Here is a 112437-nt window from a genome sequence, read left to right as displayed (position 1 = left end):
TCCCACAGGGTCAGCGCGTGCAGCAGGGTGAGGCGGGTGAACCAGAACCGGGTGCGCTTGAGCATGTCCCAGGCCTGCCCGCTCAGGTACTCGCGTGCCTCGGCGCGGGCATGCGGATGGCGGTGGCGGCGGTTCGCCGCGTACTTGAACCCCTGGGCGAGGGCGATCTCCACGGTCAGGTCGAGCGCGGGCGCGCCGGACCCGTCGGGCGCGCCGACCCGGCGTACCCAGCTCTCCAGATACTCGTAGGGCGTGTTCTGGTGACGCTGTGTCGTGACCGAGCCGACCAACAGGGGAATCAGCCAGGCGCACATGGTGTTGTCCCGCCACCGCTGTTCCTCCTCCTCGCGCTCGGACTCCTCCCGCCTGCGTTCCTCGCGCCGCCGCTCCCGTTCGCGTGCCTCCCAGGGGCTGCGCGACCCGTCGCGCTCCGCCGGACGGTTCCCCCAGCGCTCCGCCTGCACGTCCGTCTCCTGCGCCCCCCACAGATCGACCATCCAGTCCCGGGCTCGCTCCAGCGTCTCGTCCCGGTCGGTCTCCGGGCCGCGCAGCCGGGCCTGCAGCACCGCGAAGGCGCTGTCACCACCCGCGCCGATCTCCTGCGCGATGGCGACGCGGATGGGGTACGAGGGCTCCAGGCGGGCGATCTCGAAGAGCTCCAGGTACGCGGGGACCACCGTGCGGCTCCGGGCGACGCCGCGCATGGCGTCGCCGAAGCGGGAGACGAGCAGAGCCTTCGCGACGCGCAGCGTGTGCGGATCACGGGCGCGCAGATCGGGCCATGACGTGGCCAGCCGCATGGCGATGAGGTGCTGCTGCGGCTCGGCGTCCACGCTGTCGATCTCCAGCGCGGCGGCGTACAGCTCGAGGGCCTTGGCGTGCAGCGTGCGACCGCACAGCCGCTGCCCGTCCGGGGTGTGCCGCCCCGAGAGCTGCTGGGCCGGTTCCTGTGCCTCCGCCGGACGCTCCTGGGATGCCCGGGCGCGCTCCTCCGCTCCTGTGGGCCACCCCGGTGTCTCCCGGGTGCTTTCGGGTGCTGCCCGACCGCGTGCCCCGGCCGGCCGGGCAGGCGGGGAGCCGGGCCGACAAGCCTCTTCCCTGCTGTCCATCTGCGCCTTGCAGGCCGCCCGTACCAGCAGGTCCCGCGCGGCCGACACCGGACACCACGGCTGGCCGCCGCCGTGCGCCTCTTCCCCGTGGCGGCACGAACCCTCGGGCGTGCGGGAGTGGAGCACCATGGCGATCAGCAGTTCCCGGCCCGGCTTCTCCAGCGCCGCCGGGAACAGGTATCCCTCCGTGGGCTCGGCGGGCACGCCCGGATGGATCACGGCATTCATGAACCGCGCTCCGAGGTGGGCCTGGATCACGCTGTGCTGGAAGCGGACCCTGTCGCCGCCGACCTCCACCAGCCCCATGCGCGCGCCCCAGTGGGCGGCGAGGCGAATGTCCAGCTTGCTGTCCTCCACCCTGCGCACCAGTTCCGCCAGGATCTCGGGGTAGCGGGGCCGAGAGGGGTTCTGCTCGTCCACCACGTCGGTGAAGTGCACCTCGCAGGAGTCCGACGCCAGCCCCGCGCAAGCGAGCGCGGAGAGGTAGTGCACGGCTGCCCGTCGCTCGTCCTGTCCCAGCGGCAGTTCCGGCCGGAACCGTCCGCTGATCAGGGCGGCGATCCAGGTTTCGACCAGGTGGTGGCGCAGGCCCGCCCGGTCCCCGCCGCGCGTCTCCACCGCCTCTTCCTCGGCGCTGGCGTTCAGGGCGCGCTCCAGCAGGCCCTCCTCGTGGAGTTCACTGGCGATCTGCAAGTAGGTGGGCGCCTCCGCGATGCCGGCCTTCTCCACGATCCAGTCCAGCCGCTGCCGGTCCTCCCAGGCACTGCCCGAGGAGATGTACGCGAGCGCGGCCTCCTCACTCAGCGGTTCCAGGTCCGTCAGGGAGGCCTCCATGCCGCGCAGGGAGTCGTGCGGGCGGGAGGTGATGATGAGCGGCAGCCGCTCGTCGGTGGCCCGCCGGATCGCCAGCCGGATGACGGTGTCGCGTTCCTCCGCCAAGGTGTCACCGGTCAGCGCCTCTTCGAGACCGTCCGCGAGGACGACGATCCGCCCCTGCTGGCACAGCCTGCGCCACACCTTCTCCGCCTCCGCGTCGGAACGGATGTAGCCCTGCACCTCCCGGCAGAACCGTCTGAACGCCATCTCGCGGAAGTCCAGATCCGTGTCGGCGTTCCGCAGCCGCAGCGGCACGGGAAGGGCCTTGCGCCGGGCGAACTGCTCCGTCAGCAGCACGATCAGCGCCGTCTTGCCCGTGCCGACACCGCCGACCACGACATGCGTACGGCGGAACCGGGCGTCCCGCTGGTCCTCCATGAGGACCTCGCACAACTGGTCGCGGCCCACCACCTTGCCGAGGATGCCCCCCGCCGTCTCCACCAACTCGTGCGGTGTCGTCCGGGCCTTCCTCAGGTACGCCCTGCGCACCCTGGTGAAGCGGAAGGAGAGGTACGCGACCGTGGCCAGGGAGAGGGTGAGGAACGGCATGATCAGCGACTGGAGGACGGTGCAGGCATTGCTGCTCTTCTTGCAGTGCTGGTCGAGCCACCGGACCGGCGTCCAGAACGTCCGGTCGTTCGCCAGCGTGACCAGTGCCGTCACGGCCAGGAACAGCAGGAGCAGCGCGCCCAGCAGCGTCGCCACGAGCGAGAGGTAGTACCACCCGCTCTTGCGGACCCGCCACGGCCGGGCCCTGCTGTACCCCTGCCGCGTCAGCCGGCCCGAGGGTCTCCTTCCAACATTCACGTGGTGACTGATTCCGTATCGGGTGGGTGCCGCACCGTCATTCACCCGGCCGGCCCAGCCGGGTCCGTACGCGGAGTGCAGCGCGCGGCCGCGTTCATGACACCCGCATCTCGCGGGGGACGTCATGCGGCCACCCGGCCGAGGACGCGTCCCGCCGCCAGCCGGCGCGCTCCGGCCTTCGAACGGCTCCACGGCTTCCGCCGCCTACGCATCCGCCGGCAACGACGCGACGACTTCCACGAGGCCTTCGTCGGACTTGCCGGCTGCCTGACCACACACCGGCACATACAGAGGCTTTGTCAGGGCCAGCTGGCGACCACCCCGTGGCGCACCTTGACCGGGTCAAGATGCGCCACGGCCCCCGTCAAGCGCCCTGGTCCCCAGGTGGTCCCCGAGAATGATCGAAGGGTCACTTCAGATCTCCTCTGAAGCGGCCCCTGACCTTCGACTTCGTGAAGTCGGGACGACAGAGCGGAGCGAACGCTCAACTCCTGCCCTGGACATGGCAACCAGCAGCGATCCACCTCATTGTGTTAGTCGTTGCAAGCCCGTTCAAAGCGCACTCGTCTTGCTACCTGCTCTCCAGGACAAGGAGAAGGAGGAGGAGGGCGAGGCCTACGAGGACTCGGGCTACGTCGTCGTCGATGAGCTGGGCCGTCCGTTCAAGACGGACAAGCTACGGCGCGAAGCGCAGAGCTGATGGAGCCAACAGGTGTGCGCCGAGTCCGTCTCCTACGACGCGCGGCACGCGTGTCTCTCTTGGATGGCCAACAACGGAGTGCCTGACACAGTGATGTCAGCTTGGCCGGGCACACGACCTGTCATTCACCAAGCGCGTCTACGCGCACCCCGACCCGCAGAGTCTCAAGGCAGGTTCAGAGAAGCTGGGTGAGCTGCTCGGTGAGGGAAGATCATCCCAATTGGTGAGAAATTGCGAGACGAGAGCCCGGAAAAGATCAAGGGCCTCGTCTCACGTCATGTGATCCAAGGCCCTGACCTGCGACAACTAGTCCTATAGCTGTCGGGACGACAGGATTTGAACCTGCGACCCCTTGACCCCCAGTCAAGTGCGCTACCAAGCTGCGCCACGTCCCGGTGCGCTGTCCGCGGGGAAACCGCGTGATCGCGCACTGAGAACTTTACCGTACGTCGGCCGCTGCCCGGCCGCCGGTGAGCGGGAGGGACAATCGAGGCATGAGCGGGACAGCGGAGGACGGGACGGCGGCGGAGCGGGACCGGGACGAGGAGGGACGGGCGCGGAGCGCGCGGCCCCGGGACGGGCTGGGGCGCCCGTTGCCGTACGGGGCGCCGGGGGTGGAGCGGCAGCCCGAGGGGGTGGTGCGCGACCCCGAGGAGACGGTCGTGGAGGCGCAGGCGCTGCTGGACGCGGGGAAGCCGTTCCATGCGCACGAGGTCTTCGAGGACGCCTGGAAGTCCGGGCCCGACGAGGAGCGGGCGCTGTGGCGCGGCCTCGCCCAGCTCGCGGTGGGGCTCACGCACGCTGCGCGCGGCAACGTCAAGGGCGGGGCCCGGTTGCTGCGCCGGGGCGCCGGGGCCGTCGAGGAGTGGGGCGGCGGAAGCGGCCGACCGCGACCCTACGGCGTCGATCTGACCGGAGTGGGAGCGTGGGCCCGGCGCTTGGCCGACGTGGTGGAGCAGGGAGGGCAGGCGGTCGACGCGGGGGCGTGGGCGCCACGGTTGCGCGGCGACTCCCCGCGCCCCTGAAGGATCAGGCCCCGCGGGCCTGGAAGGACCTGCGGGCGGGGGCTCAGCGGAGCAGGAGCTGCAGACCGCCCACGATCGTCGCCGCGATCACCAGCCGCTCGAACAGCTTCTGGTTGATGCGGTTCACCGCCCACTTGCCGAGGAACGCGCCCGGTACGACGAACAGGGCCAGCGCCGCGTCCAGCAGCAGCGAGTGCGCGTCGATGAGGCCGAGGCCCACGCTGAACGGGACCTTGGAGACGTTGACGATGAGGAAGAAGAACGCCGACGTGCCGAGGAAGCCGAGCTTCCGGAAGCCCGCCGAGAGCAAATACATGGACATCACGGGGCCGCCGGCGTTGGCGACCATGGTGGTGAAGCCGCCGAGGACACCGTACGAGCGGGCCTTCGCACGGCCGGCGCGGGTGGTGATGGCGTCGGGTTCGTCGTCCTTGTCGACCGTGCGGCGCCGCCAGATCGTGACGGCCGTCATCAGCAGCAGGATCGCGCCGATGGAGGTGCGGACGATCCTGTCGTCGGCCCAGACCAGGAACAGCGTGCCGAGGACGACTCCCGCGCCGACCGCCGGGAAGAGCTTCCACAGGGTGGGCCAGTGGGCGTGCCTGCGGTAGGTGAGCACCGCGAGGACGTCGCCGACGATGAGGATCGGCAGGAGGACGCCGGTCGAGGCGCGGGCGGGCAGGACGGCGGCGAAGATCGCGAGGCTGACCGTGTTGGCACCGCTCACGGCGGTCTTGGAGAAGCCGACGAGCAGGGCCGCGAAGGCGAGGGCCGCGAACTCGGCCGTGGACAGGTGCCAGAGAGTCATCGTGTTCATGCGGGGTCCGATGCTATGCGCACCTATCGGCCCACGACAGGAGCGTCTCGCCAGTTGATCCTGCCCGCCTCACGCCCCGTGCCCGGGCGTTCCGTGCCGGGCGTGCCGCCGCGCGGTCGGTTCTTCGGCCCCGGACGGCCCATGGACCATCGTCCGACGGGCTGGCAAGATCCCCGGGGTACCTTCACCGACGTAGTTGGAGGAGTCATGGCCGACTCGCGCGAGCACAGCTTCGCCGGTACGCGGGGCGGTGTCACCGCGCGGGAATGGCCGTGCGAGGGAGCGCGGTACGTCGTGCTCCTGGTGCACGGCTACGGGGAGCACATCGGCCGGTACGAGCATGTGGCCGACGCCCTGGTGCGGCACGGCGCGGCGGTGTTCGGTCCCGATCACATGGGGCACGGCAGGTCGGCGGGCGAGCGGGTGCTGATCGAGGACTTCGAGGACGTGGTCACCGACGTGCACTCGGTGGAGGTGCTGGCGCGGGCCGCGTACCCGGGGCTGCCGGTGGTGCTGATCGGTCACTCCCTGGGCGGTCTGATCGGCGCGCGGTACGCCCAGCGGTACGGTGCCGGGCTCGCGGCGGTCGTGCTCTCGGCGCCGCTGATCGGGATCTGGGACCCGCTGCGGGCGCTGCTCGCGCCGCCGGAGGTGCCCGGGGTGCCGCTCGACCCGAAGCTGCTCTCGCGGGACATGGCGGTCGGCGCCCTGTACGCGAACGATCCGCTGGTGTGGCACGGCCCGTTCAAGCGGCCGACGCTGGAGGCCATCGACCGGGCTCTGGAGGCGATCTCCAAGGGCGGGTGCATCGGCCCGCTCCCGCTGCTGTGGCTGCACGGCGACGACGACCGGATCGTGCCGCTGTCCGGCAGCCGTACGGGGATCGAGGACCTCCGGGGCACCGAGTGGACCGAGCGCGTCTACCCGGGCGCCCGGCACGAGGTGTTCAACGAGACGAACCGGAGCGAAGTGCTCACGGACGTCAAGGAGTTCGTGGACGGCGTACTGGGTCGCTGAGCCCGCGTTTTCCGTCGTCCGCGCTGGGCACCCGGCCCCGCATGGAGTGGTTGCGGAGAGCGGCCTGCGTGGGAGAGGACCCCGAACTGTTCTTCCCCGTGGGCACCACAGGACCGGCGCTGAACGACGTCGCCGCCGCCAAACGTGTCTGCGGCCGCTGCCCGGTGCGCCGCGAGTGCCTCATGTGGGCGCTCGGCAACGGGCAGACGGCCGGCGTGTGGGGCGGCATGGGCGAGGATGAACGCACCGACCTGCTCCGCAGAACCGGCAGCGCCGACGCCGCTCGGCACGAGGCGCTCGCCGGTACGAAGCGATGAGGAGTGACGCGTAGATGACGATGGTGAGGAGCACGCTTCCCGAACCCGCCCGCCGGATCGCGGGCGACGCGCTGCAGGAGAGCCTGGTGGATCTGCTGGGGCTCTCGCTGATCGGGAAGCAGGCCCACTGGAACATCGTGGGACCGAGGTTCCGTTCGATCCACCTCCAGCTCGACGAGGTGGTGTCCACGGCACGGTCCTACGCCGACCAGGTCGCCGAGCGCGCGGCCGCGATCGGGGTTCCCCCGGACGGCCGGCCGGAGACCGTGGCGGCCCGGTTCGACCTCCAGGGGCCGAAGGAGGGCTGGCAGCGGGACACCGAGGTGGTGCGGCTGCTCGTGGAGGCGCTGGAGGCCGCGATCGGGCGGCTGCGGGAGCGGATCGAGACGACCGAGGAGGCCGACAAGGTCACCCAGGACCTGCTGATCTCGCTGACCTACGAGTTGGAGAAGCAGCGCTGGATGTTCGAGGCCGAGAACTGGCCGCGCGAGGACTGACGGCGGCACGGCCCTCGACGCCGGCGGACACGGCAGCGCCGGCCACCCCCGTCAGCCTGTCCGATGACCGTGGAGAGCCGGGCCCCCGACCGTGTACGGCGGTCGGGGGCCCGGCTCTCCGGCGTGTCGTGCGGTGGTGGGTCAGGTGTCGCGCTTCCCGGCCGCCACGGCCGCGAGCAGCCGGTCGCGGGACTCCTCGACCAGGCGGCGGGCCCGGTCGACGTCGGCGAGGAGCTTGCCGTCGCGCTTGTGGACCACCCCGTCGACGATGACCGTGTCCACGTTGGAGACGTCCGCGCCGAGCGTCACGGCGGCGGTCGCGTCGTGCACGGGCGCCATGTTGAGGGCGGTGGCGTCGAGGGCGACGACATCGGCGCGCTTGCCGGGGGTGAGGGAGCCGGTGCGGTCCTCCAGGCCGGCCACGTGGGCGCCGTTGAGCGTGGCGATCTCCAGCATCTGACGTGCCGTCAACATGGTGGCGGGGACCGGCAGGTTGGCCTGCCAGCAGTCGGCGTTGACCCGGGCGCGCTCGGCGCCGAAGGCGGCGCGGATCTGGGTGAACATGTCGCCGGGGACGGTGGTGACGACATCGATGCTCAGGGACGGCCGCAGTCCGTGTTCGATCGCCTGCATCACCGGCGGCCAGCCGTGGCCCATCTGGGTCTCCACCTGGGCGGCGATGGAGACCGTACCGCCGCTGTCGGCGACCATCCGCCACTCGTCCTCGCCGAGGTAGCAGCAGTGGACGTAGGTCGTGTCGGCGCCGAGCAGGTCCATCTGGTGCAGGCGCCTGACCATGCCGAAGCGTCCGGCCAGACGGCCCATGGCGACGTGCACGGTGATCGGGACGTCCAGCTCGCGGGCGAGTCCCCACTCCTGCCTGACCACGTCGTCGGTGCAGAAGCCGGGGCCCCGGGTGGCCAGGGCCATGGTGAGGAGGCCGCCGTCGGAGGCGAAGTGCTCGGCTCGGATCCGGCGTACGTCGTCGCCGGGCACCGCGATCTTGCTGTCGAACCAGTAGTCGGCGAGGGAGGTGTTGGCGCTGCCGTAGGCGTACTGGGCCCGGATGCCGGTCTCCCGCAGCGCCTGGAGCGCGGCGTCCGGGTGCTCGGGCGTGTTGTTGATGTGGGACCAGTCGACGAGGGTGGTGATGCCCGCGTTGAGGCACTCCAAAGTGCCGGCCAGGTTGCCCGCGTACACGTCCTCGGGGGTGAAGACGGGAGCGAAGGTGTCGAGGACGTCGACGAAGTAGTCGTCGAGGGTGGCGTCGGGGGCGCAGCCGCGGATCGGCGCCTCCCAGGTGTGGCGGTGGGTGTCGACGAAGCCGGGGATGACGATACGGCCGGTCATGTCGAGCACCTCGGCGTCGACGTCCGCGTCGATCTCCGGCTCGACCGCCGTGATCGTGCCGTCCTCGATGAGGATGTCGCCCCGGGGCAGGTCACCGATGGCCGGATCCATGGTGACGAGATGGCCCGAGCGCAGGAGCATCCGTGTGGTCATCGCCGTTCCTCCCAGAGGTGGGTCCGCATGAAAGCTGACGGAGTGTCAGTATGCGGTGAGGTCACGGACCGCCCCCATGACCCGGCCGACGGCGGGGACGACGCTGTTCCAGGGTGTCGGCGCACGGCAGCGGCACGCACTCCCCGAGCAGTCCGGGCCCCTCCCCCGCCCGGGCCCGGCCCGCGAGCCTGGCCACCGCCGCCGTACCAGCACCATGTCGTTGACGTCGACGTCGGTGGCGCCGTTGCCGAAGAAGGGCGCCGCGATCCGGTCGGTGCCGCGCAGCCGGGGGCGGACCAGGCGGCGCCGACGGCCATGGGGTGCACAACTCGGTGGCCCCGCCCATGAGTTCGGCGAGGGCACGCCTCGGGGGTCGCGCCCCGGGCGAGGGAGTGGTGGTGGCCCCGGTGGGTGGCGAAGACGTAGTCGTCGGGGCGCAGGGCGGGCTCGCGCCGACGGCCACGGCCTCGTGCCCGGCGGCGAGGTGGGTGGCGCCCTTGACCTGTGCGGCGAGGGACAGACCATGGGCGACCCGCTCGGTGCGACGGATGAGGGCCATCCGCTCGTACGGCGCGAGGAGTCGGCCGGCGTCCACCTCGTCGGGGCCGCCGTCGGGGTCCGCCGGGGTGCCCGTCGCGCTCCTCGCGTCGTCGGGATCATCCGGATCGTCGGGGTCCTCCGCGTCGTCCGGATCATCCCGGTCGTCGAGGTTCTCCAGACCGTCGGCCATCATGTGCTCCCGTCCGGACGGGTGTCGAGGTGCGCCTGGGCCTCGCGTCGGGCGAAGAGGTGCGGATCGCCACGGCGATCACTCCCCTCACTGCGGAGTGAACGACCGCGCGGGGCGGGTGTCAAGCGTCCCCGGACGCGAACCGGACACCGACGGCCGGCTCGCGGCCGTCGTCCGCGTGAGGGTGCGCCGCCCGCGCCCACCCGCGCCCACCCGTGCCGCTCCCGCTGTACGACTGCCCCGGCGGTCGACGAGAGAGAGGGGAGGCGGGGGTGGGTGGGCGCCGGGCAGCGGTACGGCCGCCTTTCGGCTAGGGCAGTGGGTGCGGCTGCCGGTCCAGGCCCAGGTGGTCGCGGAGCGTGGTGCCCTCGTAGTCCGTGCGGAAGACGCCCTGCTCCTGGAGGAGGGGGACGACCTTGTCGGCGAAGGGGTCGAGGCCGGTGGGGGTGATGTGGGGGACGAGGATGAAGCCGTCGGCGGCGTCGGACTGGACGTAGTCGTTGATGGTCCGCGCGACGGTCTCCGGCGAGCCGACGAAGCTCTGGCGGTTGCCGGTCTCGATGACGAGGTCACGGATGGACCAGCCGTTGGCGGCGGCCAGCTCCCGCCACTCCCGGGCGGTCGCCAACGGGTCGCGGTACATGCGCACTTGGGCGCGGCCCTTGGAGATGTGCGTGTCGCCGGTGTCGGGATCGATGTCGGGGAGGGGGCCGTCGGGGTCGTAGGAGGACAGGTCCCGGTTCCAGACGAACTCCAGGTGCTTGATGGCGGTGGCGCCGCTGACCTGGAGACGCCGTACCTCCTTGGCGAGTTCGGCGGCCTCGGCGTCGGTGTCGCCCAGCACGAAGGTGGCCGCGGGCAGGATCAGCAGTTGGTCGGGGCGGCGGCCGTGGCGGGCGAGACGGCTCTTGACGTCGGTGTAGAAGGCCCGCCCCGCGTCCAGGCTCGCGTACCGGCTGAAGATGGCGTCGGCGCTCGACGCGGCGAACTCGCGGCCCTCCTCGGAGTCTCCCGCCTGGAAGATCACGGGCCTGCCCTGCGGTGAGCGCGGCACGTTGAACCGGCCCTCGATGTCGAAGTGCCGGCCCGAGTGGACGAACGCGCCGGCCTTCGCGTCCCGCAGGAAGACGCCCGACTCCTGGTCGGCGACGATCCCGTCCCCGTCCCAGGAGTCGAAGAGTTCGGTCGCCGTGGCCAGGAACTCCTTGGCCCGGGAGTACCGCTCCTCCTGCGGCAGGAACCCGCCCCGGCGGAAGTTCTCACCGGTGAAGGCGTCCCAGGAGGTGACGACGTTCCATGCGGCGCGCCCGTCGGAGAGGTGGTCGAGGCTCGCGAACTGGCGGGCCACCTCGTACGGCTCGTTGAAGGTGGAGTTGATGGTGCCGGTCAGCCCGAGGTGTTCGGTGACGGCGGCGAGCGCGGCGAGGACGGTGAAGGTGTCGGGGCGGCCGACGACGTCCAGGTCGTAGATCTTTCCGCCCTGTTCGCGCAGCCGCAGGCCCTCCGCGAGGAACAGGAAGTCGAACTTGGCGCGTTCGGCGGTGCGGGCGAAGTGTGCGAAGGAGCTGAAATCGATGTGGCTGCCGGCCTCGGGGTCGCTCCACACGGTGGTGTTGTTGACGCCGGGGAAGTGCGCGGCCAGGTGGATCTGCTTCAACGGCTTCGTGGAGTCCGTGGACTTCGGGGGCTTGCTCATGGGTGGGTGTCTCCCGTCCGGCTCAGGCCGTCGTGGCGGCGTAGCGGTTGGCGGGGCGGGCCAGGCCCAGCAGGCCCCGCAGGGTGTCGGCCTCGTAGCCGCGTCGGAAGGCGGCTCGACGCTGGAGTTCGGGAACCAGACCTCGGGTGATCGCGGGGAGGTCGTGGCCGAGGACGGCGGGGCGCAGCCGGAATCCGGACAGCCCGGCGCTCGCCAACTCCTGTAGACGGTCGGCCAGTTGGACCGGCGTGCCGGTGAAGATCGGGGCGTCGCTGCGGTACGGCTCGCCGGCGAGGGCGTCGAGGCGCTCCCGGCGGGCCGCCGCCTCGGCCGGGTCGTCGTCGAGGAAGACCACCAGGTCGCCGAAGATGTGCAGCGGCTCCTCGGCGCGCCCGGCGGAGCGCTGCTCCGCGCGGATCTCGGCGACGATCGCGCGGGCCTGACCGGTGTCGTGCGCGGTGACGTAGCCGACGTCGGCCTGGCGGCCCACCAGTCGGTAGGGGACGGTGTCGTGGGCGAGCGCGGTCACGACGGGCTGGCCCTGCGGCGGGCGGGGGGTGATGGAGGGGCCCTTGACGCTGAAGTGGCGGCCCTCGAAGTCGATGTAGTGCAGCTTGTCGCTGTCGATGAACCGGCCGGTGGCCACGTCCCGGATCTCGGCGTCGTCCTCCCAGCTGTCCCAGAGGCGGCGCACGACCTCGACGTGGTCGGCGGCCTCGTCGAACAGCTCGCTCACCGTCTCCCGGGCGTCCGGGCTGTCGTAGGCCTCGATGCGCGGAACGGTCCGGCGGCCGAAGTGGGCCGCCTCGTTCGGCCGGGCGGTGATCTGCACCCGGAGACCTGCGCGGCCGGAGCTGACGTGGTCGAGGGTGGCGATCGCCTTGGAGATGTGGAAGGGCTCGGTGTGGGTGGCCACGACGGTCGGCACGATGCCTATGTGCCGGGTGAGCGGGGCGATCCGGGCCGCGATCAGGACGGCGTCCAGGCGGCCGCGGACCTGGTCGGTGCGCTCGTCGGGGTCGAGGAGGTGCGAGGACTGGGGGCCGAGCCCGTCCTCCAGGGTCACGAAGTCGAGCAGTCCGCGCTCGGCCTCGGCGACGAGGTCGGCCCAGTACCCGGCGGTGAACAGCGCACGGGGCCGGGCCGTCGGCTCGCGCCAGGAGGCGGGGTGCCATCCGGTGCCGTCGAGGGCGACCGCGAGGTGCAGGGCGGAGGAGGGTGCGGCCGGGGAGGGGGACGAGGGGGCGGGGGAAGAGGCTGCTGGGGACACGGGTGGGTGCCTTCCTAGGAGGTTCGTACGGCGTTCGCGGGACGCGTTCCCGGGCTTCGGACCGTGCGGATCGGGGAGCTGCGGCGCAGGGTGAACCCGATGGACTCGTAGAGCCGGACGGCCGGGATGTTGTCCGCGGCGGCGTGCAGGAACGGTGTGTCGCCGCGTTCACGGATGCCCGCGGCGACGGCGCGGACCAGCCGGGTGGCGAGGCCCCGGCCGCGGTACTCCGGGTCGGTGCAGACCGCGCTGATCTCGGTCCAGCCGGGCGGGTGGAGCCGTTCACCGGCCATGGCGATCAGCCGGCCCCCGTCCCGGAGACCGAGATAGGTGCCCATGTCGACGGTCCGTTTCAGGAAGGGGCCGGGACTGGTGCGGGCGACCAGGTCCAGGATCTCGGGGACGTCGTCGAGCCCGAGCCGTACGGCCTCGGGCGCGGGTTCGGCCCGCAGGGCGGTGTCCACCAGCTGGACACCCTGTCCACCGCCGAGCACCTCCCAGCCGTCCGGGACCGCGCCGACCGGTTTGACCCGTACGACGGCCCCCGGGCCGACGAGTGTGTGCAGGTCGGCCCAGGCCGCGGGGTCCTCCGGATCGGCGAGGGCGGCGAAGGCGTAGACGTCGGCCGGGTAGCGGGCGGCGGCGCCGACCCGTTCGGCGAAGGAGGAGTGCGGGCCGTCGAGGGAGGTCCAGACGGCGTTGTCGAGGACCGAGGTGTCCGGTGCGAGCGGGGCTCCGCCCCCGCGGAGGTCGGTCTGATGGACCACGGGGGCGGAGTCCTCTCCTCAGGCAACGGGCATGTCGTGCAGTCGGGGTGACGGGTGCTCAGGAATTGGTGAGGGGCAGGCCCGGCGGGTTGACCTCCGACTTCTCCACGGCTTCGTTGGAGAGGTTCCAGGCCTTCAGCCAGTCGGCGTACTGGCCGTCCGCGATCAGGTGGTTGATGGCCTCGGCGATCGGCTCGGCGAGGCCGCTGTCCTTCTTCGCGGTCGCGGCGATCAGGCCCTGGAGGGTCTCGCCGGCGCCGGAGAACTGGCCCGCGATGCGGGTCTCCTGGGGAGTGCCGGCGGTCTTGGCCGCGTGGTAGGAGAGGTTGGGGCTGGGGCCGAAGTAGGCGTCGATCTTGCCGCTGCTCAGCGCCAGGTAGATGCTGTTGCTCTCCTGGAAGTACTTGACGGTGAGGGGCTTCTTGCCCTCCTTCGCCAGCCTCGCCTTCCACTCCAGGAGGATCTTCTCCTGGTTGGTGCCGTTGCCGACGGAGACCGTCCGGCCGGCGAGGTTCTCGTAGTCGCCGTCGAAGTTCCAGTCGCTGTCCTTCTTTGTCTCGAAGGCCAGGTCGTCCTTGCGGTAGGAGGCGAACTCGTACTTCTGCTTGCGCTCCTCGGTGTCGGTGATGTTGGAGAAGCCGACGTCGACCTTGCCGCTGTCGATCCCGATGAAGAGGTTCTCCCAGGTCGACTGGCGTATCTCGGGTTCGAGACCGAGCACGGCGGCCACCAGCCGGGCGAGGTCGGGCTCGGAGCCGGTCACGGTCTTCTGGTCGCTGCCGATGAAGCCGAGCGGCGGACTGCCCGAGGGCAGCGTGCCCGAGCCGATCACCAGCGTGCCTCTCTTCTTGATCGCGGCGGGCAGCTTGGTGCTGATGGACTTCACCTCGGAGACCTTGATCTCGGTCTCCTTGGCCGCGCCGTTGGCCAGTTGTCCCACGGTGACCGTGCCGGCGGCGTCGGTCCTCGTGGCGGCCTCGGTGTCGCCCCCGCAGGCGGCGAGCCCGGTGGCGAGGGTGACGGCGGCGGTCGCCGCGGTGATGCCGCGCAGCAGGCTGCGCCGGGAGAACCGGGTGTGCGTGGGCATGGCTGTCTGTCCTTGTCGTTTCGAGTGGATGGTGCGGGCGGTGTGGGGGGAAGCGCGGAGGGGGGAGGCACGGTGGGGGGGGAGGCACGGTGGGGGGGAGGCACGGTGGGGTGCGGGTCGCGCGAGGTCGGAGGACCCCGCGTCAGAGGACCCTGCTGAGGAAGTCCTTGGTCCGCTCGTGCCGTGGCCTGTCCAGGACCTCGGCCGGCGGGCCCTGTTCGACGATCCGGCCGCCGTCGATGAAGACGACCCGGTCGGCGATCTCCCGGGCGAAGCCGATCTCGTGGGTGACGATCACCAGCGTGGTGCCGCCCCTCGCCAGGTCCTTGATGACTTCCAGGACCTCGCCGACGAGTTCGGGGTCGAGGGCGGAGGTCGGCTCGTCGAAGAGGATGACGCCGGGGCGCAGGGCGAGGGCGCGGGCGATGGCCACGCGCTGCTGCTGTCCGCCCGACAACTGCCGTGGATAGGCGTCCGCCTTGTCGGCCAGGCCGACCCGGTCCAGGAGTTCACGGGCGAGCGCGTCGGCCCCGGTCCTGGTGAGTTTCCCGGTCGCCACCGGCGCCGCCGCCACGTTCTCCAGCACGGTCAGGTGCGGGAAGAGGTTGAAGTTCTGGAAGACGAAGCCGATCCGGGAGCGCTGGGTGAGGATCGCCCGCTCGTTCAGTTCCTTCAGCCGGTCGCCGTGCCTGCGTACGCCGATCAGTTCGCCGTTGACGCTGACATGGCCGATCTCGGGCTTCTCCAGGTGGTTGATGACCCTGAGCAGCGTGGACTTGCCGGAGCCGGACGGGCCGAGGATCACGGTGACCTCGCCGGGCCGTACGGTCAGGTCGACACCGTTCAGCACGCGGTGCGTGCCGTACCACTTGTGCACGTCGTGCACCTCGACGGTGGCGGCCTCGTGGGTGGGCGTCACGGTGGTCATACGGCGGCCTCCTTGCGGATGCGGGTCCGCAGGTCGGCGATGCCGGCCCGCAGTCGCTGGAGCGGCGTCGGCGGCAGGGTGCGGGTGGCGCCCCGGGCGTAGTACCGCTCGACGTAGAACTGGACGACGGAGACGACGCTGGTGAGGATCAGGTACCAGACGGTGGAGACCAGCAGCAGCGGCACGATGTCGCCGGGGTAGGTGGAGCCCATGGCCTGGGCGGTGCCGAAGAGGTCGAGCAGGGAGACGTAGAAGACCAGCGAGGTGCTCTTGATCAGGCCGATCAGCTGGTTGACGTAGTTCGGGGTGATCGAGCGCAGCGCCTGTGGGAAGACGATCCTGCGGAACTGGTAGCGCTTGGGCAGCCCGAGCGCGGACGCCGCCTCGTGCTGGCCCTGGTCGACGGAGAGGATGCCGCCGCGGACGACCTCGGCGGCGTAGGCGGCCTCGTTGAGGCTGAGGCCGATCACGGCGACGGCCATGTCGGTGGCGAGGCGCGACTCGTCGAAGGTGAAGAACGCCGGGCCGAAGGGGACGCCCAGGCTGAGCGTCTGGTAGAGGGCGCTGAAGTTGTAGAGGAACAGCAGGACCACGATCAGCGGGATCGAGCGCAGGGCCCAGATGTACACCCAGCTCACCGAGCGCAGGACCGGGCTGTCGGAGAGCCGGGCCAGGGCGAGGAGGATGCCGCCGAGAAGGCCCAACACCGCGCTGTAGGCGGCGACTTCGAGGGTGATGAGCAGTCCGTCGAGGATGGCCGGCCGCAGGAACCAGTAGGCGAAACGGTCCCACTGGTAGAAGGGGTTGGAGATCAGTCCGTGGACGAACTGGGCCGCGAGGACCAGCACGATCGCGGTGGCGATCCAGCGGCCGGGGCGGCGCAGCGGCAGCACCCGCTGGGCGGTGAGCCGCTGCGACGGGGTGTCGTCGGCGGGCGGCGGTGCCTCGGTCAGGGACACGGCGGCGCCTGGGGGTTCACTCATCAAGGGCTCCGGAGGAGTGTCGAAACCCCAGGCGACGCAGGCGACTTCGGCCGTACGGCGAGCGGGGCGACGCGCGCCGCGGGGAGCACGGCGGGCGGCACTCGTCGGACGGGGGCCGGCGGGCGACCTTCGTCGTCCGCGGGCGCCGAAGGCACACGGATGCGCACGGCACCGGGGCTGGCGGGAGGAGGCGGACCGCTGGTGCGGTGCCTCAGGGGTTCGGAGAACCGTCAGCCTCGACGGGAGCGCGGCACCGGGCGAGGGCCCGGCCGCGCGCTAACGTGCGCTACACAGTGCGCTGTTGACCCGGAGCAGATCGACGGCGCGGTCGGCGCAGAGCGGCACGCGGCCGTGGCGGCGCCATGCGGCGGGCCTCGGGGTCGCGTCCATGTCCGTCACCATCGTCTTCCGGCCCTGCGGGCCTCGTGCTCATCGGGTCGGCGTAAGTAACTCAGGCCCGGCAGGCCCCTGTCAACGTCAGTCCAGCACATGGGACACCTGTCCGTCAGTCGATACGCCCTGGTCCGGGACGTGGGAGGCCCAGTCCAGGATCTGCACGGCCGCGCCGGCGGCCTCCAGGCCCCGGCAGTGCGCGTGGTGACGGCGGGCGATGCCGTCGAGGTCGAGGTGGGGGCCGAAGGCGGGATGGGCGGTCAGCCGGCGGGCGTACGCCCACAGGTGCGGGTGGTCGGCGACACGGTGCACGGCGGAGGCGTCCAGGTGCCAGCGGTGCACGGTGTCGAGCCGCACCAGGGAGACCCACAACTCGACGTCCGCGACGGTGAGTCGATCGCCGAGGACGTACTCCTGTCCGGCGAGCCGGGCGTCCAGGGAGCGCAGGGTGCGCAGCAGGGAGCCGAGAGCTTCGCGGCGTTCGAGGTCGTCGGCGTCGGCCCGTCCGGCGCGCTGGGCCGCGCCGTCCATGCCCTGTTCGCAGAGGCGCGCGACCCCCTCGATCTCGGCCTCCGCGCCCTCCGGGTACAGCGTGTGCCGGTCGGCGCCGAAGCGGCGGGCGAGGTCGCGCATGATGTCGGGGGCGTGGGTGCTGACGATGCGGCCGGACCAGTCGTCGCTGAGCACGGGCGCCACGGCCGCCCCGGGGTAGCGGTGGGCGCTCGCCTCGTACAGCGGGCGCAGCGCGGAGTGTTCGCCGTTCGGGCCGTCGGGCACGGCGGGCAGGAGCGTCACAGGGCAGACGTCCGTCAGCCCCAGGAGGCTGTGGACGACGGCGATGCGCAGGGCGCCCGGACAGGAGAGCGACAGATGGAGCCGGTAGCGGCGGGGCACGGCGTAGTGGCCGCTGCGCGCGTCGCAGCCGATCCGGCCACGGAAGGAGGGCAGCGGCCGTGGCGACGGAACGGCGTTCAGGGCGTGGACGGGCATGGCGGACATGTGTCTCCCCGGGGTTCTGACGCGCGGTGGCGTGGTGGCGTGGTGGCGCGAGATGCGACGGTGCGCGGGAACGGTGGTGACGCGAGTACACGGACGCGCGGGCGCTGCGGCGCGCCACCCCGACGGCCCGGCCCGGCCGGGGTCGACTCGGGTCGGCTCGACTCGGGCCCCGGCTCGGCTCGAGGCCGGTCAGCCGACGGGGCTTCCCGCGCTGCAGACGCGCAGCAGATCGATGTGACGGCGGGACGTCAACAGAAGGGACTGCCGGCGCGTGCGCGGCACACGAGTGACCACCGGCTCCGTACGCCCCATCATTCCCTACCCGTTCACTAGGAAATACCCCACCTGGAGTGTCGAGCCACCCACGCCCCGCGTCAAGAGGTCGTCCAGGAATCGGACACGTCGTCCGAGGCGTGGACGTCCGGGGGTTTCCTCGGGTCCTCACGGCGGGCGTGCGGGGCGTGCAGGTCGAGTTCGTAGGCGACCCGGATCAGCGGCACATGGGTGAACGCCTGTGGGAAGTTGCCCAGTTGACGACGGGCGCGGGGGTCGTACTCCTCGGCGAGGAGGCCGACGTCGTTGCGCAGTTCCAGCAGCCGTTCGTACAGCGCGCGGGCCTCCTCCTCGCGGCCGATCACCAGCAGGGCGTCCGCGAGCCAGAAGGAGCAGGCGAGGAAGGCCCCCTCGCCGCCGGTGAGGCCGTCCGGAGAGTCGGCGGCGCCCGCCGAGTAGCGGGCCACCAGTCCGTCGGAGAGGAGTTCGCGCTGAATGGCCTCGACGGTGCCGATCACCCGTGGGTCGTCCGGTGGCAGGAAACCGGTCTGCGGGATCTGCAGCAGCGCGGCGTCCAGCTCCCGGGAGCCGTACGACTGGGTGAAGGTGTTGCGTTCCGGGTCGTAGGCCCGCTCGCAGACCTCGCGGTGGATACGGTCACGGATCTCGCGCCAGCGCTGAACCGGGCCGGGACGGGAGTGCGCCTCCGCCAGCCGCACCGCCCGGTCGAAGGCGACCCAGCACATCACCTTGGAGTGCGTGTAGTGGCGGGGGGCGCCGCGCATCTCCCAGAGCCCCTGGTCGGGCTCGGACCAGGCCCGCTCCAGGTGGTCCAGGAACACCGCCTGAAGGGAGACCAGATGCTTGCGGGGGCGCAGTCCGCAACCGATCGCCAGATGGATGGTGTCCATCACCTCGCCGGGCACGTCGAGCTGCCGCTGCGAGGCGGCCGCGTTCCCGATCCGCACCGGACGCGACCCCTCGTAGCCCGGCAGCCAGTCGGCCTCCCACTCGGTGAGCCGCCGCTCCCCCGCGATGCCGTACATGATCTGCACGTCCTCGGGCCGCCCCGCCACCGCCCGCTCCAGCCAGCCCCGCCAGGCGTCCGCCTCGGCCTTGAACCCGCTGCGCAGCAGGGCCTCCAGCGTCATGCCGGCGTCCCGCAGCCAGCAGAACCGGTAGTCCCAGTTCCGGACGCCGCCGATCTCCTCCGGCAAGGAGGTGGTCGGGGCGGCGACGATGCCGCCGGTCGGCTGGTACGTCAGGGCCTTGAGCGTGATCAGGGAGCGGGCGACGGCGTCGCGGTAGGGCCCGTCGTAGGTGAGTCGGCGCAGCCAGCGGCGCCAGTACGACTCGGTGCTGCGCAGCGCCTCGAAGGCGTCCACCCGGCGCGGTGCGGCGAGGTGGGAGGGGTGCCAGGTCAGCACGAAGGGGATCTGTTCGCCCGCCCGGACCGGGAACACGGCGGTGTGGGCCGTACCGTGGGCGACCGGCCGCACGGGGGTGCGCAGCCACACCGACTCCGGCCCGGCGGTACCCGTCAGCGCGCCGCCGCGCCGCCGCATCCAGGGCAGGACACGGCCGTAGTCGAAGCGGAGCCGCAGGTCCATCCGCATGTCGACGGTGCCGGAGAGGCCTTCGACGATACGGACCACGCTGGGGGCGCCTGTCTTGCGGCACGGCATGAAGTCGGTGACCAGGACCTGGCCCGTGGTCGTCTCCCACTCCGTCTCCAGGATCGCCGTGTCGTCCCGGTAGCGGCGGCGGGCGTACGGGCCGTTCTCGTCGGCGGGGGCGATGCGCCAGCGGCCGTTGTCCTCGTCGCCGAGCAGGGCGGCGAAGCAGGCGGGCGAGTCGAAGCGGGGGAGGCAGAGCCAGTCGATGCTGCCGTCCCGGCCCACGAGGGCGGCGGTGAGGAGGTCGCCGATGAGGGCGTAGTCCTCGATGCGGCTGGGCTGTCCTGGCATGCGGTCAGTTTCGGGGGACCGGAGGTGCGGGGCATGCGGGGTGGCGCGTTCGAGTTCCCGCCGGGGCGGGCCCGTGCGCGGGAGGACTGACCGGGGGCCACCCCGGTACTCGGCCGGGAGGGTGCGGGGCCCGGGGGCGGACGGCTGGGGCGCGACCGGGGTTCTTCACCCTCCGGACGGTCGTGGGCCACGTACCGGCGAGGGCCGCTCCCTCGCACGGTCCGAAGCCGCTGACGACCTGTTCCGAGTACCGCGCACCACGTACCGAGTCCCGCGCACCACGTACCGAGTTCCGACGGCTCGACCACGACATGGGTGAACGTCCACGGAAAGGACCGGCTCTTGAACGCCTCCACGAACGCCTCGGAGATCCCCCCGACCGAGCGGATCCGCACCCTCGCGGACATCCTCTCCGGAAGGATCACGGCGACGGAGGGCGCGCGCCGCCACGACGTTCCGGTGCGGGTCGTCCACGAATGGCTGCGGGAGATCCCGGTGGCCGCGCCGCGGGACGCGGCGGACCGGACCGGCGCACCGGACCGAGACGGCTGGGCCGACGGGGAGGACACGGCACCGGTGCGGGGCACGGGGCGGCGGCCGTTGCCCCGCTGCCAGGTGGTCGTCGACGAGATGGTGCAGGGTCTCGGGCTCTGATCGCCCCCGCGGCTCTCACGCTCCCCACCACGAGACTGCGGAGCACCCGCCCCCGAACAACAAGTCCGGCTCGCTGTCGGGCTCTTCCCGCGCGGCAGCGCCATGTGACATAGTACTGGCGTGACCGAGCGACTGACCTGCGACGTCGTGGTTGTCGGAGCGGGAATGGTGGGCGCGGCCTGCGCCCTGTACGCGACCAGGGCGGGTCTGGGCGTCGTCGTGGTGGACCGCGGCCCGGTGGCCGGCGGCACGACCGGCGCCGGCGAGGGCAATGTCCTGGTCTCCGACAAGGAGCCCGGTCCCGAACTGGCACTCGCCCTGCTGTCCCAGCGCCTGTGGGCCGAGCTGGCCGCCGAGCCGGGCCTGGGAACGGCGTTCGAGTACGAGCCCAAGGGCGGGGTCGTCGTGGCGTCGGCGCCGGAAGGTCTCGCCGCGCTGGAGCGCTTCGCCGCCGGACAACGCGCCGCCGGTGTAGCGGCGTTCAGCGTCACCGCGCGGCAACTCCCGGAACTGGAACCGCACTTGGCGCCCGGCCTCGCGGGCGGCATCCACTACCCCCAGGACGCCCAGGTCATGCCCACCCTCGCCGCCGCGCACCTCGTACGGGCCTCCGGGGCCCGGCTGTTCACCGGCCGGACCGTGACCGAGGTGCTGCGCACACGGGCCGGTGCGGTGCGCGGCGTACGGACCGACCGGGGCGACATCCACGCTCCGGCGGTGGTGAACGCCGCCGGGACCTGGGGCGGTGAACTGGCCGCGCTCGCCGGTGCAGGCCTGCCGGTCCTCCCCCGGCGCGGCTTCGTGCTCGTCACCGAACCGCTGCCGCCGATGGTGCGGCACAAGGTGTACGCCGCCGACTACGTGGCCGACGTGGCCAGCGACTCGGCGGCGCTCCAGACCTCCCCGGTGGTCGAGGGCACGGCCGCCGGACCCGTGCTGATCGGCGCGAGCCGCGAACGGGTCGGCTTCGACCGGTCGTTCTCCCTGCCCGTCGTACGGGCGCTGGCGGCGGGCGCGACCCGGCTGTTCCCGTTCCTGGAGGAGGTGCGCGCGATGCGGACGTACGTCGGCTTCCGGCCGTACATGCCGGACCATCTGCCCGCGATCGGGCCCGACCCGAGGGTGCCGGGGCTGTTCCATGCCTGCGGGCACGAGGGCGCCGGGATCGGGCTCGCCACCGGCACCGGACATCTGATCGCCCAGGCACTCGGGGGCGGGACACCCGATCTGGATCTCACGCCGTTCCGTCCGGACCGGTTCGCGGAGGACGAGGGGGACGCGGCATGAACCCGCTGGAGCCGGCGCGGGCCGAGCCCGGGCCCGCCTTCACCGTCACCCTCGACGGACGTGAACTGCAGGCGCTGCCGGGCCAGACGGTCGCGGCCGCGCTCTGGGCGGCCGGGGTGACGTCCTGGCGCAGCACCCGGGGCGCGGGCCGGCCGCGAGGGATCTTCTGCGGCATCGGGGTCTGCTTCGACTGCCTGGTCACCGTCAACGAACGCCCTGGTCAACGGGCTTGTCTGGTGCCGGTCCGACCGGGCGACGCGATCCGCACCCAGGAGGGCACGGGCCATGAGCAGTGAACCCGGGGCGCCCCGTCTGACGATCGTCGGCGCCGGCCCGGCGGGGCTCGCGGCGGCCCTGGCGGCGGCCGGACGCGGCGTACGGGTCACTCTGGTCGACGCCGCCCGGGCCGTCGGGGGCCAGTTCTACCGGCAGCCCCCGGCCGAACTCGGCGCCCGGCGCCCGCAGGCCCTGCACCACCAGTGGCGCACCTGGCAGCGGCTGCGCGACGGCCTCGCACGCGAGGTCGCCGCCGGGCGCGTCGTACATCTCCCGGACCACCATGTCTGGTGCGTGGAGCGGCATGGGGGCGGCCCCGCGCGTTTCACCGTGCACGCGCTGCTCGGGCCCGAGCAGGAGCGGCCCGTCGAGGTGCGCACGGACGCCGTCCTGCTCGCGACCGGTGGCTACGAGAAGGTGCTGCCCTTCCCCGGCTGGACCCTGCCGGGCGTCGTCTCCGCCGGGGGCGCGCAGGCCATGCTGAAGGGGGCGCTCGCGGTGTCGGGCCGTACGGCGGTCGTCGCGGGGACCGGCCCGCTGCTGCTGCCGGTGGCGACCGGGCTCGCGGCGGCGGGCGTCACGGTCGCCGCGCTGGTCGAGTCCGCCGGCCCCGGCGCCCTGGTGCGGCGGACCGGGGCGTTGGCGCGCCGCGCGGACAAGCTCGCCGAAGGGGCCTGGTACGCGGCGGAGTTGCTGCGCCGCCGGGTACGGACCCTCGTTCGGCACACCGTCGTCGAGGCCCACGGCGACGACCGGTTGGAGGCCGTGACCGTCGCCGCGCTCGACGACGAGGGCCGGGTCCGGCACGGGACCGGGCGACGCGTCTCCTGTGACACGCTCGCCGTCGGGCACGGCCTGCTGCCGCACACCGATCTCGCCGAGGCGCTCGGCTGCCGTGTGGAGTCCGCCGGACCGCGCGTGTGGGTCGACGAGGAGCAGCGCACCGATGTGCCGGGCGTCTGGGCCGCGGGCGAGACCACCGGGATCGGCGGGGCGGCCCTGTCCCTCGCCGAGGGCCATATCGCCGGCCGGTCGGCCGCCGCCCGCCTGCGGGGCGGGGTGCCGGACCCGGACGAATGGGCGCGGGCGGCCAAGTCCCGTCGCGCACTACGGGAGTTCTTCGAAGTCCTCGACGCCGTGTACGTCCCGCCGGCCCACTGGACCGAGCAGGTCACCGACGAGACGGTGGTCTGCCGGTGCGAGGAGGTCACCGCCGGAGCCGTCCGTGAGGCCGTCGGGGAACTGGGCGCCGGGGACGTCCGGACCGTGAAGCTCCTCACCCGCGCCGGGATGGGCTGGTGCCAGGGCCGGATGTGCGGGCCGGCGGTCGCGGGTGTCGCCGGGTGCGAGCAGGGAGTGGCTCGGCGACCGTTCGCCCGGCCGGTCCCCCTCGGCGTGCTGGCACGGGCGGGCGAGACCGGAGAGGACGCCGGCTCCGGCTCCGCATCCGGCTCCGGCTCCGCATCCGGTGTCGATGCCGACGCCCCGCCCTGAGCCCCGCACCCGCACCCACACCCACACCCACAGTGATATGTCACACCTCATGGAGGGCGTCCCACACATGGCCACCACCGAGAACCGTCCCTGGCGCGGCGTCCTCGTCGCCACCGCGCTCCCCCTGCGCGACGACCTCTCCGTCGACCACGACGCGTACGCCGAGCACTGCGTCTGGCTCGTCGAGAACGGCTGCGACGGCGTCGTACCGAACGGCTCGCTCGGCGAGTACCAGGTGCTGACGCCCGAGGAGCGCGCCGCGGTCGTGGAGACGGCCGTCGCCGCGATCGGTGGCGCCCGGGTGATGCCGGGGGTCGCCGCGTACGGGTCCGCCGAGTCCCGGCGCTGGGCCGAGCAGGCGCGGGACGCGGGCTGTGCGGCGGTGATGCTGCTGCCGCCGAACGCGTACGGCGCCGACGAGCGGTCCGTGCTCGCGCACTACGCCGAGGTCGCGAAGGCGGGCGTCCCGGTCGTGGCGTACAACAACCCGATCGACACCAAGGTCGACCTCGTCCCCGACCTGCTCGCCAAGCTGCACGGCGAGGGGTACATCCGGGCCGTGAAGGAGTTCTCCGGCGATGTCCGCCGGGCCTACCAGCTCGCCGAACTCGCCCCGGAACTTGACCTGTTGATCGGCGCGGACGACGTACTGCTGGAGCTGGCGCTGGCCGGTGCCAAGGGCTGGGTGGCGGGCTACCCGAACGCGCTGCCCGCCGCGACGGTGGAGCTGTACCACGCGGCGGTGGACGGCGACCTCGCCACGGCGAAGAGGCTCTACGAGCAGCTGCACCCGCTGCTGCGCTGGGACTCCAAGGTCGAGTTCGTGCAGGCCATCAAGTTGTCGATGGACATCGTGGGCCGGCCCGGGGGACGCTGCCGGCCGCCGCGCGTGGAACTGCTGCCGGAGCAGGAGGCCGTGATCCGGGCGGCCACCGAGAAGGCCGTCGCGGCGGGGCTCGCGTAACCCACAGCAGAAAGGTAGGGCCGGCCATGCGCAGCAAACTCGTCCTGCACGCCGTCGACTCACACACCGAGGGCATGCCCACCCGGGTGATCACCGGCGGGATCGGCACGATCCCCGGCGCGACCATGAACGAACGCCGGCTGTGGTTCCGTGAACACCGCGACGACATCAAGCAGTTGCTGATGAACGAGCCGCGCGGGCACGCTGCGATGAGCGGCGCGATCCTCCAGCCGCCGACCCGCCCCGACTGCGACTACGGCGTGGTCTACATCGAGGTGTCCGGCTATCTGCCCATGTGCGGCCACGGCACGATCGGTGTGGCGACCGTGCTGGTGGAGACCGGCATGGTCGAGGTGGTCGAACCGGTCACCACCATCCGTCTCGACACCCCGGCGGGCCTGGTCGTGGCCGAGGTGGCGGTGGAGGACGGCGCGGCGAAGGCCGTCACCCTGCGCAACGTGCCGTCGTTCTCCGTCGGCCTCGACCGCAAGGCCACGCTCGCCGACGGCCGCACGGCGACCTACGACCTCGCGTACGGCGGCAACTTCTACGCCATTCTGCCGCTGGAGCAGTTCGGCCTGCCCTTCGACCGCGACCGCAAGGACGAGATCCTGCGGGCGGGCCTCGACCTGATGGAGGCGATCAACGCCGAGGGGGAGCCCGTGCATCCGGAGGACCCGTCGATCCACGGCGTCCACCACGTCCACCTCTACGCCCCCGGCGCCACCGCCCGGCACTCGCGGCACGCGATGGCCATCCATCCCGGCTGGTTCGACCGCTCCCCCTGCGGCACGGGCACCAGCGCGCGCATGGCCCAGCTCCACGCGCGCGGTGAACTCCCCCTGCACACCGAGTTCGTGAACGAGTCCTTCATCGGCACCCACTTCACCGGCAGGCTGCTCGGCGAGACCGAGGTCGCCGGGCTGCCGGCGGTGCTGCCGAGTTTCACCGGCCGCGCCTGGGTCACCGGCACCGCCCAGTATCTGCTCGACCCGTCCGACCCGTTCCCGTCCGGCTTCGTCCTCTAGGATTCCGGAGCTCCGGACTTCGGAGCCCGCATCCCGGAGCCCGAAGCCCGAAGCCCAGGTCCCGGATTCCGGATCCCGGATCCCGGATCCCGGGATCCAGCGCTTCATGAGTACAGGAGAGACCGCATGCCCCCCACGGAGTCGCGGCGCGGCGGCGTACCGTCCGTCTCCACCGCTGCCGCCGCCGCTCCCCCGGCCCCCGCCCTGCCGGTGCTCGGCGGCAAGAAGAGCAGCTACCGCGAGCGGGTCGCCGACGCGTTGCGGGCCGCGCTGATCGCCGGGGAGCTGCGGCCGGGCGAGGTGTACTCCGCGCCCGCGCTCGCCGGCCGCTTCGGTGTCTCGGCGACGCCGGTGCGCGAGGCCATGCTGGATCTGGCCAAGGAGGGGCTCGTCGACACCGTGCCCAACAAGGGGTTCCGGGTCACCGCCGTCACCGAGCGGCAGCTCGACGAGTACACCCAGGTCCGTGCGCTCATCGAGATCCCGACCACGGCCGGGCTGGCCCGGACCGCCGACCCGGTCTCCCTGGAGGCGCTGCGGCCCGCCGCCCGGGAGATCGTCGCCGCCGCGGCTGCCGGTGACCTCATCGCGTACGTCGAGGCCGACACCCGTTTCCACCTCGGTCTGCTCGCCCTCGCGGGCAACGCGCACCTCGTCGAGGTGGTCGGTGACCTGCGCAAACGCGCCCGACTCTACGGTCTGACCGCGCTCGCCGAGTCGGGGCGGCTGCTGTCGTCGGCGCAGGAGCACCTGGAACTCCTGGACGCGCTGCTCGCCCGCGACGAGGAGGCCGTACGCGCGGTGATGACCCGCCACCTCGGTCATGTGCGCGGAATGTGGGCCGCGCACGACTGATCCTCTTCACCGCGCATGCGGGCGGAGCGGCGGGGGCATCTCTGACAGGTGTGATCGGAGCGACGCGCGTTCCGACTGACGTTGAAAGTATGATCGGCCAATGTCTGACATGACCGAAACCACTCCCGGCTGGCTGCCGTCCGACGAGCTCGAGTCGGCGCGCGCCCGGATGCCGATCCTGTACGTCGAGGCCGTGCCCGTGCGCGTCGACGACAGCGGCGAAGTGACCAGCGTCGGCCTGCTGCTGCGCATCGGCCCGGACGGGACGGTCAGCCGCAATCTGGTCTCCGGCCGCGTGATGCACCACGAGCGGGTGCGTGACGCGCTGCTGCGCCATCTGGAGAAGGACCTCGGGCCGGTGGCGCTGCCCCGTGTCCCGTCCGCACTCCAGCCCTTCACCGTCGCCGAGTACTTCCCGACGCAGGGCATCACCCCGTTCCACGACCCGCGCCAGCACGCGGTCTCGCTCGCCTACATCGTCCCGGTGGCCGGCGACTGCCGGCCCCGGCAGGACGCGCTGGACCTGGTGTGGTTCAGCCCCCAGGAGGCGGCGTCGGCCTCCGTCCAGAACGAGATGCCGGGCGGCCAGGGAGTCCTGCTGAAGCAGGCTCTGGCGCATGTGGGCTGCCTGTCCTAGCCGGGCGGGCAGTGACGTAGCCGCGGGTCGGCCGGGCCGGAGCCGCGGGCCGGCCGGGACGTAGCCGCGGGCCGGCCGGGACCGGGCGGAGCGGCCGGGGTCAGGCTTTTCGGCCGAGGTACGTGTCGTGCGCGTTCCCGCTGAGCCTCGCCGCGGCGGGAGCCGCCAGTTCGGTCGCCGTGGCGCGGGCGACGGCGGCGCGGCCCGCTTCCCCGAGGGCGTCGGCGAGGCGGGCCCGGCCGAGCCAGTTGTAGGGACTGTGGGGGCTCAGGCCGGCGCGTTCCCCCAGCAGGAGCCGGGCCTGCTCGTCCCGGCGTGCGCGGAGAGCCGCCTCCAGCAGGGTCCGCTGGACCGCGTCCCGCTGGGCGTGGCTGCCGCCGAAGGTGTGCAGCCGGCGGCGGATCGGCCACAGCAGGTCCACCACCGTCGCGTAGTCCTCGCGGACGAACGCCACCAGCGCCTCGCAGACGGGCAGCCCGATCTCGGCGGTCATCACGCGGTTGGTCTGCGGTCGCTCGTCCTCCCGGGCCGCCCGCAGCCAGCGCCGCCGGTCGGCGACGAACTCGTCCGCCGTGTCCAGCCGCCCCGCTCCCGCGAAGGCCATGACGGCGTGCGCGTCGTTGAAGGCGTAGAACGGCGGGTCCTCGCGCGCCGCCCACGCGTCGGCCAGGGCCCGCCACCGTGCGTCCTGCTCCGAGCCGTCCAGGAGGAACCGCCACAACAGCGAGGCGGCGTCGAGGAGTTCCATGACGAACCCGGACGACTCCTCGTGGTGCAGTACGGCGTCGTGGATCCGCAGGGCCGTGGCGGTGTCGCCGGCCTCCAGGGCGTACAGGGCGTAGTGCCACCAGCTGTGCACCGTCAGCAGGCTGCCGCTCGCCCAGTCGTCGAGGCGCGCGTCGAGGAAGCCGAGCCCCTCGGCGAACCGGCCCTGCATCTCGTGCACATGGACGACGGCGTGGATGGCCCAGATGTCACGGGGGTTGCGCTCGACGGCGGCGCGGGCCACCTCCTGGGCCCGGTCGTAGTGGCCCGACTCCTCCAGGCCGAACGCGTACATGCCCAGCAGCGGTCCGCGGTGGGGGTCGTCCGGGTCCCATGCCGGGAGGGCCCCGCCGATCCGGTCCCGCAGCCGTGTGGCGTCCCCGGTGAAGAAGTCGAGCTGATGTCCCACCGCCAGGGCGAGCGGATCGCGGGGACACTCCACGACCAGGTCCTCCAGGATCCGACCGGCCCGCCCGAGATCACCGCCGAGCCAGGCCTCCGCCGCGGCCATGTGCATGCGCTCCCGCCGGGGCAGCGCCGTACGGTCCAGCCCCGCGCTGAAGGTCATGAACCCACGTCCCGCCTCCTCGGCGTCACGCGACTCGGTCCCCAGCACCCCCAGATACGCCGCGAACACCTGGGCCATCGGCGACTCCGGACAGGCGGCCACGGCGTCCGCGACGGCGGTCGGGAACTCGGGCCGGAAGAACAACAGCCCCTCCACGGCCCGGTCCAGGTGCGCCGCTCCCTCGGCGGTGCACTCGTACAGACGGTTGCCGTACCGGTCGGTCACCATCGCAGCTCATCTCCGGCGCGTGTCGAGTGTCGGCGGGCGGCCCGCGGTCGTCGACCGTGACACCGCGGACGAGCCCGATCCTCCATCCAACCGACCGCCCCACCACCAAGTCCACCGAGCACCCCCGACACGCCCCGCCTCACCACCGACACGCCCCGGATCACCACCGCGCGCCGCGACGAGACCGGCCTCGCGCCGCGACGAGATCAGTCACGTGCCGCGACGAGATCGGTCACGTGCCGCCCACCGCCCCCTCCCCCGCAGAGCGCGCCGGCGCGCGGGACGCCCAGGGCGCATGGGGCACGGCGCTCGGCGCACGACGCGCGCTACCCGCGCGCCTCGTGTTCGGCGCACAAGCACCCCACACCCCGCTCGATCCACTCCTCGCCCACCCACTCCGGATGGCGCTCGATCATCAGGTGCCTCACCTCCTCGGCGATCGTCGCCTCGCTCGTCGCGGAGTCCCGGCGACGCCATGTCTCGTCGCGCAGCAGTTCCAGATACGTGCGGACGTCGGCCAGCAGCCCCGTACCCCCGATCCCGCCGTGGCCGGGCACGACCACGCGCGGATGCTGCGCCGACAGCCGTTTCAGCACCTCGATCCAGCGGATGCCGGACACATCGGTGTCGTACGGCGGGAACCACGGAAAGATGGCGAACTGCCCCGCCTCGACGAGGTCGCCGGTGAACATCACCCCGGCGTCGGGCACGCTCACCACCTGGTCGCCCCGGCTGTGCGCCCGGCCGGTGGCGCGCAGACGCACCACCCGGCCGCCCAGGTCCAGATCGAAGGCGTCGTCGTAGACCGTGTCCGGCACGACCGGCTCCACCCCCGCCAGCCGCCGGGCGATCGGTTCGCCCAGCCCCCGGAACATCGAGAGGTAGCCAGGGCCCTTGCCGGCCAGGTCCTCGGCCTGGGCCCGGTTGAGGAGGTAGGTCGCCTCGCCTGCGAAGACCTGGGCGCCGAAGGCGTGTTCGGGATGGAAGTGCGTGGTGGTCAGGAAGAGCCTGCGCCCCCTGGCGTGCTCGGCCGCGAACGCGAGTACGGCCTCGGCGTTGTCGGGGCCCAGCCCCGTCTCGACCACGAGAACGGAGTGGGTGCCGCCGACGACCCCTATGTTGGGCACCAGTCGCACCCCGCCGTCGGGGATCACCAGCACATCACGGGCCACCTCCCGCACCTGGTCGGTCCGGACGACGGGGTCGGACAGCGTGCTCTCGGTCATATCGGACAGCGTGCTCTCGGTCATACCGGTGGCTCCTCGAACTCGTGGGTGTGGCAAGGGGGTCAGGCATCGATCAGGTGCTGTGGCGGACAACGGGGCGCGGAGTGGATCCGCGCGGGGATCGTCGGTCGGGCACGGTCCGTGACGGAGGCCACGGCCCGCTCGCGCTCCAGTCCAGTGCGGGCACCCGCGCGCCGTCCAACACCCGTTCCGTACGCCCGATACCGCGCGGGTATCGTCGCCGGTCATGGACTTACGATCGCTGCGCTACTTCGTCGCCGTCGCGGAGGAACGGCACTTCGGCCGTGCCGCCGCCCGACTGCACATGACCCAGCCGCCGTTGAGCCGGGCCGTCAAACAGCTGGAGAACGATCTCGGCGCCCTGCTGCTGCACCGCTCCTCCACCGGCGTCACGCTCACCTCGGCGGGCCGGGCGCTGTACGACGAAGCCCGCGCGCTGCTGGGGCAGGCCGAGCAGGCCCGCGCGCGGGTCGCCGCGGCCGCCCGCACGGCGACGCTCACCCTCGGCACCCTCGCCGAACAGACCGGTACACGACTGGTCGCCGCCTTCCGCGAGCGCCATCCCGATGTCCACGTCCGTGTGCGGGAGGCCGACCTGACCGATCCCACCACCGGCCTGCGCGCGGGCCTGGTCGACGTGGCGCTGACCCGGGCGCCCTTCGACGACACCGGGATCGCCAGCCACGTCCTGCGCTCCGATCCGGTCGGTGTGGTGCTGCGCGCCGACGACCCCCTCGCCGGCCGTACGTCCCTGCACCCCCGTGACCTCGCCGACCGGCGCTGGTTCCGTCTGCCCGACGGCACCGACCCCGCGTGGCAGGCCTTCTGGACGGCGCCCGCGCCCGCCGCCGCCCTGCGCGACGGCCCGGTCGTACGCACCGTCCACGAATGCGTCCAGGCCGTCCTGTGGAACGGCACCGTCGGTGTGGCCCCGTTGGCCGAAACCCTCCCGGAGGGCCTCACCTGCGTCCCCCTGCGCGGCATGCCGCCCAGCCGCCTGGTGGTCGCCTGGAACAACGCCGGCACCGACCCCCTGGTCCGCTCCTTCGTCCGGATCGCCGCGGCGGGCTATGCGACGCATACCGACACCGGCACCGGCACCGGAGCAGGGACCACTCCCTTGGGACGCAGGATCGAGCATGCGTGAAAACCGTCCCCCCACCGGCGTCATCGAACCGGCTCTGATCCGTCTCCCGGCCGCCGCCGCTCCGGAAGGACAGCCATGCACGCGAGAGCCACGAATCCGGCCCACGCCCCCGACTCCTTCGGCGCGTTACCGAGGCGCGCGTTGCTGGGTGCCCTCGGCGCCGTCGCCGTGACCGGTGCCGTCTCCCGCCCGGCCGCGGCCGCGGGCTCCCCGACGGCCGGTTCCCGGTCCGCCTCCGCGTCCGCCGCCTACGTCCCGCTGTCCCGGCAGGCCTGGGGCGCGGACGAGAGCCTGCGCTTCGGCCCGGACGGCACCGAGACCCGGCCCCCCGACCACCACGCGGTGCAGACCCTGTCCGTGCACCACACCGCCGGCGCGAACGGCGAGGCCGACCCCGCGGCCCGGGTCCGCACGATCTACCGCGACCGGACGGTCGGTCAGGGCTGGGGCGACATCGGCTACCACTGTCTGATCGACGCGGCCGGACTGGTCTACGAGGGCCGCTGGTCCGGCACCGACGGGGACCCCGCGCACGACGCGGCGGGGCGCCTGGTCACCGCCGCTCACATCGCCACGTACAACACCGGGAACGTCGGGATCGCGCTGCTGGGGACGTTCACCTCCAGCGCTCCCACGTCCGCCGCGCGCGGCGCGCTCGTCCAGCTGCTTGCGGAACTCGCCACTGCGAAGGGGCTTAGCGCATCTCCGGCACGGGGATCGCGGATCGCGCCCTGTGCGGTGCGTCGTCAGTCCGCTCTCACCGGATGCGTGAGGTTCGCTCCGGTCCCCGGGTCGAACACGTGGGCCTTGGCCATGTCGACCCGCAGTTCCACCGGTTCGCCCTCGCGGGCCCGTGTGGCGGCGTCCAGGCGGGCCACGATGTGCTGGGTGTCGGTGCCGGTGTCGCGCAGGCCCGAGTCCTTGGCGAGCTCCTCCAGTTCGGTGGTCGTCGCGGGCCCTCCCTCCGCGGCGAAGTAGACGTACGCATCGGAGCCCAGCGACTCCAGTACCTCAACGGTGACGGTGAGGAGCGGGCCCGTCCGGGCCCCCTCATGTGACAGGGCCGCGTCCTCGAACGCCTCCGGTCGCAGCCCGACGATGACCTCGCGGGGCGCGTTCTGGCGTTCCAGCGCCTGCCTCGTTCGGTCGTCGAGGGTCAGGTCGCCGAGGGACGAGCGCAGGGCGCCGGCCTCCAGGGTGGCGTTCAGGAAGTTCATCGCCGGGGAGCCGATGAAGCCCGCCACGAAGAGGTTGCGCGGCAGGTCGTACAGCTCGGCCGGGGTGCCGATCTGCTGGACCAGGCCCTGTCTCATGACCACGACGCGGTCGCCCAGCGTCATCGCCTCGGTCTGGTCGTGGGTGACGTACACGGTGGTCGTGCCGAGGCGCCGCTGCAGGCGGGAGATCTGCGTGCGCATCTGTACCCGGAGTTTGGCGTCCAGGTTGGACAGCGGCTCGTCCATCAGGAACGCCTTCGGATCACGGACGATCGCCCGCCCCATGGCCACCCGCTGGCGCTGACCGCCCGAGAGGTTGGCGGGCTTGCGGTCCAGGTGCTCGGTGAGGTCGAGGATCCGGGCGGCGTCCGTCACCTTGGCGTCGATGGTGGCCTTGTCCACCTTGGCCAGGCGCAGCGGGAAGCCCATGTTCTCCCGGACGTTCATGTGCGGGTACAGGGCGTAGCTCTGGAAGACCATGGCGACGTCGCGCTCCTTGGGAGCCAGGTCGTTGACGACTCGGCCACCGATGCGCAGGGTGCCCTCGGTGATGTCCTCAAGTCCGGCGATCATGTTCAGCGTGGTGGACTTGCCGCATCCCGACGGGCCGACCAGGATCACGAACTCGCCGTCGGCGATGGCGAGGTCCACGTCCTTCACGGCGAGCGCCCCGTCGGGAAAGCGCTTGGTGACTCCCTCAAGGATGATCTCGGCCATGGATGGTGCCTCCTTGCCTTCCCCGTTCAGCCCTTGACTGCCCCGGAGGTCAGTCCGGCGACGATCCGCCGCTGGAAGAGCAGGACGAAAACGATGATCGGGATGGTGATCACCACGGCGGCGGCGGCGATCGACCCTGTGGGCTGCTGGAACTGGGAGCTGCCGGTGAAGAACGCGATCGCTGCGGGCACGGTGCGCGCGGACTCTGTGGACGTCAGCGAGATCGCGAACAGGAAGTCGTTCCAGCAGAAGATGAACACGAGAATGGCCGTGGTGAACACGCCCGGTGCGGCCAGCGGCACGATGACCAGCCGGAAGGCCTGCGCGGGCGTCGCCCCGTCGACCTTGGCGGCCTTCTCCAGGTCCCAGGGAATCTCCCGGAAGAACGCCGACAGGGTGTAGATCGCGAGCGGCAGGGAGAAGGTCATGTACGGGATGATCAGCCCGATCCAGGTGTCGAAGATCCCGATGATCCGCTCGATGTTGAACAGCGGTGACACCAGGGAGATCGGCGGGAACATGGCGATCAGCAGTGACATGCCGATGAGGACCCGCTTGCCGGGGAACCGCAGCCGGGCCACCGCGTAGGCGGCCATGGTGCCCAGCGCCACCGCGATCACCGTGGCGATCAGGGCGATTCCGATCGAGTTGATCAGCGCACGGGTGAACTCGGTGGTCTCGAAGATGCCCTGGTAGTTCTCCCAGGTCCAGTCCGTGGGGATGTAGTTGCCGTCCGTCAGGGTGCTGGGGTCCTTGAACGACAGCGCGGCGATCCACCACACCGGGAACAGGGCGTACAGCACGACCACCACGTTCAGGACGCCCCATCGGGTGGCGTGCGCCTTTCCCACCGCGGCCATCAGCGCTTCACCTCCGCGCCGGGTGCTGCGGTGCCGAACAGTTTGACGAAGGTGAAGGCGATGATCCCGACGCAGATGAAGATCAGGACCGAGATCGCCGACCCGATGCCCAGGTTCAGCGCGGTGAACAGGTTGTCGTACCCGAGGATCGACACGGAGCCGGTTCCCTGGGCGCCCGCGGTCAGGATGTAGATGTTGTCGAAGATCCGGAACGCGTCCAGGGTGCGGAAGAGCAGGGCCACCAGGATGGCCGGTTTCATCAGCGGCACCATGATCTTGGTGAAGCGCTGCCAGGCGGTGGCACCGTCCACCATGGCCGCCTTCAGGGTCTCCTCGGGGACCAGCGCGAGGCCCGCGAGCAGCAGCAGGGCCATGAACGGCGTCGTCTTCCACACCTCGGCGAGGATGATCAGCCAGAGGGCCGGCCACTGCTCGGTCAGGGGGGCGTCGCCCTCGGGCAGCAACTCGGCGAGGTACCCGAGATCCGGGGTCCACGCGTACTGCCAGGAGAAGGCGGCGACCACGGTGACGATCCCGTACGGAACGAGGACCGACGTGCGGACGACGCCGCGCCAGAAGATCGTGCGGTGCATCACCAGGGCGAGCCCCATTCCGAGGACCAGTTCGATCGCCACGGACACCGCGGTGATGAACAGCGTGACCCAGAAGGCGTCCCACCAGAACGGGGAGGACAGCACCGCACCGTAGTTGCTCAGGCCCACGAACTCGGCCCGTCCGGGAAAGCGCAGGTCGTACCGCTGGAGGGAGAGATAGACGGCGTATCCGATGGGGTAGGCGGTCACGGCGATCATGACGACGACGGCGGGTGCGCAGAGCAGCCAGCCGAGCCGCCGCTCCTGCCGGGCGCCCGCCGAGAGTTCCGTCCGGTCCGGCCCCGCCTGCTCCGTCCGCGCCTCGGGGGGCGGTGGGGTACCGGCGGGTCGCGCCCGCGTGCTCATCGCGGGCCGCCCGGGGACGAGGCCCGCGCGCCGCGGCGCGGGGCGACGGAGTGGCGGGAGAGGTCGTGCTTCACGGGATCACACCCTCGGATCGCAGGGCATCGTCGATCTGCTCGCCGATGGTGTCGACGGAGCTTTCCGGTTCGATCCCGGACGGCGGGGACAGCGTGTGGGAGACCGCGATCGACACGTTCTGATAGACCGGAGTGATCGGGCGCACGCTCGCCGACTCCAGAGCGGCCAGGACGTCCTTGGAGAACGGGTACTCCTTCATGAACGCGGGCTCGTCGTAGAGGGCGCGCAGGGTGGGCGGCAGACCGCCCTCCAGCGCGGCGCTGAGCTGGTTCTCCCGGTTGCGCAGGCACAGTGCCGCCTCGAAGGCCAGGTCGGGGTGGCGCGAGTAGGCGCTCACCGCCAGATCGATACCGCCGATGGTGGGCCGCGCCGGGCGGTTCGGGTCGACCCGGGGGTACGGCGCCCAGCGGAAGTTCTTGAACAGCTCGGGGTTGTTCGCCTTCATCGACGGATAGACGAACGGGTAGTTGAGCTCGAACGCCGCCGTCCCCGACTCCATGGCGAGCCGGTTCTGGTCCTCCATCTGATTGGGCAGGGAGGGGTCGGCGGCCGGGGACCTGGCCAGATCACGCATGATGCCGGCGGCCCGCACCGCGGGCCGACCGAGAGAGGGCTCGGTCGCGTTCGCGTTGAGGATGGAACCGCCGGCACTGTTGATCAGCGTGTTGAACCAGACGGTCAGGCCCTCGTACTGGGCGCCCTGGATCTCCACGAAGTGCGGCTTGCCCTGCCGGGCGAGGACGCCGGCCATGTCCAGCATCTCGGCCCAGGTCCTGGGCGGGGTGGGCACCAGGTCCTTGCGGTACCACAGGAGCTGGGTGTTGGTGTTGTACGGGACGGCGTACAGCTTGCCCTTCCAGGTGGAGGTCCGCAGCGGTACGCGCAGGGTGCCCTCGACGGCCTGCCGCTTCGCCGTCCCCGTCCATTCCCGGATCCAGCGCGCCTCGGCGAACTCCGCGGCCCAGGTGACGTCCAGGCCCAGGATGTCGAGCGAGTCGTCCTCGGCGGCGAGCCTTCGGACGAGTTGCTGGCGTTGTCCGTCCGCGGCGCGCGGGAGCTTGTTGTAGCTGATCGAGTAGCGACCGCCCGACGCCTGGCTGCACCGGTCGGCCGCCTTCTGCAGAGCCCCGGAGTCGTCCGGGAAGTTGTACCAGTTGAGGGTGGGCCTGCCGGAGCCCTCGTCACTGCCGCAAGCGGCGAGGACCGACGCCAGCAACGGCATCACGGCGAACGCCCGCAGCCATCTCATTCCTCCGCGACGTCCCATCTGACCTGAAACCGGCCGGCAGCCGCACCTCGCGTGCACACGCTCCACACCTCGTCTCCGGACGGTGGCAGGACTCGGATCCCGCAGCTCTTGCTCCCGGCGAACACTAAAGTCCACATAAGGGATGTCCAAGAACATAAGTCCAGGGTCGGCGGACAACTCACCAAATCGCCCAATGGCCCACCCAGTGACGCTCGGCCTCGATCAAGCCCTGACCAGACCCAAAAACGATCAAGGGCCGGTTTCGGATTTCTCCGAAACCGGCCCTTGATCTGCGACTCTTTCGAGTCGGGACGACAGGATTTGAACCTGCGACCCCTTGACCCCCAGTCAAGTGCGCTACCAAGCTGCGCCACGTCCCGATGCCCGTCTGACCTGGGGTTTCCCCTGGCTGAACGCGCACGGAAACAATACCGCACTCGGGCCGGTGGTCGCGCACGCGTTTATCGGCGCGAGGGGGCGGGAGACCCTCCGCCGTCACCGCTTGACCTTAAGTTTGGTTGAGGTTGCAGGCTCTTCCGCATGACGACGACACCGTACGGATTCACGGAGCTGCCCGAGCTGATGGGGCTGATGACGGGCGCGGAGAAGCACGGCCCGGCGGCCACCTCCACGCTGGACGTGCTGTGGGTGCTCTACGACCGGGTGCTGCGGGTGGGCCCGGATCGGCTGGAGGACCCGGAGCGGGACCGGTTCCTGCTGTCGAAGGGCCACGGGCCGATGGCGTACTACGCGGTCCTCGCGGCGAAGGGCTTCCTGCCGGCCGAGTGGCTGCCCGGCTTCGGCTCGTACGACTCGCCGCTCGGCCACCACCCGGACCGGGTGCTGGTGCCGGGCGCGGAGATCGGCAGCGGCTCGCTCGGGCACGGCCTGCCGATCGCGGTCGGGACGGCGCTCGGGCTGCGGGCCCAGGGGCGGATCGACCCGGCGGTGTGGGTGCTGGTCGGCGACGCGGAGCTGGACGAGGGCAGCAACCACGAGGCGATCGCCTACGCCGGCCCCGCCGGGCTCGACCGGCTGCACACCGTCGTGATCGACAACTCCTCCGCCAGTCATGCGCGGCCGGGCGGGATCGCCGCGCGGTTCGAGGTGGCGGGCTGGTCCGCCGAGACCGTGGACGGACGCGACCACGACGCCCTGCACGCGGCCTTCACCGCGCCGCACCCGGGCCGGCCACGGGTCGTCGTGGCCCACGTCGAGCCGAAGAACGCCTGAACCCCGAGATCTCCGTAACCACCCCGAAAGGACGAAAGACCTCATGGACACCATGCGTGACCGCTTCGCTCCCGTCGTCTCCGGCATGCTCGACGAGGATCCCCGGGTCGCGGTGGTCCTCGCCGAGATCGGCCGGGACGGCTTCGCGGAGGCGACGCGCCGCCATCCGGAGCGGGTGATCAACGTCGGGATCCGGGAGCAACTGCTGATCGGCGCGGGCGCGGGCCTGGCGCTGGCCGGGATGCGGCCCGTGATGCACACCTTCGCGAGCTTCCTCGTGGAACGGCCCTTCGAGCAGGTGAAGCTGGATCTGGGGCACCAGGGTGTCGGCGCGGTGCTGGTCAGCGCCGCCGCGTCCTACGACTGGCCGGCCGGCGGCTTCACCCACATGTCACCCGGCGACGTCGCCGTCCTGGACACGCTCGACGGGTGGACCGTGCATGTGCCCGGGCATCCCGACGAGGCCGAGACGCTGCTCCGGCACGCGGTCGGCGCGGGCGAGGGCAAGGACGACAAGGTGTACGTACGGCTGTCCGCGCAGTCCAACGAGCAGGCGCTCGCGGTGGACGGGCAGCGGTTCCTCACCGTGCGGGAGGGGCGCCGCGGGGTCGTCGTCGCCGTCGGGCCCCTGCTCGACGGCGTCCTCGCGGCCACGGAGGGGCTCGATGTGACCGTGCTGTACGCCTCGACCGTGCGCCCGTTCGACTCGGCCGCGTTGCGCCGGGCCACCGACTCGGCCGGCACGGACGTCGTCCTCGTCGAGCCCTACCTGGCGGGCACGTCGACGGCCGCCGCCAACGACGCGCTCGCCGATGTGCCGCACCGGGTGCTCGGGCTGGGCGTGGGGCGGCGGGAGCTGCGGCGCTACGGGCAGCTGGAGGAGCACGTGGCCGCGCACGGGTTGGACGCGGCCACGTTGCGAGAGCGGATCACGGGGTTCCTGCGGTAGCGGCACGCACGGACGGGGGCGGCTCAGTCGACGGCGGGGAGTCCCAACTCCGGGTGGGCGTCGAGGAGTTTGGTCGGTGCGGCCTGGCGCCATGAGTCGGCGAGGACGTCGCGCAGCTCTGCCTCGTCCTCCAGGGCGGAGAGGCGCACCCGCACCCAGGCGAACCCCGCCTCGTGCTCGGCGATCCAGAACTTGCCGGGTTCGGCGAGGACCAGCTCGTCCCGCTCCACCTTGGGGCACCGCACGGCCATGGACGTCTCGTCCTCCGGCAGCGTCGCGAACATCTTCCCCGCCACCCGGAAGGTGGGCATGCTCCAGGCGACCTTCTCCGTACTGTCGGGCAGGGAGAGGGCGACACGTCGTACGTCTTCTGCATCGGGCATGGAACGCACGGTAGCGGTGACCACTGACAATCACCGCCGCGAGATGACGCCGGTACCGGCGAAACGACGGCGGAGCATGCCCCGCCCTCAGCGGGTCACTTCAGCCGGTCACTTCAGTCAGCCACCTCGCTCGGCCTCCCCGGCGGCCGGCCTCCTCACTCCGCCGCCTCCCCCAGCGCCTCCAGCACCGGCCGGATCAGCGGGTGCCCCTCCGCGCCGCGGCGTACGGCGGCGAAGACGCGGCGCGTGGGGGCCACTCCGTCCACGGGGCGTACGACCACGCCCGTGAGGTCCGTGCCGCGCAGCGCCGAGCGGGGGACGAGGGCCACGCCCGCGTCGGCGGAGGCGAGGGCGACCACGGCGCGGAAGTCGTCGGAGGAGTGTTCGAGGCGGGGCTGGAAGCCGGCGTTCTCGCAGGCCAGGACGACGACGTCATGGCAGGGGTTGCCGGGATAGGGGCCGATCCAGGCGTCCTTGGCCAGTTCGGCGAGCGGCACCTCGGCCGCGTCGGCGAGCCGGTGGCTGACGGGCACGACCGCGTCGAACGGCTCGGCGTACAGCGCGACATGGGTCAGCCGGGGGTCGTCGGCGGCCGGCGCGCCCCGGTATTCGACGGCCACGGCGATGTCGACCTGCCGGTCCAGGACCATCGGCAGGCTCGCGTCGCCCTCGGCGTCCTGGACGCGGAGACGGATGCCGGGCGCGGAGCGGGCGAGGCGGGCCAGCGCGGGTGCCACGACCTGGGCGATACCGGTGGCGAAGGAGGCGACGGTGACGGTGCCGGCCTCGCCCGAGCTGTACGCGGCCAGTTCCGCCGCCGCCTGTTCCAGCTGGGCGAGGACCGCGTTGGTGTGGCCGAGCAGGATCTCGCCGGCCGGGGTCAGCCGTACGCCCTTCGCGCCCCGCTCGACCAGGCGGTGTCCCGTCTCCTGTTCCAGGGCGGTGAGCTGCTGGGAGACGGCGGACGGGGTGAGGTACAGCGCGGCGGCAGCCGCCGTCACCGTGCGGTGGTCGGCCACCGCACGAAGGATGTGGAGCCGCCGCGCTTCGATCATGAGACCGATTCTCTCAAATGTGCGCTTTCCCCCTGAACCGGTCCGCCCGGACCACCGCCCCGGGCTCCGACTCAGCCCTCCAGCTCGGCCCGCGCCGCCACGAAGGCGTCCACCACGCGGTGCACGTCCGCCGTGGAGTGCGCGGCGGAGAGCTGGACGCGGATGCGGGCCTGGCCCTGCGGGACGACCGGGTAGGAGAACCCGATCACATAGACGCCGCGATCCAGGAGCAGCTCGGCCAGGCGGCCCGCCTTCGCCGCGTCGCCGATCATGACGGGGGCGATGGGGTGGTCGCCGGGGAGGATGTCGAAGCCCTCCTCGGTCATGCGGCCCCGGAACAGCGCCGTGTTCTCGGCGAGGCGGACCCGCAGGTCGTCGGCCGACTCCAGGAGGTCGAGCACCTTCAGGGAGGCCGCCGCGATCACCGGCGCGAGGGTGTTGGAGAAGAGGTAGGGCCGGGAGCGCTGGCGCAGCAGGGCGACGATCTCGGCGCGGGCGGCGACGTAGCCGCCGGAGGCACCGCCGAGGGCCTTGCCGAGGGTGCCGGTGATGATGTCGACCCGGTCCATGACGCCGTGCAGCTCGGGGGTGCCGCGGCCGCCGGGGCCGGTGAAGCCGACGGCGTGGGAGTCGTCGACCATGACCATGGCGTCGTGGCGGTCGGCGAGGTCGCAGATCTCGCGGAGGGGGGCCACATAGCCGTCCATGGAGAAGACGCCGTCGGTGACGATCAGCTTCCGGCGGGCGCCGCCTTCGGCCGCCTCCTTCAACTGCCGTTCCAGGTCGGCGAGATCACGGTTGGCGTAGCGGTAGCGGCGGGCTTTGGAGAGCCGGATGCCGTCGATGATCGAGGCGTGGTTGAGGGCGTCGGAGATCACCGCGTCCTCGGGGCCGAGCAGGGTCTCGAAGACGCCGCCGTTGGCGTCGAAGCAGGAGGAGTAGAGGATCGTGTCCTCCTGGCCGAGGAACGCCGAGAGCCGTGCCTCCAGTTCCTTGTGGACCTCCTGGGTGCCGCAGATGAAGCGGACGGAGGCCATGCCGTAGCCCCAGCGGTCGAGGGCCTGGTGCGCGGCGGCGATCACCTCGGGGTGGTCGGCGAGGCCGAGGTAGTTGTTGGCGCAGAAGTTGAGGACCTCGCCGGGACGGCCGCCGGCGGTGACCGCGACGGTCGCCGACTGCGGGCTGCCGATGACCCGCTCGGGCTTGTGCAGCCCTGCGGCGCGGATCTCGTCGAGGGTGGTGCGCAGGTCGTCGCGCACGGAGTCGAACATCGAGAACTCCTAGAGGGTGCGGGTGGGTTACGCGGCCCAGTCGAGGATGACCTTGCCGCCGTTGCCGGCTGCCGCGTCCGCGAACGCCGCCTCGTGGTCGCGGTAGCCGTAGCGGCCGGTGATGACGGGGGCGAGGTCGAGGCCGCCCTCCAGGAGCACCGTCATCGCGTACCAGGTCTCGAACATCTCGCGGCCGTAGATCCCCTTGATGGTGATCATGGACGTGACGACGCGGGCCCAGTCGACGGCGAACTCCTCGGACGGCAGTCCGAGCATGGCGATCCGGCCGCCGTGGGTCATGTTGGAGATCATGTCGCGCATCGCGGCGGGGTTGCCGGACATCTCCAGGCCTATGTCGAAGCCCTCCCGCAGCCCGAGGGTCCGCTGCCCGTCGGCGATGGTCGACTCGCGCACGTCGAGCGCGAGGCTGACGCCGATCTTGCGGGCGAGTTCCAGCCGGTCCTCGCTGACGTCGGTGACCACGACGTGCCGGGCGCCGGCGTGCCGGGCGACGGCGGCGGCCATCAGGCCGATGGGGCCCGCCCCGGTGATCAGGACGTCCTCGCCGACCAGGGGAAAGGAGAGCGCGGTGTGCACGGCGTTGCCGAACGGGTCGAAGATCGCGGCCACGTCGAGGTCGACGGGGACGCGGTGCACCCACACGTTGGTCGCCGGCAGGGCCACGTACTCGGCGAAGGCGCCGTCGCGGCCGACGCCCAGGCCGACGGTGGCCCGGCACAGGTGGCGGCGGCCGGCGAGGCAGTTGCGGCACTTGCCGCACACGAGGTGGCCCTCGCCGCTGACCCGGTCCCCGACGCGGATGTCGGTGACCGCACGGCCGGTCTCCACGACCTCGCCGACGAACTCGTGGCCGGCCACGAGCGGGGTGCGGATGGCCTGCCGGGCCCAGCCGTCCCAGGCCCGGATGTGCAGGTCGGTTCCGCAGATCCCGGTCCGCAGGACCTTGATCAGTACGTCACCGGGGCCGATCTCGGGCTCCGGGACGTCGACGAGCCACAGTCCGGGCTCCGCCTTCTCCTTGACCAGCGCCTTCAACGCTACGGCTCCTGTGGGTGCGCCCCGGCGCGGTCCATGACGGACAGGCCCGTGACCGGGGAGAGGGGTGGGATCGCCGATCAATCTGCCGCACACCGACGGCCCGGGTCCATCGAGGTTTTCTTAACCTCCGCCGCAGCTTTCCTTCACACCCCCGCCGCGCCGCTACCGCGAGTGAAAGGATGTGCTCATGACCAATGAGCCACATCTCGACATGGGGCAGGACCCGGACACCGGGCCTCGCTGCGGCGAACCCGGACCGGACAGCTGGACCCTTCTGCTGCAGGGTGGCAGTTTCTGCAGCCTGCCACTCGGCCACTCGGGGAGGCACTACGAGTCAGGAGCGCCCAGGACCTGGATCGCCGACGAATAGTCTCCTCGGCGATCCGCCATGAAGTGCCGCCCGTTTCCCGGGTCAGGGGAACGCCTCACGTCCCTCGATCCGGGCGGCGAGTTCCGCGGCCATCGACTTGATGGTCTCCAGGCCCGCCCGACCCCAGGGCCGCGGCTGGACGTCCATGACGCACACCGTGCCGAGGGCGATGCCCGTACGGTCGAGGAGGGGCGCGCCGAGGTAGGAGCGGATGCCGTGGTCGTCGACGACGGGATTGCCGGCGAACTTCGGGTATTCGCGCACGTCTTCGAGGACGAGCCCTTTGCGGCGGACCACCACGTAGGGGCAGAACCCGTGGTCACGGGCGAGGCGGCGATCGACCCCGAGCAGCGTGGTGTCGGCCGTCGGCTGGGCCGACACATGCAGGCCGGCGAAGAACTGCCGTTGCTCGTCGATGAAGTTGACCGTCGCGTACGGCACGGAGGCGACCTGCGCGAGGCGGTCCGCGAAGGCGTCGAAGGCCGGTTCGGCGTACACGCCGAGCCCGAGCAGCCGCAGCCGCGCCACGCGCTCGGGCGCGTCCGGGTCCTCGGGGGTGAGCAGCAGACGGCCGACCGGACGCGGCGGGTCGTACGTCACGTGTGGGCTCCGTGGCTCGGCAGCTGCGCCGGGGTGTGGGCGAGGAGGTGCCGGACGAGGGTGAGCAGGGTCTGGACGCCCGAGCTGGAGATACGGGCGTCGCAGCAGACGACGGGGATCTCCGGGTCGAGGTCGAGGGCCGCGCGCACCTCGTCGGCGTCGTAGCGGTAGGAGCCGTCGAACTCGTTGATGGCGACGATGAAGCCGAGGCCGCGCTGCTCGAAGAAGTCGACGGCGGCGAAGCAGTCCTCCAGGCGGCGTGTGTCGGCGAGGATGACCGCGCCGAGGGCGCCCTCGGAGAGTTCGTCCCACATGAACCAGAACCGCTGTTGTCCGGGGGTGCCGAACAGATAGAGCACATGGCGCGGGTCCAGGGTGATGCGGCCGAAGTCCATCGCGACGGTCGTCTCGACCTTGTTCTCGATGCCGTCGAGATTGTCGGTGGCGGCGCTCACGGTGGTGAGCAGTTCCTCCGTGCTCAGCGGCGCGATCTCGCTCACCGCGCCGACGAAGGTCGTCTTGCCGACCCCGAACCCTCCCGCCACCAGGATCTTGAGTGCGGTGGGGAAGGGGTCAGAGCTGTCGTCGTAGTCCATCGAGCACTGCCTCCAGAAGAGACCGGTCTGTCGGGTTGTGGTGGAAAACCGGGGGCTTGGTGGTGAGGGCCCCGCAGTCGACGAGGTCGGACAGCAGCACCTTGGTCACCGTCGCCGGCAACGTGAGGTGTGCGGCGATCTCGGCGACCGAGACGGGTGCCCGGCACAGGTCGAGTGCGGTCGCGTGCTCGGGGCCCAGATAGCCGAGGGGGGTCGCCCCGGTGGCCATCACCTGTGAGAGGAGATCGAGCGCGGTGGTCGGCCGGGTCCGGCCGTTGATGACGGTGTAGGGGCGCACCAGACGCCCGGCGGCGTCGTCGTAGAGGGGTCCGTCGCCGGCCGCGGGCACGGTCAAGGCCTCATCGCGGAGGGTTCGACGGCTTGGCGGGGCTGGGTGACCAGGTACGGGCGGACGCTCTTGACCAGCATCGCCATCTCGTAGCCGAGTACGGCGGCGTCGGCCTCCCGTCCGGCGAGCACGGCGAGGCAGGTGCCGGAGCCTGCGGTGGAGACGAACAGCAGGGTCGAGTCGAGTTCGACGACGACCTGGCGGACCTCGCCGCCGTCGCCGAAGCGGACGCCCGCGCTGCGTCCGAGGGAGTACAGGCCGGATGCCAGGGCCGCCATGTGGTCGGCACTGTCCGGGTCGAGGCCGTGGACCGACTTCACCAACCCGTCGCAGGAGAGCAGCACCGCGCTGGTGGTGTGCGGTACGCGCTGGACGAGGCCGCTCATCAGCCAGTCGAGGTCGGATACATGGCCGGTCGGCGCTTCGCTCGCCATGGTGGATCGACTCCTTGGGGTGCGTTGGTCTGCGGGAGCGCAGGGGGTGGGGACCGTGGTGGGGGTGGTGAAGGGGGTGGTCATCCGGCCGGTGTGCTCCCGTCCTGCCGGGGCGTGAGGTCGTGGGCCGCGTCGAGGGCCGACGGGGGTGCGGCTATGGGGGTGCCGCCCCTGGGGTGTCCGCCCAGGGGCTGCGCGGCGTCCTTGTGGGGTGCGTCCATGTGGGCCAGCTCCATGCGGAGTGCGTCGGTGCCGCCCGCGCCGCCGTGGGGTGCCGGGGTCGGCCGGCCCGTGGTCGGGCCGGTGCTCGGTCGTCCCGTGTCGATGCGGGAGGCGGCGTCGGGGGCGGGGGGCGCGTAGTCGTCCCGGGGCGCGAAGTCGGCCGAGACGGTGTCCAGGGCGGAGGTGTCCCAGTCGGAGCTCTCCATCTGGCGTGCCTCGGCGAGTCCGATCCCGCGCTGGAAGGCGGCCATGAGTCCGGGGTCGTGGCCGATGTAGTGGTCGGGGTCCTGGCGGGCCGTGGGCGCGGGCCCGCCGCGGAGCTGGGGCACGATGTGCTGCTGGGCGCGGCGGCGGGGCAGCTGGGGCTTGCCCATGGTGCCGCGGACGGTGCCGCCGACCCGGGGGGTCGGGGGTGTCCCGGCGTTCTCCGCGACGGTCCGCCGGTCGTCAGGGCGGACACCGGGCACGGCCTCGGCCGGGTTGGGCCGCTCGTCCCGGGCGCCGCGCACCGGAAGCGGCGTCGGACCGGTGCCGCCCCTGCCGGGGCTCTGCTGGCCGCTGCCCCGGCCGGGGCCCTGCTGCCGGGGGACGGTGGGGCGCGCGGGGCTCGGGACGCCGCGGGGACCGGGCTCGGGGCGCGTGGGCTGCCCGGGGGCCGGACGGCCGGACCGGTCGTTCGCGGGGCGGGCGGGTCCGGCGGGCGTCGGCTGGTCGGCGGCGCCGGGTGCGGGCGTGCGCCGGGGCGTGACGGGCGGCGCCTGGTGTGGCCCGGCGGGTCGGCGTGCGCCGCTGTTCTGCTCGGGGACGGCGTGCATCTGCGGCAGGGTCTGCGGCAGGTCGCCGGGCTCGCCACCGAGGAGGCCCTGGGGGACGACGAACGCGGCCTGGACCCCGCCGTAGATGTTGCTCTGGAGGCGGACCTGGATGCCGTGGCGGCGGGCGAGCTGGGAGACGACGAAGAGGCCGATGCGGCCGTCCTGGAGGAGGCTGGCGACGTTGACCTGGTCGGGGTCGGCGAGCAGGGCGTTCATCTTGTTCTGCTCGGTGACGGGCATGCCGAGGCCGCGGTCCTCGACCTCGACGGCGAGCCCGGAGGTGACGAGGTTGGCGCGGAGCAGGACCTGGGTGTGCGGGGCGGAGAACACCGTGGCGTTCTCGACGAGTTCGGCGAGGAGGTGGATGACGTCGGCGACGGCGTGTCCGCGCAGGGTGCCGTCGACGGGGGGCACCAGCTTGACCCGGGAGTACTGCTCGACCTCGGCGATCGCGGAGCGCAGCACCTCGGTCATGGAGACGGGGTTGCTCCACTGGCGGCGGGAGACGGCGCCGCCGAGGACGGCGAGGTTCTCGGCGTGGCGGCGGATGCGGGTGGCGAGGTGGTCGACGTGGAAGAGGCCCTTGAGCAGGTCCGGGTCCTCGATCTCGTTCTCCAGGTCGTCCAGGATGGAGATCTCGCGCTGGACGAGGGACTGGAGTCGGCGGGCCAGGTTCACGAAGACTTCGAGCTTCTGTTCGCTGCCGGCCTGGCTGGAGAGCTGGGAGGCCTGGACGACGGCGGTGACGGCGCTGTCGTGGGCGCGGGCGAGGTCGGCGGCGAGCGGCTCGAAGTCGTCGGCGCCGGCGGTGGTCCTGACGCGGGGTCCGCGCGCGGGCGGCTGGTCGCCGCGGCGCAGCGCGTCGACCAGGGAGCGCAGGTCGTCCTCGCTTCTGCTGCTGGCCTGGCGCAGGGTGCTCAGGCGTTCGCGGACGGACCTGGCGGTGCGCCCGGCGGCCACGACGCCGATCGCGATGCCGGCGAGGGCCACGGCGGCGGCTCCGGCGAGGACCGCCCACAGGGTGAGGCTGGGTCGGGCACCGCCGGCGCGGAAGGTGAACAGGACGGCGGCGCAGGCGCTGAGGGCGACCGCGGTGGGGGGCAGGACCGCGAGGCGCACCAGCTGTGGCCGTATGTGGATCTCGGGCAGCGAGGGGACGGCGGCGCGGGCGGCCGATCGCCCGTGCCGCCCGCCCTCACGGCGGTCTGCGCGGGCGGCCGGTGCGCGAAGGTGAGACATCAGCGTCCTCGTACTGGTCCGTCTGGGGTGGGGGGGTGCCGCGTCCGGGCGACTTGGGCATACGCCCTCGCGTGTCGGTCGCGCGAGTCGAAGAATTCGGCACAGCGTCGTCCGACGGCAACTCACAGTAGTCGCCAATGCGTCATGTGCGATGCGCAGTTGACAAAGACCGCCGTAATGCGTCCCGCTCTGGTATGAGGCTTCGTGCGACAGTCCGATAATTCTTCGGACGCTTGTTCCTGCCGTATTCTCTTTGCGCCCGAATTTCGATCAGAGTTGTTCAGAAAAGGCCATCAATAGACGGCGAGGGCCGGGGAGCACGTGACTCCCCGGCCCTCGCCGTCCATCGAAAAATCACCCTGTCGGGAGAATTCCCGACCTGTTTCTCAGCTCTCCGCCACCAGGTCCAGCCGCTCCCCCACCGGGGGCCAGGCGGCCCAGCCACCGACCGGCTGCTGGGAGACCGCGCGCCACCACGGACGCACCGGCGGGGTGTTCTCCGGCTCGAACGGCTCTCCCGGCAGCGGCGCGGCCATCGTGACCCCCGCGCCGTGGGTGGCCCACATCATGCGCTCGCCCGGCTCCGCCCAGGCGTGCATCGCCAGGTTGAACGTCGCCCAGTGGATCGGCATCATCACCCCACCGGGCTCGCCGCCCTGCAGATCGAGGTGGGTCCGCAGCCCCTCGTCGGGCGTCATGTGGATGTCGGGCCAGTACTCCGAATAGGCACCCACCTGGATCATGGTGAGCTCGAACGGGCCGTGCGCCGCGCCGATGTCCTTGAAGCCCTCGAAGTACCCGGTGTCGCCGCTGTGGTAGATCCGGTGCTCGTCACCGGCGACGACCCAGGAGGCCCAGAGCGTGTGCTGGGTGTTGCGCAGGCCCCGGCCGCAGAAGTGCCGGGCGGGGGTCGCGGTCAGGGTGAGGCCACCGACCTTCGTGGCCTCGTGCCAGTCCAGCTCGCGGATCCGGTCCGCGGAGACACCCCAGTGCTCCAGATGGGCACCCACGCCGAGGGGCACGGCGAAGAGCGTGTCCGTGCCCGCCAGCTCCTTGATCGAGGGCATGTCGAGGTGGTCGTAGTGGTCGTGGGAGATGACGACGACGTCGACCGGGCCGAGCGCGGCGAGGGGCACCGGCACGGGGTGCAGCCGCTTCGGCCCGGCGAAGGCGAACGGGGAGCAGCGCTCACCCCAGACCGGGTCGAAGAGCACCCGGTGGCCGTCGATCTCGGCGAGCACACTGGAATGTCCCATCCAGGTGGTGCGCAGCCCGCTCGCCGGGGGCCGGGCCAGGTCGGCGAGGGTCGTGGAGTGCACGGGGATCAGCCCCGCCGGGGCCCGCCGGACCCGCTCGTCCTTGCGGAAGTAGCTCTTCGCCATCTCCACGGCGGCGCCCCCGGAGGGGCGGACCTGCGCGCTCTCGGGGTTCACGAAGACGCCGTTCGCGAAATGCGGGGATCTGCGGATCCGCTCCAATCGGGCACCGCTCGGATCCGCGCCGAAGGCGGCGGGCCGCGCTGCGCGCAGCGCCGAGCTCAGAGAACGGGATCCGGAACCGGACACGGCACCTCCAGGTGGATTCGCTCAGGCATCCCATTATGGTCCGCCCCTCCGACAGCGCCGGGTCCGACTGTCCCCGCACGATGCAATACTGACCAACTATTCAGTAGATCCTTTTGTTCCCGGGGAGCCCCATGTCCTTCACCCCTTTCATGTCGCTCACCTGGACCGACCACGTCACGGGCCGCCGGGGCTTTCTCGTCGTGGACCGGCTGGTGCGCGGGGTCTGCAGCGGCGGCCTGCGGATGCGTCCCGGCTGCACCCCGGACGAGGTCGCCGGACTCGCGCGCGGCATGACCATGAAGGAGGCGCTGCACTACGACCCCGACGGCCGGTACGTCCCGCTCGGCGGCGCCAAGGGCGGCATCGACTGCGACCCCCGGGACCCGGAGGCCTACGGCGTCCTGGTGCGCTACCTGCGCGCGATGCGCCCGTACATCGAGAGCTTCTGGACCACCGGCGAGGACCTCGGGCTCGCCCAGGACCTGGTGGACCGCGCGGCCGCCGAGGCGGGCCTGGTGTCGACGATCCAGGCGGTCTACCCCCTCCTGGACGACGAGGCCGCGGCCCGCCGACGCCTCGCGGACGCCTTCGCCGTCCAGGTGGACGGCATCGGTCTCGACGAACTGGTCGGCGGCTGCGGTGTCGCCGAGTCCGTGCTCACCGCCCTGGACCGGACGGGTACGCCGTATGCCGGGACCCGGGTCGCCGTGCAGGGCCTGGGCACCATGGGCGGTGCCACCGCCCGCTTCCTCGCCCGCGCCGGCCTCACGGTCGTCGCCGTCGCCGACATCAAGGGCACCGTCGCCAACCCCGCGGGCCTGGACGTGGAGGCCCTGCTCGCCGCGCGCGACGCGCACGGCGCGATCGACCGCTCCGCGCTGCGGCCCGCCGACCACGAGCGTCCTGCCGACGCCTGGCTGGCCACCGAGGCCGAGGTGCTGGTCCCCGCGGCCGTCTCCTACGCGATCGACACCACCAACCACCACCTCGTCACCGCCCGGCTGATCGTCGAGGCGGCCAACATGCCGGTCCTCCCGGAGGCCGAGGAGATGCTCGCCTCGCGGGGCGTGACCGTCCTGCCGGACGTCGTGGTCAACTCCGGTACGAACGCCTGGTGGTGGTGGACCCTGTTCGGTGACATCGGCCCCACCGCCGACGAGGCGTTCACCCACACGCGCCGCTCCATGCGCGCCCTCGTCGACCTGATGCTCACCCGCGCCGGGGCCGACGGCGGCACGCCCCGCGCCGCCGCGCACGCCATCGCCGCCGACCGCCTCCCGGCGATCACGGACCGCTTCGGCTGGCACCGCTGACGGCCCGGCCCTCGCCGCGGTGGCTCGAAGCGGGCGGCGGCGCGCGGGGGCCTGGGTAGGGTTGCCGTGTGGGCAGGGTGCGGTTGAGCGTGGCCGAGCGGCGTGCGGAGCTGCTGCGGGCCGCCATCGAGCAGATCGAGGAGCGGGGCGTCGCGGCGGTACGGATCGCCGACGTGGCCGCCGTCCTCGGGGTGAGCAACGCCCTGGTGCTCTACCACTTCTCCACCAAGGAGCGACTGGTGGCCGAGACGTTCCGCCATGCCGCCGAGGACGACCTGGCCCATCTGCGCAAGCTCCTGGGCCGCCACACCACGGCCCTGCGCCGGCTCCGGGCGGCCGTGCGCTGGTACGCCCCCACCGGGCAGGCCAAGGGCTGGCGCCTGTGGATCGAGGGCTGGGCCGCGTCCCTGCGCGACCCGGCCCTGCGCGAGGTCACCCGCGATCTGGACCGCCAGTGGAAGGCCGCCCTCACCGAGGTCATCGAAGCGGGCGTGGCCGCCGACGAGTTCCGCTGCCCGGACCCCACGGCGACGGCACTGCGCCTCACCGCCCTCCTGGACGGTCTGGCCGTGCAGCTCACGGCCTACGACGGAGCCGTCTCCCGCATCCGTGCGCAGGAGTGGGCCGACCGGGCCCTGGCCCATGAACTGAGCCTGGACCCGGCTTCGTTGACGGCGCCGCCCCGCTGAACGAGACGAGACCCGCGCCCCGAAAGGGGCGCGGGGAACTGCGCGGGCGACCACGACGGACGGAACGCCGCCTACGGAGCAGCGTTCCCACTGCGAGGTGGCGCCCCTTCTCGAACCTCAGGCCACGGACTCGATATGCAACCTGATGTCGTTCGGCGACAGTTGCCCCTTCGCCGACACATGGTCGCCGGAGGACTCCCCCCGCAGCCGCCGGCCGATCCACGGCACCAGAAACTCCCGGGCCCACTGGATGTTGTCCCGTCGCATCTCCAGCGTCCCGCGCGGCGGCAGCGGCGGCCACGGCTGGTCGGGGTCGGCCGGGACGTCGACCCCCAGCACCTGCCCGGCCCGCAGAGCGACCCGGGTGTGCCCCTCCGGCGACAGATGCAGCCGGTCCAGGTCCCAGGCCCGCCGGTCCTGCACGGTCTTCAGCGACCACAGGTCCAGTACGGGGCACCCGTACCGGTCGGCGATGGCCCGCACATGCAGGTTGTACGTGGCGATCTTGCCCCGCAGATGCTTCAGCACCGGCACGTCACGGGTGTCGAACCCGGTGGTCACCATGACCGTGCCGACGGCCGAGGTGAGCCTGACGACCGCCCGCTCGAACCGCTCGGCGACCTCGTCGGGGTCGGTGCCCGGCCGGATGATGTCGTTGCCGCCCGCGCAGAAGGAGATCAGATCGGGGGCGAGTTCCAGCGCCCTCGGCACCTGGTCCTCCACGATCTGGTCGAGGAGCTTCCCCCGCACGGCCAGGTTGGTGTAGTCGAAGTCGCCCTCGGGCAACCGGTCCGCGAGAAGCACCGCGAACCGGTCGGCCCAGCCGACGAACCGCCCGTCGGGCCCGGGGTCGCCGACACCCTCGGTGAAGCTGTCCCCCAGCGCCACGTACGACCCGATCATTGCTCTGCTGCCATTCGAATCGTCTGTCACATCGGGCCATGATTCCCCTTCGGATGTGGCCTACGCGACCGTAATAAGGGGTTGACGGGCGGTGAGATAGACCACGTGTCAAGTGTTGGTCAACCCGGAATACACCAGGTCGGTCAGTGGAGTCCCCACACCCGGAAGTCCTCGATCCGGAAGTGGCTCCAGGTGGTCCGGAAGGCGAAATGCCCACCCGTGTACGGCTCGGGGTCGCGGTGGTCGAACACGAGCCGTCCGTTGTTCCACCACTGGACCTTCGACCCGTCCGAGACGATCCGCACCCGGTGCGGCGCGTTCGCGACGAGCAGCGGCTCGGTGTAGTCGTAGAGCAGCGGCCGCACCCCCGCCTCACCGACGTAGCGCCGCATCCGTGTCGTCGTGTTGGTGTTGGCCCCGTATCCGACGTAGTACGTCTTCAGGTGGTCGTACTCGGCGAGCGCTCCGCCGCGCGGGGTGGCGAAGAGATCGTCGGGCGAGCGCACGTCGACGGCGTTCCAGAAGTTGTTCAGGTCGGACACCCGGTCGTTGACCCCGCCCGCGGAGACCGGCGTGGCCGTGTACGCGACGACGTACGGCCCCTCCAGCTTCCGCTTGAACCAGAGCGTGGCCCCGGCCGGTACGTCGACCTCCAGCACACCGCGCGAGGCGGTCACCGTGCCGCCGCGCTCCAACTCCACGGCCCACCGCCCCAGTCCGTGGCGGAAGTCGTCGGCGGCGATCAGCCTGCCGCGGCGCCGGGAGCTGTGGGCGGAGGCGGTGGCCGCCGGGGCGACGGCCGCGAGGGCGGCGCCGGCGGCGAGCGCTCCGAAAGCTCTGCGGGTGGTCATAGATGCTCCTTCTGTCCTTCACTCGATGGGTGGCGTTCCGGCATGTTCAACGGGACCGGACCGAGATCGCGGGCCTCGGCACGCGGCGGGTCTCGGTGCCGAGGTAGTAGTCCGTGTACGTCGACTGGAGGTAGCCCCGGACGGTCCATCCCAGCCGGTACGCGGGATTGTGGGCGAGCGTGTAGAGACGGGTTCCGGTCGGCTCGGTGGTGGTGTGGAGGCGGAGGGCGGTGTGGTCGGCGGTCTCGGCGAGGATCTCCTCGCGCCAGTCGCCGAGGATGTCGCCGTAGAAGGGGGTCGCGTTGCGCGCCCCGGAGACGACCCCGACCGGATCGAAGATCCTCGTACTGGTCTCGGTCGCCGGGTCCCAGTCGGAGACATGGGTGAAGTCCAGCAGCTCCGAGCCCTTGTCGCCGTCCCACCAGATACGGAAGTTGACGCTGGGCGTGGTCGCGGCGACCTTGCCGTCCCGGACGTTGCGGACGCCGGCACCGGGCGCCGTGACGTCGGCGGTGGACGTCCAGTACTCGTAGCCGCGATGGCCCGGGTCGATGTCGCCGGTGCTGCCCCGGCCGACGTCGATGTCGGTGTCGTTCTCCCAGTCGGCCGGGTGCTGCCCGGTCACCAGGCGCTCGCCGGTGTCGGCGTCGTAGTAGTACCAGGGGAAGTTCGGGACGACGCCGAGCTCCGCCTGCTGGATGGCGAATCCCTCCAGGCCGGGGCGGCCGGGGTCGAGGTCGGCGATGTGGAAGCGGTCACCGTGTCCGGCACCGTCGACGACGTACCGGAGGGTGCCGTCGCCGTTCACCACGTAGTTGCCGTCGGCGATCTCGTCCTTGCCGTCGAGGTCGACGTCGACGGTGCGGATCTGGTGGAAGCTGGTCGCGCCGCTGTCGGGGGGCACCACGTACTTCCAGCGGCGGGTCAGGACCGTGCCGTCGAAGTCCCAGGTCTGGAAGAGGACACGGAAGGCGCCGCGCCGGGCGCCGACCCGGGTGACGAGCTTGGTGACGAGGCTCGGGTGGACCCCGTCGAGGTAGGCGATGCCGAAGTGGCCGCCGGACGGGCCGTCGGCGGCGAAGTCGTCGGGCACGGGCTGCCGGTCGCGCTCGGTGCCGGTCGCGCCGTCGACGACGGAGACGAACTGCCGGGCGGGCGAGTCGGCGGTGACCCGCGTGCCGTCCGCGAAGGTCGCGCCGGCGGCCGTGTGCGCCAGCACCTCGGCCCGGCCGTCGCCGTCCAGGTCGAACACGGTCACGTTGTCGTCGTTGCGGTACCCGCCGATCGGCGTGGATCCGCTGATCGCGGCGGGCGCCGGGTCGTTGGCGCCGTTCCCGCCGACCTGGGTGTACGAGCCGGGGCCGAGGTCGACGCGCCACAGCCGCTCGCCGGTCAGCCTGTACGCCTCCAGCAGGTCGGGCCGGTCCCTGGTCTGCGAGAGCCTGCTCACCACCAGCTCGTACCGTCCGTCCCCGTCGAGGTCGCCGGGCCAGGCGTGCTGCACGGTGTAGCCCTCCGCCGCGGCGAGCGGGATCTCGGCGTACCCCTGACCGAGGACCAGCGCCGGACTCGGCTTTCCCTCCCGCCCGTCGACGACGGCCCGCACGCTGTACGCGCCCGTGCCGGGGCTGGTGTCGCGGTAGGTCGTCGAGCGGGTGATCGGCGCCCGGTTCAGCCGCTTGCGGCCCTTGTAGACGTTGAAGCCGATCGCGTCGCCGCGGCGGGCGTACTCCGTGCCGAGCAGCCGCCAGCTGAGGAAGGTCCCGCCGTCGGACGGTACGGCGACCAGGCCCCGGTCCAGGTTCTCCACGACCCGGCGAGGTCTCTCCGCGGCATGGCCGCCGGGTGTGGAGAAGAGACCGGCGAACAGGGCGGCCGCGGTCAGGAAGACGGTTCTTCGACGTCGGGCAGTACGCACCGACACTCCTTCACAGAGACAGAAAGCGCTTACGCGGATCACTGTCCCCGCCTCTCGCGGCACTGTCGAGGCTTCGCTCGGCCATGCCACACGACCGCAACACGGTGATCATGAAACGCCGAAGGCCGGTCCCTGATCACAGGGACCGGCCTTCGGCATGCGGGCGCCGGATGGAGGTGACGTCGGACGCCGGGCGAAGGTGTCGTCGGACGCCGGGTGGAGATGACGTCAGCCAGGGGGCGGGGTCGTCAGACGCCGACGCCCTTCGAGCGGAGGTAGGCCAGCGGGTCGATGTCCGAGCCGTAGTTCGGGGAGGTGCGGATCTCGAAGTGCAGGTGCGGTCCGGTGACGTTGCCGGTCGCGCCGGAGAGGCCGATCTGCTGCCCACCGCTGACCACCTGACCCGCGGAGACGGAGATCGAGGACAGGTGGGCGTACTGGGCGTAGTAGCCGTCGGCGAGTCTGATCACGACCTGGTTGCCGTACGCGCCGCCCCAGCCGGCGGAGACGACGGTGCCCGCCCCCACGGCCTTGAGGCTGGTCCCGGTCGGGGCCACGAAGTCGACGCCCGTGTGGTAGCCGCTGGACCACATGCTGCCGGCGGTCTTGTACGCGGTGCCGACGGTCGCGCCCGTGATGGGCCGGCTGAAGCCGGAGGCGTTGGACGACGAGGACTGGCCGCTCGCCGTGGAGGTCGACGCCTGGGTGTCCTTCGACTCCTGCTTCGCGGGAGCGGAGGGCTTCGGCGCCTTGGCGGGCTCGCTGGGCTTCGAGGACTGCGACAGCTGCGGCTTCGACGACGAGCGCGACGTCTCGCTCGACGCGGCCCGCTCACCGATCGACAGCTTCAGCCCCGGGTGGATCAGCGAGGGGTCGGAACCGACCGCCTCCCGGTTGTCCGAGTACAGCCGCTTCCAGCCACCCTCGACGTTCTGCTCGTCCGCGATCTTCGCGAGGTAGTCGCCGACCTTCACCGAATAGGTCTTGGGCGCCGCCTTCTTGGTGGTGCCCTTCTGCGCCTGCGCGGCCTTCTCGGCCTGCTCGATCCGTGCGCCCGCCTCGACCGCGGCCTTCTCGGCGGCGATCGTGGTCGGCTTCTCGGAAACACCCGAGGCAGCGGTGGACGGGGTCGCGGCGTGGGCGCCGGCGGCTCCGATCAGCGGCAGCGCGAGCGCCGCGCCACCGGTGCCGGCGGCGGCGATCGAGCGAGTGAAGCGCTGGGGCTTCGGACGGCGGTGCTTACCCTTCGCGGGCATGACGAATTCCTCTCCGGCGCCTGCGAGGTGAGCTGTCGGGTGCGGACTGGAGATGTCCGGCCGTGCTTGCGCACGGCTGTACCCCTAGCCGTTCCGGAGACCGGAACAGGCGGTGATTCCTGTGGGTCCCCCGCTCCTGCCGTGGATCTGGTCGGTACGCGGCTCCGGTCGGCGGCAGGATTGGGCGTCCGTCCGGATTGACGCCGAACGTAAGCGACTTGTGGCCACAGAGACAACCATGGGGACTTCCTGTGCGTCTTTTCCCCTGATCCTTACTTCAATTCACCATCACGCTCCGTAATAGACCGGTCCAGGGCGCATTCCAACCTCCCTGGAAATCCGCCCGAATTACGTGGACATGACGGCAACGGAACGTCACGAATATGACGCTGCTCACGCACCTACGGCCCAGTAGGCTTTATTCCAGGGTTTGTTGGATTAACGGCAGTATTTCGGACAGAAGGCTCAAGTGCGACGGAGTCGGACAACCGTCGCATCGAAGTCGCCGCGCAGCCCGGTCGGCAATCCGTGATGCGCCAGCACGGCACCCCGGTACTTTTCGCCCGTTTCGCGGCACTCGTACGTCCGTGTCGGGTCCAGCCCGCGCAGCCGCAGCGGGGCGAGCGGCTCGCCGTAGTGCTGCGCCTGGAGCCAGGCGAGGACGACGACATCGTCCCCGTGGACGTACTGCACGGCGCTCAGCCCGCCCGTCGGCGGCCGCAGCCGGTACAGGTCGCCGCGCTGCACGACCGGCCGGATCCTTTTGTACAGCTCGACCCACTCCCGGGCCTCGGCCAGCTCCTCCTCGCTCCACTCGGTGAGGTCGCCGCCCACGCCGAGCACACCCGCCATGGCGCTGACGAACCGGAACCGCAGCGAGCTGACCCGCCCGTTGAGCTGGTTGTTCGGGCTGTCGGTGACCCACGCGGCCATGGCCCGGGCCGGATGGACCTGGCTGAAGCCGTGCTGGATGGCGAGCCGGTCGAGCGGGTCGGTGTTGTCGGAGGTCCACACCTGGTCCGTCCGCGTCATGACCCCGAGGTCGATCCGGCCGCCGCCACCCGAGCACGACTCGAAGGCGACCCCCGGGTGCGCGGCCCGCAGCCGGTCCAGCAGGGCGTAGAAGGCGTGCACGTGCTCGACCCAGAGCTTCTGCGGATAGGGCTCCCCCGGCCAGCCCGCGTCGGTGAAGCAGCGGTTGAAATCCCACTTCACATAGTCGATCGGCGCGCTGGACAGAAGGGTGTCGAGCCGTTCCCACAGGTACTCCCGCACGTCCTCGCGCGCGAGATTGAGGACGAGCTGATTGCGCAGTTCTGTCCGCTTTCGGCCCGGTTGGAACTGTGCCCATTCTGGGTGCGCCCGGTACAGCTCGCTGTCCGGATTGACCATCTCCGGCTCGACCCAGATGCCGAACTGCATCCCGAGGGCGTGCACATGGTCGGCGAGCGGCCGCAGCCCCTTCGGGAAGCGGTCGGGATTGGGTGTCCAGTCGCCGAGGCCGGCCCGGTCGCTGGTCCGCGCCCCGAACCAGCCGTCGTCCACCACGAACAGCTCGACCCCCATGGCCGCAGCCCGCCGCGCGAGGGCTCCCTGCTGCTCCTCGGAGATGTCGAACTCGGTTGCCTCCCAGGAGTTGAAGAGCACCGGCCGGTCCTGGTCGGCGTCCGGGATGACGTACGCCCGCTGGTAGGCGTGCCAGGCGCGGCTCGCCCCGCCGAAGCCGCCGTCGCTCCAGAGGCCCGCGAAGACGGGCGTGGTGAAGGTCCCGCCCGTCTCCAGCCGCAGCAGTCCCGATTCGTCGTATCCGGCGCCGCCGGTGATCTGCACGCGCGCGTCCGGGAGTTGGGCCACCGCGATCCGCCAGGAACCCGACCAGCCGAGGGCGCAGCCGTAGACCTCGCCGCGCTCCTCGGTGGCGTCGGTGTCGAGGGCGACCCAGGGCAGGTGCTGGTGCCCGGTGTGCCCGCGGCGGCTGCCGATGACCTTCTCGCCGTAGGTGAGGTCGGCGCGCACGAGGCGGGACTCGGCCGCCCACCGCCCGTGCAGCTGGGAGAGGCGCCAGGGCTCCTCCTCGCGCCGCGGCAGGGTCCAGGTCGCCGAGTCGGCCCGCAACAGCTCCGCCGCCGGACCCTCGTTGACCAGGGTGACCCAGCGCTCGACCACGTCGTCGCGCATCCGGTAGTGCAGGGTGATCCCGAGTCCGTCGTCGGTGAACCGCAGCCGCAGCTCGTCGCCGTCGGCCTCGTACTCCCGGAAGGTCCACTCGGTGCCGCGCCGCTCGTCCGTGCGCACGGAGAGCGCCGGGCGGGTGAAGCGGGGGCCGCCCTCGACGGGGTACTCCTCGTGTCCGTCGACCGGGGCCTCGAACGGCCAGTACGGCAGCCGCTGCCGGCCGGCCAGCTCCTCGGCGTCCGCGAGGGCGATCCGGGGACCCCAGTGCAGATGCAGCAGCTCGTCGTTCTCGGTGAGCCGCAGGGCATAGCTGCTCCTGGGCCCGGTGAGCATCCAGGTCCGGCCGTCTGCGCCGATTTCCAACATCAAGCCCCCACAGATTCGAACAGGTGCGATCGGGCTTCAACATCATCGCAGGTCGCAGCGGGCGGTCGACGGAGCCTGTGGACAACCTCGGCCGCGTCGGCCGAGCGGCCTGTGGACAACCGCTCCGGCCCCCCGCGCCCGGCTGTGGACAACTCATTGGCGTACACACCCATGTCGTATCGTCGAGGGCGCGCCTCGATGTCGAGTGCGCGCCCGTCGGCGCCCAACGCGGACGGACGGATGGGAGGGAGCCCCAGTGACGCAGCAGATCCCGTCGACCGAACCCGAGCTGACCGGAGTGCGCAATTTCCGGGATGTGGGCGGTCTGCCGACCGTGGACGGCCGTCGGGTGCGTCACGGAGTGCTGTTCCGCAGCGGCCACCTGGCGCACGCGACCGACGAGGACGCCGCGTTCCTGGCCTCACTGGGCCTGCACACGGTCTTCGACTTCCGCAACGCGGCCGACCAGAAGCTGGAGGGCCCGGACGTCGAGCTGCCCGGCGTCCGCAATGTGAACCTGCCGCTGAGCGACCCGGCGGACGGCGCCGAGTTCTGGAAGATGGTCCGCGACGGCGACCTGGACCAGCTGCGCGCCCTGCTGGACGACGGCAAGGGGGCCGGCCGGATGATCGCCTCCTACCGGACGATCATCAAGCAGCGCACGGCGGAGCACTCCCGGGTGCTGCACGCGCTGGCCGAGGACAGCGTGCCCGCGCTGATGCACTGCGCGGCGGGCAAGGACCGCGCGGGCCTCTCCGTCGCCATCACCCTGCTCGCCGTGGGCGTGGAGCGCGAGGCCATCGTCGCCGACTACCTGGAGTCGAACGCCAAGCACCGCCGCTACAAGGTGCACCGCAGCAGCAGCGCGGCGAACGCCTACTCCCCGGAGGTCATGGAACTCCTGAGCCCCCTCTTCGACGCCCGCGCCGAATATCTCCAGGCCGCCTTCGACACCGTCGCGGAGACCTGGGGGGACGTGGACACCTACCTGGAGCAGGGCCTGAAGGTCACCCCGGAAACCCGGGAGCGACTGCGCGACCGCCTGCTGGACTGAGCCTTCGGCCCGTCCCGGTCCGGCCGGGTGGTCACTGCTTGGCGCCCACCTCGAAGAGCAGATAGATGAAGCCCGCGAAGACGTGGCCGACGGCGATGTAGATGATGAGCCGCACCCACAGGGCGCGGGGGAACTTGTCTTCCAGGTCGGTCATGGCGTCTCTCCGGACGGGGTCGGCCCGAGGCACAGCGCGGCCGTCGGGCTCTGCAGAAGGGTGTGGACGAACAGGAGGTCGGCGCCGTCGTGGTCGGCGGCGGCGATGCGGTGCGGGGTCAGGGAGTCGAAGTGCGCGCTGTCCCCGGGGGCCAGCAGATGCGCGGTGTCCCCGAGGCGCAGCCGCAGCCGCCCCTTGAGGACGTACAGCCACTCCTCGCCGGGGTGCACGCGCACGATGTCGCCCTGCGAGCCGTGCGGCACATGGACGCGCAGCGCCTGCATCCCGCGCCCGGACGCGCCCGCCTGCCAGTACGTCCAGCCGCCGGCCCGGGTGGGCTCCATGTTGGGCGCCCGGAGCACGGCGTCCCGTTCGACGACGGTCTCGCCGAGCAGTTCGGAGACGGTCGTACCGTAGACGCGGGCCAGCGCGAGCAGCATCGGCAGCGACGGCTGGCGCTGTCCGGTCTCCAGCCGGGAGAGATGGGCGGGCGACAGGCCGGCGGCGCGGGCGGCGGCCTCCAGGGTGAGGGCGGCCCGGCGGCGCAGGCCCCGCAGCTGCGGGGCGACGGCGGGCAGTGCCAAGTCGACCGGAGGCTCGGGAGGGTGCGTACCCTCGGAGGGGCTCATGCCCTCCATTCAGCCGCAGCCTTGCCTCTGCGGCAAATTTCTTGCCTCAGAGGCAAAGCCCCCGGACGTCGCCGGCGGCCGGACCTCGCCACCGGCCGGGCCTCGCTAGCGGCCGGCGACCGCCTGCTTCATCAGCGTCCTGCCGAAGTCCCACATCAGCCCGCCCCCGCTGTGCGCGTCGTCCATCACCTCCGTGAACGCGGCGACGAACCGGTCCACCTCGCGCTCCCCGATGATCAGCGGCGGGATCAGCTTGATCACCTCCAGGTGGTCGCCCGAGACCTGGGTGAGGATGCGGTGCCGTCGCAGCAGCGGCACGACGACCATCTGGGCGAAGAGTCCCTTGCGGGCGGCCTGGAGCATGGTCCAACGGCTGCGCAGCCCCAGCGACTTGGGTCTGCCGAACTCGATGCCGATCATCAGGCCCCGGCCGCGTACGTCGCTGAGCAGCTCGTACGTGTCGACCAGCGCCGTGAGCCTGCTCTTCAGCAGCTCCCCCGTGGCCCGGGCACGGGCCACGATCCGTTCGTTCTCCATGACCGAGAGGACGGCGAGCCCGGCGGCCATGGCCTGGGCGTTGGAGCCGAAGCTCGCCGAGTGGACGAGGACCCGGTCCATCGACGAGTAGACCTTCTCGAAGATCCAGTCCTTGCCGAGGGTCGCGCCGACCGGGACATAGCCGCCGGAGAGCGCCTTGGCCACACAGACCAGGTCCGGTTCGACGCCGTCCTCGTGCTGGTAGGCGTAGAAGTCCCCGGTGCGGCCGAGCCCGGTCTGCACCTCGTCGACGATCAGCAGCGCCTTGTGCCGGTGCAGCAGTTCCTGGGCGGCGAGCAGATAGCCGGGCGGGGCCTCGTGCACGCCCTTGCCCTGGATGGGTTCTACGACGAGGGCGGCGACGTCCCCCTTGCCCAACTCCGCGGCCAGCGCGTCGAGATCGCCGAGGGGGACGGCCGTGTCGGGGAGCAGCGGCGCGAAGCCGTCTCGGAAGCCGTCCTCGCCGTTCACGGAGAGCGAGCCGGTGGTGAGCCCGTGGAAGGCGTGGTCGCAGTAGAGGACGCGGGGTCTGCCGGTGGCGTACCGGGCGAACTTCAGCGCGGTCTCGACGGCCTCCGTGCCGCTGTTGCCGAAGAACACCCGGTCCAGGTGCGGGCTGTGGCTGAGCAGTTTCTCGGCGAGCAGCCCGGGCAGCGGCGGGCAGTCGAAGCGGGTGAGGTCGGCGAGCTGCGCGTCGAGCACGTCGTGCAGGGCCTTGCGGACCACGGGATGGTGGCGGCCGAGTCCCATCACGCCGAACCCGGCGAGCATGTCCAGGTGGTCGGCGCCGTCCGCGTCCCAGAAGTAGGCGCCCTCGGCACGTTCGTAGACCTTGTCGAAGCCGATGGTGTGCAGCATGCGCGGCAGTTGGTGGTTGAGGTGGCGGGCGTGGAGTTCGTAGCGTTCGGCGCCGCGCTCGGCGAGGAGCCCGCCGAGGTCGAACTCCTCGGTGCCGGCCGCTGGTTCCAGGGTGGTCATCGCTGTCTCTCCTCGGCGGGCTCGGCCTTCGGCGGGTTCTGCTCGGCGTCGTCCCGGGCGGCCAGCGACGCGGCGATCCGTCCGGCGATCTCGACCGGTGTCAGCCCTATGTCGGCCAGCACCTCCGCGCGTCTGGCGTGCGCGAGGAACTGCTCCGGGATGCCGAACCGCCGTACGGGAACATCGACCTCGGCGTCCGCCAGAGCCAGGGCGACGGCCGAACCGACCCCGCCGGCCCGGCTGTTGTCCTCCACGACGGCCACCAACCGGTGTTCGTCGGCGAGCCACGGCAGCGCCGGATCGACCGGCTTGACCCAGCGCGGGTCGACGACGGTGCAGCCGATGCCCCGGGTGCCGAGCAGTTCGGCGGCCTGGAGGCACACCGATGCCATCACGCCGACGGCGACGAGCAGCACCTGCGGCCGGCCGGAGTCCGGCGCCGTCGCGGCGGACGGGGAGCGGTGGAGCACGTCCATGCCGCCCACCCGCGCGAGCGAGGGGATCTCGGGCCCCACCGACTCCTTCGGGAACCGGATCAGGGTGGGGGCGTCGTCCACGGCGACCGCTTCCCGCAGCTGTGTGCGCAGTTGTTCGGCGTCGCGGGGCGCGGCGATCCGCAGCCCCGGTACGACCTGGAGGACGGACAGGTCCCACATGCCGTTGTGCGAGGGGCCGTCGACGCCCGTCACGCCGGCCCGGTCCAGGACGAAGGTGACGCCGCACCGGTGCAGGGCCACGTCCATCAGCAGTTGGTCGAAGGCCCGGTTGAGGAAGGTCGCGTAGACCGCGACGACCGGATGCAGTCCGCCGGTGGCCAGTCCCGCGGCGGAGACGGCGGCGTGCTGCTCTGCGATCCCGACGTCCCACACCCGGTCGGGGAACTTCTCCGCGAACCTGCCGAGTCCGACCGGGTGCAGCATGGCCGCCGTGATCGCGACGACGTCCTCGCGCTCGTCGCCGATCCGCACGATCTCGTCGCCGAAGACCGACGTCCAGGAGGGGCCGCCGGCGGGGGTGAGCGGCTCGCAGGTCAGCGGGTCCATCACACCGACGGTGTGGAAGTGGTCCTCCTCGTCGGCGAGGGCGGGCTCGTAGCCGCGGCCCTTCTGGGTCAGGCAGTGCACGAGGACGGGCCCGTGGAAGCGCTTGGCGCGGCGCAGCGCCGACTCGACCGCCTCGGTGTCGTGGCCGTCGATCGGTCCGACGTACTTCAGGCCCAGGTCCTCGAACATGCCCTGCGGGGCGAAGGCGTCCTTGAAGCCCTTCTTCGCGCCGTGCAGGGCCTCGTAGATCTCCTTGCCGACGATCGGGGTGCGCAGCAGGACCTCCTTGCCCCAGGCGAGGAACTGCTCGTAGCCGTCGGTGGTGCGCAGCGTCGCGAGGTGGTTGGCGAGGCCGCCGATGGTCGGCGAGTAGGAGCGTTCGTTGTCGTTGACGACGATGATCAGCGGCCGGTCCTCGGCGGCGGCGATGTTGTTGAGCGCCTCCCAGGCCATGCCGCCGGTCAGCGCGCCGTCGCCGATGACGGCGACGACGTGGCCCCGCTCCCCCAGCACCTGGCGTGCCTTGGCGAGGCCGTCGGCCCAGCCGAGGGCCGTCGAGGCGTGACTGTTCTCGACGATGTCGTGCGCGGACTCCTCGCGCGAGGGATAGCCGGACAGTCCGCCCTTGCCGCGCAGCTTCGAGAAGTCCTGACGGCCCGTCAGCAGCTTGTGCACATAGCTCTGGTGTCCGGTGTCCCAGACGATGCGGTCGACGGGTGACTCGAAGACCCGGTGGAGGGCGATGGAGAGTTCCACCACCCCCAGATTGGGCCCCAGGTGACCACCTGTCCTGGCGACCGCGTGCACCAGGAACTCCCGGATCTCGTCGGCCAGTTCACCGAGTTCCGCCTCGGTCAGCGCCTTCAGGTCGCGCGGTTGCCGGATGTTCTCCAGAATCGTCACGTCGGGCCCCCTCTCGCTCCGTGCTCCTCAGCCCGTGTCGTCAGCTCACGGTGACCGCCGGTTCCCCCGACGCGACGCCGTCCTTCTCCATCTGCTCGGCGATCTTCATCGCCTCGTCGATGAGGGTCTCCACGATCTTCGACTCGGGCACGGTCTTGATGACCTCGCCCTTCACGAAGATCTGCCCCTTCCCGTTGCCGGAGGCGACCCCCAGGTCCGCCTCCCGCGCCTCCCCGGGTCCGTTGACGACGCAGCCCATGACCGCGACCCGCAACGGGACCTCCATGCCCTCCAGGCCGGCCGTGACCTCGTCCGCCAGCCGGTACACGTCGACCTGCGCCCGCCCGCACGAGGGACACGAGACGATCTCCAGCCGCCGCTGCCGCAGGTTCAGCGACTCGAGGATCTGGATGCCGACCTTGATCTCCTCGACCGGCGGGGCGCTCAGCGAGACCCGGATCGTGTCGCCGATCCCCTCGCTGAGCAGCGCCCCGAAGGCGACGGCGGACTTGACGGTCCCCTGGAAGGCGGGACCGGCCTCGGTCACACCCAGATGCAGGGGGTAGTCGCAGCGGGCGGCCAGCTGCCGGTACGCCTCGATCATCACGACGGGGTCGTTGTGCTTGACCGAGATCTTGAGGTCGCGGAAGTCGTGCTCCTCGAACAGCGACGCCTCCCACAGCGCGGACTCCACCAGCGCCTCGGGCGTCGCCCTCCCGTACTTCTGGAGCAGTCGCCTGTCGAGCGAGCCGGCGTTGACCCCGATCCGGATGGGGGTGTCGTGGTCCTTCGCCGCCCGTGCGATCTCCTTGACCTTGTCGTCGAACTCCTTGATGTTGCCGGGGTTCACCCGTACCGCCGCGCAGCCGGCCTCGATCGCCGCGAAGACGTACTTCGGCTGGAAGTGGATGTCCGCGATCACGGGGATCTGCGACTTGCGGGCGATGGTGGCGAGGGCGTCCGCGTCGTCCTGTGTGGGACAGGCGACCCGGACGATCTGGCAGCCGGACGCGGTGAGTTCCGCGATCTGCTGAAGGGTGGCGCCGACGTCCGACGTACGGGTCGTCGTCATCGACTGCACCGAGAGCGGGGCCCCGCCCCCCACGGCCACCGGCCCGACCTGGATCCGCCGCGAAGGGCGGCGTTCCGCGATCGGTCGGGCGGGCAGTTCGGGGACGCCCAGCGACACGGCGGTCATCACATCACCCCTGGTTCCCGTGGTTCGCCTGGTTCCCGGAGACGGTCTCGCGCAGGGCGCGCAGAGACTCCTTGAGCGACCCCATGGTGGCGAGCACGGCGGTCGGCTCGTAGCCGCAGTGCGCCATGCAGTTGGCGCAGCGCGGGTCCTTGCCCCGGCCGTACGCGTCCCAGTCGGTGTCCTCGATCAGCTCCCGGTACGTGGTGACGTACCCGTCGCTCATCAGGTAGCAGGGCTTCTGCCAGCCGAAGAGCGAGTAGTTGGGGATCGCCCACGCCGTGCACGGGAAGTCGACCCGGCCCTCCAGGAAGTCGAGGAAGAGGGGCGAGTGGTTGAGCCGCCAGCGCCGCCGGTTGCCGCCGGAGAAGGCCTTCTTGAACAGTTCGCGGGTCTGCTCGACGCCGAGGAAGTGCTCCTGGTCGGGCGCCTTCTCGTAGGCGTAGGCGGGCGAGATCATCATCTCGTCGACCTTCAGGTCGTCGTTGAGGAAGTTGAGGACCTCGATGACGGTCTGCGGGGTGTCGGTGTTGAAGAACGTCGAGTTGGTGGTCACCCGGAAGCCGCGCCGCTTGGCCTCCTTGATGGCCGCCACGGCCTCGTCGAACACGCCTTCCTTCGCCACGGACTCGTCGTGCCGCTCCCGCAGCCCGTCGATGTGCACCGCGAACGCGAAGTACGGCGAGGGCTTGAACTTCTCCATCTTCTTGCGCAGCAGCAGGGCGTTGGTGCACAGGAAGACGTACTTCCTCCTGGCCACCAGCTGCCGCACGATCTCGTCGATCTGCGGGTGCATCAGGGGCTCGCCGCCGGCGATCGACACCATCGGCGCTCCGGACTCCAGGACGGCGCCCACGGCCTGCGCCACCGGCATGCGCTGTTTCAGCACGCCCGCAGGGTGCTGGATCTTGCCGCAGCCCTCGCACTTCAGATTGCAGGCGTAGAGCGGTTCCAGCTCGACGATCAGCGGGAACTTGTCCCGCTTGCGGAGCTTCTGTTCGGCGAGATACGTCGCCACCTTGATGGACTGGCGGAGCGGCATGGCCATCTGGCTCACCTCCTGGGGAGCAGCAAGGAACGGTGCCATTCGTAGTAAGCGGGAAGGACGGCACGAAGGACGCGGAAGGCTGATATTCCACCGCGTACCGTGCTGATCCGGACCAGTTCATGTTCTGGAGCGTCCACGACCACCCGGACGGCCGCAACGGGGCGTGCGCCCGATCGCACGGCGCGGTGGAGCGTGACCGCGGACTCCATGTCGACCGCGATCGCGCCGGTCGCGAACAGGTCCGACCGTTCCTGACCGCGTACGACGTGGTCCGAGCCGGTGAGCGGGCCGGTGTGGATCGTGCGCCCAGGTACGGCCTTCGCCAGCTCCTTGACCAGCAGTTCGGTGCCCACACAGGGCGTGACGGCGCTGTCGGGGCCCCGGGTCTCCTCGGCGACGACGAGGTCGCCGGGGTGCATGCCCGGGGCGAGTCCGGCGCAGAACCCGGTGGCCAGGACCGCCGCGTCGCGCAGCTCCGGGGCGGCGAGCAGCCGGGCGACGGACCGCTCGGCGGCCCGCGGGCCCATGCCGGTGCGCAGGACGGTGACCGGGCCCCCGGCGCCGCCCCGGTCACCGCTGCGCAGCGCGAGCTGCTCGATGCCGAGCGCGCAGGCGATCAGCAGCGGGGCCGGGGCGGCGGGCGTGTCCATCAGCGCCCCTGGGCTGTCAGGACGGCCGGTTCGCCGTTGACGTACCGGCCGAGCGCGGTGAGCGGGAAGACCTGCCGGTAGAGGTGGTAGTTGATCGAGAAGTCCCAGGGGAACCCGGTGCCGGTGAAGTACGGCTCGTCCCAGGAGCCGTCCTCCCGCTGGGTCCGGGCCAGCCACTCGACACCGCGTTCGGTGGACTTGGCGTCCCGCTCCCCCGCCGCCAGCAGCGCGAGCAGCGCCCACGCGGTCTGGGAGGCCGTGGAGGCGCCCTTGCCGCCCCACTCGGCGGGGTCGGGGTAGGAACGCAGGTCCTCGCCCCAGCCGCCGTCGTCGTTCTGCACGGTCTCCAGCCAGGCCACGGCCCGGCGGATCGCCGGGTGCGAGGCGGGCAGCCCGGCGGCCACCAGCGCGGGGACCACCGAGCCGGTGCCGTACACGTAGTTGACGCCCCAGCGCCCGAACCACGCGCCGCTGGGCTCCTGTTCGGCGAGCAGCCACTCGATGCCGCGCCGGGTGCGCGGATCGTGGGACAGGCCCTCGACCGCGAGCATCTCCACCACGTGCGCGGTGACATCTGCGGACGGCGGGTCGATGACCTCGCCGAAGTCGCAGAACGGCAGCCGGTTGGGGAAGGGGCTGGTGTTGTCGACGTCGAAGGCGGCCCACGCCCCGTTCCTCGACTGCATGCCGACGGTCCAGCGCACCCCTCGCCGGACGGCCCGCTCCACGCGCTCCGGGTCGTGGTGGGCCACCCGGCGCAGCGCGAGGACGACCTCGGCGGTGTCGTCGATGTCGGGGTAGTTGTCGTTGTGGAACTCGAAGGCCCAGCCACCGGGCGGGAGTTGGGGGCGCTTCACCGACCAGTCGCCGGGGCGGACGATCTCCTCGCCGAGCATCCAGTCGGCGGCCTTGACGAGTTGGGGGTGGTCGGCGGGCAGGCCCGCGTCGGCGAGCGCGATGGTGGCGAGGCAGGTGTCCCACACCGGCGACTGGCAGGCCTCGATCATCCGGGCCCCGTCCTCGCGCCAGACGGCGAACCGGTCGAGCGACTCCAGCCCGGCCCGCATCACGGGGTGCCGGAGGTCGTAGCCGAGCAGGTGCAACGCGATGAGGGAGTACACGGCCGGCGGCTGGATGCCGCCCCAGCAGCCGTCGTTCTCCTGCCGCTCGACGATCCAGCGGGCGGCGCTGTTCATCGCGGCCTTGCGCAGCCGCTTCAGCGCGACCCTGTGGTAGCCGTGCAGGAGCTTGTCGAGCCGCTGGAAGGCGCCTTCCCAACTGCCCAGCGGATCAAGGGGTCTGGGCGGGTTCGGCCGGCCCGGGTCGGTGTGCAGCTCGTCCAGCGGGAACGGCGCGGGCCGCACCGGACGCTTCGCCGAGACCACCGTCAGCGGCACGATCGTCTGCCGGGCCCAGCATCCGAAGTCGTAGATGTTGAGCGGCATCCACTTCGGGAACCAGATGATCTCCGGCGGCATCTCCGGCAGGTCGTCCCACTTCCACCAGCCGAACAGGGCCAGCCAGATGCGGGTGAAGACCCGGGCGGCGGCGATCCCGCCCCGGTCCCGGATCCACGCGGACGCCCGCGCCATGTGCGGGGCGTCGGGTTCGTCCCCGGCCAGTCGCAGCGCGACGTACGCCTCGACGGTGGCGGAGAGGTCCGGCGGGCCGCCGTAGAAGGTGGCCCAGGTGCCGTCCGGGCGCTGCTCGCCTCTGATGAACAGGGCGGCGGCCCGGGTGGTCCTCTCGTCGCGGATGCCGAGGAACTGACGGAGCAGCAGGTCCTCGGCGTCCATGGTGACGTTGGTCTCCAGGTCGCCCTTCCACCAGCCCTGGTCGTCCTGCCGGGAGAGGAGGAAGTCGGTGGAGCGCCGTACGGCGCGCGCGGCGGCGGCCTGTACCCCGGCCACCTGCGGGGTGTCGTGGTCGGTGTCGCTGGCCGAGGGGGCGCGGGGCGGCAGTGCCCCGGTGCTTCCGTCGGTCGTCGCTGTCATGGCTTCCCCTTCGTGCAGTGGACGGATCTCTCTGCGGTGGGTCAGCCGTCGGCCGGTGCGTGTCCGGCGACGGGCACCGGCCGGCGACTACGCGAGGGCTATTCGACCGATGCCGGTCGGCTCCTGGGGGATGGTGCTCATCTCTTCCGTACGACGACGAAGTCCGCGAGCGCCGCGAACTCCTCCCGGACCCGCTCGGGCATCCGGATCGAGTCCAGTGCCTCGATGGCGATCCGGTGCTGGCGGCGCGCCTCCTCGACGGCCCACTCGCGGCCGCCCGCCTCCTCGATGAGGGCGGCGCGCGCGGCGAACTCCGCCTCGGAGAAGTTCTCGAAGTCGCTCGCCTTGGCGTCGGCGGCGAGCAGTTCGCCCAGCTCCTCGGAGGCCGGGCCGCCTGCCGCGAGCGCGGCCACGACGGGCAGGGACTTCTTGCGCTGGCGCAGGTCGCTCCAGGTCTGCTTGCCGGTGGAGACCGGGTCGCCCCAGATGCCCAGCAGGTCGTCCACGGCCTGGAAGGCGAGGCCGAGGTGGTAGCCGTACTTCTCCAGCGTGTCGGCGGTGCGGTCGTCGGCGCCGCCGAGGACCGCACCGATGGAGCAGGCGCAGGCGAGCAGGGCGCCGGTCTTGTTGCCCTCCATCTCCAGGCACTCCTCGACGGTGACCCGCTCGCGGTGCTCGTAGGAGATGTCCTGGGCCTGTCCGTCGATGAGGGCACGGGTCGCCGTGGTGACGCGGCGGGTGGCGCGGGCCGCCTCGGCGGTGCCGAGTTCGAGGAGGATCTCGTTGGCGAGGACCATCAGGGCGTCGCCGACGAGGATGGCCTGGGCGGGGCCGTGCACCTTCCACACGGTGTCGCGGTGGCGGCGCTGTTCGTCGCCGTCCATCAGGTCGTCGTGCAGCAGCGAGAAGTTGTGCACCAGCTCCACGGCGACCGCGCCGGGGATGCCGGTCTCGGGCGCGGCGCCGGTGACCTCGGCGGACATGACGGCGAGCGCGGGACGTACGGCCTTGCCGCCGTCGCCGTCCGCCGGGTTGCCGTGGGCGTCGATCCAGCCGAAGTGGTAGGCGGCGACGGTGTCCATGGGGGGCGCCAGCCGGTCGACGGCCGCCCGCAGCACGGGGGTGGCCAGGGTCCGCCCGCGCTCCAGGAGCGCGGTCACGTCCACCGCGGTCCTCGCGGCGGCCGTCACGGCCGGGGGCACAGTGGGCACAGTCTCTCCAGATGTCGATGTGTTCGCGGTACCGGGAGTGCGGGAGCCGGTCCGGTGCGCCTGCGGCGTCATGCCGCCTCCTCGTGGTCGACGAGGCGGTTCCGGGGCCGGCCCGCGGCGGCGAGGGCGGCGTCCGCCGCCGCGATGCCGCTGCGGACCGCACTCTCCATGGTCGCGGGCCACCCGGTGGCGGTCCACGCTCCGGCCAGGTACAGGCCGGGTGCCTTGGTGCGGGCGCCGGGCCTGAGCCGTCCGACGCCGGGGGTGGGAGCGAAGGTCGCGGTGCGCTCCCGGGTCACGAAGAAGTCCTTCACCCCGGCGCCGCGCGTGCCGGGCAACAGCCGCTCCAGCTCGGGCAGATACCGCTCGCGCAGGACGGAGACCGGTGCGTCGATCTCGCTCCGCGCGGCCGACTGCGACAGCGCCAGGTACTGGCCGTGGCGCAGGCCCGAGGCCTCGGTGCGGTCGAAGACCCACTGGACGGGTGAGCCGAGCGCCGCGAAGAAGGGCCTGCTGAGCACCTTGCGGTCGTACACGACATGGACGTTGAGGATCGGCGCGGTGCCGATCTCCAGCAGCCGTCCGGGGTCGTCGAGGGCTCCCCCGGGCAGCAGGTCGTGCGTCTCGCGCTGGGGTACGGCGAGCACGACCGCGTCCGCGTCGAGGGTCTCGCCGGGCACCTCGACCCGCCAACCGCCGTTCTCCGCGCGGGAGACGGAGCCGACGCGGGCGCGGAGCACGGTACGCACGCCCGCCGAGTCGAGCGCCTTGCGGGCCCGCCGGTCGTGCAGTTCGCCGAGCGGGACGTGGGCCCAGCCGATGTCGGCGGCGCCCGGCTCGGAGAGCAGCCCCGTCTTGAACACCATCGCGGCGAGCGCGAGGGAGGCGTCGCCGGCCACCGCGTTGAGGGTGGCGACCCCCACGAGGTCCCACAGCGCCTCGACGGCACGCGCCGACTGCCCCTGGGCGGCCAGCCAGCCGCCGAAGTCCCGCTCGTCCAGTGCGGGATCGGCGAGGTCGAGCGCCTTGAGCGCCAGCGCGGCCCGTCCCACCCGCGCACGCTCGGCGAGCGAGAGATGGGTGTACGTGGCGAGGCTGCGCCCCAGGTGCAGCGGTACGGGCAGCGCGTCGCGCCGCAGTCTGCCGAGCCGTCTGCCGGGCCGGCCCTCGGCGTCGAGAACCGGCACGTCGAGACGATCCTGCAAGGGGGCGAGCGCGGCGGCGTCGACCCGGTCGAGGAACCAGCGGTAGGCGGTGCAGCACCGCAGGTACACATGCTGTCCGTTGTCGACGGTGAGGTCGCCGCGCTGGAAGGAGAAGGCGAGTCCGCCGAGGCGGGGCCGTCCTTCCAGCAGAGTGACCCGGACGCCCGCGTCCGCGAGCGAGAGCGCGGCGGTGATGCCCGCCAGCCCGCCGCCGACCACCACGGCCGTGCGCGGGCGCCGGCCCTCGCGATCCGCGTCCGGCAGTGCCTCCGACTGTGCCTCCGACTGTGTTCCGTCGGTCATCGTGCACCCTCCCCTGCCGGTCCGCCGGGGTGCTGGAGCGGTTCGCGGCGGACCGTCGCAGTCTGGGACGCGCCATGGGTGCGGAGGGTTGCGTACCACTTTTCGCCGATGGGTTCGCCTTGGACCGGATTGTCCATCAGACGCGCCTCCTGACGGTGCGGCGTGAGACATGGCGGGCGTCCAGACCGGAGAGGCCGCGCACGGCGACGTAGGCCTTCTCCCGGCCGGGCAGCGAGACGCGTCCGCGCAGCACGGCCTCCGGCTCGCGCTCGATGCGGTCGAGCAGCCGGCGGTAGATGCCGGCCATGGCGGCGACACAGGCGCCGCTGCGGCGGTCGAGCATCGGCAGCAGCCGGTACCCCTCGGCGAAGAGGGCGCGGGCCCGGCGCACCTCGAAGTGCACCAGACCCGCGAAGTCGGAGTCAGCGGGTGGCAATGGCCCGGCGAACCCGGCCGAGCAGCCGAACTTCGCGAGGTCGTCGGCGGGCAGATAGGTGCGCCCGCCCTCCGCGTCCTCGCGAACGTCCCTGAGGATGTTGGTGAGTTGGAGGGCGAGCCCGAGGGTGTCGGCGTACTCCGGGGCGCGTTCCGCACCGCGCGCGCCGGGTTCCGTGCCGAAGACGCCGAGCGAGAGCCGGCCGATGGCGCCGGCGACGCAGCGGCAGTAGACCTTCAGGTCGTCCCAGGTCTCGTAGTGCTCGCCGCGCACGTCCATGAGGACGCCGTCGATGAGTTCGTCGAGGGCGTCGAGCGGGATCGGGAAGTCGGCCGCCGCGTGGGCGAGGGCGACCACGACGGGATCGGTGTCGTCGTCGTCGACCGAGCCGGCCCTGACCCGGGTCAGCAGCGCCCTGGTCTCCTCCAGCCGGGTCGCCTTGGCCTCGATCGCGAGGGCGCCGTCCCCGATGTCGTCGACCCGCCGGGAGAACGCGTACAGCGCGGACATCGCGCGGCGCTTGGGGGTCGGCAGCAGCCTGATGCCATAGGCGAAGTTGCGGGCCTGCTGTCCGGTGACGGCCTCGCAGTAGCTGTAGGCGGCGAGTACCGGCGCGGACACGTGCGGTTCCGACTCCACGGTCCGGATCACCCCTCTCCTCGCAGGGTCGCGCCCACCTCGCGCAGCAGCCGGAGCTTGCCGGGCTTGGGCGGGCCGGGAAGTACGTCGAACTCGGCGGCGGCGATGGCGCGGACGGCCGCCCGGCCCCCCGCCACGAACCCCGCGAGGAGCAGCCTCAGCCTGCCGTGGACGCTGTCCACGAGGGGGGCACCCTCGTCCAGGAGGTCGCGGGCGCGTTCCGCCTGAAAGGCGACCAGGGCGCGCACCGACGCGCCCGCGGAGGACGCGGCGAGGTCCGCCTCGCGGACGTGGAAGCGCTTCAGGTCCGCGGCGGGGAGGTAGATCCGGTCGCGGCGCAGGTCCTCCGCGACGTCCTGGAGGTGTTCAACGATCTGCAGCGCGGTGCAGATCGCGTCCGAGTGCCGGACCCGCTCGGGGGTGGTGGCACCGGTGACGGCGAGGACCAGGTGACCGACGGGGTTGGCGGACAGCGCGCAGTAGGCGAGCAGGTCGTCGTAGGTCTCGTACCGCTTGACCAGCTGGTCCTGGCGGTTGGCGGCGATCAGCGCGAGGAACGGCTCGGGGGTGAGGGAGCGTCGGCGGACGGTGTGCCGGAGCCTGCGCAGCAGGGGGTGGCTCGGGGTGCCGTCGAAGACCTTGCCGAGGTCGGCCTCGAAGGCGTCCAGCAGGAGCAGCCGGTCGTCGGCGTCCTGCGGGGCGAGGCCCAGGAGGCGGGCGTCGGCGCCGCCGGGGGCGAGGTCGCCGTCACCGATGTCGTCGACGAGGCGGGCGAAGCCGTAGACGGCCATGAGGTCGTCGCGCCATGCCCTGGGCAGGAAGAACGGGGCGACGGGAAAGTTCTCGGCCCCGGCCTTGTCGAGGGTGTCGCGCTCCGGGTTCGCGGTGCGCGCCGTCCCGGTTTCGGTCACCGCTCGTCACCCGGCGCGGGAACGGCAGAAGCGTGGTTGCGCTGGGGAGTCTCCATAGCCATGGCCGTCACATCTCCCGTTCTACACTGCCGACCCAATACGCACTATTTCGGACACGCCGCCCAGTGGGCGGCGTCTGCGGCTGATGCCGGGTGTCGCGCATTATGGACCCACTTGCCGCGATTCGGCACCGGTACAGCTTACGTTGTACAACGCACCATGCTCCGTGGGGGTGTCCGGCACATCACAAGAACGCACCGATTGCCCCCAAGATTCCTATGGGCGGCTGGAGTTGACACATCCTTGCCGAAGTTGGCGATTCCTTTGCGGATGCCGTCCCCGGTCGGTCGGACGAGCGCCCCGCCCCTGTCTCCCCCGCAGACGCCGGGCCCCGCCGGAGCAGTTCCGGCGGGGCCCGGGTCGTGCCGGGACTACTTGCCCGTGAACTTCTCGTACTCCTTGAGCACCTCGTCGGTCGGGCCGTCCATGCGCAGCTCGCCGCGCTCCAGCCACAGGACGCGGTCGCAGGTGTCGCGGATGGACTTGTTGTTGTGGCTGACCAGGAAGACCGTGCCTGCCTCCTTGCGCAGTTCGCGGATCCGGGCCTCGGAGCGCTTCTGGAAGGCGCGGTCACCGGTGGCGAGGGCCTCGTCGATCATCAGCACGTCGTGGTCCTTGGCAGCCGCGATGGAGAAGCGCAGGCGGGCCGCCATGCCGGAGGAGTAGGTGCGCATCGGCAGGGTGATGAAGTCGCCCTTCTCGTTGATGCCGGAGAAGTCGACGATCCCCTGGTAGCGCTCCTTGATCTGGTCGCGGGACATGCCCATCGCCAGGCCGCCCAATATGACGTTGCGCTCGCCCGTGAGGTCGTTCATCAGGGCGGCGTTGACGCCGAGCAGCGAGGGCTGGCCGTCGGTGTAGACCTTGCCCCGCTCCGCCGGGAGCAGACCGGCGATGGCCCGCAGCAGGGTCGACTTGCCCGAGCCGTTGGAGCCGATCAGACCGATGGCCTCGCCCCGGTAGGCGACGAAGGAGACGCCCTTGACGGCGTGCACCTTGCGCACGCCCCGCTCCTCGCCGCGCTTGAGGATGCGGCTGAGCGCGGCGGTCGCGCTGCCCTTGCCGGTCTTGGCGCCGTTGACGCGGTAGACGATGTGCAGTTCGTCCGCGATGACGGTGGGGATGAGTGACTCAGCCACGGCCGTACCTCTCCTCCGCCTTCCAGAAGTACACGAAGCCGCCGAGCGCGATCAGCACGGCCCAGCCGCCGGCGACCGCCCACACGTGCGGGGGCAGGTTCTCGGAGCCGTAGCCGTCGATCAGCGCGAAGCGCATCAGGTCCATGTAGATCGCCGCCGGGTTCCACTGGAGGACGTCGGCGATCCACTTCGGGTGGTCCTCCAGCATCACCGGGATGGAGAACATGACGCCGGAGGCGTACATCCAGGTCCGCATCACGAACGGCATCAGCTGCGCGAGGTCCGGGGTCTTCGCGCCCATACGGGCCATGATCAGCGCGAGGCCGGTGTTGAAGAGGAACTGGAGCGCCAGCACGGGGACGATCAGCAGCCAGGACAGCGACGGGTAGCTGCCGAAGCCGACCGCGACGCAGAACAGCACGATCATCGAGAACAGCAACTGCTGGAGCTGCTGGAGCGCGAAGGAGATGGGCAGCGAGGCGCGCGGGAAGTGCAGGGCGCGCACCAGGCCGAGGTTGCCGGAGATCGCGCGGACGCCCGCCATCACCGAGCTCTGCGTGAAGGTGAACACGAACACACCCGTGACCAGGAACGGGATGTACACCTCGCGCGGCATGCCGCGGTCGGCGCCCAGGATCAGGCCGAAGATCAGGAAGTACACCAGCGCGTTGAGCAGCGGGGTGGCCACCTGCCACAGCTGGCCGAGCTTGGCCTGGCTGTACTGCGCGGTGAGCTTCGCCTGCGAGAAGGCCAGGATGAAGTGGCGCCGCCCCCACATCTGGCGGACGTACTCCACGAGTCCGGGCCGGGCGCCGCTCACGGCGAGCCCGTACTTGGCGGCCAGTTCCGTCGCGGAGAGCCCGTCGTCGGGCGACGGACGGTCGCTCACCACAACCCTGCCGTCATGCGTTGTCTCACTCACAAATGGAAACTTTCGTCCTCAAAGTGCGCAGCCTGGTCGGGCCGAGGCGGAAACCTGGACCGGGTACGGCCGCATGCTCTCAGATTTCGAGCGTGTCAGATGACGGGAGGGCGTCCCAGCCGGGTCAGCCGCCACACCGTACGCCACTTCATGGGCCGGCGGGGACCGCAGGGGCTGCTCCAGCCTTCCTTGAAGCCGCCGAACCAGGCCTTCAGGGCGGGTCCGGAGGGCTTGCGGAGCAGTGTCAGCAGCAGCCAGACACCCAGGTAGACCGGGACGAGCGGGGCCGGGAGGTTACGGCGCGCGAGCCAGACGCGGTTGCGCGCGACCATGCGGTGGTAGACCGCGTGCCGGGAGGGCGCGGTCGTGGGGTGGTACAGCACCATGTCGGACCGGTAGTCGATCATCCAGCCCGCGTCGAGGGCCCGCCATGCCAGGTCGGTTTCCTCGTGCGCGTAGAAGAATTCGTCCGGGAGGCCGCCGACTTCGGCGAAGACCTGGGTGCGTACGGCGTTGGCGCCGCCGAGGAAGGTGGTGACCCGGGAGGAGCGCATCGGGTCGGCCGCCCGCAACCGGGGCACATGGCGCCGCTGGGTCTCGCCGGTCTCCGGGTCGGCGATCCGGAAGCTGACGATGCCGAGCCTCGGGTCGGCCTCGAAGGCCCGGCGGCAGAGTTCGGCGGTGTCGTGGTGGGCGAGCAGACCGTCGTCGTCGAGGAAGAGCAGTACGTCGACGTCCCGGCCGCTGGGACCGAACGCCTCTATGCCGACGTTGCGGCCGCCGGGGATGCCGAGGTTCTCGGGCAGCTCGACCGTCCGTACGCCCTCGGGGACGTCCGGGACGGGCGAGCCGTTGCCGACGACGACCGCCTCGACCCGGTCGCCCTCCTGCTTGGCGACCGAGTCGAGGAGGGCGCGGAGCTCGTCGGGGCGGTTGCCCATGGTGATGATCACCGCGCCGACCTTCATGCCGCCGCTCACTTCAGCCTGCTGGAGACGAGGATCGACACCAGGTGCAGCAGGGTCTGGAGCAGCGCGATGCCGGCCAGGACGGCGACGCCCACCCGGGAGAAGAAGAGGTCGCCCCGGATCTGGTCCACGACCGCGAGGGCCAGGATCAGCAGGGAGGCCTCGACGCCGAGGATCAGCCGGTGGAACTTCAGGGCGGCGGCCGCCCTGCGGGCCAGCGCCATGCCGGAGGAGCGCGGCTCGGCGGCCGACTCCTGGACCGGCGGCTTGCCGGTCTGGTGCCGGGCGACCCCGACGAGGTCCGTCTCGGCCTTGATCAGGATGGCGCCGAGCGCGGCGAGCGTGCCCAGGAAGGCCCACAGCCAGTCGATCCGGCCGGTGCCCCACAGGTCGGCCGCGCGCAGTCCGAAGCCGACGAGGACGGCCGCGTCGCACAGGTAGGCGCCGACCCGGTCGACATAGACGCCGGTCATCGAGTACTGCTTGCGCCAGCGGGCGAGCTCGCCGTCGACGCAGTCGAACAGCAGGTACAGCTGGACCATCAGCACACCGAGGACGGCGCCCGGGATGCCCGGCACCAGCAGGGCCGGGGCGGCGAGGACGCCGAAGACGGTCATCAGATAGGTCAGCTGGTTGGGCGTGACCCGGGTGTTCACCAGGTGCCGGTCTATCCGCAGCGAGATCTCGCGCATGTAGAGCCGGCCGGCCCAGTGCTCACCGCTCCGCCGGTCCTTCACACCCGGGGGGTGAACGACCGGGCGGAGCTCAGCTACTGATGGCTTTGGCATAGTCGGCGTAGGCGTCCTTGATCTGTTCGGTGCTCAGTTCGAGGTGTTCCAGGATGGTGTAGCGGCCCGGCCGGGTCTGCGGGGCGAACTCCACGACCTGGACGAACTCGTCCACCGTGAAGCCGATCTCGTCCGGGAGGACGGGCAGGCCGTGGTGGCGGAGGACCTCGGACATCAGACCCGCCATGTCGTGGTTGCCGCGCAGGAACGTGGCGAACGCGCCGCCGAGACCGCACTGTTCGCCGTGCAGGGCGTTGCGCTTGGGGAAGCTGAGGTCGAAGGCGTGGCTGATCTCGTGGCAGGCGCCCGAGGCGGGACGACTGTCGCCGGCCACGGACATGGAAATCCCGCACAGGACGAGGGACTCGGAGAGCGTGGTCAGGAAGTCGTCGTCGCCGACCCCGCCGGGGTGGCGCAGCACGGCCTCGGCGGCCTGGCGGGCCATCGCGGCGGCCAGTCCGTCGACCTTCTCACCGGTCTCCCGGCTGGACAGCTCCCAGTCGGCCACGGCGGAGATCTTGCAGATCACGTCGCCGATGCCGGCCCGCACGAAGCGCACCGGGGCCTCACGGATGACGTCGAGGTCGATGACGATGCCGATCGGGTTCGGCACCCCGTAGGAGCCGCGGCCCGCGTCGTTGTCGAGGGTGGCCACCGGGGAGCACAGACCGTCGTTGGCGAGGTTGGTGGCGACGGCGACCAGCGGCAGGCCCACCCGGGCGGCCGCGTACTTGGCGCAGTCGATGACCTTGCCGCCGCCGAGCCCGACCACGGCGTCGTAGTGACCGCCCTTCTTGATCGAGTCGGCCAGCCGTACCGCGCCGTCGATGGTGCCGTCGGCGTCGCAGAACCAGTCCGCCTCCGGAAACGCGGGGGCGAACCGGTCGCGCAGCGCCGCGCCGGAGCCGGCGCTGATCGCGAAGGCCAGCCGGCCCGACGGCGCGATGCGCTGGTCCGACAGGATCGTCGCCAGATCATCGAGCGCGCCGGGACGGATGTCCACGACGACCGGCGAGGGGATGAGCCTCGTCAGTACTGGCACGCGATCTCACGTCCCTTGGCGAGGTCGTCGTGGTTGTCGATCTCGACCCACTTGACGTCACCGATGGGCGCGACGTCGATACGGAAGCCGCGGTTCACGAGCTCCTGGTAGCCGTGCTCGTAGAACTGCTGCGGGTCCGTCTCGAACACCGTCTTCAGGGCGTCGGCCAGCTCGTCGGCGGCCTCGCCCTCGATGAGGGTGACGCCGATGTACTCGCCCGTCGCCTCGGCCGGGTCCATCAGCTTGGTGATCTTGGTCATGCCGCCCTCGGGGCCGACGACGACCTTCATCTCCTCGTCGGCGAGGGACTTCACCGTGTCGAGGGCGAGGATGATCTTCTTGCCGTCGCCGCGGGCGGCGAGCAGGGTCTTCTCGACGGAGACCGGGTGCACGGTGTCGCCGTTGGCGAGGATCACCGAGTGCTTGATGGCGTCACGGCCGCACCACAGGGAGTAGGCGTTGTTCCACTCCTCGGCCTTGTCGTTGTCGATCAGGGTGATCTTGACGCCGTACTTCTGCTCCAGCGCCTCGCGGCGCTCGTAGACGGCCTCCTTGCGGTACCCGACGATGATCGCGACCTCGGTCAGGCCGATCTCGGCGAAGTTGCCGAGGGTGAGGTCGAGAACCGTGAGGCTCTCCTCGTCGCCCTCGGGGCCGACCGGCACCAGAGCCTTGGGGAGGGTGTCGGTGTAGGGGCGCAGACGCCGTCCGGCGCCGGCCGCCAGCACGAGGCCGATCATGCGGGTTCTCCTTCATCGTGTACGGCGGGTGCGCCGGTCTTGTGGGCGATCACCCAGAAGCGGATGCTCTCGAGGAGCACCAGCAGGGCCACGGCCACGGCGAGAGCCGTGAGCGCGACTGTGAACTCTGTGGGCGCGAGCAGTGCGGCCAGGACGGTGACCAGCAGGGTCCTGCCTTCGTGACCGCCGATCGCCCGCACCAGCCACCGCGGCGGCGCGCCTGCGTCGCCGCGGATGCGGTACACCGTGTCGTAGTGATGGTAGGCGACGGCCGCCACCAGCCCGAAAGCCGCGGGGAGGGCGCCGTTCACCTCGGCCTTGGCCGCCAGCAGCAGGATGGTGCCGTATTCGGCGGCGCGGAAGAGGGGCGGGATCAGCCAGTCGAGGGGGCCCTTGAGGGAGCGCTCGACGGCTTCTGCCGACAGCCCGACGTACAGCGCGGCCAGGGCGACGACCTGCCAGGCAGGGCCCCAGACCCAGGCGGCGGTCACCACGGCCACGGCTCCGAAGGCCGCACTGAGCAGTGCCGTCTTGCGCGGCGGGCCCGGCAGGAACCGCGCCAGCGCTTCGGCGAGCGGGCCGGTGTCCGCGAGATCCGCGAGGGCCTGGGCCGCCCGGTCCGTGCGCTGCGCCTTGCGGGTCAGCGAGCGCAGGACACGGCCCGCCGTGGTGTACGTCGCGGCGAACGCGCACCCGACGAGCAGGGCGTAGAAGGTGATGCGGGGCGTGGTGAGAGCCGTGAGGACGGCGATCATGGCCCAGCGCTCGCCGATCGGCAGCACGATCATGCGCCGTACCCACACCGTCCAGCCGACGCTGTCGAGCTTGCCGGAGAGGGCGGCGGTGGGGCTGGTGTTGGCGGTGGCGTCGTGGTTCGCCTCGTTGAAGGAGAAGTCGACGACGTGGCGGCAGGTCTGCAGGACCATCGCGCCGAGGGCCAGGGCCCATACGTCGTCACCACCCCGCGCGGCGCCGAGGGCGAGGCCCGCGTAGTAGGCGTACTCCTTGGCGCGGTCGAAGGTGGCGTCGAGCCAGGCGCCGAGGGTCGAGTACTGCAACGAGTAGCGGGCCAGCTGGCCGTCGGTGCAGTCCAGGACGAAGGAGAGGATCAGCAGGAGGCCGGCCGCGACGAATCCGCCGCGCGTGCCGGTGGCCGCGCAGCCGGCCGCGATCAGCGCGGTGATCAGCGAGGCCGTCGTGACCTGGTTCGGGGTCAGGCCCCGGCGGGCGCACCAGCGGGCGATGTAGCGGGAGTACGGGCTGATGAAGTACGTGGTGAAGAAGCCGTCGCGGGACTTCACCGCCGTCCGCAGCCGTACGGCCTCGTCGTCGACGGCGGCGACCGCCTGGCGGGCCTCGTTGCGGGCCTGCGGGTCGGCGGGGACGGCGGCGACCAGGGTGCCCAGCTCGGGGCGGTACAGACCGACGCCGTCGGCGTCGAGGGCGGCGACGACCCGGTCTGCGACGCTGTCGACGGCGACGGCCGTGGTGCCGCCCGCGTCCGAGCTCTCGCGGGCCAGCGCCCGGGTGAGCGCCTGACGGGCGGCGGGCTGCGCGGTCACGGCGCCCGGGAGGGCGGCGGCCTCGAAGCGGGGGTCGGTGAGCCCCAGGCGCAGCGCGTGCACATGGCCCACGAAACGGGCGTCGACGATCGCGACCCGCTGGTCCGCGGGCACCGTCGCCAGGAGCGTCTCGGCGTCACCGGCGTCGGAGGCGGTCCGTACGTCGAAGCCGAGCGACCGCAGATCGCCCTCCAGCGACGATCCGGGGACCGGCTGACCGGTGAGGATGGCGGTCGACAGACGAACTCACTCCCTGGGTGCCGACGCGACCGCGCCGGACATGTACGTGGTGGAGGCGCCCCGGCCCGCTGCGACCCGGCGGCGTGTCGGCAGAGGTTATCGGATGAAGAGAAGGAGGCGTTCACCGCCCGTTCACGGCCGGATCAGTTCGGCCTGCTCAAGCCGTCGGCCCTCCGCCGCGATCATCATCGGGGATGTGGGGGTTGCGCCACAAACTCCGGTGCGCATATCGGCGGATAGGGGATGAAGATATGGGCTCGCTCCTCGACGAGGGCCCGGATCCACGGCCCTTCAGGGGCGCGGGGAACTGCGCGAGCAACCACCGACGCCCCTTCACCCGCCAACCCTGCACACCGCCTACGGCGAACAGGCACACCACACCCCCCGCATAAAGTGACCGCATGACATGGCTGATCACAGGCGGGGCGGGCTACATCGGCGCACACGTGGCGAAGGTCATGACCGGGGCCGGTGAACGCGTCGTCGCCCTGGACGACCTCTCCGCGGGGGTCCGCGGCCGCCTCCCCGAGGACATCCCCCTGGTCCACGGCTCCGCCCTCGACGGCGACCTGCTCAAGCGGGTGCTCACCGAGCACGCCGTGACCGGTGTGGTCCACCTCGCGGCGCGCAAGCAGGTGGGCGAGTCGGTCGCCCAGCCCACCCGTTACTACCAGGAGAACGTCGGCGGCCTCGCCACGCTCCTGGAGGCGGCGGCCGCCGCCGGGGTCGAGCGTTTCCTCTTCTCCTCCTCCGCGGCCGTCTACGGCAACCCGGACGTGGACCTCATCACGGAGGACACCCCGTGCGCCCCGATGAGCCCGTACGGCGAGACCAAGCTGGCCGGGGAGTGGCTGGTCAGGGCGGCAGGGCGGGCGCACGGCATCGCGACCGTGTGTCTGCGCTACTTCAACGTGGCCGGCGCCGCGGAGCCCGCCCTGGCCGACACCGGCATCTTCAACGTCATCCCGATGGTCTTCGACCGCCTCACCCGTGACGAGGCCCCGCGGATCTTCGGCGACGACTACCCGACCCCGGACGGCACCTGCGTCCGCGACTACATCCATGTCGCCGATCTCGCCGACGCGCACCTCGCGGCGGCCCGGCGACTGACCGCCGGGGACCTCTCGGGCGACCTGACCGTGAACATCGGCCGGGGCGAAGGCGTTTCGGTCCGCGAACTCGTCGACCTCATCGGCGAGGTGACCGGCGACCGCCGTCCCGCGCTCGTCGAGCCCCGCCGTCCCGGTGACGCGCCGCGCGCGGTCGCCTCGGCCGAGCGGGCGCGACGCGAGCTCGGCTGGACGGCCCGGCGTGAGGTGCGCGAGATGGTCGAGTCGGCCTGGGCAGGGTGGCGGCTGCACCGCGGTCTCTGACCTCTCCCGGCCTTTCCCAGCCTTTCCCGACCGCCGTCCCGATCATGCGGCGCTCTGACCTGCGTACTCGTTTCCGCAGGTCAGAGCACATGACAACGGTGTTCAGTGCCGCGTTGCCGGATACCCCCCACCCGTAGTTGACTGTGATCCGGAGCCGAACACACGGACGCACGAGAGAGGCGGATCCCATGGGGGCCGGTCACGATCACGGGCACGCGCAGCACGCGCCGACCAGCGGTACGGCGGCAGCGGCGTACCGCGGGCGGCTGCGGATCGCGCTGTCGATCACGCTCACCGTGATGGTGGTCGAGATCGTCGGCGGCGTGCTCGCCGATTCGCTGGCGCTCATCGCCGACGCGGCGCACATGGCGACGGACGCGGTGGGCCTCGGCATGGCGCTCCTCGCGATCCACTTCGCGAACCGTCCGCCGAGCGGCAACCGCACCTTCGGCTACGCCCGCGCCGAGATACTCGCGGCGCTCGCCAACTGTCTGCTGCTGCTCGGCGTCGGCGGCTATGTGCTGTACGAGGCGATCCAGCGGTTCATCACCCCGGTCGGGACCCAGGGCGGGCTGACCGTCGTCTTCGGCGCGATCGGTCTGGTGGCGAACATGATCTCGCTGTCGCTGCTGATGCGGGGCCAGAAGGAGAGCCTCAACGTCCGGGGCGCCTTCCTGGAGGTGGCCGCGGACGCGCTCGGTTCGCTGGCGGTGATCATCTCCGCGACGGTCATCCTGCTCACCGGCTGGCAGGCCGCCGACCCGATCGCTTCGCTCGCCATCGGTGTGATGATCATCCCGCGAACGGTGAAGCTGCTGCGCGAGACCCTCGACGTCCTGCTGGAAGCGGCGCCGAAGAACGTCGACATGGCCGAGGTGCGGGCCCATATCCTGGCGCTGCCCGGCGTGGAGGACGTCCACGATCTGCACGCCTGGACCATCACCTCCGGCATGCCGGTGCTCTCCGCCCATGTGGTGGTGAGCTCGGAGACGCTGGACTCCATCGGCCACGAGAAGATGCTGCACGACCTCCAGGGCTGCATCGGCGACCACTTCGACGTCGAGCACTGCACCTTCCAGCTGGAGCCGGGCGGCCACGCGGAACACGAGGCGAAGCTGTGCCACTGACCACCGGCTGGACCACGCGGCCGGAGACGTCCGCCGACCGCCCGGGGGTGTACGCCGTCAATGCCGCCGCCTTCGAGACCGACGCGGAGGCGCGGCTGGTCGACGCGCTGCGCGAGGATCCCGGCGCGTGGCTCCCGGACCTGTCCTACGTCGCCGAGGCGGCGGACGGCACGATCGCGGCGTACGCGCTGATCACCCGCTGCCATGTCGACGAGGCGCCCGCGCTGGCGCTGGCCCCCGTCGCGGTGCTGCCGGAGCACCAGCGGCAGGGGGCGGGCGCGGCCGTCGTACGCGCGGTGCTGGAGGCGGCACGCGCGCGCGGGGAGCGGCTCGTCCTCGTCCTGGGGCATCCCGCGTACTACCCGCGCTTCGGCTTCGTACGGGCGTCCGAGTACGGCATCCGGCCGGGGTTCGAGGTGCCGGACGAGGCGATGATGGCGCTGGTCCTGGACGGTTCCGCCGCGGTGGCACCCGGCACCATCAGGTACGCGGCAGCGTTCGGGGTCTGATCCACGGCCCATGTGTCTCCGGCCGGGGTGTGCGGGTAGGACATGCGGGTCGACCGCGAAGTGCCGGAAGCGCCGGTTGCGTGCGGCAGACTTGAGGCTCGAAGAACGAGGCGAAGGATGGGCATGCCGATCACACCTGCCACCGCGATGCACAGTCCCGAGAGCGGCACCACGGAAGCGATCCTGCTGGAGCTGGTCGACGAGGACGGCACCACGATCGGCACCGCGGAGAAGCTGGCCGCTCATCAGCCGCCCGGTCGACTGCACCGGGCGTTCTCCGTCTTCCTCTTCGACGAGCGCGGGCGGCTGCTGCTGCAGCAGCGGGCCCTCGGCAAGTACCACTCCCCCGGTGTCTGGTCGAACACCTGCTGCGGCCACCCCTACCCGGGCGAGTCCCCCTTCGCGGCGGCCGCGCGCCGCACCCACGAGGAGCTGGGGGTCTCCCCCGCGCTGCTCGGCGAGGCGGGCACCGTCCGCTACAACCACCCGGACCCGGACTCGGGTCTGGTGGAGCAGGAGTTCAACCATCTCTTCGTCGGGCTGCTCCAGTCCCCGCTCCGGCCGGACCCGGAGGAGGTCGGGGACACCGCGTTCGTCACCCCGGCCGAGCTGGCGGAGCGGCATGCCGAGGACCCGTTCTCGGCGTGGTTCATGACGGTCCTGGACGCGGCGCGCCCGGCGGTCAGGGAGCTGACGGGGCCGGCCGCGGGCTGGTGACCGGCGGTCGCCGGCCCGCGGCCGGCGACCTCACCCCTGGATCAGATGTGCGGGTTCGAGCGGCAGGGCGACCCAGATCACCTTGCCGCCGCTCGCGGTGTGCTCCACGTCGCAGGCCCCGCCCGCCTCCAGCGTGATCTCCCGCACCAGGAGCAGTCCACGGCCGCCCACCCGGCCGTGGTCGGTCTCCAGGGCGGTCGGGCGGTAGGGGTGGTTGTCCTCCACCGAGACCCGCACCCACTCGGCTCCGACGGCGACCTCGACGGCGAGCGTGGGCGACAGGAGCGCCGCGTGTTTCACGGCGTTCGTCACCAGCTCGGAGACGATCAGCAGGAGCCCCTGGACGAGGTCGTCCGAGATCGGTACGCCCTGGCGGGCGAGCAGCTCCCGGACGGCACGCCGCGCCTGCGGCACCGAGGCGTCGACGGCGGCGGCGGTGAACCGCCAGACCCCTTCGTAGGGCAGTGGCTCCGGTGGCCTCCGGTCGTCGGGGCCGTGCCCGCCACCGTCAGGGCGTGGGTCGCTCCCGCGCCCTTGGTCGTCCATGGTCCGGTCGCCACCCTTGCGCTCGATTGTCACCACATGTCGAGTGTTGGCAACTCGGCACCGCGCACGGAGAACTGAACAGAAGTCAGCATGTATCGATGACTTTCGGATCAGTCGTGAGCGAGTCGGTCGGGCACATGACAGCACCGTTTCGATATGCGTCGCTTTCGGAACTATTCGGGTTGTACGCGTTTGACGCCGGTCTCGCCCGCTTCCTCCCCCGGCCCCACCCACCGCCTCGATCGCCCGGAAAGCGACTGGCTAGCATCCGGGACATGGAGCCTCAGCTGCGCGACACCGTCGCCGACGGGATCGCGACCGTCGTGATCCACCACCCCGCCAAGCGCAACGCCATGACGGCCGGGATGTGGCGGGCGCTGCCGCCACTGCTCGACCGCCTGGCCGCCGACACGGAGGTACGGGCCCTGGTGCTCACCGGGGAGGGCGGGACGTTCTGCGCGGGGGCCGACATCTCCACACTGCGGGGGTCGCCGGACGAGGCCCAGGGGCTGGCCGGTCTCGCCGAGGAGGCCCTCGCCGCCTTCCCGAAGCCGACCCTCGCGGCGATCCGGGGGCACTGCGTGGGCGGCGGGGCGCAGCTGGCGGCGGCCTGCGATCTGCGGTTCGCGCAGGAGGGAGCGCTGTTCGGGATCACCCCGGCGAAACTGGGGCTCGTCTATCCCGCCTCCTCCACCCGCAGGCTGGTGTCGCTGGTCGGGCCGAGCACCGCCAAGTACCTGCTGTTCTCGGGCGAGCTGATCGACACGGAGCGTGCGCTGCGCACGGGGCTGGTGGACGAGGTGCTGCGCGAGGACGAACTCATGGGCCGGGTGGCGGAGTTCACCCGGACCCTGGCCTCGCGCTCACGGCTGACGCAGGCGGCGGCCAAGGAGTTCGCCGACGGCCGCACCGACCGTGACGCCCACTGGGCCGAACAGGCGCGCGGCAGCGGCGACACCGCGGAGGGCGTCACCGCGTTCCTGGAGCGCCGGCAGCCCCGGTTCACCTGGAGCGCCTGAACTCCGCGCCCCGTCTCACCGCAGGACGTGACGGCTGTTCCCGCGGAACCATTCGACGAGGTGGGCGGGCGCCTTCTCCGGTGCGCCCGCGTCGTACGGCGGCTGCGGGTCGTACTCCGTCGCCAGTTGGATCGCCTGGGCATGGTCGTCGCCCGCGATCCGGCCGAGCAGGGTCAGACCCATGTCGATGCCGGAGGAGACTCCGGCCGCGGTGACGTACTTGCCGTCGAACACCACCCGCTCTCCCGTCGGCTTCACGCCGAACCGCTCCAGCGCGTCGAGGGCGAGCCAGTGCGAGGTGGCGCTGCGGCCCTTCAGCAGGCCCGCGGCGGCGAGCAGCAGGGAGCCGGTGCACACGGAGGTCGTCCAGGCGCTGGTGGCGTCCGCTGCGCGCAGCCAGCCCAGCAGGGCCTCGTTCTCCATCTGGGCGCTCTGCCCGGGTCCACCGGGAACGATCACGATGTCGGGGTTCGGCACCTCGGCCAGGGTCCTGTCGGCGGTGATCGCCAGGGTTCCCTGGTCGGTACGGACCGGGCCGGTCTCCTCGGCGACGAAGAGCACTTCCGCGTCCGGGGCACGGCCGAGCGTCTCGTAGGGGCCCACGGCGTCGAGGGCGGTGAAGCGGTCGAAGAGGACGATGGCGATCTGCATGGAGTTCCCTTTCAGTGGGCGGGCGAGGCGGCCGGGCGGAAGCGGCGGCGGTACTCGGCCGGGGAGACGGCGAGCGCTTTGACGAAGGCGCGGCGCATCGCCTCGGCGGTGCCGTAGCCGCAGGCGCGGGAGATCTCCTCCACTCCGTCGGAGGTGTCCTCCAGGAGGCGGCGGGCGTGTTCGAGGCGGACACGGTCGACGTACCGGCCGGGGGTCATGCCCGTCTCGGCGCGGAAGGCACGGGCGAAGTGGCGGGGCGAGAGCCGGGCGCGGGCGGCCAGGTGTTCGACGCTCAGGTCGTCGCCGGGGTGCTCGGTGATCCATCGCTGGACCTCGCGCAGCGGTTCCCGGTGCGCGGTCTGGGCGGCGAGCTGGGCGCTGAACTGCGCCTGGTTGCCCGGGCGGCGCAGAAAGACGACGAGATGACGGGCGATGGCGAGGGCGGCCTCGCGGCCGATGTCCTCCTCGACGAGCGCGAGGGCGAGGTCGATGCCGGCGGTGACGCCGGCGGAGGTGGCGATGTGCCCGTCGCGGACGTAGATGGGGTCGGGGTCGACCTCGACCGCCGGGTGGTGGCGGGCCAGGGTGTCGCAGTACGCCCAGTGGGTGGTCGCCCGGCGGCCGTCCAGGAAGCCCGCCTCGGCGAGCAGGATGGCGCCGGTGCAGACCGACACCAGGCGTTCCGCGCGCGAGCCGTGCTCGCGCAGCCATTCGACGACCCCGGCGGCCGGGTTCCGTGTGCCCTGGCCGCCCGGGACGAGCAGGGTGTGCGGGGCCGGGGCGACGGCGAGGGTGTGGTCCGGGACGAGGGTGAGGCCGCTGGAGGTGCGTACGGGTGCGCCGTCCAGGGAGGCCGTGGCGATGCGGTAGGTCCCCGGTGTGTGCTGTTCCGCGCCGGCGAAGACCTCCAGCGGGCCGGTGATGTCGAGGCTCTGCACGCCGTCGAAGAGGACGACCAGGACAGTTCGCATGCCCTCGATTCTTGGGCGGCCAGACCATGACCGCAATGACGAGCACCCCACCTTTCCTGCCATGGCCGGAGGCGGGGCGGGGCCGCCCCCGACGACGTACCAACCAGTCGGTAACCTCCCCGGCATGACCTCTTCTCTGCCGGAGCGCGCCGGGCGGCGCTGCCACAGCCTCCTCAATCCGTTCCACTCCGCGCACTACTTCTCGCCGGACCTCGGGCGGGAACTTGCCGCCGTGGGGGTCGAGGACCCGAAGGCGGCGTACTTCGCCGTACGGTCCGCCGCCCTGGGCGCCGTCGGCGCGGGCGTCGTGACGGCGACGTTCTTCAACTTCCGTCACGAGCTGGTGGCGGAGCACGTGCCCGCCGTGTGGGGGACGGCGTCGCCGCCGGTGGTGCTGGCGGCCCGCGAGCGTGCCGTCGACGCCACGCTGCGACGGCTCCTCGGCGAGGAACTGATCGCCTCCGGGGAGATCGCCGAGGCGGCGGAGCTGGCGCTGCGCGCCACGGAGGCGTGCGCGCGGACCGCGCGCCCCCTGTACGCCGCGCACGCCGATCTCCCCGTACCCGAGCGCCCTCATCTCGCGCTCTGGCACGCGGCCACCCTGCTGCGCGAGCACCGGGGCGACGGACATCTCGCGGTGCTCCTGGACGCCGGTCTCGACCCGGTCGAGGCCCTGGCCAGCCATGCCGCGACCGGGAAGGGCATGTCGCCGAAGTGGGCCACCGCCACGCGCGGCTGGACGCGGGAGGAGTGGGACGCCGCGTGCGCCCGGCTCCGCGAGCGCGGGCTCCTCGACGCCGAGGGCGGGCTGACGCAGGCGGGTACGGCTCTCCGCAGGGACGTCGAGGACGCGACGGACCGCCTGGACCTGGCCCCGTACGAGCGTCTGGGCGCGGCCGGGGTGGAGCGGCTCACCGAGCTGATGACCGGCCTGGTGACCACGATGCTCGGCGCGGGGGCGTTCCCGGCGGGCATGATCGGCAAGAGCTGAGCACGGACGGCACAGGCATGAACGGTGCCGGGTGCGGTACCCGGTGGTTCCTGGCCCAGCCAGCCGGGAGACGAAAGGGGAAGTACGTGTTCCGTGCGATCGCAGACGTGTTGCGGCAGATCGGTGGGGCCATCGCGACGGTGGTCACGCTGCCGTTCCGGGCCGTGGCCCGGCTCTTCGGAGGCGCGTCGAGCTCGACGCGCCGCACCGGGCGGGCCCGCCGGGCCTGAGGACGGCCGGGCCGTGAAGCACGGGAGCCGGACGCGTGGTCGCGTCCGGCTCCCCCGCTGTCCGGAACCCGCGCGTTTCCCTCCCTGCGCCCCCGCTGTCCGTGCCACCTGCCACAATTGCCGCGCAACCTCAGTGGAGAAGGCGGTACGGGAACGTGACGACACCCGGGTCCATCGAAGTACGGTCCATCGAAAGCAGGATCGCCGAGGAGCTCGGCGTACGGGAGCGGCAGGTCAGGGCCGCGGTGGAACTGCTCGACGGCGGTTCGACCGTGCCCTTCATCGCCCGGTACCGCAAGGAAGCGACCGAGATGCTCGACGACGCGCAGCTGCGCACGCTCGAGGAGCGGCTGCGCTACCTGCGGGAGCTGGAGGAGCGGCGCGCCGCGATCCTCGAATCGGTGCGCGAGCAGGGCAAGTTGACGCCCGAGGTCGAGGAGCGGATCCGCGGCGCCGAGACCAAGGCCCGCCTGGAGGACATCTACCTCCCCTTCAAGCCGAAGCGGCGCACCAAGGCGCAGATCGCCCGCGAGGCCGGCCTCGAACCGCTGGCCGAGGGCCTGCTCGGCGACCCGACCGTCGAGCCGCTGGCCGCCGCCGCGGCGTTCGTGGACGCCGACAAGGGCGTCGCCGACCCGCAGGCCGCCCTGGACGGTGCGCGGGCGATCCTCACCGAGCGGTTCTCCGAGGACGCCGACCTGATCGGCGAGCTGCGCGAGCGCATGTGGGTACGGGGCCGCCTCGCCGCCAAGGTGAAGGAGGGCAAGGAGGAGGCGGGCGCCAAGTTCGCCGACTACTTCGACTTCGCCGAGCCGTTCACCGAGCTGCCCTCGCACCGCATCCTGGCGATGCTGCGCGGCGAGAAGGAGGACGTCCTCGATCTCGTCCTGGAGCCGGAGGAGCCCTCCGAGCAGCCCGGCCCGTCGTCGTACGAGGGGATCGTCGCCCATCGTTTCCAGATCGCCGACCGGGGGCGCCCCGGCGACAAGTGGCTGACGGACACCGTCCGTTGGGCCTGGCGGACCCGGATCCTCGTCCACCTCGGCATCGATCTGCGGCTGCGGCTGCGGACGGCCGCCGAGGACGAGGCGGTGAACGTGTTCGCGGCGAACCTGCGCGACCTGCTCCTCGCCGCCCCGGCGGGGACCCGCGCGACGCTGGGCCTGGACCCCGGTTTCCGTACGGGGGTGAAGGTCGCCGTGGTGGACGCCACCGGCAAGGTCGTCGCCACCGACGTCATCTACCCGCACGTCCCGGCCAACAAGTGGGACGAGGCCATCGCCAAGCTGGCGCGCCTGGCCAAGGAGCACGCGGTCGAGCTGATCGCCATCGGCAACGGCACGGCGTCCCGCGAGACCGACAAGCTCGCCGGTGAACTGATCACCAAGCACCCGGAGTTGAAGCTCACCAAGGTGATGGTGTCCGAGGCGGGCGCGTCCGTGTACTCGGCGTCGGCGTTCGCCTCGCAGGAGCTGCCCGGGATGGACGTCTCGCTGCGGGGCGCCGTCTCCATCGCGCGCCGCCTCCAGGACCCGCTCGCCGAGCTGGTCAAGATCGACCCCAAGTCGATCGGTGTCGGTCAGTACCAGCACGACCTGTCCGAGGTGAAGCTGTCGCGTTCGCTGGACGCGGTGGTCGAGGACTGTGTGAACGGTGTGGGCGTCGACGTGAACACGGCCTCCGCGCCGCTGCTCGCCCGTGTCTCCGGCATCTCCTCCGGGCTCGCCGAGAACATCGTGGCCCACCGCGACGCCAACGGCCCCTTCACCTCGCGTGCCGAGCTGAAGGGCGTGGCGCGGCTCGGCCCCAAGGCGTACGAGCAGTGCGCGGGCTTCCTGCGGATCCGGGGCGGCGCCGACCCGCTGGACGCGTCCAGCGTGCACCCGGAGGCGTACCCGGTGGTGCGGCGGATGGTGAAGACGGCGGGCAGCGAGGTCGCGGCGCTGATCGGCAACACGAGTGTGCTGCGGTCGCTGAGGCCCGGGGACTTCGTGGACGAGACGTTCGGTCTGCCGACGGTGACGGACATCCTGAAGGAGCTGGAGAAGCCGGGGCGGGACCCCCGGCCGGCCTTCAAGACGGCCACCTTCAAGGAAGGCGTCGAGAAGATCTCCGACCTTGAGGCCGGGATGGTCCTGGAGGGCGTCGTGACGAACGTCGCGGCCTTCGGGGCGTTCATCGACGTCGGTGTCCACCAGGACGGGCTGGCGCACGTCTCCGCGCTGTCCCGGACCTTCGTCAAGGATCCGCGTGACGTGGTCAAGCCCGGGGACATCGTGAAGGTGAAGGTGCTCGACGTCGACATTCCGCGGAAGCGGATCTCGCTGACGCTGCGGTTGGACGACGAGGCGGCGCCGAAGGGGGCAGCCGCCGGGCAGGCCGGTGGAGGGGCTCGGTCTCAGCGCGGGGCGCGTGGGGGGCAGCCGCCGCGGCAGCAGGGGCGTGGGGGTTCGCGGCAGGGGGGTGCGTCGGCGCCGCCGCCGGCGAACAGTGCGATGGCGGATGCGTTGAGGCGGGCGGGGTTGGTGAACAAGAAGCGGGGGTGAGTGGTTCGGGGTGGGTGGGTGAGTGCGGGTCCGGCGGGGGTTCTCGCGCAGTTCCCCGCGCCCCTGAAAAAGCGGGGCTGCGCCCCGGCTTTTTTCAGGCCCGCAGGGCCTGTGCTTTCAGGGGCGCGGGGAAGAACTGCGCGAGAAGCCCCACTCAGCCGCGGCCGGGGCCGCGCCGTCAGTTCTCCGTCACCTTGCCCGCCTCCACCGCGAAGCGTCTCGTCACCCTCACCGCGTCCAGCATGCGGCGGTCGTGGGTCACCAGGAGCAGCGTGCCCTCGTACGTGTCGAGGGCGGCTTCGAGTTGCTCGATGGCCGCGAGGTCCAGGTGGTTGGTGGGCTCGTCGAGGATCAGGAGGTTGACTCCTCGGCCCTGGAGCAGCGCGAGCGCCGCGCGGGTGCGTTCGCCCGGGGAGAGGGTCACCGCCGGGCGTAGGACGTGGGCCGCCTTGAGGCCGAACTTGGCGAGCAGGGTGCGGACCTCGGCGGGCTCGGTGTCGGGGACGGCCTTGGCGAAGGCGTCGAGGAGGGCCTCGGGGCCGTGGAAGAGGGCGCGGGCCTGGTCGACCTCGCCGACCAGGACACCGGAGCCCAGGGCGGCGTGGCCCGAGTCCAGCGGGACTCGGCCGAGCAGCGCGCCCAGGAGCGTCGACTTGCCGGCCCCGTTCGCGCCGGTGATGGCGACGCGGTCCGCCCAGTCGATCTGCAGCGAGACCGGGCCGAAGGCGAAGTCGCCGCGCCGCACCTCCGCGTCACGCATCGTGGCGACCACGGCGCCGGAGCGCGGGCCCGCCGCGATCTCCATGCGCAGCTCCCACTCCTTGCGCGGCTCGTCCACCACCTCCAGCCGTTCGATCATGCGCTGGGTCTGCCGGGCTTTCGCGGCCTGCTTCTCGCTCGCCTCGCTGCGGAACTTGCGGCCGATCTTGTCGTTGTCGTTGTTCGCCTTGCGCCGCGCGTTCTTGACGCCCTTGTCCATCCAGGAGCGCTGCATCTGGGCGCGGTCCTGGAGGGCGGACTTCTTGTCGGCGTACTCCTCGTAGTCGTCGCGGGCGTGCCGGCGGGCGGTCTCGCGCTCCTCCAGATAGGCCTCGTACCCGCCGCCGTAGAGGTTGATCTGGTTCTGGGCGAGGTCGAGTTCGAGGACCTTGGTGACCGTGCGGGTGAGGAACTCGCGGTCGTGGCTGACGACGACCGTGCCCGCGCGCAGGCCGGAGACGAAGCGTTCGAGCCGTTCCAGGCCGTCCAGGTCGAGGTCGTTGGTGGGTTCGTCGAGGAGGAAGACGTCGTAGCGGGACAGCAGCAGGGAGGCGAGCCCGGCGCGGGCGGCCTGACCGCCGGAGAGGCCGGTCATCGGCTGGTCCAGGTCGACGCCGAGGCCGAGGGAGTCGGCGACCTCCTCCGCCCGCTCGTCGAGGTCGGCGCCGCCGAGGTCGAGCCAGCGCTCCAGGCTCACCGAGTACGCGTCGTCGGAGCCCGGCGCGCCCTCCACCAGCGCCTGGGTCGCCTCGTCCATCACGCGCTGGGCCTCGGCGACCCCCGTGCGCCGGGCCAGGAACTCCCGTACGGTCTCGCCCTCCCGCCGCTCCGGTTCCTGCGGCAGGTGCCCCACGGTCGCGGTGGGCGGGGACAGGCGCAGTTCGCCCTCCTCCGGTGGGAGCAGGCCGGCGAGCAGGCGCAGCAGCGTGGATTTGCCGGCGCCGTTGGCGCCGACCAGCCCGATCACATCACCGGGGGCGACGACGAGGTCCAGCCCGGTGAAGAGCGAGCGGTCGCCGTGTCCGGCGGCGAGGTTCTTGACGACGAGGGTGGCGGTCACAGAGGGCGATCCTAACGACAGGGCGGCGCCCGGGGCGCGGCGCACCGGGCGGAGCGCGCTCAGCGGCCCATCGGTTCCACCAGCACCGTCCCCGAGGTGCGCGCCACGATGAACGATTCTCCCTTCACCGCCTTGGGGTCCAGGCCGATGCGGTGCCGGCCCGCCGGGAGGATGCCGTCGAAGAAGCGGTAGGTGTGGGGACGGTGGAGACGGTCGAGGCGGTAGGCGGTCAGCTCCACCCGGCAGGTGGAGGTGATCTCGATGCCGGCCTGCCCGTCGGCGGCGACGAGACGGGTGAGGCGGCGCTGTCCGGCCGGGCTGCGGTCGAGGGCGTGCTCGATCTGGGCGACGAGGAGCGGGATGATCGGGGCGAGCCCGTCGACGTAGGCGACCTGGACCCCCGCTCGGTCGAAGGTCCGCCGCACGGCGTCGCGGTCGGCCGCGCCGACGGCCCGTCCGAAGGCCACGGCGCCGTAGCCGCGCAGTTCCTCCGGTGGCACGCCGGTGGCGTCCTGCGCTATGTCGGCGCCGATCCCGATGGCGCGCAGGGCGGCGGCGAGTCTGGCGAGCACGGCGACACGGGCGCCGATGAGGAGGACCCGACGCCGGGCCGACGGCTCGGCGTCCGACTCGCGCAACAGGGACTGGAGGGCGCCGCGGTACTCGGAGCCGTGGAAGCGGAAGGGGCCGATGCCGGTGTAGCCGTTGAGCTTGAGGTCGGCCTCCTCCTCCGTCTGCCAGGCGAAGTCCCGCCACACGAAGTCGTCGCCGTCCCGCTCTATCACCGCGGTCACCGCCCCGCAGGCGAGGTCGGCGCATTCGGGGCAGCCGTAGATGACGTAACGGCCGCTGGTCAGGGGTGCTTCGGCCTCCAGGAGCAGACTGCGCACCTGGGCGGTGAAGATCGAGGGCGGGACGTCGGAGGCGAGGGGGGAGACGGCGTCGAGGTCGGAGAGCTGGAACAGCAGCGGGCGTCCGTCGACGATGAAGTCCACGAAGTCCCGGTGCACCTGGTAACCACCGTTGGCGAGGACGCCACCGGCTCGCATCGCCGGTGCCAGGCCGAAGGTCGCGTACTCGGCAGACATGGTGTGAGTATCCCCACAAAGGCAGACTTGTGAGCACGGCATGACATATTCCGTTAACGTCCCCTGGTGACCAGTGAATCGAACAGTGATGTGATCGTGGTCGGTGGCGGAGTCGTCGGTCTCACGACCGCCGTCGTGCTGGCGGAGAGCGGCAGCCGGGTTCGGGTGTGGGCGCGGGAGCCCGGGGAGCGTGCGACGTCCGGCGTCGCGGGTGGACTGTGGTGGCCCTACCGGATCGAACCGGAGGAGCGGGTCGGCGCGTGGGCGCTCGACAGCCTCGCCGTGTACGAGGAGTTGGCGGCCCGGCCGGACGAGACAGGCGTACGCATGGTCGAGGGCGTACATGGCGGGACGTCGCTGGACGGGCTCGGCGCGTGGGCCTCGCGCGTGGCCGGGCTGCGGGTGGCGACGGCCGGGGAGTACCCGGGTGCCGGGCTGTGGGCGCGGCTGCCGCTGATCGACATGCCGGTCCAGCTGCGGTGGCTGCGCGAGCGGTTCGTCGCGGCGGGCGGTGCGGTGGAGGAGCGCACGGTGACCGACCTCGCGGCCGTCGAAGCGCCCGTGGTCGTCAACTGCACGGGGCTGGGCGCCCGGGAGCTGGCGCCGGATCCCTCCGTACGGCCGGTGCGGGGGCAGTTGGTCGTGGTGGAGAACCCGGGGATCGACACCTGGCTCACGTCGGTGGACCAGGAAGGGGCGAAGAGCACGTACTTCATGCCGCAGCCGGGCGGGCTGATCCTGGGCGGTACGGCGGAGGAGGACGCCTGGTCCCTGACGCCGGACCCGGTGGTCGCGGACGAGATCGTGGCGCGGTGCGCGGCGCTCCGGCCGGAGATCGCGGGGGCCCGGATCATCGAGCACCGGGTCGGGCTGCGACCCGCCCGCCCTGCGGTCCGCCTGGAGCGGGAACTCCTGCCGGGCGGGAGGGCGTTGGTGCACAACTACGGGCACGGCGGGGCGGGGGTCACGGTGGCGTGGGGATGCGCGCGGGAGGCCGCTCGACTCGCCACCGTCTGAGCGCGGCTCCGGGCCGACCGCCGTCCGGGCGCGGCTCCGGGCAGGACGGGCGGTCGGTCGCGGGCCGTGGGGGCTGGTCGCGCGGTTCCCCGGCGCCCCTGAAGGGCGCCGGGAACGCCGGCCCCGGCGGGTGCCTACTCCGGGCGGTGGCCGATCGGGTCCCCTTCGATCTCCGTGCCCTGGCCCGGGCCGACCCGGATCTCGAACTCGCCGTCGTAGCGCTTGTGACCCTCGATGACGGCGAGTTCGACCGCTTCGGAGGCCATCTCCTCGCGGACCATCACGGCGTCCCGGCGCAGGTCGCGCATCATCGCGACACACATCCCGATCATCACCAGGACGAACGGCGCGGCGGCCAGGATCGTGAGGTTCTGCAGGCCGGTCAGGGCGTCGCCCTGACCGCTGCCGACGAGGAGCATGATCGCGGCGACGGCCCCGGTGACGACGCCCCAGAACACGACGACGAAGCGACCGGGTTCGAGGGCACCCCGCTGGGAGAGGGTGCCCATGACGATGGAGGCGGCGTCGGCGCCGGAGACGAAGAAGATGCCGACGAGGATCATCACGAGCAGGCTGGAGACCGTGGCGAGGGGGAACTCGTGCAGGACGGCGAAGAGCTGGCCCTCGGGCGTGGCCTCGTCGGCGAGCCGGCCCTGCTGCTGGAGCTTCATCGCCGTGCCGCCGAAGACCGCGAACCAGATGAGGCTGACCGTGCTGGGCACGAGGATGACACCGCCGACGAACTGGCGGATGGTGCGGCCGCGGCTGATCCGGGCGATGAACATACCGACGAAGGGCGTCCAGGAGATCCACCACGCCCAGTAGAAGACGGTCCAGCTGCCGAGCCAGTCGGCGACGCCCTCGCCGCCGGAGGCCTCGGTGCGACCCGCGAGCTGGGACAGGTCGCCGAGGTAGGCGAAGACCGAGGTCGGCAGGAGGTCGAGGACCAGGATGGTGGGTCCGGCGACGAAGACGAAGATCGCGAGCAGCAGGGCCAGCACCATGTTGGTGTTGGACAGCCACTGGATGCCCTTCTCCACCCCGGAGACGGCGGAGGCGACGAAGGCCAGGGTCAGGACGGCGATGATGGCGACGAGCAGCCCCGTGCTCACCTTGTTCATCCAGTCGAGTTCGCGGAAGCCGGAGCCGATCTGGAGGGCGCCGAGGCCCAGGGAGGCCGCCGAGCCGAAGATCGTGGCGATGATCGCCAGGATGTCGATGGCCCGGCCGACACCGCCGCTCGCGTGCTTCTCGCCGATCAGCGGGGTGAAGACGGCACTGATGGTCTGGCGGCGCTGCTTGCGGAAGGTGCTGTAGGCGATGCCTAGACCGACCACCGCGTAGATCGCCCAGGGGTGCAGCGTCCAGTGGAAGAGGGTGGTCGCCATCGCCGTCTCCATGCGCTCGCCGGAGCCCTGGGGGTCGGTGCCCGGCGGGGGCGCGCCGTAGTGGGCGAGGGGCTCGCTCACGCCGTAGAACATCAGGCCGATGCCCATGCCGGCGCTGAACATCATGGCGACCCAGGAGACCGTGCGGAACTCGGGTTTCTCGCCCTCGACACCGAGGTGGATGCGGCCGTAGCGACTGACCGCGAGCCACAGGGCGAAGACGACGAAACAGGAGGCGGCCAGCATGAACGCCCAGCCACCGTTGTGGATCAGGCCGTTCAGCATCTTGCCGGAGACGGTTTCGAGCGCGTCGGTCCAGATGGCGCCCCAGAGCACGAAGGCCAGGGTGAGCGCCGCCGTCACACCGAACACGACGCGGTCCGTCCGGGGCCGCCCGCCGCCGGGGAGACCCGCCTCCGAGCCTGGAAGCGCGCCTCCCCCGTGGTGGGTGGTGCGATGATCGTGCGTCACAGGTGGAACCTTTCAGCGAGTGGCTGGAACTGACCTACTCCTGCCCAGGAACCCCTACCACATGTGACCTCGATCCTTTCTCGTTCAACAGGCGGTGTCGGGCACCCCCTCTGCCAGGTGATAGGGCGCTTGCTCGTCCAGCAGCAGCGGGACCAGCGCGCGCAGCGGCTGGCGCAGCGGTACGAGGACGCCGTCACCGTCGCTTTCCGGCCGGACCCGCACACCGTGCAGCGCCAGCTCGTCCGCCGACTCCGCGTACTGCTGTGCGGTGAGCCGGTAGCCGCAGGGCGGGTCCTGGATCACCTCGGCGGGCTCGGCAGGGTCGTTGTCGGCGCCGCCGACGTACACCGGGCCGGTGTCGCGCAGGCCCGCGAGGCGGGCCGCGCCGGTCGCCCGGTCGACCTGCCGGCCGCGTTCGACGGCGAAGCCGAACAGGCCTTTCAGCGCGGCGAGTTGGGAGTTCACCCGGCGCAGGTTGTTGACCGTCTCCGGGGTGTCGGCCGTCAGGGGTTCCACCCGGCTCTCGATCAGCAGCCCGACCGCGTGCTTGATGCCGGACATGTTGCGCAGGATGCGTTCCTGGCCGTCGCCGGCGACCTGGCGGATCGGGTCGCCGGTGACCGGGTCGGTCCAGATGCCGTAGGTGCCGGTGGAGTGGCCGGCGGCCCCGGCGGCGGGGCGGACGTGGTCGAGGGAGAGCTTGCGCGCCTCGGCGTGGACGGCGGGGTCGGTGTTGAGGTTGCGCGGCCAGAGGTCGAAGAGGTCCTTGTCGTAGTACTGCGGGGTGGCACCGTATTCGTGCAGGTCGTAGACGATGTCGGGCCTGCGGTCGCGCAGGACGGCGGCGAGTGCGCGGGCCTCGGCGGTCCGCAGGGCGAGGTGGTCGCGGTTGATGTCGACGCCGTCGCCGTTGCCCCGGGTGTCGGCGGCCCGGCCGTCGGGGTTGGCGGTGGGGACGACGAGCACGGTGGTGGATCGCAGCAGTCGTTCGGTCCGCTCGTCCCTGGCGAAGGCGAGGTCGCGCAGGGTGGTGAGGCAGGCCTCGCGCCCGGAGGGCTCGTCGCCGTGCTGACTGCAGATGAGCAGGACCGTGCGCGTGGTGGGGCGGGTGCCGATCCGGACGAGTTGGAGCGGGCGGCCCTGCGCGGTGGTGCCGATCCGGGTCGTCGACACCCGGTCGCTCCCCCGGTCGACGGCGGCCAGGAACGCCTGCTCCTCGGGCTGGCCGGTCCAGCGGGCGCCGCCCGACCGCTCGAATCCCGTGCGCGGCGGGGCGGTGTCCGTGGCGTGTGCGGGCGTCGACAGCAGGGGCACGGTGAGCGCTGTGGCGATCAGCGCCGCGATGCGGGCCCTCATGCGCCGCCGCCCGGGACGCGGGCGGCCCGGCTCGGGTCGCTTACGCCGTCGAGGACCGAGCCCTCAGGCAGGGCGGTGGCGCCCGAGGTGGCCTTCTCGAAGGCCGTGCGGCCGCCGACCAGCGGGACCTGGGCGGAGGTGCGCCCGAGGTCGATGGTCAGGGTGGGCGTGCTCGACGGCGGGTCGATGAGGTCCTCGTCGGTGCCCGCGATGATCAGCGCGAGGCGGTGCCCCGCCGGGACGACGTGATCGCTCGCGTGCAGGTCGAGGGAGATCGTGTACGGAGTGCCGGGGGTGAGCGGGGTTCCCGTGGCGGAGGAGTGGTTGCCGAGGTCGGCCCAGCCGCGGCTGAAGATCGTGTAGTCGACGTCGGCGGACTTGGCCCTCGTCTCACGGAAGCAGGAACTGTCACCGGTTGTGCTCGGGCCCCAGCAGGTGCGCTCGGTGAGGGTGGTGATGCCCTCGCCGCCGGCGGCGTAGTCGCGGATGGTGTCCGGGCCGAGGTCCACGAGGACCGCCGAGAGATGGGCGGTGGAGGTGGTGGGCGTGGCGGTGACGGTCACCCGGGAGGAGCCGGACAGACGCAGGGCCTTGGTGAGGGGCGCGGTGACGAAGCCCGCCTTCTCCGGGGTGGACCGGTCGACGTGGGCGGCCCAGTCGGTCTCGTTCAGCGCGGGGTCGTCGGTGAAGGTCTCGGTGCCGGACCGCTTGCGCAGACCGAGGGTGCCGACGCCGGGCGCGTCGCCCTCGGCGGGTCGGAGGGTCGTGGCCCCGGTGGCGCGCGGCGGCCAGACCGTCGACGTCTCCCACTGGTCCGGGTGGCGTTCGATGTCGGCCATCGGCTCGTCGTCGATGCCGTTGTCGTAGCCGAGGAGTTCGTGGTCGAACCAGCGGTGCAGGGTGTCGACCCAGGCGGCGCGACGGAAGTCGAAGGGGTCGACGTGGCCGACCTCGGAGAGCCAGATCTTGCGCTCGACGCCGTGCTTCGCGAGCGCGTCCCACCACTGGCCGAAGTGCTTGGCGCGGACGTTGAGGTCCTGCTGACCGTGGACGACGAAGACGCTGGCGTCGATCTTCCGGACGTCCTTGACGTAGTCGCGCTGCGTCCACAGCGGTGTCCAGTCCCCGGTGCGCGGGGCGCCGTCGACGAGTTCCCGCTGGACGTGGCCGCACTTGGCGCGGGCGTCGGGGCTCTCGACGTAGTCGGACAGCCATTCGGGGCCCGAGTTGTAGAGGGGGGCGCCCTCGGCGAAGTAGTAGTCGTACCAGGAGGAGATCGCGCCGATCGGGACGATGGTCTTCAGGCCCTCGACTCCGGTGGCGGCCACGCCGTTCGCGATCGTGCCGTCGTAGCTCTTGCCGATCATGCCGGTCCTGCCGTTGGTCCAGCCGGCCCGGGCCTTCGTGGTGCCCGTGCGGGTGGTGTAGGCCCGGCCCCGGCCGTTGAGCCAGTCGACGACGGCCTTGGCGGACTGGACGTCGGAGCGGCCGCCGACGTCCACACAGCCGTCGGAGCGGTTGGTTCCCGCGAGGTCGACGGCGACGAACGCGTAGCCGCGGGGCACGAAGTAGTTGTCGTAGAACAGCGGCATCTGGACGACGTTCCCGTTCGCGTCGTACGTCTTGCGCTGACTCTCGTTGCCGCGTCCACAGCAGGAGTAGTAGGGGCTGGCGTCCATGATCACCGGCACTTTGCGGCCCCGCTCGGCGGGTTCACTCGGGCGGACGATGTCGACGGCCACCCGGTCCGGCTTCCCGTCACGGTCGCCGTCGAGCCCGGTGTCCACCCAGACGGATTCACGGACGGCGTCGCCGTACGAGTAGACGGGCTGGCTCTTGCGGGGGGTGGGGGTGCCGGCGGCGGCCGGGGTGAGGAACGTGGCCGTGAGGGCGGCGGCCGCGGCCGCCGTCGCGAGCGTTCTCCAGGTCGTGAAGCGTGTGCGTCGCACAGGTATCGGCATGCGCGGACGGTACTGCGGTCAACTCCCGTGCGACAGAGGGGCTTTGGGGGACGCGCGGGACTTCGGCCATGGTGTGGCCGGAAAGGAGCGTGGGGCCGGATCGCCCGTGACGGCCGAATGGTGATCGTGTGACAGGAGCGGCCGTGGACACGGCCGGGCACACAGGGACCGAAGAGGCTCCGGACGGACTCGCGCGGCAGACACTCTGCGCAACGAGATCGGGGACACGGCGTTCTTCGAGATCCTGAAGGGCCGGCCGGCGAAGTACGCGCACGGGAACGCGACGGTGGGCGACTTCGTCGCGTACGCCGAGGAGGTCGCCGGTCGGTCGCTGGAGGGGTGGCTGCGGGCAGGGGAACGGGCACCAGGAGATGAGGGTGCGGTCGGGGCGTGGCTGCGGGTTCGTCGTGGCTTGTCGCGCAGTTCCCCGCGCCCCTGGAGGGTGGGCTTCGCCCCCCCCTCAGGGGTGTGGGTGGACCGTTGCCTCGATCTGCTCCCCGAGGACTCTGGCGGCCAGGTCCGAGGCCAGATCCGCTACGTGCGCGCGGAGTTCGGCCTCGGCCGTGGCGCGGTCCTCGGTCAGGCGGGTGTGGCCGGCGGTGAGGAGGGCGGTGTACTCGCGTAGGCCGTCGGCGCGGGCCTCGGCGATCAGGGCCGCGCCCTCCTCGTAGGCACGCTGACGAATGCGCGCGGCCTCGTGCCGGGCTTCGGCGAGGACCGCCGCCACCTCATCCCGCTTGACGCGGGCCTGCTCCCGCAGGGCTTCGGCCTCCGCCTCGGTGCCCTTCGTCGCGGCCTCCCGTGCGTCCAGGACGCGCTGGATCCGGGGCACGAACCGGACGAAGAAGAGGAACACGAGCGCGAACAGGACCGCAGACACGACGAGTTCCGCGACGACGGGGTTCAGCGGGCCGATGTCCATCGGGAGGAGATCCATACCGGTGCCCTACCCGTTCGCCCGCGTGCGGTACCGCACCGCGCCCCGGGATCAGTCCCCGTGGTCGTACACCGTCACCGCTGTCCCGCGCCGCACCAGCCGGTCGACGATCAGGGGCTCGACCCGGGACCACTTGCCGCCCGCGAGTCCGCAGCCGATGCGGGGCATGTGGACCGACGCGTCCAGCTCCAGGGCCTTGTCGGCGAGCAGCCCGAGGGCCGTGTCGATGGCCTCGTACCGCACGGGCACCCCCTTGCTGCCGGTGCGGGTGCCGCGCTGGCCTATCAGGTTGGCGACCCAGGTGTAGGGGCCGACCTGGACGAACTGGGCGGCACCGAGTCCGAAGTCGTTGGTCGCACGGTCGCGGTGCCAGGCCCGGTAGGCGGCCTCCGGCTCCGGCCAGCGGCGGGAGAGGGCGAGCACGAAGCCCTTGCCCCAGCCGCCCAGGTCGTTGCAGACATGGGCGATGACCTTGACGCCCTTGCCCAGCGGCACGGTCGCGTCGCCTCGGACGTATGTGATCAACGACATGAGGCCACCGTACGGGGCGGTACTGACAGTCGGTGCCGGCCGAGGTGTCACAGCACTGGTGGGACAGCGATACTGCTGTGCATGACGACCGACATCGGGGAGAGCTCCGGCTCCGGCTCCGGCTCCGGCTCCGGCTCCGGCTCCGGCTCCGGCTCCGGCTCCGAGGAGATCGTTCTCACCGTGGACGAGCTGGCCGCGCGGGCGGGGGTCACGGTGCGTACGGTCCGCTTCTACGGGACCCGGGGTCTGTTGCCGCCGCCGGAGATCGGGCCCCGCCGGGTCGGGCACTACGGGCGGGACCATCTCGCACGGCTCGCGCTGATCGAGGAGTTGCAGCGGCAGGGCATGACGCTGGCGGCCATCGAGGGGTACCTGCGCCGGCTGCCGCCGGACCTCACCCCGCGCGACCTCGCGCTCCAGCGCGCGGTGGTGGCCTCCTGGGCGCCGGACGCGGTGGCGACGGTCACGCGGGAGGAGCTGGACCGGCGGGCCGGGCGGGCCTTGGGCGAGGAGGACGTGGAACGGCTCGTGGCGATGGGCGTCGTCGAACGGGTCGGTGAGGGTGACGGTCTCCGTGTGGACCCCGGGCTGCTGCGGCTGGGCGTGGAGCTGCTCGGCGTACCCCTGTCGGAGGAGTCGATCCGCGCCGCGCGGACCGTGCTGATCGAGCACTCGCGCGCGGCGGCCCAGGAGTTGTCGCGGCTGTTCCACGACGCGGTGGCGGCACGCGATCCGCAGGCCGTGAAGTCCCTGTCGGCGCATATGCAACCGCTGGTCGTGCAGGCGTTGCTGACGACCTTTCAGCGGTCGTTGAAGGACGAGCTGAGCCGGTGGACGGCCGAGTCCTGAACCACGCCCCCCGTCGGCCCGGTGGACGGATCTGCGTCACCGCACGGCGCGGTCCAGGTGGGCGATGACGGTGGGCACGTCGTCGCTCTCGGTGCTCCGGATCAGCTGGAGGGCCGGGCGGACGAGGCCGCCGGGGCGGGCGATCAGCCGGGCGAGGACGGCGGCCCGGATGTCCAGGCGCTCGACGGTGGCCGCGCGTTCTCCCTCGCTCTGGCCGGCGAGCAGCACCGCGTTGAACCAGGCCTCCTCCCTCGACCGCCGGACGCTGAAGTCGAGGATCCGCTCGTCGGTGCGGGCCCCCACCTGGTCCAGCAGCGACATCAGGGGCGACAGGGCGCCGAGCGACTCCTGCACGGCGAGCACGACCCGCCCGAGGATGTCGTTGATCAGCAGGAAGTCCCGCCGCAGGGCGTGGATGTCCTCGCCGGGGCTGGTCCGCGCGGCGGCGACGGCCAGGTCCAGGTTGATGTGCGCGTTCACGCCGAGGAGAAGGTGCTGGACTACGACGGTGCCGGTGTCGTCGAGCAGCCCGAACGTCTCGCGCCAGCAGCGCGGCCCGCTCCGGTCCCGGCGCCAGGCCTCGTACGCCTCGAAGTAACGGTTGCCGAAGAGGGTGTCGAAGCGGTCCATCCGGGCGCCGTCGTCGAACAGCCCCTCGTGGATGGCCCTGCGGACCTCGACGGTCACCTGCCGGTACAGCGCCGCGAAATACCCCACCCGGTCACCGCCACGCCGCGCCTCCCGCACGACCCCGGCGAGCCCCTCCACGACCTCGTCGATGTTCCCCGCCACCACCATGCCCGACTCCCTCCCGTGGCCGTACGACCCGCGCCCCGGCAGGGGCGCGGGGAACTGCGCGAGAAGCCCCACCCGGCCGCGGACGAAGAACGCACCGGGTCATGGAGGTCGAAGGGGCGCAGCCCCTGGGGAGGGGACGGGTGAGGACGGGTAGGGGCGGCGGGGCGCTAAGCCCCCGGCCGCCCCACGCCACCTCACGCGTCCCCGAACCGCTCCCCCTTCTCCGCCTTCTCCACCAGCAACGCCGGCGGCTCGAACCGCCCCCCGTACCGCTCGGCCAGCTCGCGCGCCCGCGCGACGAACCCCGGGAGCCCACCCTCGTAACCGTTGATGTACTGCAATACCCCACCGGTCCACCCCGGGAACCCGATCCCGAAGATCGACCCGATGTTGGCGTCGGCGACGGACGTGAGCACGCCCTCCTCCAGGAGGCGCACGGTGTCCAGCGCCTCCGAGAAGAGCATCCGCTCCTGCATGTCCCGGAACGGGATCCGGTACCCCGGCCGTGTGAAGTGCTCGCGCAGCCCGGGCCAGAGCTTGGCGCGGCGGCCGTCGGGGCCGTAGTCGTAGAACCCGGCCCCACCGCTGCGGCCGGGGCGGTCGAACTCGTCGACCATGCGGTCGATCACGGCCTCGGCGGGATGGACGGTCCAGGTGCCGCCGGCCTCCTCCACGGCCCGCCGTGACTCCGCGCGGATCTTACGGGGCAGGGTGAGGGTCAGCTCGTCCATCAGGGAGAGGACCTTGGCGGGATAGCCCGCCTGGGCGGCCGCCTGTTCGACGGAAGCGGGCTCGATGCCCTCGCCGACCATCGCGACGCCCTCGTTGATGAAGTGGCCGATGACCCGGGAGGTGAAGAAGCCGCGGGAGTCGTTGACGACGATCGGGGTCTTGTTGATCTGGCGGACCAGGTCGAAGGCGCGGGCGAGGGCCTCGTCGCCGGTCTGCTCGCCCTTGATGATCTCGACGAGCGGCATCTTGTCGACGGGCGAGAAGAAGTGCAGGCCGATGAAGTCGGACCGGCGGACGACACCCTCGGCCAGTTCGGTGATGGGGAGGGTGGAGGTGTTGGAGCAGAGCAGGGCGTCCGGTGCCACGACCCCCTCGATCTCCTGGAACACCTTGTGCTTGAGCTCGGTGTTCTCGAACACGGCCTCGATGACGGCGTCGCAGCCCGCGAGGTCGGCCGGGTCGGCGGTGGGGGTGATCCGGGCGAGGAGGGCGTCGGCCTTCTCCTGGGTGGTGCGGCCCTTGGCGACCGCCTTGGCGCAGAGCTTCTCCGAGTACCCCTTGCCCTTCGCGGCCGCTTCGAGCGTCACGTCCTTCAGGACGACCTCGATGCCCGCGCGGGCGCAGGAGTACGCGATGCCGGCGCCCATCATCCCGGCGCCGAGGACGGCGACCCTGCGGACCTGGCGGGGCGCGATGCCCCGGGGGCGGTTGGCGCCGGAGTTGACGGCCTGGAGGTCGAAGAAGAAGGCCTGGATCATGTTCTTCGAGGTCTGCCCCGCGGCCAGCTCCACGAAGTAGCGGGCCTCGATGACCTGGGCGGTCTCGAAGTCGACCTGGGCGCCCTCGACGGCGGCGGCGAGGATGCGGCGCGGCGCCGGGTAGGGCGCGCCGTTCGTCTGCTTGCGCAGGGTGGCGGGGAAGGCGGGCAGGTTCGCGGCGAACTTCGGGTGCGAGGGGGTGCCGCCGGGGATGCGGTGGCCGGGCTTGTCCCAGGGCTGCTGCGACTCGGGGTTGGCGTCGATGAACGCGCGGGCCTTGTCCATCAACTCGTCGTGGGTGGCGGCCACTTCATGGATCAGGCCGTTCTCCAGGGCGCGCTGCGGGGAGTACTGGGTGCCCTGGAGGAGCACCTTCAGCAGGGCGTCGGTGATGCCGAGCAGCCGGACGGTGCGGACGACGCCGCCGCCTCCGGGGAGCAGGCCGAGGGTGACCTCGGGGCAGCCGATCTTGGAGCCGGGGGCGTCGAGGGCGACGCGGTGGTGGCAGGCGAGGGCCAGCTCGTAACCTCCGCCGAGGGCGGCGCCGTTGATCGCCGCGACGACCGGCTTGCCGAGGGTCTCGATGCGGCGCAGGTGGCGCTTGATCTCCATGCCGCCGTCGAAGAGCTGCTGTGCGGTGTCGGGGGTGACCTTGATGAGGTCGCGGAGGTCGCCGCCGGCGAAGAAGGTCTTCTTGGCGGAGGTGATGATGACGCCGCGGACGGTGTCCTTCTCGGCCTCCAGGCGGTCGGTGATCACCGCGAGGGAGTCGCGGAACGCCTGGTTCATGGTGTTGGCGGACTGGTCGGGGTCGTCGATGACGAGGGTGACGAGGCCCGTGCGGTCCTGTTCCCAGCGGATGGTGGTGCTCTCGGTCATAGCGGGGGTCTCCGTTGAAGTCTCTTGGTTCCGCCGGGGTGTCAGACGCGTTCGACGATCGTCGCGATGCCCATGCCGCCGCCCACGCAGAGCGTGGCCAGCCCGTACCGCTTGTCCTGGCGCTCCAGTTCGTCGACGAGCGTGCCGAGGATCATCGCCCCCGTCGCGCCGAGCGGGTGGCCGAGCGCGATCGCGCCGCCGTTGACGTTGACCTTGTCGAGCGAGAGGCCCATGTCCTTGACGAAGCGGAGGACGACGGCGGCGAACGCCTCGTTGATCTCGACGAGGTCGATGTCGTCGATGGTCAGCCCGGCGCGGGCGAGGGCCTTGCGGGTCGCGGGCGCGGGGCCGGTGAGCATGATGGTGGGCTCGGAGCCGGAGACGGCGGCGGAGACGATGCGGGCGCGCGGGCGCAGCCCGTACCGCTCGCCGATCTCCCGGGTGCCGATGGCGACGAGGGCCGCGCCGTCCACGATGCCGGAGGAGTTGCCCGCGTGGTGGACGTGGTCGATCTCCTCGACCCAGTGGTACTCCTGGAGCGCCACCGCGTCGAAACCGCCCAGCTCGCCGATGTCCGCGAAGGACGGCTTCAGCTTGGCGAGCGAGTCGGCGGTGGTGCCGGGGCGCAGGTACTCGTCGTGGTCGAGGACGACGAGTCCGGAGCGGTCCTTGACGGGGACGACGGACCGGTCGAACCGGCCGTCCTTCCAGGCGGCGGCCGCCCGCTCCTGGGACAGTGCCGCGTACTCGTCGACGTCGCGCCGGGAGAATCCCTCGATCGTGGCGATGAGGTCGGCGCCGATGCCCTGCGGTACGAAGTTGACCTCCAGGTTGGTCATCGGGTCGTTGAACCAGGCGCCGCCGTCCGACGCCATCGGCACCCGGGACATCGACTCGACACCGCCCGCGAGCACCAGGTCCTCCCAGCCCGAGCGGATCTTCGCGGCGGCCAGGTTGACGGCCTCCAGGCCCGACGCACAGAAGCGGTTCTCCTGGACGCCGGCCACGGTGTCGGGCAGTCCGGCGGCGATGGCGGCGGTCCGGGCGATGTCGGAGCCCTGGTCGCCGACCGGGCCCACGACACCGAGCACGATGTCGTCGACGGCGGCCGGGTCGAGGCCGGGGAAGCGGCCCTGGACCTCGTGGATCAGTCCGACGACGAGGTCGATGGGCTTGGTGCCGTGCAGGGAGCCGTTCGCCTTGCCGCGGCCGCGCGGGGTGCGGATCGCGTCGTACACATACGCTTCGGTGCTCACGAGTCTGGCCTTTCCAGTGGCGGGAGGGTGCGGCCCGGGGGCCGGTGTCAGTCGGTGTCCTTCAGGGCGGCGCCCTCGGCGGGGACATCCTCGGCCCGTGTGCCGGGCAGGAGGCCGGCTATGCCCCAGTCGTGGGCCACGTCCGCCGTGTCGGCGCCCGGCTGGGCGGGTCCGGTGCGGACCGAGGTGTGGGTGGCGGAGAAGCGGGGCGCGGGGGCGGGCTGGGTGATGCCGCCGAAGTCGGTGAAGGTGCCCCGGGCCGCGAGATGCGGGTGGTGCGGGGCCTCGCGCAGCGACAGGACGGGGGCCACACAGGCGTCGGAGCCCTCGAAGACGGCCGTCCACTCGTCCCGCGTACGGGTCTTGAAGCGGGCCGCGACCGTCTCGCGCAGCTCGCCCCAGGCGGCCGTGTCCTTGCGGGCCGGGGCCCGGTCCGCGATGCCCAGGAGGTCGACGAACTCCTCGTAGAACTGCTGTTCGAGGGCGCCCACGGCGACATACCGGCCGTCGGCGGTCTCGTAGGTGCCGTAGAAGGGGCAGCCGCCGTCGAGGAGGTTGGCGGCGCGGCGGTCCTGCCAGCCGCCGGCGGCGAGCATGCCGTGGATCATCGCGGAGAGGTGCGAGGTGCCGTCGACGATGGCCGCGTCCACGACCTGTCCGGTGCCAGTGGCGCGGGCGTGGTGGAGGGCGGCGAGGACGCCGACGACGAGGTAGAGGGAGCCGCCCGCGTAGTCGCCGAGGAGGTTGGCGGGGGCGACGGGCGGGGTGTCCGGGGCTCCGGTCATGCCGAGGGTGCCGGTGAGGGCGATGTACACGAGGTCGTGGCCGGCGCGCTGGGCGAGCGGGCCCTGCTGGCCCCAGCCGGTCATCCGGCCGTAGACCAGCCGGGCGTTGCGGGCGTGGCAGGTGTCGGGGCCGACGCCGAGGCGTTCGGCGACGCCGGGGCGGTAGCCCTCGATCAGGATGTCGGCGCGTTCGGCCAGGTCGAGGACGGTGTCCGGGCCGGCGGGGGACTTCAGGTCGACGATCACCGACCGCTTGTTGCGGTTGGTGACGTCGTACAGCGGGTTCACCGCGAGGCCCGCGCCACCCGGTCGGTCGACGCGGACGACATCGGCGCCGAGGTCGCCGAGGAGCATGGCGGCGAACGGTCCCGGGCCGATGCCCGCGAGTTCGACCACGCGCACACCGGCGAGCGGACCGTGCCCGGGCGTCTTCGCCACTGACATCAAGGCCCCCAGCTCTGTGACACAAACGATGTAACACCAGTGATGCTAGGAACGCGTACCCCTCCGCACAAGCCCCGAATGAGCAAACGCTTAGTCATTGTGCCCGCAGTCGCGGCAGGTGTCAGCCCGGCCCCGCCGGGCCCGCGCTCAGCGGGCCTCCAGCTCCGCCGTCAGCCGCTTCGGGGCGATCACGCGGTAGCTCTCCTCCACCCAGTCGCAGAGCAGCTCCGCGCCCGGGGCGCCCGCCTCCTCCAGCGGGACTCGCACCCAGCCGGACCTGCCCAGGCCGTACCCCGCGGGCTCGGCGCCGGGGCAGGCGAGGGCGTGGGCGTGCGTCTCCTCGTCGACGAGCTTGACGGTGACGCCCAGCGGATGGCTGCCGTCGTCCGTCCCGAGGAACACGAACACCTTCCTGTTGACCTTCGCGACGCTCTCGCCCCAGGGGAACTCCTCGACCGCGCCGGGCATCCCGAGGGCGAACTCGCGCACCTTCTCCCATTTTTTCAGGGCGTTCTTCGGTACGGTCACGGCCACCTCCGGATCCCGCGCACTCGGCTGCTCGTCCCTCACGCTAGCCTCAGCCACCGACAACGGCGCGTGGACGGGCCGTGGGCGAGCGCTGAGGGGTTCCATGAGCAACGGGCAGGGCAGGGCGGAGCGGGCGTACGACATCGTGCTCTACGGGGCGACGGGGTTCGTCGGGGAGCTGACCGCGGAGTATCTCGCCGAGAACGCGCCCGACGGACTGCGCTGGGCGATCGCCGGGCGCAACGCGGAGAAGCTCGCCGCGCTGCGTGAGCGGCTGCCCGGCGGTGCGGACATCGGGGTGCTCCGCGCGGACGGGTCCGATCCGGAGGCCGTGCGCGAACTCGTGCGCCAGGCGCGGGTGGTGGCCACGACCGTCGGCCCGTACATCACCCACGGCGCGGAGTTGGTGGCCGCCTGCGCGGAGGAGGGCACCGACTATCTGGATCTCACCGGTGAACCCGAGTTCGTCGACCTGACGTTCGTCCGGCACGACGCCCGCGCGCGGGAGACCGGCGCCCGCCTCGTGCACGCGGCCGGCTTCGACTCGATCCCGCACGACCTCGGCGCGTACTTCACGGTGCGGCAGCTCCCCGAGGACGTGCCGATCACCGTGGACGGTTTCGTGCGCGCCGAGGGCATGCTCTCGGGCGGCACGTTCAACTCCGCGCTCACCGGGTTCTCCCGCGGCCGGCAGACGATGGCCGCCGCGCAGGACCGCAAGCGGCACGAACCGCGCCTCGTGGGGCGCCGGGCGTACGCGCCGGTGAGCGCGCCCCGGTTCGCCAAGGAGGTCGGGGCGTGGGCGCTGCCGCTGCCGACCATCGACGCGCAGGTGGTGCAGCGCTCGGCACGCGCCCTCGGGCGCTACGGCCCGGACTTCCGCTACCGCCACTACGCGGCCGTCCGCACGCTGCCCTTCGCTGTGGGCGGGGTCGCGTTCGTCGGCGCGCTCGTCGCCGCCGCCCAGGTGCCGCCGCTACGGCGCTGGCTGGGCGACCGGCTCAAGCCGGGCGAGGGTCCGAGTGCGGAGAAGCGGGCGAAGAGCTGGTTCTCGGTGCGGTTCGTCGGCGAGGGCGGTGGACGCCGCGTCTTCACGGAGGTCGCGGGCGGCGACCCCGGTTACGGCGAGACGGCGAAGATGTTCGCCGAGTCCGCCCTGTGCCTGGCCCTCGACGACCTCCCGGCCACGGCGGGGCAGGTCACGACGGCGGTCGCGATGGGTGACGCGCTGATCGAACGGCTGCGCGCGGCGGGGATCACGTTCCGGGTGGCGGCGACCCGCTGACCCGGTGCGGCGCCGCCCGCCCTACTGTGCCCACCCGGTCAGCGTGTAGACCATCCCGGCGATCCAGGCCAGCCCGGCGAGCAGAGCGAGCAACAGGCCGGTCGTCACGGCGCGCTCGACGGACTGGGTGGGGCCGGCGGAGGGCTTCGGAGCTCGGTGCGTCGTCATACGGCACAGCCTGCCGATCATGACGCCGCGCCGGCATCCGTACGGATACTCAGTCCGTACTCAGGTGACTCAGGCACCCGCCCGCGCGCACCCCGGCCGGGGCGGCGTCAGGCGGTCGTGGTGCGCAGGGCCCGGCGGCACAGGGTGTCGGCTCTGCGGGTGGTCTCCGGGAGGCGGTAGGCCGGGGTGAGGGCGAGGGTGTGGGCGCAGGCCGTGTCCAGGTCGACGCGGTGGCCGACGGAGACGAACACCGGCTTGACGCCGTCGCGGGTGCGCAGGGCGCGGCCCACCTCCTCGGTGTCGGCGAGGAGCGGGGACGCGCTGCCGCGCAGGGTGCCGGGGTCGTCGTAGGTGAACGTGAAGGGGTTCTTGGCGACGCCCATCGTGGGCAGGCCGGTGAGGACACCGAGGTGCGCGGCGAGCCCGAAGCGGCGCGGATGTGCGAGGCCGTAGCCGTCGCAGACGACGAGACCGGGGTCGCACGGCAGCGCGTCGAGCGCGGCCAGCACCGTCGGGATCTCCCGGAACGCGAGCAGACCGGGCACGTAGGGGAAGGAGACCTGCCCGACCGCCGTGGCCTCGGCCACCGTGTCGAGGGTCGCCGCGTCCAGCACCACGGCCGCCGCCACGACCACGTCCCGTTCGTCGTCGTACGCCACGTCCACGCCGGTGACGTGTCCGGTGCCCGGCGGCGGTCCGCTCTCGTCGAGGATCACCCGCCCCCGCAACTCGTCCTGCACGGCGAGGGCCTGCTCTTCGGTGGCGGGCCAGCCCGCCGGGATGCGTACGGTCGTCATGGTGCCGACGAGCGTACGCAATCCGGCGACGGGCGCGCGGCCCCGGGCTACTTGTCGCCGAGGGCGCGCTTGAGCTGGCTCTTGTTCATGTCCGAACGGCCCTGGATGTTGCGTCGCTTGGCCTCGGCGTAGAGCTGGTCGTACGTGGGCCCCTCGGAGCCCGAGTGCGAACGCTGCCCACCGCGCTTGCTCGACGACATGTCCTGGGTGGAGCTGCGGCTCGCGGTCTTGGACTCGCCGGAGCGGGCGCGTTCCTTGTTGACGGTACGGGCGGCGATCTCCTTGGCCCGCGACTCGCTCTCACCGCGGTCCTCGGCGCTCTCCTTGATGTGCTCGTACTGGCGTTCCCTCTTCGGGCTCGAACCGCGTGGCATGGCCGATCACTCCTCTCGTGATTCGCACACGCCACGAGTACCCCTCTCGACCGGAACAACCCCGTACCCGCCCGCCTGCCGGGACGCCGCCGTCCTGGTCAGCTCTCCAGCCGGGCCACCCGCCCGCGCTCCCCCGCCGCCCAGCAGCCCCGGTCCGGTGCGCAGTCGACCGTGTCGTACGACCCGGTGTCGACCGTGCGCCAGGTGCGGCCGCCGTCGGTGGTCAGATCGGTGCCGGTGGGGCCGACGGCGAGGGCGGCGTCGCGGCCGTACGGGAGCCAGGCGACGCCCGACCGGTAGGCGGGCGGCGGCTGCGCGGCGGTCGTCCAGACGCGTCCCCCGTCGCCGGTGGTGGCCGCGGCATGCGGGGACGGCTGGTCGGCGCGGTAGTCGCCGCCGACGGCGATGCCGTGCGCCCGGTCGCGGAAGGCCAGCGCGAAGACGCCGCGGGCCGGGTCGCCGGCCGGCACGGGCGTGTCGGCGGCCTTCCAGGTGCGGCCCCGGTCGGCGGAGTGCAGCACCCGCGCGCGGGCCGCCCCGCCGGTCGCGAGCCACACGTCGCGCGGCCCCGAGGCGACCAGGCACTGCCCGCTCGCCGCAAAGCCCGCCTCGCCCTCCAGCGCCGGGGGCATGCCGTCGTTCGGCAGGACGTTCCAGGAGCGGCCGCCGTTCTCGGTGGACAGGATGCGGAATCTCCCGTCCACCGGGTCGCTCATGGCGAGGCCGCGGCGGGTGTCGAAGAAGGTGAGGCAGTCGTAGAAGGCGCGCGGATCGGTGTTGCGGAAGGACTCGGACCACGTCGCTCCGCCGTCGTCCGTGCGGTACACGCGGGAGGCCTCGCCCTCGCCGATGGCCAGGACGACCGCCCTGCGTGCGTCGAATGCCTCGATGTCCCGGAACTGCAGATCCTGTGCGCCGGGTGGTGAGACATTGCGCCAGGTCCTGCCTCCGTCGCCGGTGCGGAGCACGGTGCCGGCGGAACCCGCCAGCCACGCGCTGTTCCGACTGACCGCCGCCAGGCCGCGAAAGCGCACGTCAGTACCGGTTTCCTTCAGTTCCCAGCGCGGAGGACGGCCGTCCCCGTGTGCCTGTGCGGGCACCGCCAGGGCGGCGGCGAGTGCCGCCGCGGCCAGGCCCGTCGTCATCGTCCGACTCGTCCGATTCAACCGTCTCGACTGCCCCAAGCCCCTCATGGCGGGCGAAGCTAGTGCACCGCCGAGGTGTCGTCCAGATGGCCTCGGCCGGGAACCACCGGGCGTCGTCCGGTGTCCTCTCCCATATCCCGGAACGCGGGATGAGAAATGGATCACCACAGTGATTGGGCTCGGTGACAGAGGTCACTCGACCCTCATGTGCACGGATCGGCCCGATCCGGCGTCTTTGCAAATGCCCGGCCGCAGTCAACCGGAATCCGTCCACCCGTCACAAGGGAGCAAGGCGTTGTCCACCGTCATCGAGCAGCCCGTAGAGGCCCGTCTCGTCGCCGCCGCGCCGCGGATGCCGAGCATTCCCGCAACGCTCCACTACGACCGCCGCGATCCCTTCGCCGTCCGTATGACCTTCCCCGCCCCGGCCACGCTGGAGGG

The 112437-nt window shown here is 71.8% G+C and carries 104 protein-coding genes, 2 tRNA genes, 1 pseudogene and 1 riboswitch (2 of these 108 only partly in view); of the genes and pseudogenes, 33 read left to right on the top strand and 74 right to left on the bottom strand.

Annotated features, from left to right (window positions below):
- Positions 1-2690 carry the 5' portion of an NACHT domain-containing protein gene (locus tag ACZ52C_RS16245; RefSeq protein WP_469075319.1) on the bottom strand. Its footprint begins 712 nt before the window's first position, so only the first 2690 of its 3402 coding nucleotides appear in the window; its start codon is at positions 2688-2690; its stop codon lies off the left edge, out of view.
- 670 nt (positions 2691-3360) lie between these two features.
- On the opposite strand from ACZ52C_RS16245, the gene ACZ52C_RS16240 reads away from it, so the two are divergent.
- A complete protein-coding gene (locus tag ACZ52C_RS16240) occupies positions 3361-3492 on the top strand; it encodes a hypothetical protein (protein WP_469075318.1) in 132 nt (43 codons plus the stop codon).
- Positions 3493-3813: 321 nt separating this feature from the next.
- Here ACZ52C_RS16240 and ACZ52C_RS16235 read toward each other — a convergent pair.
- Positions 3814-3887, bottom strand: a tRNA-Pro gene (locus ACZ52C_RS16235).
- Positions 3888-3986: 99 nt separating this feature from the next.
- Here ACZ52C_RS16235 and ACZ52C_RS16230 point away from each other — a divergent pair.
- Positions 3987-4517, top strand: a complete 531-nt coding sequence (locus tag ACZ52C_RS16230; RefSeq protein WP_469075317.1) for a DUF309 domain-containing protein — start codon at positions 3987-3989, stop codon at positions 4515-4517.
- A 43-nt stretch (positions 4518-4560) separates the two neighbouring features.
- Here the strand turns inward: ACZ52C_RS16230 and ACZ52C_RS16225 are convergent, their stop codons facing one another.
- Positions 4561-5334, bottom strand: a complete 774-nt coding sequence (locus ACZ52C_RS16225; protein WP_045561649.1) for a sulfite exporter TauE/SafE family protein — start codon at positions 5332-5334, stop codon at positions 4561-4563.
- 207 nt (positions 5335-5541) lie between these two features.
- On the opposite strand from ACZ52C_RS16225, the gene ACZ52C_RS16220 reads away from it, so the two are divergent.
- Genes ACZ52C_RS16220 through ACZ52C_RS16210 form a run of 3 tightly spaced genes read left to right on the top strand, consistent with a single transcriptional unit; the run spans position 5542 to position 7165 of the window.
- Entirely contained in the window at positions 5542-6351 is an 810-nt protein-coding gene (locus ACZ52C_RS16220; protein ID WP_469075316.1) for an alpha/beta hydrolase, read from the top strand.
- Positions 6352-6392: 41 nt separating this feature from the next.
- Positions 6393-6668 carry a WhiB family transcriptional regulator gene (locus ACZ52C_RS16215; protein ID WP_469075315.1) on the top strand — a complete coding sequence of 92 codons (276 nt, stop codon included), beginning with the start codon at positions 6393-6395 and terminating at the stop codon, positions 6666-6668.
- A 14-nt stretch (positions 6669-6682) separates the two neighbouring features.
- Positions 6683-7165 (top strand): Dps family protein, encoded by a 483-nt coding sequence (locus ACZ52C_RS16210; RefSeq protein ID WP_469075314.1) that lies wholly within the window; start codon positions 6683-6685, stop codon positions 7163-7165.
- Positions 7166-7306: 141 nt separating this feature from the next.
- Here the strand turns inward: ACZ52C_RS16210 and ACZ52C_RS16205 are convergent, their stop codons facing one another.
- The 10 genes from ACZ52C_RS16205 to ACZ52C_RS16160 all read right to left on the bottom strand — a co-directional run bounded on the left by ACZ52C_RS16205 (position 7307) and on the right by ACZ52C_RS16160 (position 19761).
- Positions 7307-8668, bottom strand: coding sequence for an amidohydrolase family protein (locus tag ACZ52C_RS16205; RefSeq protein ID WP_469075313.1), 1362 nt, complete (start codon positions 8666-8668; stop codon positions 7307-7309).
- Between the two features lie 61 nt (positions 8669-8729).
- Positions 8730-9401 (bottom strand): hypothetical protein, encoded by a 672-nt coding sequence (locus tag ACZ52C_RS16200; protein ID WP_469075312.1) that lies wholly within the window; start codon positions 9399-9401, stop codon positions 8730-8732.
- A 307-nt stretch (positions 9402-9708) separates the two neighbouring features.
- Positions 9709-11094 carry an NtaA/DmoA family FMN-dependent monooxygenase gene (locus ACZ52C_RS16195; RefSeq protein WP_469075311.1) on the bottom strand — a complete coding sequence of 462 codons (1386 nt, stop codon included), beginning with the start codon at positions 11092-11094 and terminating at the stop codon, positions 9709-9711.
- A 22-nt stretch (positions 11095-11116) separates the two neighbouring features.
- Complete coding sequence (locus ACZ52C_RS16190) at positions 11117-12364, bottom strand: LLM class flavin-dependent oxidoreductase (RefSeq protein ID WP_469075310.1); 1248 nt, start codon at positions 12362-12364, stop codon at positions 11117-11119.
- A 14-nt stretch (positions 12365-12378) separates the two neighbouring features.
- Complete coding sequence (locus ACZ52C_RS16185; protein WP_469075309.1) at positions 12379-13131, bottom strand: GNAT family N-acetyltransferase; 753 nt, start codon at positions 13129-13131, stop codon at positions 12379-12381.
- Positions 13132-13189: 58 nt separating this feature from the next.
- A complete protein-coding gene (locus ACZ52C_RS16180; protein ID WP_469075308.1) occupies positions 13190-14218 on the bottom strand; it encodes an ABC transporter substrate-binding protein in 1029 nt (342 codons plus the stop codon).
- A gap of 142 nt (positions 14219-14360) precedes the next feature.
- On the bottom strand, positions 14361-15146 hold the full coding sequence (locus ACZ52C_RS16175; protein ID WP_469075307.1) for an amino acid ABC transporter ATP-binding protein: 786 nt from the start codon (positions 15144-15146) through the stop codon (positions 14361-14363).
- Positions 15143-16129 carry an amino acid ABC transporter permease gene (locus ACZ52C_RS16170; RefSeq protein WP_469075306.1) on the bottom strand — a complete coding sequence of 329 codons (987 nt, stop codon included), beginning with the start codon at positions 16127-16129 and terminating at the stop codon, positions 15143-15145. Before ACZ52C_RS16170 ends, ACZ52C_RS16175 begins: the two co-directional genes overlap by 4 nt.
- Before the next feature lie 477 nt (positions 16130-16606).
- Complete coding sequence (locus ACZ52C_RS16165) at positions 16607-17521, bottom strand: glutathione S-transferase C-terminal domain-containing protein (RefSeq protein ID WP_469075305.1); 915 nt, start codon at positions 17519-17521, stop codon at positions 16607-16609.
- Positions 17522-17895: 374 nt separating this feature from the next.
- Entirely contained in the window at positions 17896-19761 is a 1866-nt protein-coding gene (locus ACZ52C_RS16160; RefSeq protein ID WP_469075304.1) for a glycoside hydrolase family 15 protein, read from the bottom strand.
- Positions 19762-20103: 342 nt separating this feature from the next.
- On the opposite strand from ACZ52C_RS16160, the gene ACZ52C_RS16155 reads away from it, so the two are divergent.
- From ACZ52C_RS16155 to ACZ52C_RS16120, 8 genes are all read left to right on the top strand, one after another.
- On the top strand, positions 20104-20415 hold the full coding sequence (locus ACZ52C_RS16155) for a hypothetical protein (protein WP_469075303.1): 312 nt from the start codon (positions 20104-20106) through the stop codon (positions 20413-20415).
- A gap of 120 nt (positions 20416-20535) precedes the next feature.
- On the top strand, positions 20536-21702 hold the full coding sequence (locus tag ACZ52C_RS16150) for an NAD(P)/FAD-dependent oxidoreductase (RefSeq protein ID WP_469075302.1): 1167 nt from the start codon (positions 20536-20538) through the stop codon (positions 21700-21702).
- Positions 21699-21998 carry a (2Fe-2S)-binding protein gene (locus ACZ52C_RS16145; RefSeq protein WP_469075301.1) on the top strand — a complete coding sequence of 100 codons (300 nt, stop codon included), beginning with the start codon at positions 21699-21701 and terminating at the stop codon, positions 21996-21998. Before ACZ52C_RS16150 ends, ACZ52C_RS16145 begins: the two co-directional genes overlap by 4 nt.
- Positions 21988-23472, top strand: coding sequence for an FAD/NAD(P)-dependent oxidoreductase (locus tag ACZ52C_RS16140; RefSeq protein WP_469075300.1), 1485 nt, complete (start codon positions 21988-21990; stop codon positions 23470-23472). Before ACZ52C_RS16145 ends, ACZ52C_RS16140 begins: the two co-directional genes overlap by 11 nt.
- 67 nt (positions 23473-23539) lie before the next feature.
- A complete protein-coding gene (locus ACZ52C_RS16135; protein ID WP_469075299.1) occupies positions 23540-24436 on the top strand; it encodes a dihydrodipicolinate synthase family protein in 897 nt (298 codons plus the stop codon).
- A gap of 26 nt (positions 24437-24462) precedes the next feature.
- Positions 24463-25464, top strand: a complete 1002-nt coding sequence (locus ACZ52C_RS16130; protein WP_469075298.1) for a proline racemase family protein — start codon at positions 24463-24465, stop codon at positions 25462-25464.
- 126 nt (positions 25465-25590) lie between these two features.
- Entirely contained in the window at positions 25591-26319 is a 729-nt protein-coding gene (locus ACZ52C_RS16125; protein ID WP_060882610.1) for a GntR family transcriptional regulator, read from the top strand.
- 109 nt (positions 26320-26428) lie between these two features.
- Positions 26429-26956, top strand: coding sequence for an NUDIX hydrolase family protein (locus ACZ52C_RS16120; RefSeq protein ID WP_179202246.1), 528 nt, complete (start codon positions 26429-26431; stop codon positions 26954-26956).
- Between the two features lie 100 nt (positions 26957-27056).
- Here the strand turns inward: ACZ52C_RS16120 and ACZ52C_RS16115 are convergent, their stop codons facing one another.
- Together ACZ52C_RS16115 and ACZ52C_RS16110 are read right to left on the bottom strand one after the other, a co-directional pair.
- Positions 27057-28517, bottom strand: a complete 1461-nt coding sequence (locus ACZ52C_RS16115) for a tetratricopeptide repeat protein (protein WP_469075297.1) — start codon at positions 28515-28517, stop codon at positions 27057-27059.
- Positions 28518-28843: 326 nt separating this feature from the next.
- Positions 28844-29767 (bottom strand): MBL fold metallo-hydrolase, encoded by a 924-nt coding sequence (locus tag ACZ52C_RS16110; protein WP_469075296.1) that lies wholly within the window; start codon positions 29765-29767, stop codon positions 28844-28846.
- A gap of 223 nt (positions 29768-29990) precedes the next feature.
- On the opposite strand from ACZ52C_RS16110, the gene ACZ52C_RS16105 reads away from it, so the two are divergent.
- Both ACZ52C_RS16105 and ACZ52C_RS16100 read left to right on the top strand, forming a co-directional pair.
- The gene (locus tag ACZ52C_RS16105; protein WP_469075295.1) at positions 29991-30911 is read left to right on the top strand and encodes a LysR family transcriptional regulator; all 921 of its coding nucleotides are present in this window, start codon (positions 29991-29993) and stop codon (positions 30909-30911) included.
- A 75-nt stretch (positions 30912-30986) separates the two neighbouring features.
- Positions 30987-31559, top strand: a pseudogene (locus ACZ52C_RS16100) (N-acetylmuramoyl-L-alanine amidase); the annotation flags it as partial.
- Positions 31560-31657: 98 nt separating this feature from the next.
- Here the strand turns inward: ACZ52C_RS16100 and ACZ52C_RS16095 are convergent.
- The 5 genes from ACZ52C_RS16095 to ACZ52C_RS16075 form a co-directional block, all read right to left on the bottom strand.
- Positions 31658-32845, bottom strand: coding sequence for an ABC transporter ATP-binding protein (locus ACZ52C_RS16095; RefSeq protein ID WP_469075294.1), 1188 nt, complete (start codon positions 32843-32845; stop codon positions 31658-31660).
- Positions 32846-32871: 26 nt separating this feature from the next.
- Positions 32872-33705: a carbohydrate ABC transporter permease gene (locus tag ACZ52C_RS16090; protein WP_469075293.1), complete on the bottom strand. Its 834-nt coding sequence runs from the start codon at positions 33703-33705 to the stop codon at positions 32872-32874.
- The gene (locus ACZ52C_RS16085) at positions 33705-34664 is read right to left on the bottom strand and encodes a carbohydrate ABC transporter permease (protein ID WP_469075292.1); all 960 of its coding nucleotides are present in this window, start codon (positions 34662-34664) and stop codon (positions 33705-33707) included. The genes ACZ52C_RS16090 and ACZ52C_RS16085 overlap by 1 nt, the downstream gene beginning before the upstream one ends.
- A gap of 70 nt (positions 34665-34734) precedes the next feature.
- Positions 34735-35988, bottom strand: a complete 1254-nt coding sequence (locus ACZ52C_RS16080) for an ABC transporter substrate-binding protein (protein ID WP_469075291.1) — start codon at positions 35986-35988, stop codon at positions 34735-34737.
- Between the two features lie 306 nt (positions 35989-36294).
- Positions 36295-36368 (bottom strand) — tRNA-Pro (locus tag ACZ52C_RS16075).
- A 160-nt stretch (positions 36369-36528) separates the two neighbouring features.
- On the opposite strand from ACZ52C_RS16075, the gene ACZ52C_RS16070 reads away from it, so the two are divergent.
- Positions 36529-37221, top strand: a complete 693-nt coding sequence (locus ACZ52C_RS16070; protein ID WP_469075290.1) for a transketolase — start codon at positions 36529-36531, stop codon at positions 37219-37221.
- Positions 37222-37264: 43 nt separating this feature from the next.
- The gene (locus ACZ52C_RS16065) at positions 37265-38170 is read left to right on the top strand and encodes a transketolase family protein (protein WP_469075289.1); all 906 of its coding nucleotides are present in this window, start codon (positions 37265-37267) and stop codon (positions 38168-38170) included.
- Between the two features lie 23 nt (positions 38171-38193).
- Here the strand turns inward: ACZ52C_RS16065 and ACZ52C_RS16060 are convergent, their stop codons facing one another.
- The 4 genes from ACZ52C_RS16060 to tdh form a co-directional block, all read right to left on the bottom strand.
- Positions 38194-38553, bottom strand: coding sequence for an MmcQ/YjbR family DNA-binding protein (locus ACZ52C_RS16060; RefSeq protein WP_086804543.1), 360 nt, complete (start codon positions 38551-38553; stop codon positions 38194-38196).
- A gap of 155 nt (positions 38554-38708) precedes the next feature.
- Positions 38709-39608, bottom strand: a complete 900-nt coding sequence (locus ACZ52C_RS16055; protein ID WP_319116856.1) for a LysR family transcriptional regulator — start codon at positions 39606-39608, stop codon at positions 38709-38711.
- A 71-nt stretch (positions 39609-39679) separates the two neighbouring features.
- On the bottom strand, positions 39680-40879 hold the full coding sequence (locus ACZ52C_RS16050) for a glycine C-acetyltransferase (RefSeq protein ID WP_469075288.1): 1200 nt from the start codon (positions 40877-40879) through the stop codon (positions 39680-39682).
- A gap of 27 nt (positions 40880-40906) precedes the next feature.
- Positions 40907-41935 carry an L-threonine 3-dehydrogenase gene (tdh, locus tag ACZ52C_RS16045; protein ID WP_469075287.1) on the bottom strand — a complete coding sequence of 343 codons (1029 nt, stop codon included), beginning with the start codon at positions 41933-41935 and terminating at the stop codon, positions 40907-40909.
- 190 nt (positions 41936-42125) lie between these two features.
- Between tdh and ACZ52C_RS16040 the strand changes: the two genes are divergently transcribed.
- Positions 42126-42308, top strand: a complete 183-nt coding sequence (locus tag ACZ52C_RS16040; RefSeq protein ID WP_184902056.1) for a hypothetical protein — start codon at positions 42126-42128, stop codon at positions 42306-42308.
- A gap of 42 nt (positions 42309-42350) precedes the next feature.
- On the opposite strand, the gene ACZ52C_RS16035 is transcribed toward ACZ52C_RS16040, so the two are convergent.
- The 6 genes from ACZ52C_RS16035 to ACZ52C_RS16010 form a co-directional block, all read right to left on the bottom strand.
- Entirely contained in the window at positions 42351-42908 is a 558-nt protein-coding gene (locus ACZ52C_RS16035; RefSeq protein WP_469075286.1) for a GAF domain-containing protein, read from the bottom strand.
- Complete coding sequence (locus tag ACZ52C_RS16030) at positions 42905-43504, bottom strand: GTP-binding protein (protein WP_045556838.1); 600 nt, start codon at positions 43502-43504, stop codon at positions 42905-42907. Before ACZ52C_RS16030 ends, ACZ52C_RS16035 begins: the two co-directional genes overlap by 4 nt.
- Positions 43482-43853, bottom strand: a complete 372-nt coding sequence (locus ACZ52C_RS16025; RefSeq protein WP_045556837.1) for a DUF742 domain-containing protein — start codon at positions 43851-43853, stop codon at positions 43482-43484. The genes ACZ52C_RS16030 and ACZ52C_RS16025 overlap by 23 nt, the downstream gene beginning before the upstream one ends.
- A gap of 2 nt (positions 43854-43855) precedes the next feature.
- Positions 43856-44287, bottom strand: coding sequence for a roadblock/LC7 domain-containing protein (locus ACZ52C_RS16020; protein ID WP_045556836.1), 432 nt, complete (start codon positions 44285-44287; stop codon positions 43856-43858).
- Between the two features lie 80 nt (positions 44288-44367).
- Positions 44368-46563, bottom strand: coding sequence for an ATP-binding protein (locus tag ACZ52C_RS16015; RefSeq protein WP_469075285.1), 2196 nt, complete (start codon positions 46561-46563; stop codon positions 44368-44370).
- Positions 46564-46949: 386 nt separating this feature from the next.
- Complete coding sequence (locus ACZ52C_RS16010) at positions 46950-48128, bottom strand: MBL fold metallo-hydrolase (RefSeq protein WP_469075284.1); 1179 nt, start codon at positions 48126-48128, stop codon at positions 46950-46952.
- 131 nt (positions 48129-48259) lie between these two features.
- Here ACZ52C_RS16010 and ACZ52C_RS16005 point away from each other — a divergent pair, with 131 nt between their 5' ends.
- Positions 48260-49441: a Glu/Leu/Phe/Val dehydrogenase dimerization domain-containing protein gene (locus ACZ52C_RS16005; RefSeq protein ID WP_469075283.1), complete on the top strand. Its 1182-nt coding sequence runs from the start codon at positions 48260-48262 to the stop codon at positions 49439-49441.
- Between the two features lie 68 nt (positions 49442-49509).
- Positions 49510-50130, top strand: a complete 621-nt coding sequence (locus tag ACZ52C_RS16000) for a TetR/AcrR family transcriptional regulator (protein WP_469075282.1) — start codon at positions 49510-49512, stop codon at positions 50128-50130.
- Positions 50131-50247: 117 nt separating this feature from the next.
- Here the strand turns inward: ACZ52C_RS16000 and ACZ52C_RS15995 are convergent, their stop codons facing one another.
- The 5 genes from ACZ52C_RS15995 to ACZ52C_RS15975 all read right to left on the bottom strand — a co-directional run bounded on the left by ACZ52C_RS15995 (position 50248) and on the right by ACZ52C_RS15975 (position 57599).
- Positions 50248-51033: an SGNH/GDSL hydrolase family protein gene (locus ACZ52C_RS15995; protein WP_469075281.1), complete on the bottom strand. Its 786-nt coding sequence runs from the start codon at positions 51031-51033 to the stop codon at positions 50248-50250.
- A 143-nt stretch (positions 51034-51176) separates the two neighbouring features.
- Positions 51177-51884, bottom strand: a complete 708-nt coding sequence (locus ACZ52C_RS15990) for a DUF6250 domain-containing protein (RefSeq protein WP_469075280.1) — start codon at positions 51882-51884, stop codon at positions 51177-51179.
- Positions 51885-51930: 46 nt separating this feature from the next.
- Positions 51931-53802 (bottom strand): rhamnogalacturonan lyase family protein, encoded by a 1872-nt coding sequence (locus ACZ52C_RS15985; RefSeq protein WP_469075279.1) that lies wholly within the window; start codon positions 53800-53802, stop codon positions 51931-51933.
- Between the two features lie 248 nt (positions 53803-54050).
- Complete coding sequence (locus ACZ52C_RS15980; protein ID WP_469075278.1) at positions 54051-55058, bottom strand: M23 family metallopeptidase; 1008 nt, start codon at positions 55056-55058, stop codon at positions 54051-54053.
- Positions 55059-55062: 4 nt separating this feature from the next.
- Positions 55063-55221: riboswitch (cyclic di-AMP (ydaO/yuaA leader) on the bottom strand.
- Between the two features lie 302 nt (positions 55222-55523).
- On the bottom strand, positions 55524-57599 hold the full coding sequence (locus tag ACZ52C_RS15975) for an alpha-galactosidase (RefSeq protein WP_469075277.1): 2076 nt from the start codon (positions 57597-57599) through the stop codon (positions 55524-55526).
- Between the two features lie 256 nt (positions 57600-57855).
- On the opposite strand from ACZ52C_RS15975, the gene ACZ52C_RS15970 reads away from it, so the two are divergent.
- Positions 57856-58653, top strand: a complete 798-nt coding sequence (locus ACZ52C_RS15970; RefSeq protein WP_469075276.1) for a tyrosine-protein phosphatase — start codon at positions 57856-57858, stop codon at positions 58651-58653.
- A gap of 31 nt (positions 58654-58684) precedes the next feature.
- Here the strand turns inward: ACZ52C_RS15970 and ACZ52C_RS15965 are convergent, their stop codons facing one another.
- From ACZ52C_RS15965 to ACZ52C_RS15870, 20 genes are all read right to left on the bottom strand, one after another.
- Positions 58685-58807, bottom strand: coding sequence for a DUF6126 family protein (locus tag ACZ52C_RS15965; RefSeq protein ID WP_469075275.1), 123 nt, complete (start codon positions 58805-58807; stop codon positions 58685-58687).
- Positions 58804-59436: a helix-turn-helix domain-containing protein gene (locus ACZ52C_RS15960; protein WP_469075274.1), complete on the bottom strand. Its 633-nt coding sequence runs from the start codon at positions 59434-59436 to the stop codon at positions 58804-58806. The genes ACZ52C_RS15965 and ACZ52C_RS15960 overlap by 4 nt, the downstream gene beginning before the upstream one ends.
- 105 nt (positions 59437-59541) lie before the next feature.
- On the bottom strand, positions 59542-60951 hold the full coding sequence (locus ACZ52C_RS15955) for an aspartate aminotransferase family protein (protein WP_469075273.1): 1410 nt from the start codon (positions 60949-60951) through the stop codon (positions 59542-59544).
- Entirely contained in the window at positions 60948-62897 is a 1950-nt protein-coding gene (gene dxs / locus ACZ52C_RS15950; RefSeq protein WP_469075272.1) for a 1-deoxy-D-xylulose-5-phosphate synthase, read from the bottom strand. Before dxs ends, ACZ52C_RS15955 begins: the two co-directional genes overlap by 4 nt.
- Before the next feature lie 40 nt (positions 62898-62937).
- Positions 62938-64095, bottom strand: a complete 1158-nt coding sequence (gene ispG, locus ACZ52C_RS15945; RefSeq protein ID WP_469075271.1) for a flavodoxin-dependent (E)-4-hydroxy-3-methylbut-2-enyl-diphosphate synthase — start codon at positions 64093-64095, stop codon at positions 62938-62940.
- Between the two features lie 4 nt (positions 64096-64099).
- The gene (gene hpnH / locus ACZ52C_RS15940; protein WP_469075270.1) at positions 64100-65140 is read right to left on the bottom strand and encodes an adenosyl-hopene transferase HpnH; all 1041 of its coding nucleotides are present in this window, start codon (positions 65138-65140) and stop codon (positions 64100-64102) included.
- Between the two features lie 5 nt (positions 65141-65145).
- Positions 65146-65790, bottom strand: coding sequence for a phosphorylase family protein (locus ACZ52C_RS15935; protein WP_469075269.1), 645 nt, complete (start codon positions 65788-65790; stop codon positions 65146-65148).
- Positions 65790-67784, bottom strand: a complete 1995-nt coding sequence (gene shc / locus ACZ52C_RS15930) for a squalene--hopene cyclase (RefSeq protein WP_469075268.1) — start codon at positions 67782-67784, stop codon at positions 65790-65792. Before shc ends, ACZ52C_RS15935 begins: the two co-directional genes overlap by 1 nt.
- Before the next feature lie 137 nt (positions 67785-67921).
- The gene (locus tag ACZ52C_RS15925; protein WP_469075267.1) at positions 67922-69067 is read right to left on the bottom strand and encodes a polyprenyl synthetase family protein; all 1146 of its coding nucleotides are present in this window, start codon (positions 69065-69067) and stop codon (positions 67922-67924) included.
- Complete coding sequence (gene hpnE / locus ACZ52C_RS15920) at positions 69064-70503, bottom strand: hydroxysqualene dehydroxylase HpnE (RefSeq protein WP_469075266.1); 1440 nt, start codon at positions 70501-70503, stop codon at positions 69064-69066. The genes ACZ52C_RS15925 and hpnE overlap by 4 nt, the downstream gene beginning before the upstream one ends.
- On the bottom strand, positions 70500-70640 hold the full coding sequence (locus ACZ52C_RS15915) for a DUF6380 family protein (RefSeq protein ID WP_469075265.1): 141 nt from the start codon (positions 70638-70640) through the stop codon (positions 70500-70502). The genes hpnE and ACZ52C_RS15915 overlap by 4 nt, the downstream gene beginning before the upstream one ends.
- Positions 70640-71590 carry a presqualene diphosphate synthase HpnD gene (gene hpnD, locus ACZ52C_RS15910; RefSeq protein ID WP_469075264.1) on the bottom strand — a complete coding sequence of 317 codons (951 nt, stop codon included), beginning with the start codon at positions 71588-71590 and terminating at the stop codon, positions 70640-70642. The genes ACZ52C_RS15915 and hpnD overlap by 1 nt, the downstream gene beginning before the upstream one ends.
- A complete protein-coding gene (hpnC, locus tag ACZ52C_RS15905; protein WP_469075263.1) occupies positions 71587-72489 on the bottom strand; it encodes a squalene synthase HpnC in 903 nt (300 codons plus the stop codon). The genes hpnD and hpnC overlap by 4 nt, the downstream gene beginning before the upstream one ends.
- A 431-nt stretch (positions 72490-72920) precedes the next feature.
- Entirely contained in the window at positions 72921-73688 is a 768-nt protein-coding gene (locus ACZ52C_RS15900; RefSeq protein WP_469075262.1) for an ABC transporter ATP-binding protein, read from the bottom strand.
- A complete protein-coding gene (locus tag ACZ52C_RS15895) occupies positions 73681-74610 on the bottom strand; it encodes an ABC transporter permease (protein ID WP_469075261.1) in 930 nt (309 codons plus the stop codon). The genes ACZ52C_RS15900 and ACZ52C_RS15895 overlap by 8 nt, the downstream gene beginning before the upstream one ends.
- Before the next feature lie 95 nt (positions 74611-74705).
- On the bottom strand, positions 74706-75578 hold the full coding sequence (locus ACZ52C_RS15890) for a glycosyltransferase family 2 protein (RefSeq protein ID WP_469075352.1): 873 nt from the start codon (positions 75576-75578) through the stop codon (positions 74706-74708).
- Positions 75579-75586: 8 nt separating this feature from the next.
- Positions 75587-76315 (bottom strand): CDP-alcohol phosphatidyltransferase family protein, encoded by a 729-nt coding sequence (locus ACZ52C_RS15885; RefSeq protein ID WP_045556814.1) that lies wholly within the window; start codon positions 76313-76315, stop codon positions 75587-75589.
- A gap of 28 nt (positions 76316-76343) precedes the next feature.
- Positions 76344-77408, bottom strand: a complete 1065-nt coding sequence (locus ACZ52C_RS15880; protein ID WP_469075260.1) for an iron-containing alcohol dehydrogenase family protein — start codon at positions 77406-77408, stop codon at positions 76344-76346.
- Positions 77396-78148: a phosphocholine cytidylyltransferase family protein gene (locus ACZ52C_RS15875; RefSeq protein ID WP_060882629.1), complete on the bottom strand. Its 753-nt coding sequence runs from the start codon at positions 78146-78148 to the stop codon at positions 77396-77398. Before ACZ52C_RS15875 ends, ACZ52C_RS15880 begins: the two co-directional genes overlap by 13 nt.
- A complete protein-coding gene (locus tag ACZ52C_RS15870) occupies positions 78145-79950 on the bottom strand; it encodes a DUF5941 domain-containing protein (RefSeq protein WP_469075351.1) in 1806 nt (601 codons plus the stop codon). Before ACZ52C_RS15870 ends, ACZ52C_RS15875 begins: the two co-directional genes overlap by 4 nt.
- 401 nt (positions 79951-80351) lie before the next feature.
- On the opposite strand from ACZ52C_RS15870, the gene galE reads away from it, so the two are divergent.
- The 4 genes from galE to idi all read left to right on the top strand — a co-directional run bounded on the left by galE (position 80352) and on the right by idi (position 83676).
- Positions 80352-81323, top strand: a complete 972-nt coding sequence (gene galE / locus ACZ52C_RS15865; RefSeq protein ID WP_469075259.1) for a UDP-glucose 4-epimerase GalE — start codon at positions 80352-80354, stop codon at positions 81321-81323.
- Between the two features lie 188 nt (positions 81324-81511).
- Positions 81512-82450, top strand: a complete 939-nt coding sequence (locus tag ACZ52C_RS15860; protein WP_469075258.1) for a cation diffusion facilitator family transporter — start codon at positions 81512-81514, stop codon at positions 82448-82450.
- Positions 82441-82959, top strand: a complete 519-nt coding sequence (locus ACZ52C_RS15855) for a GNAT family N-acetyltransferase (RefSeq protein WP_469075257.1) — start codon at positions 82441-82443, stop codon at positions 82957-82959. Before ACZ52C_RS15860 ends, ACZ52C_RS15855 begins: the two co-directional genes overlap by 10 nt.
- Before the next feature lie 123 nt (positions 82960-83082).
- Positions 83083-83676: an isopentenyl-diphosphate Delta-isomerase gene (gene idi / locus ACZ52C_RS15850; protein WP_469075256.1), complete on the top strand. Its 594-nt coding sequence runs from the start codon at positions 83083-83085 to the stop codon at positions 83674-83676.
- Positions 83677-83706: 30 nt separating this feature from the next.
- On the opposite strand, the gene ACZ52C_RS15845 is transcribed toward idi, so the two are convergent.
- Positions 83707-84222, bottom strand: coding sequence for an ATP-binding protein (locus tag ACZ52C_RS15845; RefSeq protein WP_469075350.1), 516 nt, complete (start codon positions 84220-84222; stop codon positions 83707-83709).
- Between the two features lie 275 nt (positions 84223-84497).
- On the opposite strand from ACZ52C_RS15845, the gene ACZ52C_RS15840 reads away from it, so the two are divergent.
- Positions 84498-85241, top strand: coding sequence for an enoyl-CoA hydratase/isomerase family protein (locus tag ACZ52C_RS15840; RefSeq protein WP_469075255.1), 744 nt, complete (start codon positions 84498-84500; stop codon positions 85239-85241).
- Positions 85242-85256: 15 nt separating this feature from the next.
- On the opposite strand, the gene ACZ52C_RS15835 is transcribed toward ACZ52C_RS15840, so the two are convergent.
- Entirely contained in the window at positions 85257-85892 is a 636-nt protein-coding gene (locus ACZ52C_RS15835) for a DJ-1/PfpI family protein (protein ID WP_469075254.1), read from the bottom strand.
- A gap of 11 nt (positions 85893-85903) precedes the next feature.
- The gene (locus ACZ52C_RS15830; protein WP_469075253.1) at positions 85904-86863 is read right to left on the bottom strand and encodes a GlxA family transcriptional regulator; all 960 of its coding nucleotides are present in this window, start codon (positions 86861-86863) and stop codon (positions 85904-85906) included.
- A 124-nt stretch (positions 86864-86987) separates the two neighbouring features.
- Between ACZ52C_RS15830 and ACZ52C_RS15825 the strand changes: the two genes are divergently transcribed.
- The 3 genes from ACZ52C_RS15825 to ACZ52C_RS15815 all read left to right on the top strand — a co-directional run bounded on the left by ACZ52C_RS15825 (position 86988) and on the right by ACZ52C_RS15815 (position 90630).
- Positions 86988-87854, top strand: coding sequence for an SCO6745 family protein (locus ACZ52C_RS15825; protein ID WP_469075252.1), 867 nt, complete (start codon positions 86988-86990; stop codon positions 87852-87854).
- 86 nt (positions 87855-87940) lie between these two features.
- Complete coding sequence (locus ACZ52C_RS15820; RefSeq protein WP_169797823.1) at positions 87941-88084, top strand: LPFR motif small protein; 144 nt, start codon at positions 87941-87943, stop codon at positions 88082-88084.
- 155 nt (positions 88085-88239) lie between these two features.
- Positions 88240-90630 (top strand): Tex family protein, encoded by a 2391-nt coding sequence (locus ACZ52C_RS15815; RefSeq protein ID WP_469075251.1) that lies wholly within the window; start codon positions 88240-88242, stop codon positions 90628-90630.
- Between the two features lie 178 nt (positions 90631-90808).
- Here ACZ52C_RS15815 and ACZ52C_RS15810 read toward each other — a convergent pair whose 3' ends face one another.
- Positions 90809-92449 (bottom strand): ABC-F family ATP-binding cassette domain-containing protein, encoded by a 1641-nt coding sequence (locus tag ACZ52C_RS15810; RefSeq protein ID WP_469075250.1) that lies wholly within the window; start codon positions 92447-92449, stop codon positions 90809-90811.
- A 59-nt stretch (positions 92450-92508) separates the two neighbouring features.
- Entirely contained in the window at positions 92509-93537 is a 1029-nt protein-coding gene (locus ACZ52C_RS15805) for an oxidoreductase (protein ID WP_469075249.1), read from the bottom strand.
- 66 nt (positions 93538-93603) lie between these two features.
- On the opposite strand from ACZ52C_RS15805, the gene ACZ52C_RS15800 reads away from it, so the two are divergent.
- Positions 93604-94554, top strand: a complete 951-nt coding sequence (locus tag ACZ52C_RS15800) for an FAD-dependent oxidoreductase (protein WP_469075248.1) — start codon at positions 93604-93606, stop codon at positions 94552-94554.
- Positions 94555-94688: 134 nt separating this feature from the next.
- On the opposite strand, the gene ACZ52C_RS15795 is transcribed toward ACZ52C_RS15800, so the two are convergent.
- The 5 genes from ACZ52C_RS15795 to ACZ52C_RS15775 form a co-directional block, all read right to left on the bottom strand.
- Positions 94689-96413 carry a BCCT family transporter gene (locus ACZ52C_RS15795; protein ID WP_469075247.1) on the bottom strand — a complete coding sequence of 575 codons (1725 nt, stop codon included), beginning with the start codon at positions 96411-96413 and terminating at the stop codon, positions 94689-94691.
- 84 nt (positions 96414-96497) lie between these two features.
- A complete protein-coding gene (locus tag ACZ52C_RS15790; protein WP_469075246.1) occupies positions 96498-97769 on the bottom strand; it encodes a M14 family metallopeptidase in 1272 nt (423 codons plus the stop codon).
- On the bottom strand, positions 97766-99730 hold the full coding sequence (locus ACZ52C_RS15785) for a Xaa-Pro dipeptidyl-peptidase (protein ID WP_469075245.1): 1965 nt from the start codon (positions 99728-99730) through the stop codon (positions 97766-97768). The genes ACZ52C_RS15790 and ACZ52C_RS15785 overlap by 4 nt, the downstream gene beginning before the upstream one ends.
- A 460-nt stretch (positions 99731-100190) precedes the next feature.
- A complete protein-coding gene (locus tag ACZ52C_RS15780) occupies positions 100191-100667 on the bottom strand; it encodes a F0F1 ATP synthase subunit B family protein (protein ID WP_469075244.1) in 477 nt (158 codons plus the stop codon).
- A gap of 51 nt (positions 100668-100718) precedes the next feature.
- A complete protein-coding gene (locus ACZ52C_RS15775) occupies positions 100719-101198 on the bottom strand; it encodes a macro domain-containing protein (RefSeq protein WP_469075243.1) in 480 nt (159 codons plus the stop codon).
- Between the two features lie 81 nt (positions 101199-101279).
- Here ACZ52C_RS15775 and ACZ52C_RS15770 point away from each other — a divergent pair, with 81 nt between their 5' ends.
- Positions 101280-102047, top strand: coding sequence for a MerR family transcriptional regulator (locus ACZ52C_RS15770; RefSeq protein ID WP_469075242.1), 768 nt, complete (start codon positions 101280-101282; stop codon positions 102045-102047).
- Positions 102048-102083: 36 nt separating this feature from the next.
- Here ACZ52C_RS15770 and ACZ52C_RS15765 read toward each other — a convergent pair whose 3' ends face one another.
- From ACZ52C_RS15765 to ACZ52C_RS15745, 5 genes are all read right to left on the bottom strand, one after another.
- Positions 102084-102845, bottom strand: coding sequence for a DUF5995 family protein (locus ACZ52C_RS15765; protein WP_469075241.1), 762 nt, complete (start codon positions 102843-102845; stop codon positions 102084-102086).
- A gap of 194 nt (positions 102846-103039) precedes the next feature.
- The gene (locus tag ACZ52C_RS15760; protein WP_469075240.1) at positions 103040-105214 is read right to left on the bottom strand and encodes a 3-hydroxyacyl-CoA dehydrogenase NAD-binding domain-containing protein; all 2175 of its coding nucleotides are present in this window, start codon (positions 105212-105214) and stop codon (positions 103040-103042) included.
- 41 nt (positions 105215-105255) lie between these two features.
- Positions 105256-106470 (bottom strand): acetyl-CoA C-acetyltransferase, encoded by a 1215-nt coding sequence (locus ACZ52C_RS15755; protein WP_469075239.1) that lies wholly within the window; start codon positions 106468-106470, stop codon positions 105256-105258.
- 47 nt (positions 106471-106517) lie between these two features.
- Positions 106518-107699, bottom strand: coding sequence for a CaiB/BaiF CoA transferase family protein (locus ACZ52C_RS15750; protein ID WP_469075238.1), 1182 nt, complete (start codon positions 107697-107699; stop codon positions 106518-106520).
- Between the two features lie 147 nt (positions 107700-107846).
- Positions 107847-108227 carry an MmcQ/YjbR family DNA-binding protein gene (locus ACZ52C_RS15745; protein WP_469075237.1) on the bottom strand — a complete coding sequence of 127 codons (381 nt, stop codon included), beginning with the start codon at positions 108225-108227 and terminating at the stop codon, positions 107847-107849.
- Positions 108228-108330: 103 nt separating this feature from the next.
- Here ACZ52C_RS15745 and ACZ52C_RS15740 point away from each other — a divergent pair, with 103 nt between their 5' ends.
- The gene (locus ACZ52C_RS15740) at positions 108331-109512 is read left to right on the top strand and encodes a saccharopine dehydrogenase family protein (RefSeq protein WP_469075236.1); all 1182 of its coding nucleotides are present in this window, start codon (positions 108331-108333) and stop codon (positions 109510-109512) included.
- 21 nt (positions 109513-109533) lie between these two features.
- Here ACZ52C_RS15740 and mmpA read toward each other — a convergent pair whose 3' ends face one another.
- From mmpA to ACZ52C_RS15720, 4 genes are all read right to left on the bottom strand, one after another.
- Entirely contained in the window at positions 109534-109680 is a 147-nt protein-coding gene (mmpA, locus tag ACZ52C_RS15735) for a morphogenic membrane protein MmpA (RefSeq protein WP_469075235.1), read from the bottom strand.
- A 107-nt stretch (positions 109681-109787) separates the two neighbouring features.
- On the bottom strand, positions 109788-110477 hold the full coding sequence (locus ACZ52C_RS15730) for an endonuclease V (protein WP_469075234.1): 690 nt from the start codon (positions 110475-110477) through the stop codon (positions 109788-109790).
- 47 nt (positions 110478-110524) lie between these two features.
- The gene (locus ACZ52C_RS15725; RefSeq protein ID WP_045556788.1) at positions 110525-110851 is read right to left on the bottom strand and encodes a plasmid stabilization protein; all 327 of its coding nucleotides are present in this window, start codon (positions 110849-110851) and stop codon (positions 110525-110527) included.
- 98 nt (positions 110852-110949) lie between these two features.
- Entirely contained in the window at positions 110950-111996 is a 1047-nt protein-coding gene (locus ACZ52C_RS15720; RefSeq protein WP_469075233.1) for a WD40/YVTN/BNR-like repeat-containing protein, read from the bottom strand.
- A 295-nt stretch (positions 111997-112291) separates the two neighbouring features.
- On the opposite strand from ACZ52C_RS15720, the gene ssgD reads away from it, so the two are divergent.
- Positions 112292-112437, top strand: partial view of a spore wall synthesis regulator SsgD gene (gene ssgD / locus ACZ52C_RS15715; RefSeq protein ID WP_045556786.1) — the start only. It continues 271 nt past the right edge of the window; the window shows 146 of its 417 coding nt (coding positions 1-146); its start codon is at positions 112292-112294; the stop codon falls past the right edge of the window.

Source organism: Streptomyces sp. NPDC034049, from assembly GCF_055575575.1.
The sequence above is the reverse complement of the archived record's forward strand: the minus strand, read 5'-3'. Positions and strand labels throughout refer to the sequence as shown.

Excerpts from the sequence above, each read along its gene's own strand:
- ACZ52C_RS16230 (WP_469075317.1), top strand. The coding sequence starts at position 3,987 with ATGAGCGGGACAGCGGAGGACGGGACGGCGGCGGAGCGGGACCGGGAC.
- ACZ52C_RS16225 (WP_045561649.1), bottom strand. The coding sequence starts at position 5,334 with ATGAACACGATGACTCTCTGGCACCTGTCCACGGCCGAGTTCGCGGCC.
- ACZ52C_RS16220 (WP_469075316.1), top strand. The coding sequence starts at position 5,542 with ATGGCCGACTCGCGCGAGCACAGCTTCGCCGGTACGCGGGGCGGTGTC.
- ACZ52C_RS16215 (WP_469075315.1), top strand. The coding sequence starts at position 6,393 with ATGGAGTGGTTGCGGAGAGCGGCCTGCGTGGGAGAGGACCCCGAACTG.
- ACZ52C_RS16210 (WP_469075314.1), top strand. The coding sequence starts at position 6,683 with ATGACGATGGTGAGGAGCACGCTTCCCGAACCCGCCCGCCGGATCGCG.
- ACZ52C_RS16205 (WP_469075313.1), bottom strand. The coding sequence starts at position 8,668 with ATGACCACACGGATGCTCCTGCGCTCGGGCCATCTCGTCACCATGGAT.
- ACZ52C_RS16200 (WP_469075312.1), bottom strand. The coding sequence starts at position 9,401 with ATGATGGCCGACGGTCTGGAGAACCTCGACGACCGGGATGATCCGGAC.
- ACZ52C_RS16195 (WP_469075311.1), bottom strand. The coding sequence starts at position 11,094 with ATGAGCAAGCCCCCGAAGTCCACGGACTCCACGAAGCCGTTGAAGCAG.
- ACZ52C_RS16180 (WP_469075308.1), bottom strand. The coding sequence starts at position 14,218 with ATGCCCACGCACACCCGGTTCTCCCGGCGCAGCCTGCTGCGCGGCATC.
- ACZ52C_RS16175 (WP_469075307.1), bottom strand. The coding sequence starts at position 15,146 with ATGACCACCGTGACGCCCACCCACGAGGCCGCCACCGTCGAGGTGCAC.
- ACZ52C_RS16170 (WP_469075306.1), bottom strand. The coding sequence starts at position 16,129 with ATGAGTGAACCCCCAGGCGCCGCCGTGTCCCTGACCGAGGCACCGCCG.
- ACZ52C_RS16165 (WP_469075305.1), bottom strand. The coding sequence starts at position 17,521 with ATGTCCGCCATGCCCGTCCACGCCCTGAACGCCGTTCCGTCGCCACGG.
- ACZ52C_RS16160 (WP_469075304.1), bottom strand. The coding sequence starts at position 19,761 with ATGCCAGGACAGCCCAGCCGCATCGAGGACTACGCCCTCATCGGCGAC.
- ACZ52C_RS16145 (WP_469075301.1), top strand. The coding sequence starts at position 21,699 with ATGAACCCGCTGGAGCCGGCGCGGGCCGAGCCCGGGCCCGCCTTCACC.
- ACZ52C_RS16140 (WP_469075300.1), top strand. The coding sequence starts at position 21,988 with ATGAGCAGTGAACCCGGGGCGCCCCGTCTGACGATCGTCGGCGCCGGC.
- ACZ52C_RS16135 (WP_469075299.1), top strand. The coding sequence starts at position 23,540 with ATGGCCACCACCGAGAACCGTCCCTGGCGCGGCGTCCTCGTCGCCACC.
- ACZ52C_RS16130 (WP_469075298.1), top strand. The coding sequence starts at position 24,463 with ATGCGCAGCAAACTCGTCCTGCACGCCGTCGACTCACACACCGAGGGC.
- ACZ52C_RS16125 (WP_060882610.1), top strand. The coding sequence starts at position 25,591 with ATGCCCCCCACGGAGTCGCGGCGCGGCGGCGTACCGTCCGTCTCCACC.
- ACZ52C_RS16120 (WP_179202246.1), top strand. The coding sequence starts at position 26,429 with ATGACCGAAACCACTCCCGGCTGGCTGCCGTCCGACGAGCTCGAGTCG.
- ACZ52C_RS16115 (WP_469075297.1), bottom strand. The coding sequence starts at position 28,517 with ATGGTGACCGACCGGTACGGCAACCGTCTGTACGAGTGCACCGCCGAG.
- ACZ52C_RS16110 (WP_469075296.1), bottom strand. The coding sequence starts at position 29,767 with ATGACCGAGAGCACGCTGTCCGATATGACCGAGAGCACGCTGTCCGAC.
- ACZ52C_RS16105 (WP_469075295.1), top strand. The coding sequence starts at position 29,991 with ATGGACTTACGATCGCTGCGCTACTTCGTCGCCGTCGCGGAGGAACGG.
- ACZ52C_RS16095 (WP_469075294.1), bottom strand. The coding sequence starts at position 32,845 with ATGGCCGAGATCATCCTTGAGGGAGTCACCAAGCGCTTTCCCGACGGG.
- ACZ52C_RS16090 (WP_469075293.1), bottom strand. The coding sequence starts at position 33,705 with ATGGCCGCGGTGGGAAAGGCGCACGCCACCCGATGGGGCGTCCTGAAC.
- ACZ52C_RS16085 (WP_469075292.1), bottom strand. The coding sequence starts at position 34,664 with ATGAGCACGCGGGCGCGACCCGCCGGTACCCCACCGCCCCCCGAGGCG.
- ACZ52C_RS16080 (WP_469075291.1), bottom strand. The coding sequence starts at position 35,988 with ATGAGATGGCTGCGGGCGTTCGCCGTGATGCCGTTGCTGGCGTCGGTC.
- ACZ52C_RS16070 (WP_469075290.1), top strand. The coding sequence starts at position 36,529 with ATGACGACGACACCGTACGGATTCACGGAGCTGCCCGAGCTGATGGGG.
- ACZ52C_RS16065 (WP_469075289.1), top strand. The coding sequence starts at position 37,265 with ATGGACACCATGCGTGACCGCTTCGCTCCCGTCGTCTCCGGCATGCTC.
- ACZ52C_RS16060 (WP_086804543.1), bottom strand. The coding sequence starts at position 38,553 with ATGCCCGATGCAGAAGACGTACGACGTGTCGCCCTCTCCCTGCCCGAC.
- ACZ52C_RS16055 (WP_319116856.1), bottom strand. The coding sequence starts at position 39,608 with ATGATCGAAGCGCGGCGGCTCCACATCCTTCGTGCGGTGGCCGACCAC.
- ACZ52C_RS16050 (WP_469075288.1), bottom strand. The coding sequence starts at position 40,879 with ATGTTCGACTCCGTGCGCGACGACCTGCGCACCACCCTCGACGAGATC.
- ACZ52C_RS16040 (WP_184902056.1), top strand. The coding sequence starts at position 42,126 with ATGACCAATGAGCCACATCTCGACATGGGGCAGGACCCGGACACCGGG.
- ACZ52C_RS16030 (WP_045556838.1), bottom strand. The coding sequence starts at position 43,504 with ATGGACTACGACGACAGCTCTGACCCCTTCCCCACCGCACTCAAGATC.
- ACZ52C_RS16020 (WP_045556836.1), bottom strand. The coding sequence starts at position 44,287 with ATGGCGAGCGAAGCGCCGACCGGCCATGTATCCGACCTCGACTGGCTG.
- ACZ52C_RS16015 (WP_469075285.1), bottom strand. The coding sequence starts at position 46,563 with ATGTCTCACCTTCGCGCACCGGCCGCCCGCGCAGACCGCCGTGAGGGC.
- ACZ52C_RS16005 (WP_469075283.1), top strand. The coding sequence starts at position 48,260 with ATGTCCTTCACCCCTTTCATGTCGCTCACCTGGACCGACCACGTCACG.
- ACZ52C_RS15995 (WP_469075281.1), bottom strand. The coding sequence starts at position 51,033 with ATGATCGGGTCGTACGTGGCGCTGGGGGACAGCTTCACCGAGGGTGTC.
- ACZ52C_RS15990 (WP_469075280.1), bottom strand. The coding sequence starts at position 51,884 with ATGACCACCCGCAGAGCTTTCGGAGCGCTCGCCGCCGGCGCCGCCCTC.
- ACZ52C_RS15980 (WP_469075278.1), bottom strand. The coding sequence starts at position 55,058 with ATGCCCGCGAAGGGTAAGCACCGCCGTCCGAAGCCCCAGCGCTTCACT.
- ACZ52C_RS15975 (WP_469075277.1), bottom strand. The coding sequence starts at position 57,599 with ATGTTGGAAATCGGCGCAGACGGCCGGACCTGGATGCTCACCGGGCCC.
- ACZ52C_RS15965 (WP_469075275.1), bottom strand. The coding sequence starts at position 58,807 with ATGACCGACCTGGAAGACAAGTTCCCCCGCGCCCTGTGGGTGCGGCTC.
- ACZ52C_RS15960 (WP_469075274.1), bottom strand. The coding sequence starts at position 59,436 with ATGAGCCCCTCCGAGGGTACGCACCCTCCCGAGCCTCCGGTCGACTTG.
- ACZ52C_RS15955 (WP_469075273.1), bottom strand. The coding sequence starts at position 60,951 with ATGACCACCCTGGAACCAGCGGCCGGCACCGAGGAGTTCGACCTCGGC.
- ispG (WP_469075271.1), bottom strand. The coding sequence starts at position 64,095 with ATGACCGCCGTGTCGCTGGGCGTCCCCGAACTGCCCGCCCGACCGATC.
- hpnH (WP_469075270.1), bottom strand. The coding sequence starts at position 65,140 with ATGGCCATGCCGCTCCGCCAGTCCATCAAGGTGGCGACGTATCTCGCC.
- ACZ52C_RS15935 (WP_469075269.1), bottom strand. The coding sequence starts at position 65,790 with ATGGACACGCCCGCCGCCCCGGCCCCGCTGCTGATCGCCTGCGCGCTC.
- shc (WP_469075268.1), bottom strand. The coding sequence starts at position 67,784 with ATGACAGCGACGACCGACGGAAGCACCGGGGCACTGCCGCCCCGCGCC.
- ACZ52C_RS15925 (WP_469075267.1), bottom strand. The coding sequence starts at position 69,067 with ATGACGCCGCAGGCGCACCGGACCGGCTCCCGCACTCCCGGTACCGCG.
- hpnE (WP_469075266.1), bottom strand. The coding sequence starts at position 70,503 with ATGACCGACGGAACACAGTCGGAGGCACAGTCGGAGGCACTGCCGGAC.
- ACZ52C_RS15915 (WP_469075265.1), bottom strand. The coding sequence starts at position 70,640 with ATGGACAATCCGGTCCAAGGCGAACCCATCGGCGAAAAGTGGTACGCA.
- ACZ52C_RS15890 (WP_469075352.1), bottom strand. The coding sequence starts at position 75,578 with ATGAAGGTCGGCGCGGTGATCATCACCATGGGCAACCGCCCCGACGAG.
- ACZ52C_RS15875 (WP_060882629.1), bottom strand. The coding sequence starts at position 78,148 with ATGATCGGCCTCGTGCTGGCGGCCGGCGCCGGACGGCGTCTGCGCCCC.
- galE (WP_469075259.1), top strand. The coding sequence starts at position 80,352 with ATGACATGGCTGATCACAGGCGGGGCGGGCTACATCGGCGCACACGTG.
- ACZ52C_RS15860 (WP_469075258.1), top strand. The coding sequence starts at position 81,512 with ATGGGGGCCGGTCACGATCACGGGCACGCGCAGCACGCGCCGACCAGC.
- idi (WP_469075256.1), top strand. The coding sequence starts at position 83,083 with ATGCCGATCACACCTGCCACCGCGATGCACAGTCCCGAGAGCGGCACC.
- ACZ52C_RS15845 (WP_469075350.1), bottom strand. The coding sequence starts at position 84,222 with ATGGACGACCAAGGGCGCGGGAGCGACCCACGCCCTGACGGTGGCGGG.
- ACZ52C_RS15840 (WP_469075255.1), top strand. The coding sequence starts at position 84,498 with ATGGAGCCTCAGCTGCGCGACACCGTCGCCGACGGGATCGCGACCGTC.
- ACZ52C_RS15835 (WP_469075254.1), bottom strand. The coding sequence starts at position 85,892 with ATGCAGATCGCCATCGTCCTCTTCGACCGCTTCACCGCCCTCGACGCC.
- ACZ52C_RS15830 (WP_469075253.1), bottom strand. The coding sequence starts at position 86,863 with ATGCGAACTGTCCTGGTCGTCCTCTTCGACGGCGTGCAGAGCCTCGAC.
- ACZ52C_RS15825 (WP_469075252.1), top strand. The coding sequence starts at position 86,988 with ATGACCTCTTCTCTGCCGGAGCGCGCCGGGCGGCGCTGCCACAGCCTC.
- ACZ52C_RS15805 (WP_469075249.1), bottom strand. The coding sequence starts at position 93,537 with ATGTCTGCCGAGTACGCGACCTTCGGCCTGGCACCGGCGATGCGAGCC.
- ACZ52C_RS15790 (WP_469075246.1), bottom strand. The coding sequence starts at position 97,769 with ATGAGGGCCCGCATCGCGGCGCTGATCGCCACAGCGCTCACCGTGCCC.
- ACZ52C_RS15785 (WP_469075245.1), bottom strand. The coding sequence starts at position 99,730 with ATGCCGATACCTGTGCGACGCACACGCTTCACGACCTGGAGAACGCTC.
- ACZ52C_RS15780 (WP_469075244.1), bottom strand. The coding sequence starts at position 100,667 with ATGGATCTCCTCCCGATGGACATCGGCCCGCTGAACCCCGTCGTCGCG.
- ACZ52C_RS15775 (WP_469075243.1), bottom strand. The coding sequence starts at position 101,198 with ATGTCGTTGATCACATACGTCCGAGGCGACGCGACCGTGCCGCTGGGC.
- ACZ52C_RS15770 (WP_469075242.1), top strand. The coding sequence starts at position 101,280 with ATGACGACCGACATCGGGGAGAGCTCCGGCTCCGGCTCCGGCTCCGGC.
- ACZ52C_RS15765 (WP_469075241.1), bottom strand. The coding sequence starts at position 102,845 with ATGGTGGTGGCGGGGAACATCGACGAGGTCGTGGAGGGGCTCGCCGGG.
- ACZ52C_RS15760 (WP_469075240.1), bottom strand. The coding sequence starts at position 105,214 with ATGACCGAGAGCACCACCATCCGCTGGGAACAGGACCGCACGGGCCTC.
- ACZ52C_RS15750 (WP_469075238.1), bottom strand. The coding sequence starts at position 107,699 with ATGTCAGTGGCGAAGACGCCCGGGCACGGTCCGCTCGCCGGTGTGCGC.
- ACZ52C_RS15740 (WP_469075236.1), top strand. The coding sequence starts at position 108,331 with ATGAGCAACGGGCAGGGCAGGGCGGAGCGGGCGTACGACATCGTGCTC.
- mmpA (WP_469075235.1), bottom strand. The coding sequence starts at position 109,680 with ATGACGACGCACCGAGCTCCGAAGCCCTCCGCCGGCCCCACCCAGTCC.
- ACZ52C_RS15730 (WP_469075234.1), bottom strand. The coding sequence starts at position 110,477 with ATGACGACCGTACGCATCCCGGCGGGCTGGCCCGCCACCGAAGAGCAG.
- ACZ52C_RS15725 (WP_045556788.1), bottom strand. The coding sequence starts at position 110,851 with ATGCCACGCGGTTCGAGCCCGAAGAGGGAACGCCAGTACGAGCACATC.
- ACZ52C_RS15720 (WP_469075233.1), bottom strand. The coding sequence starts at position 111,996 with ATGACGACGGGCCTGGCCGCGGCGGCACTCGCCGCCGCCCTGGCGGTG.